This is a genomic window from Campylobacter concisus, assembly GCF_902460895.1.
Taxonomy (GTDB): domain Bacteria; phylum Campylobacterota; class Campylobacteria; order Campylobacterales; family Campylobacteraceae; genus Campylobacter_A; species Campylobacter_A concisus_BC.
Window position 1 is genome coordinate 181,045 of sequence record NZ_CABPVL010000004.1, and the last position, 81,810, is coordinate 262,854.

85 protein-coding genes, 6 tRNA genes and 1 pseudogene are annotated in these 81,810 nt (G+C 40.8%); 60 read left to right on the forward strand and 32 right to left on the reverse strand.

The features are described 5' to 3' along the window. The 8 genes from F3G98_RS10445 to F3G98_RS07470 all read right to left on the reverse strand — a co-directional run. Positions 1-2,942, reverse strand: a 2,942-nt coding sequence (locus F3G98_RS10445) for an alpha/beta hydrolase family protein (protein ID WP_188116984.1), incomplete at its 3' end; no start/stop codon positions are given. Between the two features lie 2 nt (positions 2,943-2,944). After that, a complete protein-coding gene (locus F3G98_RS07440) occupies positions 2,945-3,550 on the reverse strand; it encodes a tRNA 2-selenouridine synthase (RefSeq protein ID WP_103598742.1) in 606 nt (201 codons plus the stop codon). Continuing rightward, positions 3,547-3,702 carry a diadenosine tetraphosphate hydrolase gene (locus F3G98_RS07445; protein ID WP_103608212.1) on the reverse strand — a complete coding sequence of 52 codons (156 nt, stop codon included), beginning with the start codon at positions 3,700-3,702 and terminating at the stop codon, positions 3,547-3,549. Before F3G98_RS07445 ends, F3G98_RS07440 begins: the two co-directional genes overlap by 4 nt. Positions 3,703-3,704: 2 nt before the next feature. Then, the gene (locus F3G98_RS07450) at positions 3,705-4,331 is read right to left on the reverse strand and encodes a tRNA 2-selenouridine synthase (RefSeq protein ID WP_103642959.1); all 627 of its coding nucleotides are present in this window, start codon (positions 4,329-4,331) and stop codon (positions 3,705-3,707) included. Beyond that, positions 4,328-4,483 (reverse strand): diadenosine tetraphosphate hydrolase, encoded by a 156-nt coding sequence (locus F3G98_RS07455; protein WP_103607622.1) that lies wholly within the window; start codon positions 4,481-4,483, stop codon positions 4,328-4,330. The genes F3G98_RS07450 and F3G98_RS07455 overlap by 4 nt, the downstream gene beginning before the upstream one ends. A 2-nt stretch (positions 4,484-4,485) precedes the next feature. After that, positions 4,486-5,085, reverse strand: a complete 600-nt coding sequence (locus tag F3G98_RS07460; protein ID WP_149725961.1) for a tRNA 2-selenouridine synthase — start codon at positions 5,083-5,085, stop codon at positions 4,486-4,488. Positions 5,086-5,183: 98 nt separating this feature from the next. Beyond that, the gene (locus tag F3G98_RS07465; protein ID WP_141083842.1) at positions 5,184-5,321 is read right to left on the reverse strand and encodes a diadenosine tetraphosphate hydrolase; all 138 of its coding nucleotides are present in this window, start codon (positions 5,319-5,321) and stop codon (positions 5,184-5,186) included. Next, positions 5,321-5,926 (reverse strand): tRNA 2-selenouridine synthase, encoded by a 606-nt coding sequence (locus F3G98_RS07470; RefSeq protein WP_087583453.1) that lies wholly within the window; start codon positions 5,924-5,926, stop codon positions 5,321-5,323. The genes F3G98_RS07465 and F3G98_RS07470 overlap by 1 nt, the downstream gene beginning before the upstream one ends. 316 nt (positions 5,927-6,242) lie before the next feature. On the opposite strand from F3G98_RS07470, the gene F3G98_RS07475 reads away from it, so the two are divergent. Beyond that, positions 6,243-7,433: a NifS family cysteine desulfurase gene (locus F3G98_RS07475; RefSeq protein ID WP_087583452.1), complete on the forward strand. Its 1,191-nt coding sequence runs from the start codon at positions 6,243-6,245 to the stop codon at positions 7,431-7,433. A gap of 16 nt (positions 7,434-7,449) precedes the next feature. Continuing rightward, positions 7,450-8,442 carry an iron-sulfur cluster assembly scaffold protein NifU gene (locus tag F3G98_RS07480; RefSeq protein WP_004318029.1) on the forward strand — a complete coding sequence of 331 codons (993 nt, stop codon included), beginning with the start codon at positions 7,450-7,452 and terminating at the stop codon, positions 8,440-8,442. A 93-nt stretch (positions 8,443-8,535) separates the two neighbouring features. On the opposite strand, the gene miaA is transcribed toward F3G98_RS07480, so the two are convergent. Together miaA and F3G98_RS07490 are read right to left on the reverse strand one after the other, a co-directional pair. Beyond that, a complete protein-coding gene (gene miaA, locus F3G98_RS07485) occupies positions 8,536-9,411 on the reverse strand; it encodes a tRNA (adenosine(37)-N6)-dimethylallyltransferase MiaA (RefSeq protein ID WP_103608563.1) in 876 nt (291 codons plus the stop codon). Between the two features lie 2 nt (positions 9,412-9,413). Then, positions 9,414-10,628 (reverse strand): FAD-dependent oxidoreductase, encoded by a 1,215-nt coding sequence (locus F3G98_RS07490; RefSeq protein WP_103608562.1) that lies wholly within the window; start codon positions 10,626-10,628, stop codon positions 9,414-9,416. Positions 10,629-10,730: 102 nt separating this feature from the next. Between F3G98_RS07490 and mqnP the strand changes: the two genes are divergently transcribed. The 25 genes from mqnP to F3G98_RS07615 all read left to right on the forward strand — a co-directional run bounded on the left by mqnP (position 10,731) and on the right by F3G98_RS07615 (position 28,779). Continuing rightward, a complete protein-coding gene (gene mqnP / locus F3G98_RS07495; RefSeq protein WP_021089471.1) occupies positions 10,731-11,591 on the forward strand; it encodes a menaquinone biosynthesis prenyltransferase MqnP in 861 nt (286 codons plus the stop codon). Then, positions 11,588-12,109 carry a hypothetical protein gene (locus F3G98_RS07500; RefSeq protein ID WP_103645846.1) on the forward strand — a complete coding sequence of 174 codons (522 nt, stop codon included), beginning with the start codon at positions 11,588-11,590 and terminating at the stop codon, positions 12,107-12,109. The genes mqnP and F3G98_RS07500 overlap by 4 nt, the downstream gene beginning before the upstream one ends. A gap of 9 nt (positions 12,110-12,118) precedes the next feature. Next, complete coding sequence (locus F3G98_RS07505) at positions 12,119-12,523, forward strand: hypothetical protein (RefSeq protein WP_188116985.1); 405 nt, start codon at positions 12,119-12,121, stop codon at positions 12,521-12,523. Between the two features lie 234 nt (positions 12,524-12,757). Beyond that, positions 12,758-13,726 (forward strand): GTP 3',8-cyclase MoaA, encoded by a 969-nt coding sequence (gene moaA / locus F3G98_RS07510; RefSeq protein ID WP_035142762.1) that lies wholly within the window; start codon positions 12,758-12,760, stop codon positions 13,724-13,726. Further along, the gene (locus F3G98_RS07515; protein WP_149725962.1) at positions 13,726-14,481 is read left to right on the forward strand and encodes a 7-carboxy-7-deazaguanine synthase QueE; all 756 of its coding nucleotides are present in this window, start codon (positions 13,726-13,728) and stop codon (positions 14,479-14,481) included. Before moaA ends, F3G98_RS07515 begins: the two co-directional genes overlap by 1 nt. Then, complete coding sequence (locus F3G98_RS07520; RefSeq protein ID WP_149725963.1) at positions 14,481-15,062, forward strand: 6-pyruvoyl trahydropterin synthase family protein; 582 nt, start codon at positions 14,481-14,483, stop codon at positions 15,060-15,062. The genes F3G98_RS07515 and F3G98_RS07520 overlap by 1 nt, the downstream gene beginning before the upstream one ends. Next, positions 15,062-15,265 (forward strand): hypothetical protein, encoded by a 204-nt coding sequence (locus tag F3G98_RS07525; protein ID WP_009295012.1) that lies wholly within the window; start codon positions 15,062-15,064, stop codon positions 15,263-15,265. The genes F3G98_RS07520 and F3G98_RS07525 overlap by 1 nt, the downstream gene beginning before the upstream one ends. Next, positions 15,262-15,663 carry a hypothetical protein gene (locus tag F3G98_RS07530; protein ID WP_149725964.1) on the forward strand — a complete coding sequence of 134 codons (402 nt, stop codon included), beginning with the start codon at positions 15,262-15,264 and terminating at the stop codon, positions 15,661-15,663. The genes F3G98_RS07525 and F3G98_RS07530 overlap by 4 nt, the downstream gene beginning before the upstream one ends. After that, entirely contained in the window at positions 15,664-16,320 is a 657-nt protein-coding gene (locus F3G98_RS07535) for a 16S rRNA (uracil(1498)-N(3))-methyltransferase (RefSeq protein ID WP_149725965.1), read from the forward strand. An 82-nt stretch (positions 16,321-16,402) separates the two neighbouring features. Continuing rightward, entirely contained in the window at positions 16,403-16,603 is a 201-nt protein-coding gene (gene rpmE, locus F3G98_RS07540) for a 50S ribosomal protein L31 (protein WP_021089480.1), read from the forward strand. Positions 16,604-16,606: 3 nt separating this feature from the next. Further along, positions 16,607-17,422, forward strand: a complete 816-nt coding sequence (gene rsmI, locus F3G98_RS07545; protein WP_149725966.1) for a 16S rRNA (cytidine(1402)-2'-O)-methyltransferase — start codon at positions 16,607-16,609, stop codon at positions 17,420-17,422. 100 nt (positions 17,423-17,522) lie between these two features. After that, on the forward strand, positions 17,523-18,203 hold the full coding sequence (locus tag F3G98_RS07550) for a TrmH family RNA methyltransferase (protein WP_149725967.1): 681 nt from the start codon (positions 17,523-17,525) through the stop codon (positions 18,201-18,203). Next, positions 18,196-19,137, forward strand: a complete 942-nt coding sequence (locus F3G98_RS07555) for a helix-turn-helix domain-containing protein (RefSeq protein WP_149725968.1) — start codon at positions 18,196-18,198, stop codon at positions 19,135-19,137. Before F3G98_RS07550 ends, F3G98_RS07555 begins: the two co-directional genes overlap by 8 nt. Beyond that, positions 19,131-19,913 (forward strand): hypothetical protein, encoded by a 783-nt coding sequence (locus tag F3G98_RS07560; protein ID WP_149725969.1) that lies wholly within the window; start codon positions 19,131-19,133, stop codon positions 19,911-19,913. The genes F3G98_RS07555 and F3G98_RS07560 overlap by 7 nt, the downstream gene beginning before the upstream one ends. Before the next feature lie 9 nt (positions 19,914-19,922). Continuing rightward, positions 19,923-21,131, forward strand: a complete 1,209-nt coding sequence (locus F3G98_RS07565) for an LL-diaminopimelate aminotransferase (RefSeq protein ID WP_149725970.1) — start codon at positions 19,923-19,925, stop codon at positions 21,129-21,131. Then, complete coding sequence (locus tag F3G98_RS07570) at positions 21,128-22,390, forward strand: homoserine dehydrogenase (protein ID WP_103650041.1); 1,263 nt, start codon at positions 21,128-21,130, stop codon at positions 22,388-22,390. The genes F3G98_RS07565 and F3G98_RS07570 overlap by 4 nt, the downstream gene beginning before the upstream one ends. 1 nt (position 22,391) lies before the next feature. Further along, complete coding sequence (locus F3G98_RS07575) at positions 22,392-22,733, forward strand: YraN family protein (protein ID WP_103634422.1); 342 nt, start codon at positions 22,392-22,394, stop codon at positions 22,731-22,733. A gap of 73 nt (positions 22,734-22,806) precedes the next feature. Next, positions 22,807-23,121, forward strand: a complete 315-nt coding sequence (gene trxA, locus F3G98_RS07580; RefSeq protein ID WP_021092602.1) for a thioredoxin — start codon at positions 22,807-22,809, stop codon at positions 23,119-23,121. Beyond that, positions 23,121-23,567: a hypothetical protein gene (locus F3G98_RS07585; protein ID WP_103594427.1), complete on the forward strand. Its 447-nt coding sequence runs from the start codon at positions 23,121-23,123 to the stop codon at positions 23,565-23,567. Before trxA ends, F3G98_RS07585 begins: the two co-directional genes overlap by 1 nt. A gap of 9 nt (positions 23,568-23,576) precedes the next feature. Next, entirely contained in the window at positions 23,577-24,515 is a 939-nt protein-coding gene (locus F3G98_RS07590; RefSeq protein ID WP_103608549.1) for an NAD(P)/FAD-dependent oxidoreductase, read from the forward strand. A 404-nt stretch (positions 24,516-24,919) separates the two neighbouring features. Then, on the forward strand, positions 24,920-25,690 hold the full coding sequence (gene dapB / locus F3G98_RS07595; RefSeq protein ID WP_103608230.1) for a 4-hydroxy-tetrahydrodipicolinate reductase: 771 nt from the start codon (positions 24,920-24,922) through the stop codon (positions 25,688-25,690). Further along, positions 25,683-25,991, forward strand: a complete 309-nt coding sequence (locus F3G98_RS07600; protein ID WP_103608229.1) for a DUF2314 domain-containing protein — start codon at positions 25,683-25,685, stop codon at positions 25,989-25,991. The genes dapB and F3G98_RS07600 overlap by 8 nt, the downstream gene beginning before the upstream one ends. A 10-nt stretch (positions 25,992-26,001) precedes the next feature. Continuing rightward, complete coding sequence (purF, locus tag F3G98_RS07605; RefSeq protein ID WP_103608228.1) at positions 26,002-27,339, forward strand: amidophosphoribosyltransferase; 1,338 nt, start codon at positions 26,002-26,004, stop codon at positions 27,337-27,339. Beyond that, complete coding sequence (locus tag F3G98_RS07610) at positions 27,336-27,998, forward strand: DUF8095 domain-containing protein (protein ID WP_103570519.1); 663 nt, start codon at positions 27,336-27,338, stop codon at positions 27,996-27,998. Before purF ends, F3G98_RS07610 begins: the two co-directional genes overlap by 4 nt. A gap of 112 nt (positions 27,999-28,110) precedes the next feature. Continuing rightward, positions 28,111-28,779: a hypothetical protein gene (locus tag F3G98_RS07615; RefSeq protein ID WP_103608226.1), complete on the forward strand. Its 669-nt coding sequence runs from the start codon at positions 28,111-28,113 to the stop codon at positions 28,777-28,779. A 120-nt stretch (positions 28,780-28,899) separates the two neighbouring features. On the opposite strand, the gene F3G98_RS07620 is transcribed toward F3G98_RS07615, so the two are convergent. Beyond that, positions 28,900-30,057: a double-cubane-cluster-containing anaerobic reductase gene (locus F3G98_RS07620; protein WP_103608225.1), complete on the reverse strand. Its 1,158-nt coding sequence runs from the start codon at positions 30,055-30,057 to the stop codon at positions 28,900-28,902. Then, complete coding sequence (locus tag F3G98_RS07625) at positions 30,044-30,823, reverse strand: acyl-CoA dehydratase activase (protein ID WP_103608224.1); 780 nt, start codon at positions 30,821-30,823, stop codon at positions 30,044-30,046. Before F3G98_RS07625 ends, F3G98_RS07620 begins: the two co-directional genes overlap by 14 nt. Positions 30,824-30,975: 152 nt before the next feature. Here F3G98_RS07625 and F3G98_RS07630 point away from each other — a divergent pair, with 152 nt between their 5' ends. The 6 genes from F3G98_RS07630 to F3G98_RS07655 are packed head-to-tail and all read left to right on the forward strand — an operon-like array spanning position 30,976 to position 35,405. Further along, positions 30,976-32,328, forward strand: a complete 1,353-nt coding sequence (locus tag F3G98_RS07630) for an MATE family efflux transporter (RefSeq protein WP_103608223.1) — start codon at positions 30,976-30,978, stop codon at positions 32,326-32,328. A gap of 44 nt (positions 32,329-32,372) precedes the next feature. Then, positions 32,373-33,041, forward strand: a complete 669-nt coding sequence (locus tag F3G98_RS07635) for a CsgG/HfaB family protein (protein ID WP_103574801.1) — start codon at positions 32,373-32,375, stop codon at positions 33,039-33,041. Continuing rightward, entirely contained in the window at positions 33,026-33,430 is a 405-nt protein-coding gene (locus F3G98_RS07640; RefSeq protein WP_103608222.1) for a DUF4810 domain-containing protein, read from the forward strand. Before F3G98_RS07635 ends, F3G98_RS07640 begins: the two co-directional genes overlap by 16 nt. After that, complete coding sequence (locus F3G98_RS07645) at positions 33,420-34,097, forward strand: DUF799 domain-containing protein (protein WP_103608221.1); 678 nt, start codon at positions 33,420-33,422, stop codon at positions 34,095-34,097. Before F3G98_RS07640 ends, F3G98_RS07645 begins: the two co-directional genes overlap by 11 nt. A 5-nt stretch (positions 34,098-34,102) precedes the next feature. Continuing rightward, positions 34,103-35,005, forward strand: coding sequence for a DMT family transporter (locus tag F3G98_RS07650; protein WP_103608220.1), 903 nt, complete (start codon positions 34,103-34,105; stop codon positions 35,003-35,005). Next, positions 34,983-35,405, forward strand: coding sequence for a Sua5 YciO YrdC YwlC family protein (locus tag F3G98_RS07655; protein ID WP_103608219.1), 423 nt, complete (start codon positions 34,983-34,985; stop codon positions 35,403-35,405). Before F3G98_RS07650 ends, F3G98_RS07655 begins: the two co-directional genes overlap by 23 nt. A 921-nt stretch (positions 35,406-36,326) precedes the next feature. Here F3G98_RS07655 and typA read toward each other — a convergent pair. Next, the gene (typA, locus tag F3G98_RS07660; RefSeq protein ID WP_107968786.1) at positions 36,327-38,129 is read right to left on the reverse strand and encodes a translational GTPase TypA; all 1,803 of its coding nucleotides are present in this window, start codon (positions 38,127-38,129) and stop codon (positions 36,327-36,329) included. Positions 38,130-39,246: 1,117 nt separating this feature from the next. Here typA and fliK point away from each other — a divergent pair. The 5 genes and pseudogenes from fliK to F3G98_RS07685 form a co-directional block, all read left to right on the forward strand. Next, a pseudogene (gene fliK / locus F3G98_RS11135) lies at positions 39,247-39,577 on the forward strand (flagellar hook-length control protein FliK); the annotation flags it as partial. A 121-nt stretch (positions 39,578-39,698) separates the two neighbouring features. After that, positions 39,699-40,406, forward strand: coding sequence for a flagellar basal body rod modification protein (locus F3G98_RS07670; protein ID WP_149725972.1), 708 nt, complete (start codon positions 39,699-39,701; stop codon positions 40,404-40,406). 5 nt (positions 40,407-40,411) lie between these two features. Beyond that, complete coding sequence (locus F3G98_RS07675; RefSeq protein WP_149725973.1) at positions 40,412-42,013, forward strand: flagellar hook-basal body complex protein; 1,602 nt, start codon at positions 40,412-40,414, stop codon at positions 42,011-42,013. Positions 42,014-42,179: 166 nt separating this feature from the next. After that, the gene (locus F3G98_RS07680) at positions 42,180-42,749 is read left to right on the forward strand and encodes a hypothetical protein (protein ID WP_103608214.1); all 570 of its coding nucleotides are present in this window, start codon (positions 42,180-42,182) and stop codon (positions 42,747-42,749) included. 20 nt (positions 42,750-42,769) lie between these two features. Then, entirely contained in the window at positions 42,770-45,211 is a 2,442-nt protein-coding gene (locus tag F3G98_RS07685; RefSeq protein WP_103608213.1) for a molybdopterin-dependent oxidoreductase, read from the forward strand. Positions 45,212-46,768: 1,557 nt separating this feature from the next. Here the strand turns inward: F3G98_RS07685 and F3G98_RS07690 are convergent. The 7 genes from F3G98_RS07690 to F3G98_RS07720 all read right to left on the reverse strand — a co-directional run bounded on the left by F3G98_RS07690 (position 46,769) and on the right by F3G98_RS07720 (position 48,403). Beyond that, a tRNA-Leu gene (locus F3G98_RS07690) sits at positions 46,769-46,853 on the reverse strand. Between the two features lie 14 nt (positions 46,854-46,867). Continuing rightward, positions 46,868-46,944 (reverse strand) — tRNA-Arg (locus tag F3G98_RS07695). 15 nt (positions 46,945-46,959) lie between these two features. Continuing rightward, positions 46,960-47,036: transfer RNA gene (locus tag F3G98_RS07700), tRNA-Arg, on the reverse strand. Positions 47,037-47,042: 6 nt separating this feature from the next. Further along, positions 47,043-47,119, reverse strand: a tRNA-His gene (locus tag F3G98_RS07705). A 9-nt stretch (positions 47,120-47,128) separates the two neighbouring features. Continuing rightward, positions 47,129-47,206: transfer RNA gene (locus F3G98_RS07710), tRNA-Pro, on the reverse strand. Between the two features lie 166 nt (positions 47,207-47,372). Next, the gene (locus tag F3G98_RS07715; protein WP_107965291.1) at positions 47,373-47,843 is read right to left on the reverse strand and encodes a prepilin-type cleavage/methylation domain-containing protein; all 471 of its coding nucleotides are present in this window, start codon (positions 47,841-47,843) and stop codon (positions 47,373-47,375) included. A gap of 128 nt (positions 47,844-47,971) precedes the next feature. Continuing rightward, a complete protein-coding gene (locus F3G98_RS07720) occupies positions 47,972-48,403 on the reverse strand; it encodes a type II secretion system protein (protein ID WP_107965290.1) in 432 nt (143 codons plus the stop codon). A gap of 150 nt (positions 48,404-48,553) precedes the next feature. Between F3G98_RS07720 and F3G98_RS07725 the strand changes: the two genes are divergently transcribed. Both F3G98_RS07725 and F3G98_RS07730 read left to right on the forward strand, forming a co-directional pair. Continuing rightward, on the forward strand, positions 48,554-49,417 hold the full coding sequence (locus F3G98_RS07725; RefSeq protein ID WP_149725974.1) for a cytochrome-c peroxidase: 864 nt from the start codon (positions 48,554-48,556) through the stop codon (positions 49,415-49,417). Further along, positions 49,410-51,827: a bifunctional diguanylate cyclase/phosphodiesterase gene (locus F3G98_RS07730; RefSeq protein ID WP_149725975.1), complete on the forward strand. Its 2,418-nt coding sequence runs from the start codon at positions 49,410-49,412 to the stop codon at positions 51,825-51,827. Before F3G98_RS07725 ends, F3G98_RS07730 begins: the two co-directional genes overlap by 8 nt. A gap of 210 nt (positions 51,828-52,037) precedes the next feature. On the opposite strand, the gene F3G98_RS07735 is transcribed toward F3G98_RS07730, so the two are convergent. Further along, a tRNA-Glu gene (locus F3G98_RS07735) sits at positions 52,038-52,112 on the reverse strand. Between the two features lie 65 nt (positions 52,113-52,177). Here F3G98_RS07735 and F3G98_RS07740 point away from each other — a divergent pair. The 5 genes from F3G98_RS07740 to F3G98_RS07760 are packed head-to-tail and all read left to right on the forward strand — an operon-like array spanning position 52,178 to position 58,134. Next, on the forward strand, positions 52,178-52,648 hold the full coding sequence (locus F3G98_RS07740; RefSeq protein ID WP_021087028.1) for a hypothetical protein: 471 nt from the start codon (positions 52,178-52,180) through the stop codon (positions 52,646-52,648). Then, entirely contained in the window at positions 52,645-53,496 is an 852-nt protein-coding gene (gene nfo, locus F3G98_RS07745) for a deoxyribonuclease IV (RefSeq protein ID WP_087581948.1), read from the forward strand. The genes F3G98_RS07740 and nfo overlap by 4 nt, the downstream gene beginning before the upstream one ends. After that, positions 53,493-54,725, forward strand: a complete 1,233-nt coding sequence (locus F3G98_RS07750) for an OmpP1/FadL family transporter (protein ID WP_149725976.1) — start codon at positions 53,493-53,495, stop codon at positions 54,723-54,725. Before nfo ends, F3G98_RS07750 begins: the two co-directional genes overlap by 4 nt. A gap of 8 nt (positions 54,726-54,733) precedes the next feature. Further along, positions 54,734-56,401 carry a fatty acid--CoA ligase gene (locus F3G98_RS07755; protein ID WP_107929798.1) on the forward strand — a complete coding sequence of 556 codons (1,668 nt, stop codon included), beginning with the start codon at positions 54,734-54,736 and terminating at the stop codon, positions 56,399-56,401. Beyond that, positions 56,401-58,134 (forward strand): ATP-binding protein, encoded by a 1,734-nt coding sequence (locus F3G98_RS07760; protein WP_149725977.1) that lies wholly within the window; start codon positions 56,401-56,403, stop codon positions 58,132-58,134. The genes F3G98_RS07755 and F3G98_RS07760 overlap by 1 nt, the downstream gene beginning before the upstream one ends. A gap of 1,175 nt (positions 58,135-59,309) precedes the next feature. Here F3G98_RS07760 and fliI read toward each other — a convergent pair. Together fliI and folE are read right to left on the reverse strand one after the other, a co-directional pair. Further along, complete coding sequence (gene fliI / locus F3G98_RS07765) at positions 59,310-60,617, reverse strand: flagellar protein export ATPase FliI (protein ID WP_103611287.1); 1,308 nt, start codon at positions 60,615-60,617, stop codon at positions 59,310-59,312. Then, positions 60,614-61,186, reverse strand: a complete 573-nt coding sequence (gene folE, locus F3G98_RS07770; RefSeq protein WP_004317386.1) for a GTP cyclohydrolase I FolE — start codon at positions 61,184-61,186, stop codon at positions 60,614-60,616. The genes fliI and folE overlap by 4 nt, the downstream gene beginning before the upstream one ends. A 137-nt stretch (positions 61,187-61,323) precedes the next feature. On the opposite strand from folE, the gene tig reads away from it, so the two are divergent. Genes tig through F3G98_RS07820 form a run of 10 tightly spaced genes read left to right on the forward strand, consistent with a single transcriptional unit; the run spans position 61,324 to position 70,740 of the window. Further along, positions 61,324-62,655, forward strand: coding sequence for a trigger factor (tig, locus tag F3G98_RS07775; RefSeq protein WP_149725978.1), 1,332 nt, complete (start codon positions 61,324-61,326; stop codon positions 62,653-62,655). Further along, on the forward strand, positions 62,655-63,245 hold the full coding sequence (gene clpP / locus F3G98_RS07780; protein WP_004317374.1) for an ATP-dependent Clp endopeptidase proteolytic subunit ClpP: 591 nt from the start codon (positions 62,655-62,657) through the stop codon (positions 63,243-63,245). The genes tig and clpP overlap by 1 nt, the downstream gene beginning before the upstream one ends. Before the next feature lie 8 nt (positions 63,246-63,253). Continuing rightward, complete coding sequence (locus tag F3G98_RS07785) at positions 63,254-64,288, forward strand: GGDEF domain-containing protein (protein ID WP_149725979.1); 1,035 nt, start codon at positions 63,254-63,256, stop codon at positions 64,286-64,288. Position 64,289: 1 nt separating this feature from the next. Then, entirely contained in the window at positions 64,290-64,808 is a 519-nt protein-coding gene (gene def / locus F3G98_RS07790; protein WP_103608680.1) for a peptide deformylase, read from the forward strand. Next, positions 64,805-66,310, forward strand: coding sequence for a YifB family Mg chelatase-like AAA ATPase (locus F3G98_RS07795; RefSeq protein ID WP_103608681.1), 1,506 nt, complete (start codon positions 64,805-64,807; stop codon positions 66,308-66,310). Before def ends, F3G98_RS07795 begins: the two co-directional genes overlap by 4 nt. Position 66,311: 1 nt before the next feature. Next, positions 66,312-67,715, forward strand: a complete 1,404-nt coding sequence (locus tag F3G98_RS07800; protein WP_149725980.1) for an NAD(P)H-hydrate dehydratase — start codon at positions 66,312-66,314, stop codon at positions 67,713-67,715. Next, complete coding sequence (gene purN / locus F3G98_RS07805; RefSeq protein WP_149725981.1) at positions 67,697-68,284, forward strand: phosphoribosylglycinamide formyltransferase; 588 nt, start codon at positions 67,697-67,699, stop codon at positions 68,282-68,284. The genes F3G98_RS07800 and purN overlap by 19 nt, the downstream gene beginning before the upstream one ends. After that, complete coding sequence (locus F3G98_RS07810; RefSeq protein WP_021087117.1) at positions 68,277-69,002, forward strand: TerC family protein; 726 nt, start codon at positions 68,277-68,279, stop codon at positions 69,000-69,002. Before purN ends, F3G98_RS07810 begins: the two co-directional genes overlap by 8 nt. 4 nt (positions 69,003-69,006) lie before the next feature. Continuing rightward, on the forward strand, positions 69,007-69,396 hold the full coding sequence (locus F3G98_RS07815; RefSeq protein ID WP_103608684.1) for a VOC family protein: 390 nt from the start codon (positions 69,007-69,009) through the stop codon (positions 69,394-69,396). Between the two features lie 12 nt (positions 69,397-69,408). Then, the gene (locus tag F3G98_RS07820; RefSeq protein ID WP_103608685.1) at positions 69,409-70,740 is read left to right on the forward strand and encodes an MATE family efflux transporter; all 1,332 of its coding nucleotides are present in this window, start codon (positions 69,409-69,411) and stop codon (positions 70,738-70,740) included. Here F3G98_RS07820 and F3G98_RS07825 read toward each other — a convergent pair. The 4 genes from F3G98_RS07825 to F3G98_RS07840 are packed head-to-tail and all read right to left on the reverse strand — an operon-like array spanning position 70,721 to position 74,720. Next, positions 70,721-71,527 carry a metal ABC transporter permease gene (locus tag F3G98_RS07825; RefSeq protein ID WP_004317440.1) on the reverse strand — a complete coding sequence of 269 codons (807 nt, stop codon included), beginning with the start codon at positions 71,525-71,527 and terminating at the stop codon, positions 70,721-70,723. The two genes, F3G98_RS07820 and F3G98_RS07825, sit on opposite strands and share 20 nt — an antisense overlap. A 9-nt stretch (positions 71,528-71,536) precedes the next feature. Next, a complete protein-coding gene (locus F3G98_RS07830; RefSeq protein ID WP_103608686.1) occupies positions 71,537-72,319 on the reverse strand; it encodes a metal ABC transporter ATP-binding protein in 783 nt (260 codons plus the stop codon). Beyond that, complete coding sequence (locus tag F3G98_RS07835; RefSeq protein ID WP_103608687.1) at positions 72,316-73,809, reverse strand: nickel/cobalt transporter; 1,494 nt, start codon at positions 73,807-73,809, stop codon at positions 72,316-72,318. The genes F3G98_RS07830 and F3G98_RS07835 overlap by 4 nt, the downstream gene beginning before the upstream one ends. 2 nt (positions 73,810-73,811) lie before the next feature. Further along, positions 73,812-74,720 carry a metal ABC transporter solute-binding protein, Zn/Mn family gene (locus tag F3G98_RS07840; protein ID WP_103608688.1) on the reverse strand — a complete coding sequence of 303 codons (909 nt, stop codon included), beginning with the start codon at positions 74,718-74,720 and terminating at the stop codon, positions 73,812-73,814. 144 nt (positions 74,721-74,864) lie between these two features. On the opposite strand from F3G98_RS07840, the gene F3G98_RS07845 reads away from it, so the two are divergent. Continuing rightward, positions 74,865-75,224: a Fur family transcriptional regulator gene (locus F3G98_RS07845; protein WP_103597841.1), complete on the forward strand. Its 360-nt coding sequence runs from the start codon at positions 74,865-74,867 to the stop codon at positions 75,222-75,224. Here the strand turns inward: F3G98_RS07845 and F3G98_RS07850 are convergent. Then, complete coding sequence (locus F3G98_RS07850) at positions 75,215-75,607, reverse strand: acyl-CoA thioesterase (protein WP_103597840.1); 393 nt, start codon at positions 75,605-75,607, stop codon at positions 75,215-75,217. The genes F3G98_RS07845 and F3G98_RS07850 overlap by 10 nt on opposite strands. A gap of 46 nt (positions 75,608-75,653) precedes the next feature. Between F3G98_RS07850 and F3G98_RS07855 the strand changes: the two genes are divergently transcribed. Next, complete coding sequence (locus tag F3G98_RS07855) at positions 75,654-76,379, forward strand: class I SAM-dependent methyltransferase (RefSeq protein ID WP_149725982.1); 726 nt, start codon at positions 75,654-75,656, stop codon at positions 76,377-76,379. 20 nt (positions 76,380-76,399) lie between these two features. Here F3G98_RS07855 and F3G98_RS07860 read toward each other — a convergent pair whose 3' ends face one another. Further along, complete coding sequence (locus tag F3G98_RS07860; RefSeq protein ID WP_149725983.1) at positions 76,400-77,254, reverse strand: DMT family transporter; 855 nt, start codon at positions 77,252-77,254, stop codon at positions 76,400-76,402. Further along, positions 77,251-78,000, reverse strand: a complete 750-nt coding sequence (locus tag F3G98_RS07865; protein ID WP_103580060.1) for a DUF4197 domain-containing protein — start codon at positions 77,998-78,000, stop codon at positions 77,251-77,253. The genes F3G98_RS07860 and F3G98_RS07865 overlap by 4 nt, the downstream gene beginning before the upstream one ends. 108 nt (positions 78,001-78,108) lie before the next feature. Here F3G98_RS07865 and F3G98_RS07870 point away from each other — a divergent pair, with 108 nt between their 5' ends. Next, positions 78,109-78,666 carry a manganese efflux pump MntP gene (locus F3G98_RS07870; protein WP_021087026.1) on the forward strand — a complete coding sequence of 186 codons (558 nt, stop codon included), beginning with the start codon at positions 78,109-78,111 and terminating at the stop codon, positions 78,664-78,666. Here the strand turns inward: F3G98_RS07870 and F3G98_RS07875 are convergent. Continuing rightward, positions 78,663-79,421 (reverse strand): exodeoxyribonuclease III, encoded by a 759-nt coding sequence (locus F3G98_RS07875; RefSeq protein ID WP_004317338.1) that lies wholly within the window; start codon positions 79,419-79,421, stop codon positions 78,663-78,665. The two genes, F3G98_RS07870 and F3G98_RS07875, sit on opposite strands and share 4 nt — an antisense overlap. 53 nt (positions 79,422-79,474) lie before the next feature. On the opposite strand from F3G98_RS07875, the gene F3G98_RS07880 reads away from it, so the two are divergent. Together F3G98_RS07880 and F3G98_RS07885 are read left to right on the forward strand one after the other, a co-directional pair. Then, on the forward strand, positions 79,475-79,840 hold the full coding sequence (locus F3G98_RS07880; RefSeq protein WP_004317396.1) for a diacylglycerol kinase: 366 nt from the start codon (positions 79,475-79,477) through the stop codon (positions 79,838-79,840). Further along, positions 79,831-80,064 carry a winged helix-turn-helix domain-containing protein gene (locus tag F3G98_RS07885; RefSeq protein WP_004317364.1) on the forward strand — a complete coding sequence of 78 codons (234 nt, stop codon included), beginning with the start codon at positions 79,831-79,833 and terminating at the stop codon, positions 80,062-80,064. The genes F3G98_RS07880 and F3G98_RS07885 overlap by 10 nt, the downstream gene beginning before the upstream one ends. Positions 80,065-80,093: 29 nt before the next feature. Here F3G98_RS07885 and F3G98_RS07890 read toward each other — a convergent pair whose 3' ends face one another. Next, positions 80,094-81,659 carry a flavocytochrome c gene (locus F3G98_RS07890; protein WP_149725984.1) on the reverse strand — a complete coding sequence of 522 codons (1,566 nt, stop codon included), beginning with the start codon at positions 81,657-81,659 and terminating at the stop codon, positions 80,094-80,096. Between the last annotated feature and the right edge of the window lie 151 nt (positions 81,660-81,810).

Sequence of the window (81,810 nt, forward strand, 5' to 3'; positions counted from 1 at the left end):
GCTGGCACTAGATCTTGCATAACAGCATAGTGGTCATTCATGCTTTTTAGACTAAGAGCCGCTCTTGGCACGTATGCCACCTTTGTGCAAGGGTTTTTAGCTGAGCAGCCAACTATCGGTGAGTTGATAAAATCAACATCAAGTATCACGCCTTGATCATCTGACCTTATGCTTTTGCCAGCTCTACTTTTTAAGATCACATGGCCACCATGTGGGCAAACTACCACGTCATCTTCTATTATTGGATTAGCAAAGGCAGTGCCACCAGCACCTACCGCGCTACTTTTCTTTTCTAAATTTAGTCTCTCATTTGCCTTTTCAAGCGACTCTTTGGTCTCTTTGTTTGTTGGCTTTAGGTCTATATTTAGGCTTTTGTTTAGCAAAGAGTAGTTTAGTATGCTAGCCTGTGAGTTTTTATAGCTAACACTTAGTCTTCCTTTATCTTTTTCCTCGTCCCTTGGCTGATGAGAGAAGCTTAGAGCATTAGAATTTGACTCCTCCCCGTCTTCTTCTTTTTTAAAGTATAGTGGATAGTCTGATTGCTCTGTGGCGGTGTTTAGTGGCTTATCTATGATATAAACCTGCGTTTTTAGCTTTGTAAAGTCTATATCCAGATCAGAGCCAACTTGATTGATATCAAATATACTCTTATCTCTTAAAAGTATATCCACCTTGCCCTCACTGATATGCATTAGCTCGTTTGGCTCTAGCCTTATCACATTTAGGTACTCTTTTGCCACATCGTTTTTAGCGTCTTTTGCCACATTGTCTATTAGCTTAAAGTTATGCGTTAGCACTATGCCTCTTGTTATCTTCTTATCAGTATTTGTCTTGGCTATTACCACATAGTGTTTGTTATCGTCCGCATATTTAAAGCTCTCAAATTTTAGCTCATAAGCACTTCTATAAATTTCTAGCCTTGTGTTTATATACTGCTCTAGCTCTTTTTCGTTTGAGTTAGAATTTGCATGCGAGCTTGCTATCTTAAAGAAGTCAGATATATAGCTCATGCGCTCTTTAAATGCCTTCAGATCAGCCTTTTTGCTTAGCATAAAGTATCTGACCGAGTAGATAGCAAAGAAAAGATTTAGATCGCCGCTTTTTACCTTGCTAGCTATATCTTTAGCGTCTAGTGCCTTTATCTCGTCCCTATCTATCATATCTACAAATTTATCTTTCTCTTTGTAGTACAAGAGCGAGCTTACAGGGTCTTCTAAATTTGGCGCCTCTTTTTCATCTTCAAAGCCTAGAGAATTTACATATAAAGCCACAGGATATATCACGCTCTCAAGTATACTAAGCCTTTTTTTATCCTCGCTGCCTAGTTTTGGTAGATAGCCTAGAGAAATTTTATAAAAGTAGACGTTAAAGCTTAGGCTTTGTATATAGTCATTTAGGTAGTCTAGAGCGGCTGGCACATCTTTACCATTTATCTTTTCCGCATTTTTCTCATTACTTAGCAGATACTCCATCAAGTATAGGCTCTCCACGATCTGCTTCATATAGTGAGAAGCTACTAATATATTTATAAGATGTAGCTTGTCTGTATTTTTATAGTCAAATTCTGCCCCATCACCTACTCTAGTAAGTGGTTCTAGTCCATATCTAAATCCAAGGTCAGATATCACTGAAGTGCTTGGCTCATAGAGTTGGTTCCACTCTCTTTTAAGGCTATCCTCGTCACTATCATCGCTAGCATCAAATAGCCCCTCGTCATTTTTGTCATAAATTTTATGTCTGACGCTATCACAGTGGTGTATCTCTACTTCATGGCTTCCTTTGCTAGATTTGTTGATATTAGAGCTTACCTCTTTATCTCCTACTTCCTTGCAAGCCTTTTCGTTATTTTGAACTACATTTACACAATCTTTTAGTGTGCTCTTGTCGTCTTTAAAGCCAAACATATTTTTTATCTTGTTAAAGATAGAGCTAGCTATCTTTCCTACAAAGCCATTTGGATCAAGCACTCTTGCTATCCACCTTACACCTTTCATTATTGCCTTAGCTATAAAGCTTACAAATCTTAAAGATATAGTGACTAAACTAGCATATATACCACCAAAGCCAGGAGCGTTAAAAGTATATAGCTCTTTTACATCTTTAGTGTATAAAAAGGCAAAGGACTGCGCTAGGTGGCCACCTAGTGAGTGACCTGATAAGACAAGGTTAGAGACTTCGCTTTTATCATTTGGATTTAAATTTAGCTTATGCTCTCTTATAGCATCATACATATCGCTCTTTAGTATAGCCATAGAGGCTATTTGGCTTAGTCCTGCACCTAAAAAGGTTATCATGCCATCAGCCAAAACTAAGTCATTAAGCTCAGTTTCAGTTCCCCTAAAGCCTATGATATAGTTTTTAAATTTACTATCATAAAAGAGTGTCGAGCTAAAACCAGTGATAGATGTATTTTTGATGTGATGGACTAGTTCATAGCGATTGACAAAGGCTTTTGTGCGGAGGGAAATTTGGTGGAAGTTTTCTTTATTTACAAAGATATATGGTGGTTTGTCGTCAGGCGTAGCGATAAAACTTTGAACTTCGTTATCTATGGATTTTACTTTTGGCTCACTTTGCTCATTTACTTTTGGTTTGGTTATTACCATATCTTGATTAAAGCGAGCTTCTATGGTTAGGGCATAGGCTGTAGGGCTACCAGCTTCTTTAATAATATTGTCGTTCTTATCTCGAATATCTTCACTTAAGATATCACCTATTCTAATATTGTCCTTATATCTCCAAACAGGTTTTTCTATCTCTTGCTTTTTATATGAATTTACAATCTTTTCAGGGGCTTTATCTTTGCCAACCCTACTATAAAGATCATCTAAACCATTTTTTTCATTCTCGCTTACCCAGTGAAGCATTGCATAGCTTGCATCCGCAATATCAGCATAGTCTTTAAATTTGATTATTTGTTCTTTGGTTGAAATTTGACTCATTTTTATTTCACTTTTTCAAATTTATTGTTATTAAGGATAAATTTATTTCCACCCTTTGCAGTATGTATTTCGCCTTTTGATAAAGAAAAGCCTCTACCTTCATCACCAAATAAGCCATACTTTTTGACTTTGTAGTTATATGTTACTGTTAGTTCAATAGGCACTATGTTATTGTTATCATCAATATAAAAAGACCAAACATTAATATCTGGTGTAAATTTATAATAATTCTCTTGTCCTATATGGTTTATTACCTTGTCAATATATGTTTTTGATAAATTTACAGCTTTTTGGTAAGTGTTAATTGTATGGTATTGTTTGCCGTTTGAAAGAATTCGCGGAAGTTTCTCGTTAATGGGCTTTGGATCAATCGCATAGAGACCGTCACCCAAATCTCTACCTTTCATTTTTTTACTTAACTCTTTTCTCTCGGCCTCTCTTTTCTCTATCTCCTCAACAAATTTCTCATTAAACACATAAACCCCACCATATTTACTAGCTAAATTTTCTAGTTCAGAGTTGCTTATCTTGTTGCTTGCTTGATTTGCAGAGCAAGCTATTAAAAATATGCTTGTTAGTAGTAGAAGTATAATGCCTATAAATTTCATCCTATATCCTTTTTGTTTAGTTTATCATTTAGATCATCAAGTCCATTTTTCTCATTCTCGCTTACCCAGTGAAGCATTGCATAACTTGCGTCAGCTATATCTGCATAGTCTTTAAATTTTATTATTTGTTCTTTTGTTGAAATTTCACTCATTTTTATTTCACTTTTTCAAATTTATTGTTATTAAGGATAAATCTATTAAGACTGCTAACATTTCTTATGTCTTTTCTTGATAATGAAAAACCTCTACCTTCATCTCCAAATAAGCCGTATTTTGTATAGCCCTCATAAAAATTTATATCTAGTGAGATAACTTTAAGTTTTTCATCATCTATATAAAAATCACTAATCATGATAGATGAACGATTATAAGCAGCTTCACCCATAAAATTTTTTAGCTTAGCAATCACATCATCAGGTATTACTACTTTTTTGGCATATTCGCTTCTTAGATAGTATTGTTTGCCGTTTGAGAGGGTTTGTTGCATTTTAGGATTGTCATAAAATTCTAGCTTTAAAATTTCTCTCATTTTTTTATTTCTCTCATTTTTATTAGGTATCGTCTTTATTCTTTCTAAAATTTCTTTTCTCTTGTTGTCTCTTATTTGCTCTTGTTTTTCTATCTCATCATAGAATTTCTTATTAAATATATAAACCCCACCATATTTCTTGCCAAGCTCTTTTATTTCAGAGTTACTCGCGTTGTTGCTTGCTTGATTTGCAGAGCAGGCTATTAAAAATATGCTTGTTAGTAGTAGAAGTATAATGCCTATAAATTTCATCCTATATCCTTTTTGTTTGGTTTATCATTTAGATCATCAAGTCCATTTTTTTCATTCTCACTTACCCAGTGAAGCATTGCATAAGACGCATCAGCTATATCTGCGTAGTCTTTAAATTTAAGTATTTGTTCTTTGGTTGAAATTTGGCTCATTGTTATTTCTCTAAATAGAATTTATTATTATCTATGACATATCTAGTTTCAGTATCTTTTAGTCTAAAACCTCTACCCTCATCACCATATAATCCATAGTTGGTTACTTTATAGCTATAAGAAACTCCCATTGTTATAGGTACAGCTTCATCGTTATCGTTTATATAAAAATATTCAGTATTTATACTAGGCGGGTATTTATTAAAATTCTCTTGTCCTATAAATTCTTTTACTCTATTGCTATAGCCTTGAGCTATCTTAGGTTGTTTTTTAAATTTTCTAGAATAGTCGCCCTTGTCTGTATAGTATAGCTTGCCATTTGAAAGGATTTGTGGAAATTTCTCATCAACTACTTTTGTATTAACAGCATATAGTCCACCACCCAAATCTTTTCCCTTTGTATTCTTTCTTAGCTCTTTTCTTTCTGCCTCTCTTTTTTCTATTTCCTCATAGAATTTCTTATTAAATATATAAACCCCGCCATATTTTTTACCAAGCTCTTTTATTTCAGAGTTGTTTATATTATTGCTTGCTTGATTTGCAGAGCAAGCTATTAAAAATATGCTTGTTAGTAGTAGAAGTATAATACCTATAAATTTCATCCTATATCCTTTTAGAAAATTTATTTTGCTTATTTTATTGTCTTTGAAATTATAATATTATTAATTTATTATGTTTTATTTGTAGATTGTTAAATTTTTTATTGATTGAAGCTATTGTTTAGTTTATTTCTTTCATTCTCAAAAAAGTTATGTAAAAGAGCATAAGAAGCATCAGCAATGTCTATGTAGTCTTTAAAACAATTTATTAATTCTTTGCTTGATTTTTTAGTTTGCATTATTTATCCTTGCTTACTCTTTCAAATTTGCCGTTTATTAAGACAAATCTATTGCCACCACCAAGACTTTCAAAGCTGTTTTTCTTAAAACTAATACCTTTAGCTTCGTCTCCAAATAAGCCGTATTGTGTTTTTACTCTTTCATATGCAACAGTACATGAAATTTGAACAATTCTTTCGTCTTTATCTTTGTAGTATAGATTTGAAAATATCCAAGGTTTATATTTTTTTAAATTTTCATCACCTATAAATTTATAAATTTCTTCATAGCAGCTTTCTGAAATTTTACTAGATGTGCCACCCTTAAAGTATGGCTTGCCGTTAGAAAGAATTTGTGGGAGTTTTTCATTAATAGGCTTTGGATCAACAGCATAAAGACCATCACCCAAATCTCTACCTTTCATTTTTTTACTTAACTCTTTTCTTTCCGCTTCTCTCTTTTCTATCTCCTCAACAAATTTTTGATTAAACACATAAACCCCACCATATTTACTAGCTAAATTTTCTAGTTCTGAGTTGCTTATCTTATTGCTTGCTTGATTTGCAGAGCAGGCTATTAAAAATATGCTTGTTAGTAGTAGAAGTGTAATTGCAACAAATTTCATCCTATATCCTTTTAGAAATTTTATTTTGCTTATTTTATTGTCGATATATTTACGTTACGATTAATTATCTCGCGTTTAAATTTTAATCCTTAAGAAAAATAATTAATATTAAGAGTAAAATAGGCTTTTTTAGGCGGAATTTCACAAATGGCGTATCTGCCAAATATTGATAAAGAATTTCAATATTTTTTACTATCAAAATGAGCTAAATATTGAAAAAACTAAAGCATTTTTTTAAACTTGCTTTTAACTTTTTTGTTATAATATCCCATCAAAAATAAAAGGGATATTTTTTATCCGAATTAAGGTTTTAAATTTGAGAGTATATTTAGACAATAACGCCACAACGATGGTTGATCCAGAAGCTTTTGAACTTATGAAGCCGTTTTTTTGCGAAAAATACGGCAATCCAAACTCACTTCACAAATTTGGCTCAGAAACCCACCCAGCGCTAAGAACAGCGCTTGATCAGCTCTACGCCGGACTAAATGCAAAAGATAGCGATGACATCGTCGTTACCTCATGCGCAACTGAGAGCAACAACTGGGTTGTAAAAGGCATCTACTTTGACAAGATCGCAACTGGCGAGAAAAAACGCATCGTTACAACCGCGGTCGAGCATCCAGCCATTTTGGCAACTTGTAAATTTCTAGAAAAATATGGCGTGGATCTTACAGTCTTAGACGTAAATAGCGACGGCATCGTCACTCCAGATCAGTTAAGAGCCGTCATGGACGAAAATGTCGCGCTTGTCGCCATAATGAGCGCAAACAACGAAACTGGCATGATCTTTCCTATAAAAGAGCTTGCCAAAGTTGCCCACGAATACGGCGCTTTATTTCACACTGACGCCGTGCAAGCAGTCGGCAAGATAAAGATAGACGTTCAAGACTTAGACGTTGATTTTTTAAGCTTTTCAGCGCATAAATTTCACGGACCAAAGGGCGTTGGAGCGTTATTTATAAAAAATAGCATGCCACTAAGCAGCTTGCTTCACGGCGGTGAGCACATGGGCGGACGCAGAAGCGGCACACTTGATGTGCCAGGCATCGTTGGCATGGGCAAGGCGCTTGAACTAGCAAATAAATTTATGGATTACGAGCATTCACACGTTCGTCGTTTGCGTGACAAACTAGAAGACGCACTACTACAAATTCCTGACGTTAGTATAGTTGGCAAAAAAGAGCAGCGCGTGCCAAACACCATCCTAGCATCTATCAAAGGTGTCGAGGGTGAGGCGATGCTTTGGGATCTAAATAGAGCTGGCATAGCAGCTTCTACGGGCTCTGCCTGTGCGAGCGAAACGCTTGAGAGCAATCCTATAATGGAGGCGATCGGAGCTGACAAAGAGTTAGCTCACACCGCACTTAGACTATCTCTTTCAAGGTTTAACACAGAAGAAGAGATCGACTATGCGATAGAGCAGATAACAAAGGCTGTAAATAGACTAAGAGGCATCTCAAGCACATTTGCATACGCCCCAGAGTGGCATAAGAGTGGATTATAAAATTTAAAGGAAAAACATGGCAAAAAATAACTTAATCGGTGGCTCTATCTGGGATGAATACTCAAAGGTAGTGCAAGATAGGATGAATAATCCTAAATTCATGGGCGAACTAACCGAAGAGGACGCCAAAAAAGCAAACGCAAAACTTATCATCGCTGACTTTGGCGCAGAGAGCTGCGGCGATGCAGTAAGGCTCTACTGGCTCGTTGATGAGAAAACTGACAAGATAATAGATGCTAAATTTAAAAGCTTTGGCTGTGGTACGGCGATAGCTAGCTCTGATACGATGGCTGAGCTTTGCATCGGCAAAACAGTCGATGAGGCGGTCAAGATCACAAACCTCGATGTCGAAAGAGCTATGCGTGACAACCCAGACACTCCAGCTGTGCCACCTCAAAAGATGCACTGCTCGGTTATGGCATATGACGTTATCAAGGCAGCTGCTGCAAGCTACAAGGGCATAGACCCAGAGCACTTTGAAGATGAGATCATCGTTTGCGAGTGCGCTAGAGTGAGCCTTGGCACGATCAAAGAGGTGATAAGACTAAACGACCTTCACACAGTTGAGGAGATCACGCAATACACCAAAGCAGGCGCATTTTGTAAATCATGCGTTAGACCTGGCGGACACGAGAAAAAAGACTACTATTTGGTTGATATCTTACGCGATACTAGGGCTGAGATGGAGCAAGAGAGGCTAGAAGCTCAGGCAAATGCTCAAGCAAACAACACGCTTAGCGACGTTAGCTTTGAGAGCATGACGATGGTTGGCCAGCTAAAAGCGATCGAATCGATCATCGATAAAGAGATCCGCCCGATGCTTATGATGGACGGCGGAAATTTAGAGATCATAGACATCAGAAACGATAACGGCGAAAATATCGACGTTTATATTCGCTATCTTGGCGCTTGCTCAGGCTGTTCAAGCGGCTCGACTGGCACGCTTTATGCGATAGAAAATGTCTTACAAGAGAGCCTAAGCCCAAAAATCAGGGTCATGCCTATATAAATTTATCGAACGGCTTCTTTTGGAGCTGTTCGCCCCCCCCCCTGCTAAATTAAATTTACCACCTAGACAATCTGAATTTAACCAAGCTAAAATTTAGCCTTTTAAAAATTTCAAAATTTCACTTCTAGTCTGCGCCAAGTCGCCAACAAATTTCTTCTCAAACTGCGATCTATTAAATGTTCTTTGGCGCTTAGCAAGCTGGGCTGTATGCGTGGCGATGAGTGTTTCTAGCTCACTTTTTGAAATTTCACCCTCTAAAAACTGCTTGCACTCCTTTAGACCTATCGATTTTAGGGGTTTTGGCTCGCTTTTATACTTGCCAAATAAAAACTTCGCCTCATCTATCAAGCCCTCATCTAGCATATTTTTCGTTCGTTTTGCTATGCGAGCTCTAAGCTCCTCTTTGTCCCACAAAATTTCAAATATCGCAAGCTCTTTTATGACGCTCTCTTTGGTATTTTGTTTTAGCCAAACGCTTGGAATTTGGCCGCTAAATTTATAAATTTGATACCATTTTTCGAGGCGATAAGAGTCATTTTGGCTAAATTTGCCTGCAAACTCAGGGTCGTTTTGTAAAGCCAGATCGTAAATTTCCTCGTTGCTTAAATTTATCTCGCATTTTGGCACATCTGGCGCAAGACCGCTAAGCATCGCCTTTAGATAAAAGCCGCTTCCACCTGTGATGATGAGTGGGCAGCCTTGCGAGCGCGCAAATTCTTTTGCATTTTTATAAATTTCAAAAAATGCCCCAACGCTAAATTCCTCATCAGGGTAAATTTCATCCACTCCAAAGTGCCTCACAGCCTCTAGTTGCCAAGGCTTTGGCTTTGCACTAGCGATATCTATCTCTTTATAAAGTGCTAGCGAGTCAAGGCTTAAGATAACTCCACCAAATTCCTTTGCTAGCTCAAAGGCTAGATCGCTCTTGCCGCTTGCCGTGGTGCCGATTAGTGCTAGCTCGCCAAACAAGCTTAGCCCTCGTAAAGTGAGCTAAAAAGTAAAATTTCATCGCTATCTTCGTTGCTTTTGCCCTCTTTTATAAGATCAGCCAAAACGCCTGCAAAGTGCGGTGCAAAGCTTAGTTCATTTAGCCCGTACGCTTGGTTATAGAGTAAATTTTGATAGGTCTCATCACGTCCGATCGCTGGTTTGTCGTTTGAGCTAAGAAGCACGAAATTTGCCCTAAAACTAGGCTCTTTTAGCTCGCTTATGCCAAGGTGTCTTTTTAGCTCATTTAAAAATGCGTTGATCTTTTCTGTTTTTACAAGCGTATCGATCGCGCCCACTTGTAAATTTGTGATGATCGTGACGCCATTTTTGGTTGGATAAATTTTGGCAAACATATCATTTAAAATGATCGGTTTTTTAGGGATCTGACCCTCACTTAGCACAAGGTCTATCGTGTAAAATTTAGCCAAAATGGCGCTTAAATTTGTCCCAAGCTTACTTGAAAGCTCCAAATTTCTACTCGCCACGACAAAGCTATCAGCCTCATACTCGCCAGCTACGCCAACAGCCTTTTGCACGGCTTGCCCCTGCGTTTTTAGCTCGTAAATTTCATCATTTATAAACTGCACTCCAAGCTCATTTAGCTCGCTAACAAGCGCTTTTTTTAGCTCACCTGCATCGATACTCGCGTTTTTAGCTAAATTTAGCGCCCCTTTTATGTTTTTATTTATAAATCCAAAATTTGCTAGCTCACTATCCACGCTTAAAATTTCTTGCTCGCTATCAGCGACCCTTGTCTCATCAAGCCTCTTTTTAAAGCTCTCATCCTCGCTAAAGATGAGATAAACGCCGCTCTCATCAAAATTTACCTGCGGATATTTTTCGTTTAGCTCTCTTAAAATTTCAAAGCTCTTTTGTCCAAATTTTTTAAACAAAACTCTCATCTTTTTGTCGTGAGCCTTTGTTGATTTAAGCGTGAAATTTGCCATCCATGCTCTAAAGTTTTCATTTAAGCAAAGCGCTATATCTAGCTCGCTTTTTTTGCTAACCAGCCCCAAAAACGAGCTAGATATCGCTCCATCTCTTGCAAGCGCTGGGGTGTTAAATGGGGTTAAAATTCCGCTTTCAAACTCATCTTTTTGGCTACTAATAACTAAAATTTCCTCGCCCTTTTTAGCTAGCTCAAGCGCCGTAAATAACGCACTAAAACCATCTCCAATAATCGCTATTTTACTCATCATAACCCTTCATTTTAAATTACTCTCGCAATGATAATATAAATTTAGATTTAAAGCAAAATGGTGTAAAATCAGACACTTTTTAAAAATATGGAAATTTATATGATCAAAAAGCTAAAAGATATCGCAGAACTCATCGTTTTTAAGCACTCGGTTTTTGCCCTGCCATTTATCTTTGTGGCGATGATAGTTGCGAGCAAGATAGAAAATGGCTCAGCTTGGTTTGGCTTTAAACTGCTTATTTTAGGCACTCTTTGCGCAGTCAGCGCTAGAAATTTTGCCATGGCGTTTAACAGATACCAAGACGAGGACATCGACAAGCTAAACCCACGAACTGCAAGCCGTCCAAGCGTAGATGGACGCATCGGCAAGGGCAATATGCAGCTTTTCATCACAGCAAACGCGCTTATATTTATCATCTGCGCTTATTTTGTAAATTCGCTCGCATTTTGGCTAAGCTTCCCCATCCTTGCCGTGCTTGGCGGATACTCGCTATTTAAGCGATTTAGCGAGCTAGCGCACTTAGTACTTGGACTTAGTCTTGGACTTGCTCCTATCGCTGGCGTGGTCGCAGTAAGCGCTGATATACCGCTTTGGAGCGTGCTACTTTGCCTTGGTGTGACATTTTGGGTGGCTGGATTTGACCTGCTCTACTCGCTTCAAGATATTAAATTTGACCAAGAAAACAAGCTCTTTAGCATACCAGCCATTTATGGCGACAAGGCGACACTATTTTTATCGGCCATTTTTCACGCTCTAGCCTTTATACTCTGGCTACTTTTTGCTTGGGCGGCTGGACTTGGAGCGATGGCATTTTTTGGCATTGTGGTAAGTGGCATGATATTATTTTTCGAGCACAGGATCGTAAGGCGCGACTTTAGCAAGATAGATCGGGCGTTTTTTACGCTAAATGGCTACTTGGGAATTTTATTTTTCATCTTTGTTTGGATAAGCGTATTATGAGCGAAGTAAGGCTTTTTAAAGCGCCTCTTAGCATGGTTTATGAGCGTGATAGCTCGGGGGACGAGAAATTTTTAAGAGAATTTAACTCTATCTTGCCAGGCGACGAAGATGCGCTTGGAGCGTGGCTAAAGCGAGCCAAATCACGCGGCGAGACCAAAGAGAGCGACCAAGTCTTGTTAACGCTTGTCATCGAGCTTCATAGAAAGATCGATGCGCTAAGTGATTATATAAAAAACGAGCACAAGCAATACTTGCCGCTAAAAGAGAGTGCAGATATCGATGAGATCGGCTTTACGCATATAAAAATAAGCGAAGATAAATTTAAAAAGGATGAAATTTACTACGCAAGGATTGCGATGCCTATCTTTCCAAAGAGAAATTTGAGCCTTTATCTAAGGGCGCAGGATGAGAGGCTAGCAAAGATAGAGAACATGCACGAAGAGGATGAGGCCGACTGGAACGCTTATGTGACGGCTAGAGAGCGTGTGATGATAAGAGAGCTTAGAGCGAATTCGTAAAGGAAAAATATGGAAATTTACATTTTTTTAGGTTTTGGTATCGTTTTAGCGATAATAATAGCTTTGATATTTATAAAAGATAGCGAGACAAATAAGAAATTTGCAAGGTATGAGCGTGCCATAGAGAGCGCTATGCAAGAAAACTATAATCTCAAAAAGCAGCTAGTCGCACTGGCAAGCTTTAAGCCTGATGATGACGAGCAGCTAAAAGACGTAAAAGATGAGCTAAAAGAGCAGATAAATGAGCAGATAAATGAAAAAATCGTGCCGATAATCCGCGCTATAAAGAGCATCGAGCGAGTGATAGATGACTTTGCAAACGAGCAAAAAGATAGGATGTTTAACCTTGAGGAGCGAACAAGAGATATCATAAAATCGCCCCAAGCGTCATCAACGAAGAAGAGCAGATATTAAAGATGTTTAAAGATGGCAAAAGTGCAGCCATGATCGCTAAAGACCTTCACGTGGGTATGGGGCGAGTTGAATTTGTGCTTAAATTTCATAAATTAGCCTAAATTTGGGCTAATTTTAAAAGACAAAACTACTCTTAAACTACAAAAATTAGCTTAAATTTTTATTTAAATTTAAATCTTTTAACATATAATTGAAAATTAAAAAAGCTCTAACCAAGCTTAAAAAAGGTGCTTTATGCTAATAGATAAATATGGTCGGGTTGTTGATTATTTGAGAATTTCTGTGACGCAGCGTTGCAATTTTAGATGTAGATATTGCATGCCTACGACGCCATTTAGTTGGACACCAAAAGAGAATTTACTGACATTTGAAGAGCTATTTTTATTTGTAAAAGTAGCTATCGATGAGGGTGTGAAAAAGATCAGGATCACAGGCGGCGAACCACTCGTGCGCAAGGATTTGGACGTCTTTATAAAGATGATAAGCGACTATAAGCCAGACATCGATCTAGCGCTTACAACAAATGGCTTTATGCTGCCACACTTTGCCAAAAGGCTAAAAGACGCTGGTCTAAAGCGCATAAATATGTCGCTTGATACGCTAAATGAGCAAAAGGCTAAATTTATCGCTCAAAAGAGCGTCTTGCACGAGGTTTTAGCTGGCTTTGAGGCGGCACTTGACGCTGGGCTAAAGGTCAAGATAAACACCGTCGCTCTAAAAGGCTTTAATGACGATGAGCTAGTAAATTTGCTTGAGTTTGCTAAATTTAGAAACTCTCAAATCAGATTTATCGAATATATGGAAAATTCGCACGCCAAAGAGGATCTAAAAGGGCTAAAAAGCGATGAAATTCTAAATATCATCTCGCAAAAATATAACGTCACAAAAGATGAAAAATTGCCAAACGCACCTGCGTCTATTTACAGACTTGATGACGGCTATAAATTTGGCATCATTGACCCTCACAAACACGACTTTTGCGAGAGTTGCAACCGCATCAGACTAAGTGCTGAGGGGCTTTTGATACCTTGCCTTTATTTTGAAGATGCACTAAGTATCAAAAAAGCAGTTGCAAATGGCGACATCGTCGCAGCAAGCGAGATCTTAAGGCAAGTGCTAGCTAATAAGCCAAAAGAGAACAAATGGGCTCTAGGAGCTGAAAATGAAACATCTTCAAGGGCTTTTTACCAAACTGGTGGTTGATGAGCAAAGAGCTAGAATTAGTTGAGGCATTTTTAAGCATCCAAGGCGAGGGCGCTTATCAGGGCAGGCTCGCTGTGTTTTTACGCTTTTTGGGCTGCAACCTAAACTGCTCTGGCTTTGGCGTAAAGACAAGGTCTTTAAAAACAGGTGAAGAGCTTTTGGGATGCGATAGCATAAGAGCCGTTTTTAAGGGACATTTTCACCACAAAAGATATAGCGCAGATGAAATTTTAAGCCTAGTTGATGGGCTTTGTAAAGGCTTAGAGCAAAAGCCGATCATCGTTTTAACAGGCGGCGAGCCACTCATCTGGCATCAAAATGAAAATTTCATAAATTTGGTAAGAAATTTGCTTATAAAATACGAGGTGCATTTTGAGACAAATGGCACGATCTTGGTTGATTTTGATAAATTTGAAATTTATAAAAACTGCCATTTTGCACTTGGCGTAAAGCTAGCAAATAGCGGAGTTAGCGAGCAAAAACGCATAAATTTAGATGCCATTTTAGCTATCAAAAATAATGCTAAAAGCAGCTTTTTAAAATTTGTCCTCTCGCGCTTTGACAAAAGCGAGCTGGAGGAAATTTTATATATAAAAGATAGAGCAAATTTGCCAGTTTGGTGCATGGCGATGGGCGCAAATGAGGACGAACTAGGCAAAAATGCTCTAAAAACAGCGGAATTTGCCATAAAGCATGGATTTAACTACTCAGAGCGTATCCACATCAGGCTTTGGGGCGACAAAGAGGGTGTTTGATGATTATTAGAAAACTTTTTAGATTTGAAAATGCGCATATCGTGAGATTTTGTAGCTCAAAGCGCTGCAGGACGAGCATCCACGGACACAGCTACGTGGCAGAAATTTTACTTAGCTCAAATTTTCTTGATAACGCTGGCATGGTCTATGACTTTGGGCTGATGAAGCAAAACATAAAGACGATCATCGATAGCTTTGACCACGCTACGACCATATATTCAGGCGATAGTGACGAATACAAAAACGACCTTAAAAAGCACTCTGCAAGGTGGATCGAGATCCCGCTAAATCCCAGTGCAGAGCAGTTTTGCCGTATATTTTTTGTAATGATCGAAAGGCTGCTTGAGCTTAGCGTGATGAGTAATGGCGAGCGCGAGGTGAAGCTTCATAGTGTCATCGTCCATGAGACCGACACTGGCTATGCGCAGTGCTTTAAAGAGGACGCGACAAATCCACAAATGGGCGAGATAAGGCTTAGCGATATCAAATTTTCAGAGGCTGTTATGGACGAATGGGAAGATAAAAATTTGCTTGAAAAGATGATAAATAAGATAAAAATAGAAAATCCAAAGGACGTTTAATGAAAAAATTTATAACCTCTTTTTTGCTTATAGCTGGCGTATTTTTGGGATGTGGAGATAAAGAAGAGGCCAAAAGTGACGTTAGTGAGCCAGTCCCTAGTGATGTTACGATAGCCCAGCCTGATGCAAATGTAACTATCGACGAGCAGCTGCCACCTGAGCCAGTCGTCGAAGAAAACGAGCCTCCTAAAGAGAAGAAATGAACGAACACTTAGGCTCGCTTTATGCTTATACTTTGCCATTTCACGTGACATTTTTTTATGCGCTACTTGCTTTAGCGGTGCTTTATCTAGCGCTTACTCAGTTTGGAGTGAGGAGTAAAAACTACGTGCTTCGTATAAGGTATTTTTTGCCTATTTATCATATGCTGCTTAGCTTTTTGGTGCTAACTGGGCTTATTTTGTGGGCATATTATAGCTATGAGCCAAAATTTAACGCCATAAAAATGCTTCTTGTTTTGATAGCCCTGATCGCACTTAGCGCAGTTGGATATAAAAGGCTAAAAAGATACGCCATTGCCGGCGAGCTAGAGAAATTTAAAAAATTTGCCCTTATTAAAGGCATTTGCGACATTATTTTGATCATCATAGCAGGGATTTAGATGAAATTTTTATATGATAAAAACGCTGGCGAAGAGCGCTTAAAGATAGTAAATGATGCGTTTTTACACCTAAAGGCTAGAAGGGTTGAAGCAGGAGAGCGCATAAGTGTTAGAAATTTGTGCGACGGCAAAGAGTATATCTATGAGATCGATGAGATAGAGCGCAGAAGTGCGAATTTAAGCCTTGTCTTTGCCAGCCTAAACTGCGAGCATAAATTTGACTTTACCATCGCTTGGGCGGTCGTTGATCCAAAGACGATCGAAAAGGCACTGCCATTTTTAAATGAGCTTGGCGTCGGTAAGATCGCCTTTGTCTATACTAAATTTTCTCAAGCAAATTTCAAGATCGACCTTGAAAAGCTAAACTACATAAACGCACTTTCATGCGAGCAGTGCGGGCGAACGTCGCTAATGGAGTTTGAAATTTATAAAAATTTAGACGAGCTAATGAACGTTTATAAAAATGTCTCGGCTATAAATTTTGGCGGCAAAAATTTAAATGAAAAAAGAGATGATGAAATTTTAATAATCGGTCCAGAGGGCGGATTTAGCGATGATGAGACGGATAAATTTAAAAACATCTACGGCCTAAATACAAAAAATATCCTAAGATCACAGACCGCAGTCATATCTGTGGCGGTAAAATTTCTTGCTTGATTTATTTGATTTTTAGATTTCTTTTTATATAATCAGCAACTTTTAAGGTATACAAATAGCCCAAAATAATAAAGGAAAGATGATGAAAAAAGAGATCCATCCAGAATATGTAGAGTGCACCGTAACTTGCGCGTGTGGCAACACTTTTAAGACAAAGTCAAACAAAAGCGAAATCAGAATCGACATCTGCGACAAGTGCCACCCATTTTTCACAGGCAGCGAAAAGATAGTTGATAGCGCTGGCCGTGTTGAGAAATTTAAGAAAAAATACGCTCAAAAATAAGCCTTGCTCTACTTTGTTCCTACTCCAATAGGAAATTTAGAAGATATCTCGCTTCGCGCGATCAAAATTTTGCGTGAATGCGAGATAGCTATCTGCGAAGATACAAGAGTTTGCAAAAGCCTTGTAAATCTACTAAACGAACGCTTTGACGCAAACATAAATATCTCAAATTTTATCCCGCTTCACACCCACAACGAAGATGAATTTTTTGCAAATTTAAGTGAAGAAATTTTAAGTAAAAACGTAGCTTATATGAGCGACGCTGGCATGCCAGGCATAAGTGACCCAGGCGTTAGCCTAGTAAGATACGCTCAAAAAAATGATATCAAATACGAAATTTTAAGCGGAGCAAACGCTGCACTTTTAAGCGTGGTTGCAAGCGGACTTTGCGATAAAGAGTTTGTTTTCTTAGGATTTTTACCAAATACCGGCAGAGAAAGAGCACTAGCCATACAAAATGCTCTAAATTTAGCCTATCCAGCCGTCATCTACGAAAGCCCAAAACGCGTATTAAGCTTAGTGCAAAGCATCGCAAATTTAGAGCCAGAGAGAGAAATTTTTGCCATAAAAGAGGCTACTAAAAAATTTGAGACCAAATTTAAAGGCACAGCCAAAAATTTAGCCCAAATTTTAGAAAAAGCAAATTTAAACGGCGAGTGGGCGGTAGTCATCTCAAAAAGTGCTAACATAGCCACTCAAAATATCACAAAAGATGAGATCCTCTCGCTTGATATAGCCCCAAAAGCAAAGGCAAAACTGCTTAGCAAAATAACTGGCAAGGACGTCAAAAAGATCTACGACGAGCTCATAAAAGCATAAATTTAAAAGCTCAAATTCTCTCAAAAAGTTTCAAAAATTCACTCAAATTTAGAAGCAAAATAAGTTAAATTTTACTTGACTTTAGCTACCATAAGCAACCATGATAATATACGGAAAACAGCTATTTTTACATATTTTGAACAAGCGCCCGCAGATCCTAGAAGAGATCTATCTCTCAAAAGAGTGTGATAAAAAACTCTTCTCAAAAATTTGTGGCACAGGCAAGAAGATCATCCGCGTGGATAATCAAAAAGCTCAGTCGATGGCGCATGGCGGCAACCATCAAGGCTTCTTAGCAAGCGTTAGTGAGTTTGTGTTTTCAGACTTTAGCGAGCTAAAAAAGCTAAATTTCATCGCCGTGCTTTATGGCATAAGCGACGTTGGAAACATCGGTGCTATCGCTAGAAGTGCCTATGCTCTAGGTTGCGAAGGGCTGGTTATTGTTACAAAAAGTGTAAATATGCAAGGCGTTTTAAGGTCAAGTAGCGGTGCTGCTTACGAGATACCAATAGCGATCTTTGAAGACGGGCTTAGCCTGCTAAACGAGCTAAAACAGTGTGGTTTTAGGCTCTACGCGACGGCAAGCAACGGCAAAAATATAAAAGAGATGAAATTTGCTGGCAAAAGGGCTTTGGTGATGGGCTCAGAGGGCGAAGGCATACCGCAAAAAGCTCTAGCAAAGTGCGATGAGTGCGTCGGTATCAAGCTAAAAGACGGCTGGGACTCCCTAAATGTAAGTGCAGCTTTTGCGATAATTTGTGATAGGATGATAGATGAATGAATTAGAAAATTTAAAAGAGATAGGCATAAAGGAAATTTCGCGTAAGACGCACATTGAACCCACATTTTTACAATACATTTTTGACAAAAATTTTGAAAAATTATCACGCTTAAACATCAGAGGCTACGCCAAAATTTTACAGCGTGAGTATGGCGTCGATCTTAGCGAACTTCTAGCCGAATACGACGCATTTATGCAAGAAAATATGCCTGATGAGAGCAAAAAAACAAAAGTTAGCCCAAAAATTTCATCATACACACCCGAAGATGTCTCGATCCAAAGGCAAAGTAGCGGTGGCGGGGCTGGCTTTTTCTTCTGGATCATCATTTTAGCTATCATCGCTGGCGGTGCTTACTACTTTGACGCTTACAAATACGTCCAAAATTTCATCGCAAGCTTAAATGAAGACAACACAAGCGTGAGCTACTCGCAATCAAGTATCGTAAATGAAGTGAAGAAAAATATAATCGACACAAACGTAACGATCTCTCAAAACACTCCAAAGATCGATGCAAACGCTTCAAGCGTGAAAATTTCAGCTCCAGCTGAGCAAAACGTGACTATAAGTCCTGCTAGCGTTGATCAAAATGCCCTAAAACCTAGCATGGCAGCCCAGCCAGCTCCAAAAGTAGAGCAAAACGTGACAAAGCCACTAAATGAGGCGGTCATCACACCAAAACAACGCGTTTGGATAGGCATCATCAACCTTGAAAATGGTCAAAAAACATCAAGCGATACAAGCAAAAGTGTCAATATAAATTTAGACCAAAGACAGCTAGTCGTTTGCGGAAATGGCAACATCGAGCTTAAGATCGGCGATAAAGTGACAAAGTATAACCCAAGCCGTCCAGCTAGATTTTTAGTAGAAAATGGCGATATGAAATTTTTAACTTATGACGAGTTTGTCGAGATGAATAAGGGCAAATCTTGGTAAAAAAACTAGTCATATTTCTTCTTTTTAGCGTTTTTTCATACGCTTTTGATCTAAATAGCAGTGCAAATGCACTAAGCAGCGGAAAAGATCTGCAAATTTCTTTAGAAAATTTAGACACTAACGGCTCGCTAAACGTTGGCGAGCTAGTCTCAAGACTAAAGCAAAGCTCAAACTACGATGCTCTCTCTTTTAGCTCAAATAGCTTAAATTTAAAATTTATAAGCACGCAAAAAGCCCCCTCAGCACTATTTGTCAAATCGATAAATTTAGCTCTTGAAGATGCAAATATAAGCGTAGCAAGAGTAAATTCTCTAAAAAATGGCAATGAAATTTCTTATGGGATTTTAGCTCTAAAAAGTGGTGGCATAGATCCAAATTTGCTAAATTTCACGCTTAGTAAAAGCGGCTTTAAGATCATGGGATTTGATAGAGTTGATGGAAATTTAGCGCTTTATTTGGATGCTAAAAATATGAGCCTAAATGCCTCAAAAGTAAATTTTAACGAAGAGACCCCGCTTGTAAAAAGTGGAGGTGTCTATATCGTAGATATAGCAGGCGCAAGTAGCCTAAATATCATCTCAAACGAGCCAAACAAATGGGTGCCGCTTGTTAGAATTTATGATAAAAACTTAAACCAAATCGATCTAAAAAAAGAAAACGAGATAAAAACTAACTACACCATAAATTTAGCTAACGACGCAAAATATGCGTTAATTAGCGACAATAACGACATAACTAATATTAAAAACGAGATAATTATCAAGCTTATAAAATAGGAGCAAACAGTGTTTGATGAGATAAGATTTAATACAATTGAGCGTTTGCCAAACTACGTTTTTGCCGAAGTAAATGCTATAAAAATGGCAGCACGCAGAGCTGGCGAGGACATCATCGACTTTTCTATGGGCAACCCAGAGGGCAGAACACCGCAACACATCGTCGATAAACTATGCGAAAGCGCGCAAAAAGACAAGACTCACGGCTACTCAGCCAGCGCTGGAATTTACAAGCTCCGCCTTGCCATTTGCAACTGGTATAAGCGCAAATACGGCGTAAATTTAGACCCAGAAACCGAAGCAGTCGCCACTATGGGCAGCAAAGAGGGCTTTGTACATCTTGCTCAAGCCGTTATAAACCCAGGCGACGTGGCTATCGTGCCTGATCCTGCATATCCGATACACACGCAAGCGTTTTTGTTTGCTGGCGGAAGTGTCGCAAAGATGCCACTTCACTACAACGATAAATTTGAGCTAGATGAGAATAAATTTTTTGAAAATTTGATCCAGACGATACACGCAAGCTCGCCAAAGCCAAAATACGTAGTGGTAAATTTCCCACACAATCCAACGACCGTGACCGTACAAAAGAGCTTTTACGAGCGCCTTGTAAGCGTTGCAAAGCAAGAGAGATTTTACATCATCTCAGATATCGCCTACGCAGATCTTACATTTGATGGCTACAAAACGCCAAGCATTTTTGAGGTCGATGGGGCAAAAGACGTTGCAGTCGAGTGCTACACTCTTTCAAAAAGCTATAACATGGCAGGCTGGAGAGTTGGCTTTATGTGCGGAAACAAGAGACTTTGCGCCGCACTTAAAAAGATAAAATCATGGGTTGATTACGGCATGTTTACACCGATACAAGTATCAGCCACAGTAGCGCTTGACGGCGACCAAAGCTGCGTTGAAGAGATACGCCAAATTTATGAAAAAAGAAGAGATGTGATGATAGAGGCCTTTGCTCAGGCTGGTTGGGAGCTTAAAAAGCCAAATGCCAGCATGTTTATCTGGGCAAAACTTCCACCAAAGGTTAGCCACTTAGGCAGCCTTGAGTTTTCAAAGCAGCTTCTTACAAAGGCATCAGTCGCCGTTAGCCCGGGCATTGGTTTTGGCGAGGGAGGAAACGACTATGTGCGCTTAGCTCTTATCGAAAACGAAAATAGGATAAGGCAAGCAGCAAGAAATATAAAAAAATATTTGAAAGAATTTGAATGAATGTAGCGATATTAGGTGTTGGAACCGTTGGTGAGTCGGTTGCAAAAATTTTACTAAAAAACAAAAAGCTAATCGCAGCAAGATGTGGCGAAGAGATAGTGCCAGTCATCGGTGTGGTTAGAAATTTAAATAAAAAAAGAGACGCTGACATCCCTTTGACTGACGATATAAATAGCGTCATAAACCGCGATGATATCGACGTTTTTGTCGAGCTTATGGGCGGCGTTGAAGAGCCTTTTAGAGTGGTGAGTGAAATTTTAAAGCGCAAAAAAGCGGTCGTCACTGCAAACAAGGCGCTTCTTGCCTATCACAGATATGCTTTACAAAATTTAGCCAAAAACACGCCATTTGGCTTTGAAGCAAGCGTGGCTGGTGGCATACCGATCATCAGAGCCTTAAGAGAGGGGCTTAGCGCCAACCACATCTTAAGCATAAATGGCATACTAAACGGCACCAGCAACTACATCCTAACATCGATGATGAATGAGGGCTCAAATTTCAAAGACGCACTTAAAAAGGCACAAGAGCTTGGATATGCTGAGGCTGATCCTACCTTTGATGTGGGCGGCTTTGATACGGCTCACAAGCTTCTCATCCTTGCTAGCATCGCTTATGGCGTGCACGGCGATCCAGAGGATATTTTGATAGAGGGGATACAAGGCATCACGCCAGAGGATATATTTTTCGCAAAAGATTTTGAATACTCAATAAAACTTCTAGCCATCGCCAAAAAAAGCGAGGGTAAGGTCGAACTACGCGTGCATCCAGCGCTTGTGCCACAAAATAAAATGATAGCAAAGGCAAGCGGCGTAACAAATGCGATAAGCGTCGTTGGCGAGGTCGTTGGCGAGACTATGTACTATGGGCCTGGAGCTGGCGGCGATGCGACAGCAAGTGCGGTAATTAGCGATCTCATCGACATCGCAAGAGATAGCAAGTCGCCGATGCTTGGATACAAGGCGCCATTTGAGCTAAATACCTTAGAGCTGCTTGATCGCGACAGGATAAAGACGAAGTATTACTTTAGACTAAAAGTCGAAGACAAAATGGGCGTGCTAGCAAAGATAACAAATTTAATGAGCGAAAACAATCTCTCGATCGATAGCTTGCTGCAAAAGCCAAAAGATGAGAGCGAGTATGCTGTGCTATTTTTCACGACACACACGAGCTTAGAGGCTGATGCAAAGCGAACGATAGAGCTTTTAAAAGAGCAAGAGTATATAAAAGAAGAGCCATTTATGATGAGGATCGAGGAGTAGCTTGGGGCTAAAAGAGTATCTCTTTGGTAAGAGCTCCGAAGATAGGGCTTGCGAGTTTTTGCGTAAGCTTGGTTTTGTCATTTTAGAGAGAAATTTTCACTCTAAATTTGGCGAGATCGACATCATCGCGCTAAGTAGCGATAAAATTTTGCATTTTATTGAAGTGAAAGCAACTAGCGGAGAATACGAAGCCCAGTACCGCCTAAACAAGGCAAAATATATGAAAATTTTAAAAACAATAAATTTTTATATGATGAAAAATGAGCCAAACAGTGACTATCAGCTTGATCTGCTTGTTGTAAAAAATGAAAATTTTGAGCTGATAGAAAATATTAGTTTATAATAAAATTTATTATTTAGCTAAAATTTAAATTTGATTTTGTATAATTGCCACATCTTGAAAATAAGGAGAACAAATGGGAAAATACATCGAACTCACAAAAGAAAATTTTGATGTAACAAAAGAAGGCGTTGCTCTAGTAGATTTCTGGGCTCCATGGTGCGGACCTTGCCGTATGCTAGCTCCAGTGATCGAAGAGCTTGCTGAAGACTTCGAGGGCAAAGCGAAAATTTGCAAGGTAAATACTGATGAAGTACAAGATCTTGCGGTTGAGTTTGGCATCAGATCGATCCCAACATTGCTATTTTTCAAAAATGGTGAGCTAGTTGAGCAAATGGTCGGTGCGCAGTCAAAACAAGCCCTAACTGACAAACTAAATTCGCTTCTTTAATGAGCGAAAAAAGAAGAGGAAGTCTGCTTCCTCTTACCTATATATTTGGTTCATTTTTTGGTGCAGCTATGATAGCGGCTGCATTTGCGTATAGCAACTATCGTTTTTCACAATATAAATTTGTTGATTTTGCGAAGCTAGTTTTTTACGAAAAAAGCGAAATTTTCACTCCAAAAGAGCCAAAATACACGCTTTTAATCTTCAGTTCAAATCAATCAAAATTAGACGAAATTTTACCAACCAAAAATGAAACAGTTGTGGCAATCGATATCTTTCAAAAAAGATATGAGTCAAACTCGACACTAAAATATATAAGCTCAGATATAAATACAGTCCTAGAGCTTATGCGAAATTTAAGCATCACGAAGCTACCTAGCAGTGTTGAGATAGTTCATCAAAGGGGCGAAATTTATAAACAAAATTCGCCCATAAATGTTTTAGAATAAAGGAAATTTATGCTTGATTTAGCGATCATCGGAGGCGGTCCAGCAGGACTAAGCGCCGGACTTTACGCCACTAGAGGCGGACTAAAAAATGTTGTAATGTTTGAAAAAGGCGAGCCTGGCGGTCAGATCACCTCGAGCTCAGAAATAGAAAACTATCCAGGTCAAAAAGCCCCTGGCGAGAGCGGCTTTGACTTTATGAGCACTTGGTGGAAGCAGTGCAGTGCATTTGGACTAGTTCATAAGTGGGCAAACGTCGTTGGCATCAGAAAAAATAGTGACAGCAGCTTTGAAATTTTACTTGAGGGCGGCAAGAGTGAGCAGGCAAAGGCTGTCATCGTAGCGACTGGCTCAACCCCAAGACGCGCTGGCTTTAAAGGTGAGGACGAATTCTTTGGCAAAGGCGTTAGCACATGCGCGACATGCGATGGCTTCTTTTACAAAAACAAAGAGGTAGCCGTACTTGGCGGTGGCGACACAGCTGTTGAAGAGGCACTTTACCTAGCAAATATCTGCTCAAAAGTTTATCTGGTGCATAGGCGTGACGAGTTTAGAGCAGCGCCAACAACCGTTGAAAAAGCTAGAAAAAATGAAAAGATCGAGTTTATAACAAGTGCGACCGTAAAAGAGGCGCTTGGCGATAATATGGGTCTAACAAAGATCGTGCTTGATACCAAAAATGGCGAGCGCGTGCTTGATGTGCCGGGCATTTTCACATTTGTCGGACTAAATGTAAATAACGAAATTTTAAAAGATGAAAACGGCAAATTTATCTGCGAAATGGCTGATGGCGGACAGGTAAAGACTAACCTTAAGATGCAAACTAGTCTAAAAGGGCTCTTTGTAGCAGGCGACATCAGAGAGGACGCTCCAAAACAAGTCATCGTAGCAGCAGGTGATGGCGCGGTGGCTGCACTTAGCGCTATGAGCTACATAGAAAGCTTGCATTAATACTCAAATTTAGCCAAATTTTTGGCTAAATTTCTCTTTCAAAATAAATCATTTTAGTAAAAATTTACATTTTAAAAGTGCCTAAATTTTTGAATTTAACAGAGAAGCTGGCTAAACATAGAAAAATTTATAAAGTTATTATCATAAAAAGTACTCGTGAAAATTTTGCTCTATTGCATTAATAAAACAACTCTAAGACGTAGTGTGCAATAGCCTTTTTACACAAAATAGGCAAAAAGTGCGCTCTAATATAATCAATACCCATTTTTCTGATTGCAGTAATTGCCACAATGATAATTTTTAATTAAATTCTTGCCTAAAGTAGCTCTTTTTTAAAAGCCATTTCGTAATCTCTCTATAATAAAATTTATGTTAAATTTCAACCAAAAATCAAAGGATAAATTTTGGTAAAAATAGGACTTTACGGCGCTAGCGGCAAGATGGCTCAAAGCATCATCTCTTGTTTAAAAGATGAAAAAGACGCCACTTTAAGCGTCGCTTTTAGCCAAAAAAATGAGGTTGAAAATTTAAGTAGCGAGCTTTTGACAAACGACTTTGCTAAATTTTTTGAAGCGTGCGACATCATCATAGACTTTAGCCAAAAAGAGGCGACGGTGGCACTGCTAAACTACGCTAGAACCAACCCAAAACCACTAGTTATCGGCACAACTGGACTAAATGACGACGAGAAAAACTTGCTTCACCTAGCATCAGGTACTATGCCAATACTCTACGCAACAAACATGAGTCTAGGCGTAGCAGTGTTAAACCGCATAGCAAGGATAGCTTCAAAAGTTTTAAGAGAATTTGATATCGAGATAGTCGAGCAACACCACAGATACAAAAAGGACGCTCCAAGTGGCACTGCGATGACCTTGGCTGGTTGCGTGGCAGAGGCAAGGGATCTAAATTTAAAAGATGTTTTAGTAACAGGCAGAGCTGGCATGGTGGGCGCAAGAAGCAAAGATGAGATCGCGGTTATGGCACTTCGTGGAGGCGACGTGGTCGGTCGTCACACGGTTGGCTTTTACAATGACGGCGAATTTATCGAGCTAAACCACACGGCAACGAGCAGAGCGACCTTTTCAAAAGGTGCGATCAAGGCAGCTATCTGGCTAAAAGATCAAAGTAGTGGCCTATACTCGATAGACGATAGTTTGGGGCTTGATGATTAAATTTAGTCTTGATGACGCGCAGAGCTACAAGCTAGAATTTGGCGATAAATTCTACCTGCCAGAGCGCGAAAAGCGCCAAAATTTAAGAGCTGGCGACATAGTAAAACTTATATTTAGATTTGAAGATGATGAATTTGCTCAGGTTGAGCGCATGTGGGTGGTCGTAAATGGTGCAAATAACGGCGAATATACCGGCACTTTGGACAACAAGCCACTTACAAAAGGGTGCCTAGAGATAGGCGATGAGATCAAATTTAACTACAAAAATGTTCTTGAAATTTACAAAGATAATGAAAACTAAAGGATAAAAAATGTGCGCAATAGTTGGTATCATAAATTCTAAAGATGCGGCGAAAACGGCGTATTATGCGTTATTTTCTATGCAACACCGCGGTCAAGAGGCAAGTGGCATCAGTGTCTGTAACGACGGCGAGATCTCTACCCACAAGGGCAACGGCCTAGTCACTGATGTCTTTAACGAGGAGGTTTTGAGCTCACTAAAAGGCGACATGGCGATCGGTCACAACCGCTACGCAACAGCTGGCAAAAACTCAGGCCGTGACGCCCAGCCAATAGCCGCCAACTACGCCCTAGGTCAAATCTCGATCGTTCACAACGGAAATTTGGTCAATAAAGACGAGGTCAGAGACGAACTTATCAAAGATGGCGCGATATTTCAGACAAATATGGACACAGAAAACATCATCCATCTCATCGCAAGAAACCACGACGAACACCTACAAGATCGCATCATCGCAGCACTTGACAAGATAAAAGGCGCTTACTGCCTGCTCGTGCAGTCACGCCACAAGACCTTTGCTATCAGAGACCGCTGGGGCGTTAGGCCGCTAAGCCTTGGTAGGCTAAAAGATGGCGGATATATCGTAGCTAGCGAGACTTGCGCGTTTGACCTTGTGGGAGCGACATTTATAAGAGATGTTAGACCTGGCGAGATGATAGTTTTTGAACATGGCAAGAGCGAGTTTCAAAGCTTGCAAATCTTCGAACCAGATCCTAGAATTTGCGCCTTTGAGTATATCTACTTTGCGCGCCCAGATAGCGTTATAGAGGGCAAAAGCGTCTATGAAGTGAGAAAAAAGATGGGCGAGGTGCTAGCTAGAAAGAGCAAGGTAAAGGCTGACTTTGTCGTGCCTGTGCCAGATAGTGGCGTGCCAGCAGCGCTTGGATATGCAAATGAGAGCAAAATTCCATTTGAGCTAGCCATCACCAGAAACCACTATGTGGGCAGGACATTTATCGAGCCAAGCCAAGAGATGAGAAATTTAAAGGTCAAGCTAAAACTAAACCCAATGTCAAGCGTGCTAGCTGGTAAAAGCATCGTCGTGATCGATGATAGCATCGTTCGTGGCACCACTTCTAAAAAAGTGGTCGATCTCTTAAGACACGCAGGGGCGAAAGAAATTCACTTCAGAGTTGCGTGCCCTGAGCTAAAGTATCCTGAGCGATACGGCATCGACACACCAAGCTTTGAGGAGCTAATAAGCGCCAAAAAAAGCGTCGAAGAGGTCAGAGAGTATATCGGAGCTGATAGCTTGGAGTTTTTGAGCATCGATGAGCTTAAAGAGAGCATCGGCAACGAGAGAAAATACTCGCTTGTAAGCTTTGATGGTGATTATTTTATAAAATGAGAAATTTAGTAGTTTTGCTGCTAGCAATACTCTTTTTTGCAGGCTGCTCGCAAAAGACGCCTAGCAAAAAAGATGAAATTTCCATCATGGTAAGCTACTTTGAGCTTGGTGGCAAAAAGCAGCAGCTACTAATAAAAAGCATGCCAAGCTTAGCTGATAAAAATGCCAGCGTGCCATTTTTTGGCATGATAAATTTCCTCGATCAAAATAAAACTACAAGTGCCTACTCTCTTGTAAATGGCGTTATAAACGTCATTGAAGCAGACAACGCCTCTATAAATTTAAACAAAGCTAGTGACGTTTTGGCTCTTAAAAAATCTAGCGAGATAAGGTTTTATGAGATAAGGCCTGATGTGGTTGAGAGTGTTAAATTTAGATCACCAAATGGCGTTTGCGATGAGTTTTTGGCTCAAAAGCCAGTTTTTGTAAATGCGGCCACAAACTACTACTTAAGAGATGATAGCTTTTTTGCAAGCTTAATTGATGCAAAATTTGTTTATAAAAAGGGGGCAAAGATCCTAAAAAAGGAGTTTGCTTATAGTATATCTGAGCCAAAAATCCTAGAAGAAGCCAAAGAATTTACACAAAAATCAAACCAGCTTTTCTTAAACGATATGCAAAAGCTTGGCAGACTGCTTGACATACTCTGCACTTTTTAGCAGACACTTACACACTAAATTTAGACCTTTTCACAAGTCAGCACCCTTTTAAAATTTATTTTAAGTACGGGGGGGGTAGAATGCCTTTTTAAATCAAAAAGGAGATATCAAGATGAAAAAGCAAATTTTAGCTTCAGTATTAGCCAGCGTGTTAGCCACAAGTAGCGTATATGCCTGGGGCTTTGGAGGAAGCAGTAAAGAAAAGCCAAATTATGATTATAGTGGGGAGAAAGAATTTATTCAGAAAAATACTAAAGAAATTGGCGGTGACAATGCTAAATACTGGTGCTTTGATAAAGGCAATGATCTAGGTTGTCTTTCGCTAGAAAAATTAGAAGCTTTAGAGAGTAAAGACCTTAAAAAAGTTGTAAAATTCTACGAAAAAACCATTCCAGAATACTGCTACGATAAAAAATTTGCTCCAGCATGCAATATACCAGCTATTGATTTAATTAAATATAAAATAGTTTATTTTTCAAAAAGAAGTGATGATTACACAAAAATAGAAAATCAAGAATTTGATTATGCAAAAGCCCTTTCTGAGTCAAAAGCAGACGTAAAAATGCTTGAATATGGCTGCAATGAACTAAAAAGTGCCTATATATGTAGAGATCTACGCGATATGTATAAATATTTAGGCGACAGAGAAAAGACAAAAGAGTATAACGACAAAATGAAAAATGGTGATGAGAAGTGGAATTCGGTTCTTTATGATTATAAGCACATGCGATATATCCACGGTGATTATTCAAGCTGGTGGCTTTTAGAAAAAATAAAGTAATTAAATAAAGTATTTTTCATTCGCTTTAGCTGACTTGTAAATTTAGTAAATTTCACTGCATTTCAAGTCAGCTATTTAAATTTAAAGCTAAATTTAGCCCCCTACTCTTTTAAATTTATCCTAAAGCATCTCTATAAACGCCTCGAGCCTTGTCTTGATCTGCCCAGCATCGCTTGTAGAAAAGTCCGTCTCGAGCGCCATATAAGGCGTATCTACCTCATTGCACGTCCTTTTTATATTGGTAGTTTCTACGTTGTAGGTGTGACAGGCTTGCAACACAACGTCGATCACGCCATCCGCCTTATACTCTTTTATCATCTCTTGAAGCACATTTTCTCTATCTTTATTTGGCGACATGATCGAGCAAGGTATAGCCATGTAGCGCTTTGCTATGGCGCTGATTGGATCGTCATTTTCATCGACAAGGTTGCTAAAGTTTTTAGTTCCAGTGCAGTTTTCGTAAGCCACCACGACGCCGCCTGCCTCTTCTATGGCTGGCACGATCTTGTCATAGACCCCGCCACTTGGACAGCCTGTGATGATGATGCGTTTGGCGTCCTTATGCACGGGTGAAATTTTGTCTCTCACGCACTCTTTTAGCTTATTTACGATGATCTCAAGGTCGCTTATCTGCCCCTTTTTATCAAATATAAAGCCATTTCCATATAGCAGTGCGTGCAGTTCTTTGCCGTTCATGGGTGGTGGCGTTAGCTTCATAAAATTTTGAATTTCTCCCATTAGCTCGCGCTCTTTGTTAAATAGCCTGATAGAGTTTCTAAGCTCCTCGTCGCTCACACTCACGCCAAATTTAACCTCCAGCCGCTCCTTTAGCTCCCTAACCTCATCTTGCCAAAGCTCCAGGCTCTTTTGGCTCTTGAAATGTGGCAAGTGCATGACGTGGACGTCTTTAAACTCACCCATTAGCTCATACATCTTTTTCTTGCCGTCGCAGGTAGTCTCGCCGATAACGATATCGGAGTTTCGCACAAATGGGCACTTGTTTGCCTTGGCAAAGCCATAGCTTGCCTTTATGAGCGGACAGAGGTTTTTAGGCAGGTACTTTTCGCCTTCAACCACTGCGTTATCGCCAGTAGCGCAGACGCTCACGCTGTGGGCATTTGCTGCGTGGATGATCTCTCTTGGCGTGTAGGTGCAAAATATCGCTGCGATCTTTTGGCCGCTATTTTTAACCGCTTCGACGTTTTGAGCTAAATTTTTCTTAGCGTTGTCATAGGTAGCGAAAATTTCGCTTAAATTCATACTCTCATTTATTGCCATCTTCTCTCCTTAAATTTCTTATCCCTGCAAGGCCAGCGCCGATCGCACCGCAGTAGATCGCATCTTTGTGCGTGGTGACACTAGCTTGCAAGCACGCTTCTAAATTTTCTATCACATACTCGCTCTTACTAAAGCCGCCGCTTAAGAAATAGCTCGTATTTGCCTGTTTTTTGACCAAATTTGAAATTTTATTTATAGCTGAGGCGATCACCGCTTTTGCGATATTTTCTCGTGAGACGTTTTGAGCGATAAGGCTTATGATCTCAGACTCTGCAAAGACCGTGCACATCGAGCTTATGGCGATATCTTTGTCGCTATTTTTAGCAATGCTTGTAAGCTCATCAAACCTAACTCCAAGGCGGTTTGACATAATTTCAAGAAATTTACCAGTGCCGGCTGAGCATTTATCATTCATCGTAAAGTCCGTCACTGAGCCATTTTCAATCTTGATAGCCTTCGTATCTTGGCCACCCACGTCTATAACGGTGCAGTCGCTTTTGCAAAAGTAGTGCGCCCCAAGCGCGTGACAGGTGATCTCTGTAAGCGTTTTATCAGCATATGGCACCGAGACTCTGCCATATCCAGTCGCTGTAAAATATAGCTCGCCAAGGCCTAAAGCTAAAACTCGCTCTTTTATAAGCATGGCCGTATCTGCGCTGCTCCAGCCAGTTGGGAGTAAAAATAGCTCCTTTATCTCGCCGCTACTTGCCTCCATGATCGCAACTTTTGCAGAAGTTGAGCCTATATCGATTCCGATTGAGTGCATTTTGTATCCAAAAAAGGTCTTTCTAAAACTTAGAACTGCCGTGATTTTACTCCCTTTAAGACAAATTTGTCAATAAATAAGACCCAAAAATTTATAGCCTTTTCACCTTTTAAAATTTATAATTTACCCACACTTTACAAAAGGGGTGAAATTTGAAAAATTTGACAAACGAGCAGAGATTTTTCTCAAATGCCGACCTCGCAAGGCTATTTTTCCCTATCGCCGTAGAGCAGTTTTTAGAGTATAGCCTAGGGCTTGCAAACTCGCTAATGGCAGCAAGTGTTAGCGAAAGTGCGGTGAGTGCGGTAAGCCTTGTGGAGTTTGTCATGGCGCTATTTATTAGCATATTTACCGCCATAGCCACTGGTGGCTCGGTGGTCGCTAGCCAGTATCTAGGCAGCAAACAAAGTGGCAACGCCAGAAATACCACCGATCAGCTAGTTTGGTTTAGTCTAATTTTTGCCATCTTTATAGCCCTTGCCATCATAGTTTTAAAAGATATCATCTTAGATAAAGTCTTTGGAGATATCGGCGAACAAGTGAGGCATGATGCTAGCCACTACCTCGTTTTCTCAGCTATTTCAGCGCCATTTTTAGCCCTCTATGCAGCAGCTGCGGCGATCTTTCGCACGATGTCAAACGCAAAGCTACCTATGTATATCATGGCGGCTGCAAATTTACTAAATGTGCTGCTAACTGCCATTAGCATCTACACATTTCACACAGGGGTGCTTGGCATCGCCATTAGCACGCTCATAGCAAGGGCGATCGCTTGCTTTGTCATAGTCTATCTGCTACTTGATATAAAGCTAAAACTTCACATAAGAAAGAGCCTTATCTATAAATTTGACTACGAGATCATCAAGAAAATTTTAAATATCGGCGTGCCTTATGGCTTTGAAAATTCGATGTTTTATGTGGGTCGCATCATCGTTTTGAGCCTTGTTTCGCTCTTTGGCACGGCAAGCATCGCTGCAAATGCCGTGGGCGGGACGATCGTGATGTTTCAGGTGCTCCCTGGCATGGCGATAGGCACAGGCCTAAGCGTCGTCGTGGCTAGATGCATCGGTGCAAATGACTTTAATCAGGCTAAATTTTACGTAAGAAAATCGATGCTAAGCATCTACATCGTGCAGATTTTTAGCACGGCTGCCGTGTTACTGCTTCTTGAGCCGCTACTTCGCGTTTATAATCTCTCTAGCGAGGCCATAAATTTAACAAGGCAGATCGTCTGGTACCACGGCATCGCGATGTGCCTTATCTGGCCGCTTGCCTACACCTATCCGACCGTTTTTCGTGCTGCTGGGGACGCAAAATACCCGATGATAGTAAATTTAGCCTGCATGTTTGCCTGCAGGATCGTGCTAGCTTATATCTTTGCACTCACCTTTGATCTTGGCATGATAGGCACTTGGTTTGCGATGTTTGCCGACTGGGCGGTAAAGGCGGTGCTCTTTGTGCGCAGATACGCAAATGGCACGTGGATGAAATTTCGAGCCATTTAAAAAAAAGTAGTAATATACACACGATTTTGTCACAAAGGATAAAGATGAAAAATGTTTTAAAATTTAGTGCAGCTCTAGTGATCGCATCGCTTTTTGCAGGGTGTGCAAGCGAGAGCTCAAGAGTGGTTGAAACTCCAAAAGTAGCAAGCTACGGCTCAGTTTATAACGGCAAAAAGGTCTCAGTTTCTATTGGTCGCTTTAATAATCAATCAAACTACGGTAATGGCGTTTTTAGTGATAACGAGGATAGACTTGGCAACCAAGCTCAAAGCATCCTAATTACAAATTTACAGCAAAGCGGTAGATTTTTGGTGCTTGAGAGATCAAATATGTCAGTCCTTAAACAAGAGAGCGAGCTAAGCAAAGAGGCTCAAAATTTAAAAGGCTCAAGATACGTCATAACTGGCGATGTGACTGAGTTTGGACGCAAGACAACAGGCGATCACCAGCTATTTGGCATACTTGGCAAAGGTAAGCAACAAACCGCCTACTCAAAGGTAAATTTAAACGTTGTCGATACCAAAACGGCTGAGGTCGTCTATTCAGTTAGCGGCGCTGGCGAATACACCCTTTCAAACAGAGAGATCATCGGCTTTGGCGGAACCGCAGGATACGACTCTACGCTAAATGGCAAGGTGCTAAGCCTAGCGATAGTTGAAGCGGTAAATAACCTAGTAAATGGCATAGAAAGTGGAGCATGGCAAGTAAAATAGGGCTTGCCAGCCTTGGCGCTCTTGCACTTGTAATCGCAGGGTGCAGCAACGCAAGTGGTCCAAGGTCGCTTTACTACTGGGACGGCACATATAGTAGCTCGCTATATAGCTATCTAAACGAAGATGGCGATGCAACTGAGCAAATTTCACGCTTAGAAAATTTAGTGCAAAACTCAACTCAAAGGGGCTACAAGGTTGCGCCAGGGCTATACGCGCACCTTGGACTTTTATACTTAAATAACGGAAATTTAGGCGCTGCAAATGCAAATTTTGACAAAGAGGTGCAAAATTTCCCAGAGTCAAGAGAATTTATAAATTTCATCAAGGGCTCTAAAAATTTAGCCCCAAAAAAGCAGAGCAAAAAAGAGGGAGCAAAAGATGAAAAATAGCCTGAAATTTATAGCTGTGACGCTTCTTGCGATATTTTTTGCGGGTTGTTCTTTCAAAGAGCCTGAGCCATACGACTACTCAGCCTTTTTGCAAAAAAAGCCACGCTCCATCCTAGTGCTAATGCCAACAAACGATAGCACCGAAGTAAGTGGCTCAGCGGCCGTTCTAGCTAACTCAGTAGCCCCACTTAGCGAGGCTGGATACTATGTATTTCCAGTGGCTCTTGTAAATGATACATTTAAGCAAAATGGCATCACTGAGCCAAGCGAGATCGCAGCCGTGCCACTAAATAAGCTTGATAAAATTTTTCACGCCGATAGCGTGCTTTACATAAATATAAAAGACTACGGCACGAGCTACGTCGTGGTCTCAAGTTCTACGAAGGTAGTGCTTGAAGCAAAGCTAGTCGATATAAAAAGTGGCGCGACACTCTGGCAGGGCGAGGCAGCAGCCGCAGAGGATAGCGGCAATGGACAAAACAGCCTGCTTGGCATGTTAGTCTCAGCCGTCATCACGCAAGTGGCAAACACCATCTCAGATAGATCATACGACCTAGCAGTAAGAGCTGATGCCTACCTCTTTTCTAGAAACTGCCACGACTGCATACTTTATGGGCCATATTCGCCACACTACGGCAAAGACGCCCAGCTACATAAAGATAGATAAATTTAATGTCCAGCCATCAACTTGGAGTGCTTCTTACGCTAGTTGGTGGCGTACTTTGGGGATTTAGCGGAGTTTGCGGGCAGTATCTCTTCTCGCAAGGCATTAGCGCTGATTTTCTAGTGCCTTATAGGCTCTTGCTAGCTGGCATTCTTATCGTGCTCTACTACGCTTTTAAGGCTCCAAAGGCCGTTTTTGCACCAGTTACTGACGTAAAACTGATAGCCGAGCTTCTCACGTATGCCCTGCTTGGGCTAATGATGACGCAGTATGCCTACTTTTACTCGATCGAGCTCTCAAACGCCGCAGTTGCGACCGTTATCCAATACACCGCTCCAGTCCTCATCCTAGCCATCATCTGCCTAAAAGAGAGGCGAGCACCAAGACCGCTTGAAATTTTAGCCCTACTTTGCGCGATGCTTGGCGTCTTTTTCTTGGCTACTCATGCGCAAATTTCAGCCCTTGTCATCTCGCCAAAAGCGCTATTTTGGTGCTTGGTAAGCGCCGTTTGCGTCTGCGTTTATAACCTAGCTCCCGCAAGGCTAAATGCCAAATACTCAGTCACACTCACGCTTGGCTGGGGCATGGTGATAGGTGGAGTGGTGCTTTGCCTTTATATGAGAGTGTGGGAGTTTGCGGGGCTTAGTGGCACGGCGCAGTGGCTAGCATTTCTCGCCGTCATCACGCTTGGCACGATATTTGCATTTAGCTTTTATATGACTGGAGTTAAGCTCATAGGCGCCTCAAAAGCCAGCATGATAGCCTGCATAGAGCCACTAAGTGCCGCGTTTTTTGGCTACTTTTGGCTTGGGACGAAGTTCGTCTTTTGGGACTTTTTAGGCTTTGCTCTCATCATATCGTGCATATTTTTACTTTCAAAGAAGAGAGATGATATACCTAGCGCAAACTGACACGACAGCTGGCTTTTTAAGCAAGGACTACAAGGAGATAAATCACGCCAAAATGCGAAGCGAAGGCAAACCTTGCCTTATCACGACGGCTAAATTTAGCGTTTTAAACGGACTTGCTAGAGCGCCAAAAAAGTATAAAAATTTCATCCGCCGATCGAGAAAAACTACATTTTTATATCCAAATTTAAAGGCGATCAGGGTCGTAAAAGAGTGCGAACATGAGAGATTCTTAAGCAAATTTGACTGGCTTTACTCAAGCAGCGCAAACAAAAATGGTATGAAATTTGACGAAATTTGGGCTAGAAGCGTGGCTGATGAAGTTGTTGATGAACGATTTTTTGAAGACACTCCATCAAAAATTTATAAAATTTCAAAGTCAAAACTAAAAAAGATCCGCTAGTTAAATTTACGCTCTACACTTTTGTAAATTTAGGTAGCTTTTGTTGTGGTTTGAGGTGATAAATTTGCTAAATTTCATCACTAACAAGAGCGATTTTAAAAGCTAGTTTTTTAGACAAGGTCTAAATTTAATCTATCTCTTATTATGAACCTCACCCCAGACTATCTTTTGAAATTTAAGGTCACCAACTTTAGCTAACCACTAACCAATATAAATTTGTGCCAATATCTAAAATCGCCCACCATAGCCAAAATTTAGATCATTCAAACTCTACCAACTCGCATAAATTTACAAATTTAGAGCGAGAAAGGACTAAATTTCATTAAATTTAGTCTGTTTTTTTACCATAAAGCTCTCTCCAAATCCGCCTCATAGAAATTTAAATTCTGCCAACTGCTACATTCTCTTTTTGATCAATCGCTAGCCATTCGACGCTACCGCCACTACAACCACGCAAGTAAAATCACTCAAACCACAAATTTAAAAATTTTAACCACTACAAAAATTTGGATGCAGAGATAGTTAAATAAGTAAATTTAATAGCTTTCAAAACCAAAATTTAGCCCTTTTGAAAATTCAAAAAACAAATTCAATCACCACAGCTAGTTGCTTTTTCACGGGCAAAATAGTCTTTGTAAAACGCAAACTACTCTATAAATTTCTCATGACGGCATCAAATCAGGCAAATTTACTTACCAAGCATAAATTTACAAATTTGAAGCACCAAAACCCAAAAAAAACAAAAAATAGCCTTTTTAGATTTACATCAGCCAAAACCCAAATTTGACTAAATTTAGCCAGCTCCATTTGGCACAAACAGATAAATTTACAAATTAGATTATTAAATTTGCTTTTAGGATTAAATTTCACTTGCTAGCCCCTTTGGCTGGCACCAAAGGGGATTTTGCTAGCAAATTTTGATTATAGTTTTGCTTTTCTTTTGCGCTCTGTTGGGTCTAAATAGCGCTTGCGAACGCGAATATTTATAGGCGTAACCTCGACTAGCTCGTCATCTTCTATCCACTCAAGCGCACGCTCAAGACTTAGCTTTCTAGGCGGTACTAGCTTGATCGCATCGTCGCTACCGCTTGCGCGCACGTTTGTTAGGTTTTTGCCTTTTATTGGGTTTACGTCAAGGTCGTTTGGACGGCTGTGCTCGCCGATGATCATACCCACATAGACTTTTGCTTGTGGATCAAGAAATAGCACGCCACGATCTTGCAAGTTAAATAGCGAATAAGCAAGCGTTACGCCGTTTTCCATAGAAACTAGTGCGCCGTTTGTTCTGTGCTCGACGGTGCCGCTAAGTGGCCTAAACTCCAAAAAGCTGTGGTTCATAACACCCTCGCCCTTTGTATCAGTCAAAAACTGGCTTCTAAAGCCGATAAGTCCGCGAGCTGGGATCTCAAATTCGATCCTTGTTTGGCCGTCGCCTGTTGGGTTCATAGAGACCATTTCAGCCTTTCTTTTGCCTAGTTTTTCTATGACTGTGCCTGTCGTATCATCAGGCGCATCGATCACTAAAAGCTCGTATGGCTCGCATTTTACGCCGTTTATCTCTTTTACGATGACCTCAGGTCTGCCAAGTAAAAACTCATAGCCCTCGCGGCGCATATTTTCAGCCAAGATGGTGATCTGAAGCTCGCCACGACCGCTTACTTTAAATTTGCCCTCGCCGATGTTTTCATACTTCATCGCGATATTTGTCTTCATCTCGTTTGCAAGGCGCTCATCGATCTTGTTTGATGTGACGTGTTTGCCCTCAGTGCCTGCTAGTGGGCCATCATTTACAGAAAATACAACGCTAAGGGTTGGTTCTTCGATATGGAGCGGATCAAGCGGATGTGGGTTGTTTGGATCAACGATGCTATCGCCAACGTCAAGCGCGTCAAAGCCAGCGATCGCTACGATGTCGCCAGTGCCAGCCTCGTTTATATCGATCCTATCAAGCCCCATAAAGCCGATAAGCTTTGAAATTCTACCAGTTGTCTTTGTGCCATCAGCTTTTGCAAGCATGACGTTTTGGTTTTTAGCTATCTTGCCGTTAAAAATCCTCGCGATGCCGATCTTGCCGACATAGTTGTCATAATCAAGCGTGAAAACTTGAAGCTGAAGTGGGTTCTCGTCACTACCGCTTGGGGCTGGCACGTGAGCTAGGATAGTCTCAAAAAGTGGCTGCATATCTTTGTTTTCGTCGCTTAGTTTTAGCTTTGCATAGCCATTTTTAGCAGCTGCATAAACGACTGGAAATTCTAGCTGTTCATCATTTGCGTCAAGTGCGACAAAAAGGTCAAAAATTTCATTTATAACGCGGTCTGGATCGCCTGCAGGTTTGTCTATCTTATTTACGACGACGATTGGGCGAAGTCCTAGTGAAAGCGCCTTTTTGACAACAAATTTAGTTTGTGGCATAACACCTTCTTGCGCATCGACAAGCAGTAAAACGCCATCAACCATCTTAAGAACACGCTCTACCTCACCACCAAAGTCGGCGTGGCCTGGAGTGTCGATGATGTTGATCTTTGTATCTTTGTAGCGAATGGCGGTGTTTTTAGAAAGGATCGTGATGCCACGCTCTCTTTCGATGTCGTTGCTATCCATTACACGCTCGCCAAGGTTTTGATGCTCGTTAAATGTTCCTGACTGCTTCAAAAGCTCATCAACCATTGTTGTCTTACCGTGGTCGACGTGCGCGATGACGGCTATATTTCGTATCTTTTCCAAATTTTTCTCCGTTTATTAGTTTGATATTTTCGCTTCATCAGTTTTTAAATAGGGGCAGATTATAGCCAAATTTTTATAAATTTTAAGCTGATATCAAGAAATTAATTTTTGGAATAGATTTTGCATGTAAGCGTTAAGTTTTTAAATTTAAAGGGATTAAATGCAAGCTTACACAGCGAAAAACAACGTAGATTTGCTAGCTCCTGCGGCTACTAAAAAGCCTGCGGCTGCGAAAAAGTCTCAAAACAACGGCGAGTTTTTGTCGATGGTTTTGGACGCGGCTGCGAGCAAGGCAAATAGCGGTCAAAAGATCACCGAAAAGGATGTCAAAGAGATAGTAAAAACTGTTGATATCCAAAAAGAGACGATAGAAAAGGCGCAAAACGAAAGCGTGGCAAAAATTTCGGCCGCACTTGAAGAAAATTTGGACGAAGATACAAAAAATGAGCTCTATGAAAATGCAAATTTCATGCAGCTTTTGCAAGTTTTAGAAATTCTAAATGGCAATGAAAAGGTAAGTAAATTTCCAAATTTCAGCGACAAAATAGCAAATTTCTTAAGTGTCCCTGAGAACGTTGAAGAGCTTAGCAACGTTAAAAGCGTTAGCGATCTTATCGACCTTGCTAAGAAATTTGACCTTGGCCTTGAAAATATAGAAATTTCAAATGAAGATGTGCCAAAACTAAACGAGATGTTTAAAAATTTGGGCAAGCAGGAATTTTTCACGCCGATAAAGACTGAGGACAAGCCTTTTTACCTAAAAGAGCTAAAAAACGAGGTCGAGCAAACTATCATCAAAAACGAGCCAAAAGAGGTCGTAAAGCTTGATACTTTGCTAAAAGAGGTGGTGGCAAATCCAACAAATGAAGTTAAAAATTTAGTCAAAGAAGAGCCTAAAAAACTAGATGATAGTGAAGTAAAGCTTGATGATGAGCTTGTGGACGTTGAGCCAGAGGAGCAGCCAAAAGAGCCAAAAGTAAAGGTAAATTTACACGAGCAAAAGGCGCAAAAAGCCCCAACTCTTGAGTCGCTACTCTTTCCAGAAAGAGAGCAGATGAGCGAGGCTGAGCCAAGCGAGGAGACCTTTAGCAGCGATAATAAATCAGAGCTAAATCAAATGGTAAAAGACATCGCAAATAGCGCTAAACACCAGCTTCAGACAAAGGCGGAGATAAAAGAGACGCTTAGTAATTTCTCTTCTACGCTAAAAGAGCAGGTGCAAAACTACAAAGCGCCGATCACTCGCTTTAACATCACGCTTAACCCGCTAAATTTAGGTGAGGTCGAGATCACGATGGTTAATCGCGGCAATAATTTGCATGTAAATTTTAACTCTACAACGGCTACGATGAACCTCTTTTTACAAAACCAAGCTGAGTTTAAAAACAGCCTTGTAAATATGGGATTTACCGAGCTTGAGATGAATTTCTCAGACCAAAACCAAAGACAAGAAAAAAGAGAACAAGCAAAGAACAAATATAGCTCAAATCAAAGCGACGAGAGCGAAAACGCCCAAGCGGAACAAAGCTTGCTTGAGCTAGTAATACCAAGATATATTTAGGAGAGATTATGGCTTCAGTTTCAGATATAACCACACAAACAACGCAGCAAAAAAATGCCGAGAAAAAGGCAAAAGCAAGACAAGACGCTGCAGCTAGCACAGGAACTAATCCAAATGGACAGCTAGACAAAGATGCATTTATGAAGCTACTTTTAACCGAGCTTCAGCACCAAGACCCAACAAGCCCTATGGATACTGAAAAGATGCTAACGCAAACTAGCCAGCTAGCGTCAGTCGAGATGCAAGAAAACACAAACAAAGCGATGAAAGAGCTAGTAAATCAGCTAAAATCAAACGCAAACGCCTACGCTATCTCAGCCCTTGGCAAGATGGTCTCAACTGGCTCAAATGCAGTCATGCTAACAGATGAGAAAAAAGATGCAAAATTTGCGCTTTACTTTAAGACAGATCTTGCAAATGGCAAAATCGAGGTCAAAAACGCAAATGGTCAAGTCGTAAGAACAACTGATCTAAACGAGACAAATGCAGGCGTTCATAACCTAGCTTGGGACGGCAAAGACGCGTCTGGCAACCAAGTGCCAAATGGCTCATATACCATTTCGGCAACCTACACTGGCAAAGATGGCAAAGAGTACAAAACGCAAATAGGCAACTACCCGGTCGAGGCGGTGAAATTTGTAGATGGCAAGGCTATGATGAAAGTAGCTGGCGAATACGTTTCTATGGATAAAGTATCTGAATATTACGAGGGCTAAAAGCCATGATGAGAGGTTTTTACAACGGGGTTAGCGGCATCAAGACGCAAAGCTTTGGCATGGATGTTTGGTCAAACAACATCTCAAACATAAACAATGTCGGCTTCAAAGCTTCAATCCCTGAGTTTAAAAATTTAATAAACCAAAACCTAGTCTCAGCAGGAAGTGGCCCAACTAGCGATCAAGTGGGACTTGGAGCTACTAAGCAAACGACTGCACTTGATATGTCAAATGGTAGCTTTCAAAGCACTGATAACAACTTTGACCTTGCCATAGGCGGAGATGGCTTCTTTGGCGTTGTCGATAAAACAGGCAAAAACTACTACACAAGAACAGGCACTTTTGACATAGATGCGGCTGGAAATTTAGTAGATACTAGGGGAAATTTACTCCTTGGCACGCTTGCAAATTTCACTCCAACCACGCCAAGTGCGAGCGCTCTTAAAAAATATGGTCAAACCTCAAGCACCCCACAAGCCTACACGGTCTCGCAAGAGGATCTAAATCTGGGCGATCCTGGCTCGCAAAAGGGCATAACCCTGCCTCATTTTTTATTTATGCCAGCTGAGGCTACTACAAATATCAGCCTAAAAGGCAACCTAAACTCAAGCCGCATAACAGATAAAAAAACGACAGCCCTTGAGGCTAGCGAATACGCCTACACGCTTGATAATACAAACAAGACGATCTCACTAAACGGACATATCCCGCTAAGCACCACATCACTTGGCGCAAAAGCTGGTGACAGCGTGGTCGTAAAAGTAAAAGACGGCGATGGTAAATTTAGCGAGTTTTCGACCACACTTGAGGGTGACGGCACTTGGCAGATAAACGACAAGAGCCTTAAATTTATGGATTTTGCAAATTTAGAGGTAAATGCTGAAGTCACCTCGCTCGTTGAAGTGTCAAACAAAGAGAAACTAACCTCTGACATCTACAACGCAGACGGCACAAAGAGCCTAGTTACTATAAATTTAACCAAGCAGATCCCACAAACTGGCGACCAGACTATCTGGGACGCGGTGGCAACGATAACTGATGCTAGCGGAGCCGTGCAAAATACGGCTATGGGCTCACTTACATTTAATAGCAGTGGCAGGCTTGTGGCAAATACACTAACAAGCGTTGGCGGCGTAAATTTAAACTTCGAGGGCGACGGCGATGCGGACGTTTATAACGGCATGACAAGCTCAGCAAACGCTAGAAAAGACTTCAACATAAAAAGAGATGGCTACGCTGAGGGGCTTTTATCAAAATATAGCGTCGATGATCGTGGCAACATCATGGCAAATTTCGACAACACTCGAGCATTTCCCGTGGCAAAAGTGGCCCTTTATCACTTTATAAACGACCAAGGCGTGGCAAAGGTTGGTGACAATCTCTATGAAGCCACAGCCAACTCTGGCGAGCCATTTTTTTACAAAAACAAAGCTGGCGAAACCGTTTATGGGGCGCAAATTTTGGCAAATAAGCTCGAGATGAGTAACGTCGATCTTGGTCAAGCACTAAGTGAGGTGATCGTCACACAAAAGGCCTACGAAGCGAGCGCAAAAAGCATCACAACAAGTGATGAAATGATACAAACTGCGATCCAGATGAAGAAATAATCCTTAAAGTAAATTTGGGCGAGCAATCGCCCTATTTTTATAACTTTAAATTTACTTTACCCCTTTAAAACATCCTAAAATACTTACTTTTCTCTAAATATAGCAATATAATCTTAAGCGTGCTGGTTATAGAATTCATTTAATTTCTTTTTTTAAGGATTGTCAAATGAAAATGCTATTTTTAGCCCCAGTGCTAGCATGTAGTCTTGCCTTTGGTGCTGATGTGATCGCAAAAGATGCGAACATTACACTTGATGGCAAGATGATCGGTAAGATCGAGGTTTTAACGCCAGTTGAAGTCTTAGAAAAAGGCGATAAAACGAGCAAGATCAAGGTTAGTGGTGTAGTGTCGGCAAACTACTTGGCTCAGCTTCAAAGAAGCGTAGAAGACCCTGAAGTCTTTGTAGCTTTTGATGACGAGAGCGAGGCAAATTTCAAAAAAGTAAAAGAGCTTGAAGATGACTACGGCGAGGTTTGGTATCAAGTTGATGGGCTTTATGAAGTGCCAAATGACGCGCTTGGTGGCAACCAAAAAGAGCTTTACGCAAAGGCTAAGAAAATTTACGAAGAGACCTGCTCAGCATGTCACAGGCTGCACGAACCAAACAGCTTCACAGCTGCTCAGTGGCCAGCAAATTTATCTGGTATGGTCGATGCGAAATTTGTCGCACTAGATGAAACTGATCTAAATTTAGTGCTTAAATACCTACAACACAATGCCAAAAAAGTAAAATAAATTTTCATAAGGGAGAAAATATGAAAAGACGAGATTTTATAAAATTTTCTGCACTTGCTGCCACAGCAGCGCAGGCAAACAAGATAGAGGGCGTGACTAAGACCATTTTTGACCAAAACAAAACCTTTGGCGCAAATAGATTTGGGCTATTTTGGGCAAATACCAACTCAAACCAAATCGTCTCAGTCGATCCATTTGAGGGCGATAAATTCCCAAATACCATGAACAACAGCTTGCCAGACCTCATCCAAAACGAAAGCCGCGTGCTCTATCCATACGTAAGAAAGAGCTACCTAAAGGCAAAAGGCGCAGCAAAGAGCGAGCTTCGTGGCAAAGAGGAATTTGTGCGTGTTAGCTGGGAAACAGCGCTTGATCTAGCAGCCAAGGCTCTAAAAGAAAATTTCGACAAATATGGCCCTGAGAGCATCTACGGCGAGTGCTACTGGTGGGGCGGCAGCGGTAAGATCAGCTGGGGCAGAACCGTTGGTCACAGGATGCTAAAAGTGCTTGGCGGATACGTCGAAGAGAGTGGCGACTACTCAACTGGAGCTGGCCTTGTCATCATGCCGCACGTCCTAGGCAACAGCGCCGTTTATGACGCTCCGACAAAGTGGGAGGCCATCGCTAAAAATGCTAAAAACGTTGTATTTTGGGGTACTGACCCGCTTGTAACTGGTCAAATTTCATGGCAACCACCAACACATGATGGCTATCTTGGCATCAAAAAGATAAAAGAGGCAGGCATAAAAACTTATAGCGTTTGTGTCTTTAAAAACGACACCACAAGATACCTTGGCTCTGAAGCTATCATCGTTCGTCCAAATACCGACGTAGCAATGATGCTTGGCATGTGCCACTATCTATATGAAAACAAGCTTTATGACGAAGAATTTATCAAAAAATACACAGTTGGCTTTAATAAATTTAAAGACTACCTACTTGGCACAACCGACAAAGTGGTCAAAGATATCAACTGGGCGAGCAAAATTTGTGGCGTAAAAGCCGAAGATATCGCTAAATTTGCAACAGCGCTTGCAAAAGAGCCAAGCGTCATCATCGCAGGCAGGTCACTTCAAAGACAAGATCACGGCGAGATGGGCTTTTGGGGCATCGTAACACTTAGCGCGATGCTAGGTCAGATAGGCAAAGAGGGTCTTGGATTTGAGTTTAACCTCTACTACGCAAATGGCGCTACAGACAAGATCGCTCCGTCACTAAAAGGCATAAGCACCAGCATCAGCGAAAAATACGACAACGTAGATGGCGCTCCTTGGAAGAAATTTAAAAACGTCACCATCCCATCTTCAAGATCGATCGAGGCTTTGCAAAACCCCGGCAAAGAGATAGACTATGACGGCTCAAAGATCAAGCTACCACACATGAGAGTGGCTTACATGGCGTCTGGATCGATGTTTACAAGGCATCAGGATGTAAATAACGCCGTAAAAGCGTGGCGTAAATTTGACACCGTAATAACCGCTGAGCCATTTTGGACAAGCACAGCAAAACTAAGCGACATCGTCTTACCAGTAGCCCTTGAAGTCGAGAGAAACGACATCAACCAAAGCGTGCCTACAAACGAATACATCGTAGCTTACAAGCCTGTCGTAGAGCCTATGGGCGAGAGCAGGAGCGATTACTGGATCTGCTCACAAATCTGCAAACGCTGGGGCAGAGAAGAGGTCTTTACAGAGGGCAAAGATGAGCTTGGCTGGACGAAAGAATTTTACGCAGACGCAGCCGAGCAAGCTAAGGGCATAAATGTCAAGATGCCAAGCTTTGATGAGTTTTGGAAAGAGGGATATGTTAGATTTGAGCAAGATGACGAAGCGAGCAGATACTACACAAGGCTTAGTGCTTTTAGAGAAAATCCTCACAAAAACCGCCTAGGCACGCCATCTGGCAAGATAGAGCTCTACTCTCCAACTATCGCTAAATTTGGCTACAAAGACTTTGCGCCGCACGTTGCTTGGATCGAGCCGTTTGAGTGGCTTGGCAGCGAAAAGGCTAAAAAGTATCCATTTAGCGTCACAACCCCACACTCAAGATACCGCCTCCACTCACAGCTAAATAACTCAATAATCAGAAACTACGCTGAAGTATGCGCGCGCGAGCCAATGCTAATAAACGTAAATGACGCCAAAGCAAAAGGCATCGCAACTGGCGATGTGGTGAGAGTATTTAACGACAGGGGCGAAATTTTAGTCGGTGCGCTTGTCACTGACATCATCCCAGAGCACGTCATCGCCATATGCGAGGGTGCGTGGTACGATCCTGAAGTGCTAGGCGAAAAGAGCCTTTGCAAACACGGCTGCGTCAATGTCCTAACTCGCGACAAAGGCACATCTAGCATCGCTCAAAGCAACTGCGGACACACAATCCTTGTAAATTTAGAAAAATACAAAGGCGAGATCAAACCAATCACTGCGTTTTCTAAACCAAAAATTTTGCAATCTTTGTAGAATTTATAAATTTAGCCCTCACTTGGGGGCTAAATTTGATCATTTGCTGCTTTTAATCAAAATATCTTGTGACTTAAATTTGACCCATAGTTAGTCAATCAACTTGCCCTAAAGCGCTAAATATCACTTATTGAAAACAACTGGCGCTAAAATTTATCTATAAAACCAAAATGATCGCTACTAAATTTAAATTTTGCAAATTTAGGCACGCTTTATCGCCTAACCAAAGGCTACAAAACAAACAAATTTCTATATCTTTAAAAAAGGCAAACTGCTATCTAAAGGCGCTTTTAGATCAAGCTGATTGCTGAGTAAATTTCAAAGTCAGTGTAAATTTGTCTAAAAATTTGCTAGTAAAATTTTAGATTTAAGTCCGATACGACTAAATTTCATCGTAAATTTTCATGCAGCTAAGTTTTTTAGTTAAATTTAACGAGAGCATATCAGCTGCAACCAACTCCATTATCGCTAGTTCTTAAAACACTGCCACCAGCTCAAGGCAACCATTTTTCTAACAGCCCAAATTTATAATTAACTCTGTTTTTACTCTTTAAATTTAGCTCAAGATACAAATTTGCTAGTAGAATTTGGCTCCAAAAATGTTTAAATTTAGGCGCAAATTTCTATTTATGGTCAAATTTAGTAAGCCTTATCAACCGTAACTCCTACACCCCCCATTTTTTCATTAACACGTGCCATTAGGGCATTGCCAACAAATCCACAAAAGAAAAATATTTCACAGATAGCTTAAATTTACCGCCTTCATTGTAAATTTACTCTCTTTTTAAACATCACAGCTTCTAGAATTTAAGCCACAGCAAACAAATTTAGCCATAAATTTCTATCTCATTTGGTTTTGTAGTTAAATTTGGCGACGTATATCAAACGCAACCAACTTTATGCTGCATTGATAAACCTTGCCTTCATGCAACCTATAAAAAACCGTTTTTACCCGATAATTTACCGCCCACATTTAAAATTTGGCTTATTTTATTATTTGAAATCACAACGTCTAAATTTTTAAATTTAAACCCAAAAAACTAGATTTAGCCCTAAATTTTTATGTTTTTAGACTTTACCACTAATTACTACAAATCGCACAAGAATATGCTTATCTAATGCATCACAGCCTTAACGTTTTTAAATTTACGCCCAAAATGACTAAATTTAACCTCTAGATTTTTAAAATTTGTACCCAAATTTAGCAATAGCGCCTCGTCTGCAACCAACCGATCTTTCTGCCCCGCACTGATCGATCTTGTTTAACCCAAAAGTGCGTTATCAAACTCGTCAAAAATAGCTCATCAAGCCCGACCTTCGCGCGTTTCCAAATAACACGGAAATGGTAGTCTAAACACTACCCACACTTGCCCTATGCTTCTTATTATCTCTTTATTTCTAATGGTGCAAATTTAAGAATTTGATCTATAAATTTTATAAATTTAATGCGGATCGTTTGATAAGTGAAAATTTTTACTAAATTTTAAATAAGCAAATTTGATAAATTCAAATGAAAATCGAGTTTTTTAGAAGTTTTAAAGATGGATTTTAAAAAGATGGTGCGGATGAGAGGACTTGAACCTCCACGCCGTGGGGCACCAGATCCTAAGTCTGGCGTGTCTGCCAATTTCACCACATCCGCACAACAATAATAAGTGGTACGCCCATCAGGATTCGAACCTGAGGCCTACGGCTTAGAAGGCCGTTGCTCTATCCAGCTGAGCTATGAGCGCATAAAGTCTTTCAAGTGGCGCGCCCGATAGGAGTCGAACCCATAACCTACAGATCCGAAGTCTGTCGCTCTATCCAATTGAGCTACGAGCGCCCAAAATGGGGTGAGTGATGGGAATCGAACCCACGACCCTCAGGACCACAATCTGATGCTCTAACCGACTGAGCTACACTCACCGTTTAACATGGTCGGGGTGAAAGGATTCGAACCTTCGGCCCTCTGGTCCCAAACCAGATGCGCTAACCAGACTGCGCTACACCCCGCCTGAGTCGTGTTTGTAAGTTTATGCCACTACCTCATTAAAAAGTCGCATTGTATCTAAAAATGTTATTGTTGTCAAGAAAAAATTAGTTTTGGACTTTATTTTTATAAAATTTCAAGAATTAAGTGTAAATTTCAGACTTTAAAGCTTTTGATAAAAATATCTAGCTAAAAGACGATGCGAGCAGCGCTAAAGCTGATATGAGCTGGTAATGCTCCTTGTGCTGGCCTTATCATAGTCTGGCTAAAGCGCTTAAATTCTGGAGCTTCCCAAAGTTTTTTGCATAGGCCTTGCTCGCTGATATCTACTCCTAAGCAGCTTTGGTCTGCAGCAAAGAATTTTAATGAAATGCACTTTTCGTTTTTAGCAAAAAAGCCAAGATCACCAGAGCTACCCACGACCCCAGCATTTGTCATCTCTTTAAATTTAACTTTATTATTCGCAGTATCAAGGGCTAGTTTGCCTTGTGATATATAGTAGGCATTTATCTCTTCGATAGCCGTTCTAATCTCCGCCATAGTCTTTACTAAGACCGCATCATCTCTTGTAGCGCTGATCCTTGGGATAGCGACCGCGGCTAATATGCCGATGACAACTATAATGAGAATTAGTTCGATCATAGTAAAAGCTTTTTTCATTACTTCATCCTTGAAATTTGAAGTTGCGAGATTATAGCTAGAATTTTTATAAATGAAAGATAAATTTTGAAATTAAGTTAAAGAAGAGTGGCAAGGAATTTCCTTGCCAAAAAGCTAACGAGCTTAAATTATTCGTATTTTACGCCCATGCCGCCAAATTTAAGTGTATTTGCTGTTTTGTTATCATTGCTTTCAATGATTGTTTTTATGTTCTTTAGACCCGGTAAAGCCCAAACATCTTTACAAAGACCATTTGTTGCATCTATAGTAGCGGATATTTCACCTTTAGCATTGTCTGGTGTACCTATAGTTAGACAATTGTTTGTTTTTGCTTTAACAGGACTTGCAACATTTGACATTTTGCTAACATCGGTGTTAAAACTACCTTGTGAAGTATAGTAAGAGCCTAGGTCAGAAACAAGCGTTTGTATATTTGTAGCAGTTTTAGCTATCTCTGCATCATCCCTTGTTGCAGCTAGTCTTGGTATAGCGACTGCGGCTAATATGCCTAAAATCACGATCACGAAGATCAACTCGATCATTGTAAAACCTTTTTTCATGGTTCCTCCTTGAAATTTGTGTAATTTTTCGCGGATTATACAACATTTTTTTCAAAAGACAAATAAAAACTAAATTTTTTACAATTTAGCCGATTTGGTAGTTATGAAAAAGAATTCCGCTATAATGACGCTCAAGAATATGGAGATTTTATGAAAAAAGTTTTATTTTGGATGGTAGTATCTTTTTGTATTTTGAGCGCAAATTCATCATTTGAGCCAGTGCTTTCATCAAAATATGACGAAAAACAAGCCTACATCGGCAAGAAACTCTTTTTTGACAAAAGGCTAAGCACCACTGAAAACTACTCATGCGAAACTTGCCACAACTTATACTGGAATTTAAGTGGCACAAACTCATCTTACACCAGCCAAAAGGGCGTTATAAACCCACCTAGCGTGCTAAATTCGGCTTTAAATTTTCTATTTTTTACTGATGGTAGAGTAAGAAGCTTAAAAGATCAAGTAAAAGAGTCGATAAATTCTAGAAATGAGCTAAATTCAAACAAAGATGAGATAGTAAAAAAGGTAAAAAGCATAGGCGAGTATGGGATTTTGTTTAATGATGCATACGATGATGGTATAAACTACGAAAATATAGTAGATGCTTTGGTGGAATTTGAAAAGGCGGTTTTGAGCATTGATTCGCCATTTGATGAGTATCTAGCTGGCAATGATGACTCCATAAATGCTGAAGCAAAAAAGGGCTTTGAGCTCTTTAACAAAATAGGCTGTGTGGCTTGCCACAATGGTAGAAATTTAGGCGGAAATTTGATGCAAAATGTGGGCTTAAAAGATGCAGGTGAGAGCAGACGCCTCATGCGCGTGCCTTCGCTTAGAAATGTAACAAGAACGGCTCCATATCTAAGCAGTGGCGAAATGAGCGATCTAAAAGAGGTCATAGGCTTTGTGAGCTATCATCAGCTGATCCACACACTAAGTAGCGAAGAGCTGGAGCAAATTTATAAATTTTTGCTAACACTAAATGGACGCAGACCTAGGATACTAAATGAATAAAAGACAAGCAAATATCATCTTAATCGTCCTAGCGATCGTCTTTTTCTTTAGCTCAGCTTACATCTATATGGCAAATAGAGCTGTTACTGCTGTTAGTAAATTTAACGATACGATCTTAAGCCTTATCTTGCTAGATAACGAGCTAAGCTTTAGCTTAGAAAATAACGTACTTCGTCTAAACTACGACGATGTAAATAAAAATTTAAAAAGTTTTGATCAAAATTTAACCAGACTTGATGAGCTAAACGAGATCATACATGTCTTTTACCAAGAGAAAAATGCCAAAACTTTAAAGGTCATAAACGACGACTTTTTAAAAAAACAAAGGCTTGTAGATAGGTCAAACTACGCTAGCTCGTCAATGGCTGCTTATATCTTATCAGGTGAGTTTGAAATAGCATCAGAGAAAAAGCTAGATGCACTTAATGTGATATTTCATGCGATAAAAAGCTCAGCCATAATCAGCCCTGAAACGCTAAATCAAACAAAAGAGCAGATAGAAAAGTATAAAGATACCTACAAAAACGACACAAAAGCGATCTTGGTGCTAAATAAGGCAACTTACGCGCTTGAATTTGCAAAAAACCTAAGTGCCGTAGCTCAAGACTCTGTTGATCTAAAACTTGGTCATGAGCTAAGAAAATTTAGAGATGATACCCTAGCCTCTTACAAAATAATGATACGAAATATAGTAATAATGCAAGTGCTTTGTTTTATCAGCTTTGTGCTATTTTGCGCTTTAACTTTTTATCAAGCAAGGGTACTAGCTAAGCAGCAAAAACAGATAAAACTTCTAAAAACGACAGTGGATGCTGGACACAGCTCTATAGTCTTTTGTGACAATAACAATAAAATTTTATATGTAAATAAAACCTTTGAGGCAAAAACTGGTTATAAACTAAAAGACGTTATCGGAAAAAGCCCTAAAATTTTAAAATCAAATATGCACCCAGAGAGCTTTTACGCTGAGATAAGAAATGCCATAAATAAGCATACTTCTTGGGAAAGCGACGAGCTGATAAGCAGAACAAAAAGTGGCAAACTGCTTTATGAGAAGGTGCGTTTTGCGCCATTTTTCTTTGAGGGCAAGCTAGAGGGCTACATGGCTATAAAGCTTGACAGGACAAAAGAGCTTAGCATGCTTAAAGAGCTAACTCAAAAAAATGAGCAGATAAAAATTCAATCCTCAATCGACAAGCTAACTGGCTTTGGCAACTACTTTGCCCTAACTGAGATGATAGAGGCGAAAAAAGATGGAATTTTGATCAGCATAAGCATCAAAAACTACAAGATGCTAAGATTTTTCTACCAGACAAAGGTTATTGACGCTATGTTAAAAGCGGTGGCAAATACACTAAAACTCTGTGTTGATACCTACTCTATAAATGCTGAGTTATTTAGATTTCAAGATGATGCGTTTTACATCTGGTATCAAGGCGATGATATCGTTAGAGATATCGGCTTTATAAAAGAGTATTTTAACTTTAGCAGGATGAACATCGAGATAGATGGTAAATTTGAAAACCTACCTGGCATCAAGATAACTCTTGGCGTATCTTTGTCAAATGACACGCCGCAAACAAACCGCCTAATGCAGTCAATCCTAGCCAATCAACAAGCAAGCGATAGCGGCAACGAGATCTACTACTACCTAGAAAACGACGCGATCGAGATGAGATACTATAAAAACCAACTCATAACCGAACTCATCGAGTATGCTCTAGAAAACGACAAGGTGATAGTCGAGTGTCAGGGAATTTTTAACGTGCATGAAAATGAGACAGAGGCAAAATACTACGAAGTTTTGGTGCGTATAGTCGATCAAAACGGCAAGATCCGCTACCCAGGCGAGTTCTTAGAGATCGCGATGAAAACGCAACTCTATCTTCAGATAACAAAAAAGGTGATCGCTCTAGCCTTTGATCTAGTGAAAAAATATCCAGACTATACATTTTCTATCAACCTTTCAAGCTCGGATCTAACAGATCCTGGTGTGAGAGAAATTTTAGATGAAAAGCTAGAGAGCTGCCCAGATCCTAGTAGAGTTTGCTTTGAGATGCTAGAGAGCGAAGAGCTTAGCGACTACGGCATGGCAAATGAATTTATAAAAAGAGCTAAAAAATATGGATGTAAAATCTCGATCGATGACTTTGGCTCTGGCTACTCTAACTACTACCGAATTTTAGAGCTTGATATAGATAACATCAAGATAGATGGCTCGATCATCAAAAAGCTACCAACTGATGAAAACGCAAGGGTTTTGGTTGAGACTATCGTGAGCTTTGCTAGAAGACAAGGCTATAAGATAGTGGCTGAGTTTGTGAGCAACGAAGAAATTTTAGAATATATAAAGAAATTTGGAATTTCATACGCGCAGGGATTTTTACTAGGCAAGCCACATCAGATGTAAATTTTGCAGTTAATTTAGAGCCTATAAAAAACTAAATTTAACTGCTTTTTGCTTTTATACTCGTGCGAAACCTCTTTTTTAAATTTTGCTAGACGTGAAATTTGATCTCTTTTTACAAAACGAAAATTTAGGAATTTGTTTTTAGAAATCTTGAAATTTGGATTAACTAGATTTTAAAGCTTATGTGGATAAGATTTTGTCTTTTAGAAGTGGTGACCCATACGAGACTCGAACTCGTGTTACCGCCGTGAAAGGGCGATGTCCTAACCGCTAGACGAATGGGCCACGGTCGGTTATGAAGTTGGGATTATATTACTTTTTAACTTAAATTTACATAAAAGGACAAATCGTTGAAGAAATTTTCACTTGTTTTATTATCTGCTCTCATTTTTTCAGGCTGTGTTGCGACTAAAACACCGCAAAGCTCACAAGCTTTTCAGGTCACTTTATTTTCTCCTATGATAAAGATAAATGATGTTGGATTTTTTCACACTTATAAAAATGATCTAAATTTACAAATTTATAGCTCTGGCGTAAATACCGCAAATATCAATATAAAGGACAAAATTTGCGTAAATAGCGCTTGTTTTAAAAAGACAGAATTTAACGAGAAATTTTTTCTAGCGCCGCATTATGAGAGCCTTTTTGAAGAGATTTTGCAAAGGCAAAAAATTTATGACGGCAAAGGTCTAAGCACCACAGAGTGCGGCTTTAGACAAGATCTAAGTTCTTATTTTATAAAATACGAAGTTTGCGATAACTACGTCAAATTTATCGACAGCAAAAATAAAATAAAAGTGATAATAAAAGAGTTAAAATGAGATACATAGGGGCTCACGTAAGTGCGGCTGGAGGCGTCTTTAACGCACCGATAAACGCTGCAAAAATAGGAGCAAATGCCTTTGCGCTTTTTACAAAAAACCAGCGTCAATGGAGCGCAAAAGAGCTAAGCGAGGGCGAAATAGAGCAGTTTAAAGCAAATTTAAAAGCCTCTGGCATAAGCGCCGATCACGTCTTGCCACACGCAAGCTACCTCATAAATTTAGGCCATCCAGAAAAAGAGGCAAGGACTAAATCCCTTGAAGCCTTTATAGACGAGATAGAGCGAGCTAGCAAGCTTGGATTAAAACTTTTAAATTTCCACCCGGGCTCACACCTAAAGCAAATAAGCCAAAATGAGTGCCTAGATAACATCGCAAGATGCATAAACGAAGCGCTAAAACGAACAAGCGGCGTAAAGCTTGTCATCGAAAACACAGCCGCACAAGGCTCAAATTTAGGCTTTGACTTTGCGCAGCTGGCGTATCTGATCGAGCGAGCAGACGATGAAAGCAGAGTTGGCGTTTGCATCGATACTTGCCACGCATTTGCCGCTGGGTACGATCTAAGAAGCAAAGAGGCTTACGCTAAGACGATGGGCGAATTTGACGCGATCATCGGCTATAAATTTCTATCTGGCATGCACCTAAATGACGCTAAATTTGGGCTTGGCTCAAAAAAAGATAGGCATGAGAGCCTTGGCAAGGGCGAGCTTGGGCTTGGCGCTTTTGAAAATATAATAAATGATGATAAAATAGGCGAAATTCCCTTGATTTTAGAGACGATTGATGAGAGTATTTGGGAAGATGAGATCAAAATTTTAAGAAACCTAGAAAAGGAAAAGCTATGAAAAGAGTGCTTTTAAGCATTGTTGCGACGTGTTCTTTATTAAATGCTGGGGGTTATAAGGTCCCTGAGCAAAGTGCTGACTCTTTAGGGCTTGCTGCTAGTAACGTAGCCTTTAGTTTTGGGGCTGATGCGGCTTATTTTAACCCTGCAAATATGATGTTTTTAGACGGGCTTCACCATTTTGAAAGCACGCTTGGTTGGTTTCATATAAATTCCATCGATTTTAAAAGCGATGGTGGCAAGAGCTACAGCTCAGAGAAATTTGACTCACTAGCTGGCACATTTAGCTTTGTAACGCCAGAAATTTATGAAAACTGGAGATTTGGACTAGCTCTTGCTGTGCCTGCTGCCGTTGGCATCTCGTGGGAGGATCCAGAGACTGCTTTTACTGGCAAGAGGTTTAAACTACAAGTTGTCGAGCTAAATCCAACTGTAGCTTACCGCATAAATGACAAACTTGCCATTGCTCTGGGCGCTAGAGGCGTTTATAGCAAAGGCAAGATAGCAAGTGACTTTGGACGTTTTGGCTACAGAGAGATACAAGGCGATGGCATAAACTACGGCTACAACATCGCTCTTACATATAGACCTATCGAGGAGCTTAGCTTTGCAGTGACTTATCGCTCGAAGGTAAATTTAGAGCTTAAAGGTAGCGCTGATGCTGATTTTAACGGAGCTCTAGCACCTATAAGCTATCATGGCAAAACAAGAGTTGAGATCCCTCTACCTGCTCAGCTAGTGCTTGCGACTGGATATAAATTTAGTGATTTTACCCTTTTGCTAGCTTTTGAGAGGACTTACTGGTCTAAATTTAAAGATTATGACTTTGAATATGACGACAAGACGGCTATTCATTCACACCACCCTGCTTTTAAAATGTTTATGGACGATCCAGTCGTTAAAAACGCAAAAGATACAAACACATATAGGATAGGCCTTGCTTACGACGTAAATGAAAAACTTAGACTAATGGCTGGCTTTTCATACGATGAGGATATAACTAGTGGCGAACATACTGGCTTAGAGCTTCCAAACACCACCTATCAGGCATATTCGTTTGGAGCAAACTATAAATTTACGCCAAATTTAGAGCTAGGGCTAGGCTATCTCTATCAGCACCGAGACAAAAAGCGTGCGACAGATATAAAAACTGGTACCGGCTCAATGTCTGGCGAATTTGACGCAAGTAGCGTCCAGATAGCTGCAATGACATTTAAATACTCTTTCTAGGGCTAAAAATGCAATACTCTTATAATAATTTTTATGAAATTTTGACCAAAGTAGCAAAGCAGAGTCCAAACCAGATAGCGATCTTTGATGAAAAAGAGAAGCTAAAATACCACGAACTAAAGCAAAACGTCGATAAAGTGGCGGCTTACTTACAGCTTTGTGGGGTAAATTTTGGCGACAAAGTGGCTATGGCGGTGGCAAATTCGAAAGAATTTATCATCTCATACCTTGCCATCACGGCTATCGGCGCGGTCGCAGTGCCGATGAATACCTTTTTAAAGACAAATGAGTTTGAGTATATCTTAAACGACTGCGGCGCAAGGGTGCTCTTTGCCTCCAGCTCGCTTGCAAAGGAGCTAATCGCACTTAGTGAGCTTGAAATTTTAAGAAAAATAATCTGGATCGGTCAAACGCCAAAAAAACTTCAAAGTGCCTCAAAAGACGACTATGTAAGCGTTGATGAGGAGTATGGCGAGAGCGCTTATCTCTCTTCTACACCACAAATTTCAAAAGAGGATATGAGCAAGGGCTATGAAAATAACGGCGTTGTAAAAAATGTAAATTTCAGCGAAGCGCTCAATCACAAATACACCCTAAGCATCACAAAATACCCTAAAATAGACGATCTCATGCACATCATCTACACCTCAGGCACCACAGGCAAGCCAAAGGGTGCGATGATAAGCTATAAAAATATCTTCTCAAACGTCATCGGCGCGCACGAGCGTTTTAAGGTTAAAAAAAGCGATAGATTTATCGTATTTTTACCGATGTTTCATAGCTTTACGCTCACAGCGATGGTGCTTTTACCGATATATGCGGGCGCTTCGATGGTGCTTGTAAGATCGGTCTTTCCATTTTCAAACGTGCTAAAGCAGACGCTGCTTAAAAGAGTCACTGTATTTTTGGGTATCCCAGCCATATATACAGCCATCGGCAAGGCAAAAATTCCTTGGTATTTTAGATGGTTTAACCGCATAAGGTTATTTGTAAGTGGTGCTGCTCCGCTTGCTAAGCAAACGATCGATGATTTTAGAGTGAAATTCCCGCGCGCGACGCTCGTTGAAGGATACGGCCTTAGCGAATGCTCGCCAGTCGTAGCGGCAAATTTATTTGACAAGCAAAAGCTTCTAAGCGTAGGCCCCGCACTAAATGGCTATGAGGTCAAGATCGTAGATGATGAGATGATGGAGCTTCCACTCGGCCAGATCGGCGAGATCATCGTAAAAGGCGACTGCGTCATGCAAGGCTACTACGGCATGCCAGGTGTGACTGATGAGACCATCATAAATGGCTGGCTAAAGACTGGGGACCTTGGCAAGATCGATGAAGAGGGCTTTATCTACATCGTTGATCGCAAAAAAGACCTCATCATATCAAAGGGCATAAATATCTATCCACGCGAGATCGAAGAGGTCATCTATAAGCTTGAAGCAGTCGAAGCTGCAGCAGTCATCGGCGTAAAGGACGTGCATGCAGACGAAGAGGTCGTAGCTTTCATACAGGTAAAAGATGGCATGGATCTTGATGAAAAGACGGTTAGAGAGCATCTAAAGAAAAATTTAGCAAATTTCAAAATTCCAAAAAGCATTTATTTTGCCGAGGAGCTGCCTAGAAACGCGACTGGCAAGGTGCTAAAACGCGTGCTAAAAGAGCAGATAAAGGATAAAATTTAGTGAAGTATTTGCTTGATTTTCTAAACCAAGACCTCAAAAAAAGTAAAATTTACGAGCTGATAAAGTGCGGAGATGAAGAGGGAGAAATTTTAAAATATCTAAGCAAAGCCTACGTGCAAGGCACGGCTAGCATGAGCGTTTTTGAGCTACTTGGAGCTGTTTTTGGCACGCAAAACGACAAGCAGCTTTTATACCTTAAATTTATAAAAAACTTGCTAGATAGCGGCTGGATAGTGCAAAACTACAGCCTCTTTAAAATGCCAGAGAACTCGCAAAAAAGCTCTAACCAAGGGCTACTCTCGCTACTTCACTCTGAAATTTCACTCTCTAGCACATTTTTAAAGATCCTTGAAGATGGCAACGCTGATATAAATTTACCAGAGCTTGCGCCTTATGAAGATCATTTGGAGTATTTAAAAGATCAGTTTTTAAAGATAGAGCTTTACTCAAAGGCTGCGATATTTGAAGGTGGCTCAAATGACGCTAAAAAGCGCATAAACGAGCAAATTTCTGAGCTAACAAAGCGCATAAATGAGCGTGTAAAACTAAGCAAGATCAGCCTAAAAATAGAGCAAATTTTTAAAGAAAACTCACTTGATGAAAAAGAGCAGATCATATTTTTAGCCCTTTTAAAAGAGGAGTATGCGGGTGATTTTGAAAATGGTCGCGACCTAAACACGCTAGTTGGGCTAATAAGCAAAGATGAGCTTGAACGCATCAAAAATCGCACACTTTTAGAGGACGGCTCAAGGCTCATCGAGGGCTCACTAATCGACTACGACGAGGTTTTAAACGCTTATGGCAACGTAAGCAAGAGCTTTTTTATAAACGAAGAAATTTTGCAAAGCATAATGCACCCAAAAAATGACAAAAACAGCAAAAAAATCAAGATCGAAAGCCTAGTAAAAGAGCAAGAAATTTTTGAGCTCATTGAGCCAGTAACAAGCCTAGAAGACGTCGTGCTAAACGAAAAGACAAAGCAGCTTTTAAGCACGATACTAAAGCAAGTCGATAAAAAAGTGCTCGCTAGACTTAGCAGCTGGGGCATAAAAACTAGGAAAAATATAGACGCCAAGATCATCTTTTACGGCGAGCCTGGTACTGGTAAGACGATGAGTGCCGTTGGGCTTGCAAAGAGCCTAAAGAAGCAAATTCTAAGCTTTGACTGCTCAAAAATTTTAAGCAAATATGTCGGCGAGAGCGAGCAAAATGTAAGGAAAATTTTTGATACTTACAAAGAAATTTGCAAAAAAAGCGGCAGCGAGCCGGTGCTTTTGCTAAACGAGGCCGATCAGTTTTTAAGTACGAGAGTGGAGAGCTCAAGTGGGGCTGAGAAGATGCACAATCAAATGCAAAATATCTTTTTAGAGCAGATCGAGCGCTTTGAAGGCGTACTGATCGCTACGACAAATTTCTTGCAGAGCCTTGACGTGGCGTTTTCTAGGAGGTTTGACTATAAGATCGAGTTTAAAAAGCCCGATTTTAACGGCAGGCTCGCCATTTGGCGTAAAATTTTGCCTGAAAATGCGAGCTTTGAAGATGGCTTTAGCGTAGAAAGGCTGGCTGAGTTTAACCTAAGTGGCGCGCAGATCGTCCTTGCGCTAAAAAATACCGCATTGAAAGTGGCTATAAAAGATGATGGGATCTTTACCTTTGAGGACTTCAAAACCACGATAGAGCGCGAGCTAAACTCAAGCTTTGGCGAGGATAAAAAGATGGGATTTGGCTCTTAGCTTTTCCCTTAATTTATAAATTTGACTTTGCGCTACAAAAAATCGCTGGTTTGATAATAAATTTGCTTCACTCAATAAAAAATTTAGACGAGTTTTACCGCTAAAAACATTAAAAGCGCGAGTTAAATTTAAACTTTGGCGAGAAAAAAGAAAGCTTGTTTTTAGGCTTTTTTAAAGCTTTTTGCAAGGTTTGCGCTGCAACAAAGACCAAAGGCGGATATCAAATTTGCTTTTATCTATTAAATTTACAAAAAGCCTACCATTAAAAGTCGTAGAAAACTCGAAACAAATTCGATCTTTGGCGTAATTCTCTTACGCTTTTTTAAATATACGCTTTGCGTCACAAGACAAAGCCTAAAGCATCGGTGCTTGCCAAACTAAACGTGTAATTTTTACAATTAAATTTTGGCAAAAATATGGCAGGATAGACGCCTACACATAGGCTTTTTGCATAAATTTAACTCGCTCGCTTGCTTTAAATTTTAAAATTCTATCCACTCTGCAACTCCCATTTAGGCAGATAAATTTTTACATAAGCTATTTTATCGCTCTTTTGCCTATTGTAGGCTTTTTCATTAAGGTAGAGGGCTGCGGGTCAAAGTGTGAAATTAAATTTGAGCGAAAAAACTACAGCTTGGCAAATGCCAACTTATAGGCACTAGTATAAATTTACTACCCTAGCCTTTTCAAAATGGTAGCTTTTATCCAAAAACCGCAAAATTTTAAAATTTACCCACTCTGCCTTAAACATCAAGCGCACAAAGTGCATATCTCTAGTTGCGTATGCTTTTGCATTAAATTTTGTTTTTATCTATGCAAATTTGCAAAAGCCAATAACAAAACAAATGCTGTCATAACCGCTTAATGTAAATTTAACTCGCCCGCTTCAAATTTACTACCGCATTTTTTATCGCAAAACCAAAGAATTTTAAATTTTATCTGCCATTTGAAGCGCTAGCGTGACTACTTTTTTAAAACACTTTATCGTTTTTTGCCTAACACAAAAAATCGCCCGCTCCGTGAAATTTAACCTAGCAAAACCCTATAAATTTCAAATTTTCTACCACACTTTTTACATCAGCACTTTTTCGCACCAAAAAAGCAAAATTTATCGATCTTTTTAATAATAAATTTAAAAGGCTATGAAATTTTAGTAGTCAAATTTATAGAGAAATTTACTGATTGATCTTATCAAGCAACTCTTCGACCTCTTCAAGCGCAAAGGCCTCTTCTGAGCTTTGTTTTAAAAAGCTCTCCATAAATTCTTTCTTCGAGATAGCAAGGTCAAGCTCCTTGTCGCTACCCTTTTGATATGCGCCGATGCGAAGCAAGACCTCATTTTCTTTTAAAAGCGAGTAGAGGCGCTTAAATTTCATCGCATTTAGCTTGTGTTCTTTGCCGATCACGTCGCCCATGACACGCGAGGCCGAGTTTTGGATATTGATAGGTGGGTAGATGCCAAAGTCCGTTAGCTCGCGGCTTAGCACGATGTGTCCGTCTAGGATAGAGCGGCTTTGGTCAGCTATCGGGTCGCTCATATCATCGCCCTCGACTAGCACGGTGAAAAATGCCGTGATACTGCCCTTGCCCTCCTCTTTGCCAGCACGCTCCATTAGCTGGGGCAAGAGTGTGAGCGAGCTTGGCGGATAGCCCTTTGAAGTCGGTGGCTCGCCAAGCGCAAGGCCGATCTCACGCTGCGCCATCGCAAAACGCGTGACGCTATCCATAATGAAAAGCACGTCGTTGCCCTGCTGTTTGAAGTATTCAGCCACGCTCATCGCACAAAATGCGCCGTATTTTCGCATGAGCGAGCTATCATCGCTGGTTGCTACGATGATGACCGTGCCCTCCAGGTCGCCGCCTAAGTTTTTTTCGATAAATTCAGGCACCTCACGGCCACGCTCGCCTATTAGCGCGACTACTTTTATGGGAGCTAGCGTATTTTTTACGATCATCCCCATGAGGGTTGATTTGCCCACGCCAGATCCCGCAAAAATTCCTAGCTTTTGCCCTTTGCCACAAGTAAGCAGCCCATCTATCGTCTTTATGCCAACGCTAAAAGGCTCGTTTATAAGCCCCCTTTTCATCGCATCTATGGGTGCTCTCATGATCGGCATATATTCAGTCGTATCGATCGCCCCTTTGCCGTCAATGGGCTTCATAAATGGATCGACCACGCGACCAAGTAAATTTGGCCCCACCGGTATGCTCATGCCCTGATCGCTCTCATAGACAAAGTCGCCTATCCTAAAGCCCTCGACAAAGCCAAATGGGCTGATGTAAGCGCCGTCTGTCTTTATCTGCGTGACCATGCCAAGGCCGTTTTTACTCTTGTCTTTTGCCACTATGCGCACGATGTCGCCGATACTTGGGCGAAGTCCGGTGATCTCTATCGTAGTAGCCGTGATCTTTGTGATGACGCCGAAGGTATTTGAGAGCTTCACGCCCTCTTTAAGCTTTGAATTTATACGCTCTAAACTCAAAAATGCGTTTCCCTAGGCGAATTTATCAGCGAGAAAAACTCTCGCCTTGTGTCTGCGTTTTTGATAAAGCAGCCTCTAAGCGCCGAGGTCGTAGTAGTCGAGTTTATCTTCTCCACGCCCCTCATCTCAACACACATGTGCCTTGCCTCAACTACGACACCAACGCCTTTTGGAGCGATAACGTCCTCAAGTGCCTTTGCGATCTGCTCGGTCATCTGCTCTTGAATTTGCAAGCGTCTGGCGTAGATATTTACCATGCGTGGAATTTTACTAAGGCCAACAACTTTGCCATTTGGGATGTACGCCACATGCACGCGGCCGATAATAGGCAGCAAATGGTGCTCGCAAAGGCTGTAAAACTCGATATTTCGCATTAAAACCATTTCGTTATTTGAGCTGGTAAATAGCGCGTCACCAAGGACTTCTTTTGGGTCTTGATCGTATCCGCTAGTTAGAAATTTAAAAGCTTTATAAACGCGCTCTGGGGTTTTAATAAGCCCCTCTCTGTTTGGATCTTCGCCGATGATAGTTAGCATATTTTTAACTGAATTTTCAAAACTCTCTTGCATAAATTTTCTCCGTAATTTTATCGCCAAATTCTACGTTAAAACGCCTTTTATATCTATAAAAATTTACAAATTTACAATGAAATAAGGAAAATTCTGCTATATTTTGGGCTAAAAATTTGTATTCATAAAGGAATTCGATGGAAATCAAAATCAAAGCTCTAGATAGCGTAAATACCCTAGCAAGCACAACTATAAGTGCAGATGCTATAAAGTCTAGCGTAGAAAAACTAGCAAAAAAAGCGGCAAAAACTATGAAAGTAGATGGTTTTAGACAAGGCCATGTGCCAGTCGCTGTCGTGCTAAAACGCTACGAGAAAGAGCTGACAAACGACGCTGAGCAAGATGTCTTAAGAGATGTAGTCGAAGAGGCTATCAAAAAAGCAGGCAAGAAAAATGACGACCTTATCGGCGAGCCTATCGTTTCAAAATTTGATAGAAAAGATGACAAGATCGACATTGAGCTAACAGTTTCATTTAAGCCAAGCGTCGATGTGAGCGGCTATGAGAGCTTGATACCTGAGTTTTCAAACCCACGCGTTTTGAAAAAAGATATCGATGAGAAGAAAACTGAACTTCTAAAAATGATAGCTCCACTTGAAAAAGTAGAGAGCAAAAGAGGCCTAAAAGTGGGCGATTTTGCTAAATTTGACTTTGAGGGCTTTGTTGATGGCGTTGCATTTGATGGTGGCAAGGCTGAAAACTACGTGCTTGAGATCGGCTCAAATCAATTTATCCCAGGCTTTGAAGATGGCATGGTAGGCATAAAAGCTGGCGGCGAAAAAGATATCGAGGTTAAATTCCCAGAAAACTATGGCGCTGCACATTTAGCTGGCAAAGACGCTGTTTTTAAAGTCAAACTTCATGAAATTCAAGAGAGAAAGATCCCTGAAAAACTAGATGAAGAGATGCTAAAAACTATCCTTCCAAACGAAGAAAAACCAACTGAAGAGCTACTTGAAGAGCGTATAAAAGAGCAAATTCGCCAAGAGAAAATTTATAAACTTATAAACGAAGAGCTAAAACCAAAATTTGCTGAAGCTGCGGTTGAGAAATTTAAATTTGACGTGCCAAAAAATATCGTAGAGCAAGAGATCGATATGCAGTTTAGAAACGCATGGAGCTCATTTACTCCAGATGATATGAAGAAATTTAGAGAAGACAAAGACGCTCTAGCTAAAAAACGTGACGAGTATAGAAAAGACGCTGAAAATAGCGTTCGCCTAACTTTCATCATCGATGAGCTAGCTCGCGTAAGAGGCGTGAAAGTGAGCGATCAAGAGGTCGTTCAAGCGATCTATTTTGAGGCGTATAGAAGCGGCCAAGATCCAAAAGCACACCTTGAGATGTACCGCAACCAAGGCATGCTTCCAGCTATAAAGATGTCGATGATCGAAGAGAAGCTATTTAGCGAGCTTTTCAACAAAGAAAAAGACGAGAAAAAAGCAAGCAAAAAAGAGAAGGCTGAGTAATGAGCTATTACGTTCCTGTCGTAGTTGAAAGAACTAGTAGAGGTGAGCGAAGCTATGATATATACTCCCGTCTTTTAAAAGACAGGATCGTTATGCTAAGTGGCGAGATAGAGGACGGCATGGCTGCTTCTATCGTCGCTCAGCTGCTATTTTTAGAGGCTGAGGATCCAGATAAAGATATCTACCTTTATATAAACTCACCAGGCGGCGTGATAACAAGTGGCTTTAGCATCTATGACACGATGAACTACATAAAGCCAGATGTTTGCACTATCTGCATCGGTCAGGCCGCTAGTATGGGCGCGTTTTTACTAAGCTGTGGCGCACCTGGTAAGAGATATGCGCTGCCAAATTCTCGTATCATGATACACCAACCACTCGGCGGTGCTAGAGGACAAGCGACTGATATCGAGATACAAGCTCGTGAAATTTTACGTTTGAAAGAAATTTTAAATGGAATTTTGGCAAAAAATACAGGTCAAAAACTAAGCAAGATCGTAAAAGATACTGAGCGCGACTTCTTTATGAGCTCAGCAGAGGCTAAAGAGTACGGACTTGTCGATAAAATTTTGGAGAAAAGTTTTAAATAAGGTCCAAAGTGATAAAGATAGATAACGCACCAGATCCGAAAAGAAAAGCAGCTGAAGCAAAGCCAGCTGTCAAAAAAGAAAAGGTAAATATCTATAAATTTTCAGAGGACGTTTTGCACGAACTAAGCGACGACAACGTCCCATCTACGCCGACAAACTACTCTATCTACTTTGAAAAGATGCTTGATGGACAGTCAGATGAGTTTAGAAAAGAGATCGGCGATATCATCGTGGCAAATTCTGAAAGCTCAGTGCCAACAAACGGCAATATCTCTATCGAAAAAGAGGTAAAACAAGGCTTTATCCAGATAAAGAGCATGCTTCAAGCAGTCGTGCTCATCTATAAAAATTTAGGCGTTATGAGAAGCCTAGTGCAAAAGCGCATGGATGGGCTTAAAAACAACACAAACGTCCTTGCACTGCAAAATGTCTTAAGCGCCTTTAACCAAGACCTTATCAAGCTAAACGACCTCATGGACAAGCACCTTGACGTCATCAAGATGAGCTACGAAGAGGTCGGCAAGATGTTTAAGGCGATCGAAGAGCAGTCGATCTATGACACAACATACGAGGTCTATAACAAGAAATTTCTAGTAGCGACCATAAGCAGCGAGATCGAATCTGTTAAGCGCTACGGCTATAATGCCTCATTTTTGCTAGTCAAGATAAAAGACAAATTTGCAAACCGCGTTAAAAATTTAAAAGAGCGAAACAATATGTTTAAAAGCATGTCGCAGCTTCTTTTAAGAACTTCACGTAGAAGCGATATAGTCGCTCACTACGGCGATGGCTGCTTTGCTATGGTGATGAAATACACCGACGAAAACGGCACAAAGCAAGCGTGTGCGAGAATTTTAAACATGCTCTCATCTATGCCTTGGAAGATCGACAACGAAGAGTGCAAGCTCGAAGTGCAGATAGTCTCAAGCATGATCTCAAAGACAAAAAGCACCGAAGAGTTGCTCTCTCACGCGCTTGACAAGCTTGAGACCAACCAAGACCTAAATGAGCCACTATTTTTAGACGAGAAAGCAGAGAATTAGTTTGATCCTAGAAGTTTTATCCTATCCAAATAAAAAGCTTTATGAAATTTCAAAAGAGGTTGAGATTTTCGATGAGAAGCTTCACAAACTTCTTGATGATATGTATGAGACGATGATCGCAAAAGAAGGCATCGGTCTTGCAGCCATACAAATAGGCGTTGCAAAGAGAATTTTCATCATAAATTTAGCCAACGAAGAGGGCGTGCAAGATAAAGAAAATTTAATCGAGATTATAAACCCAAAATTTGAGCTACGTGAGGGCGAGTGCGTCTATCAAGAGGGCTGCCTTAGCGTGCCTGGCTACTATGAGGACGTTAAAAGAAGTGAGGTAGTTGCTATCAAATTTCAAGACCGCTTTGGCAAGGAGCAGACCTTAAAAACTGATGGGCTACTAGCGATCGCTATACAGCATGAAAATGACCACCTAGACGGACATCTTTTTATAGAAAAAATAGGCTTTAACAAACGCAAAAAATTCGACAAGGAATACAAAAAGCAGAAAAAAGAAAAGACATCATGAAGTCCCTAAAATGTGCTACTTACGGCGACGGACTAAAGATCATTGATGTTGAGTCTATCTTTTCTCGTGGGCTTCCTGGCTTTAGCATCGTGGGTCTTGCAAGTACCAGCATCAAAGAGAGTACAGAGCGTGTAAAGGCGGCACTTTTAGCGCTTGACTTTGCCTTTCCGGCTCAGAAAATAACCATAAATTTATCTCCCTCAGACCTGCCAAAAAGTGGCTCACATTTTGACCTAAGTATCGCCCTTTTAATCGCCCTTCAAAAGGCAAAAAGCTTGGAGAAAATTTTTGTTTTTGGCGAGCTTGGGCTAGACGGCAGCGTAAAAAGCACGGCAAATTTGTTTTCGATCCTACTTTTTTTAAGCACGCAGGTGCAAAATGCAAAAATTTTAGTACCTAGTGAGATAGCGCCCAAAGCTTCGATGATCCCAAATTTAGAGGTTTATGGCGTTAGCACACTAGAGGAGGCGATAAAATTTTTTAGCGACGCAGAATTTGCTAAAAGCACTCATTTTAACGCCACACACGAGCTATTTTCAAATGTGATAGAAGTTGGCGGCAAAATATATGTTCCAAATTTAAGCTTCGAGCTTGATTTTAAGGACGTTTTGGGTCAAGAAAGAGCCAAAAGAGCCTGCGTCATTGCAGCCGTTGGCATGCACAATATCCTATTTGAAGGCAGCCCAGGCAGCGGCAAGAGCATGTGCGCAAAACGCCTCGTCTATATCATGGCACCACAAAGCCTAGAAGAGGTGCTAAAGTCCGCCGCCTACCGCTCGCTAAACCTGCAAGATAGCGAATTTACAAGCACTAGAGCCTTTCGCTCGCCGCATCACACCTCTACTAAAAGCTCGATCTTTGGCGGTGGCTCAAACGTCGCAAAGATCGGCGAGATCGCGCTTGCAAATGGCGGAGTGCTATTTTTTGATGAGTTCCCACACTTTCCTAAACAGGTGATAGAAAGCCTCAGAGAGCCACTTGAAGATAATCAAATCCACATCGCAAGGGTAAATTCAAAAGTGACTTACGAAACAAAATTTATCTTCGTCGCCGCGCAAAATCCCTGCCCTTGTGGAAATTTATTCTCCCGCAATTTAAACTGCAAATGCAGTGAAAATGAGATCAAAAACTACAAAGCCAAAATTTCAGCCCCAGTGCTTGACCGCATCGATCTAAAGGTCGCGATGGATGAGAGCTCTCCAGGCGACAAGGCAAGTTTAAGCTCAAAGCAGATGAGCGAGATGGTTTTAAAAGCCTTTATATTTCAAAAAAAGCGCGCTCAAGAGGAGCTAAATGGCAAGCTTAGCGACGCGCAGGTGGCTAAATTTTGCACGTTAAATGCCGAGGCAAGTGAAATTTTACAAAAGGCCGCCACAAAGTACAACCTCTCTCAAAGGGGCATAAAAAGGACGCTTAGAGTGGCTAGAAGCATCGCCGATCTTGATGAGAGTGAGCAAATTTTAAAGCCCCACATCTTAGAGGCGCTTAGTTTTAGGGCATAGAATGAAAAATTTATATTTAGACACGAGAGTTTTAGACGAGCGAGCGAGCGAAAAATTTGGCCTTAGTGAAGAGCTTTTAATGGAAAATGCAGCCACAGCCATAGCAAATTTCATTCGTAAGAAATTTAAAAAAGGCGAGAGAGTGCTTGGCGTTTGCGGTGGCGGAAACAACGGCGCTGACGTGCTTTGTGCTTTAAGGATGCTAGAGGGTGAGTATGAGTGTGAATTTATCCTAGCTATTAAAAATTTAAAGCCACTTGCCATTAAACAGCTCGATCGAGCTAAATTTGCCAGCGTGCGAGAGAGCAAAAATATAGAAAATAGCTTAAATAGTGCAAAATGCCTCATAGACGGGCTTTTTGGCTCAGGGCTAAATAGAGCTTTGGATCAAAATTTAACTAATCTCATCTCAAAAATAAACGCTAGCCCTGCTTACATCATCGCTTGCGACGTGCCAAGTGGGCTAAGTAGCGAGGGCAAGGTGCTTGGCGCTTGCATAAAAGCAGACGCAACGATCACGATGGGAGCTAGAAAGCTAGCTCTTTATAGTGACGTGGCAAAGGACTACGTTGGCAAGATAAAGGTTGCCACACTTGGCATAAGCGCTCAAAACTACGAGTGCGAGAGCGACTATCACCTGCTTGAAAAAAGTGATCTCATGCTTCCAAATAGAAAAAATCAGTGCGTAAATAAGGGCGACTTTGGCCACGCATTTATCGTATCTGGCGAGCACATAGGAGCTAGCAAGCTTTGTGCAAAGGCGGCATTTGCCTTTGGGGCTGGGCTAGTTAGCGTGATAGGTGAGCAGGGTTTAAATTTACCAACGCATATCATGCAAGCTAGCAAGATAAGTGAGAAAATGAACGCTGGAGCCCTTGGCATGGGGCTTGGCAAAAAGGGCGTAGAAGAGCTTGAGGTGCAAAATTTAAAAGGCAAAATGCTTGTCCTTGACGCTGATATCTTTTACAGCCCAAAAGTGCTTGATCTACTAAGCAAAAACTGCGTCTTGACACCTCATCCAAAGGAGTTTTGCTCGCTTTTAAAAATTTGCAAAATAGCCGATATAGATGTGCAAACTTTGCAAGAAAACAGATACGCTTACGCTAAGGCTTGGAGTGAGAAATTTAAGGCTGTTCTTGTGCTAAAAGGGGCAAATACCATAATCGCCAAAGAGGGGCAAATTTACGTCATGCCTTATGGCAAAAACACGCTTGCAAAAGGCGGCAGTGGCGACGTGCTAAGCGGCCTTGTGCTAGCACTTTTGGCTCAGGGCTACGAGCCTCTTGGTGCTGCTATCTCAGCCACCCTAGCTCACGCGCTTAGCCTTAGAAATTTTGGCAAAAACAGCTACGCGCTCGAGCCAACAGACATCATCAAAGGAGTAAAATGCTTACGAAAAAGATAGCCGTGCTTTTTAGCGGCAGTGGCTCAAATTTAGAAGCGATACTTAAAAAAGTTCATAATCAAATTTTTAACGGCGTAAAGATCGAGGTTTGCCTTTGTATCTGTAATAAGCCAGGTGCATTTGGCATAGATCGAGCTAAAAAATTTGGGCTTGAAACGACGATAATAGAAAGTGCTAAATTTAAAAATCGTGAGGAATTTGACGCTGTTTTGGTGGAGCAAATTTTAAAAAGTGGGGCAGATCTTACGGTACTTGCAGGCTTTATGAGGATACTAACACCAGTTTTTACGGCGCAGATAAAAGCCATAAACCTTCACCCATCTATCCTGCCGCTTTTTAAGGGCGCGCATGCGATAAAGGAGAGCTTTGAGAGCGACATGATGATAGGCGGCGTGAGCGTGCATTACGTGAGTGAGGAGCTTGATGGGGGCAAACTGATCGCGCAAAGGGCGTTTGAGCGAGAGGACGGCATGAGTTTAGATGAGTGGGAGGCTAAAATTCACGCCATAGAGCATGAAATTTTGCCTGAGAGCATAATAAAAATTTTAACAAAGGAAGTAAATGTTTGAATGGTTGAGTTCGCCAGAGGCGTGGATATCGCTACTTACGCTAACTGGCTTGGAGATAGTTTTAGGCATAGATAACATCATATTTATCGCTATTTTAGTAGGCAAACTGCCGCCAGAGCAAAGGGGTAAAGGCCGCATTTTAGGGCTTGGCTTTGCGATGATCACTAGGATCATCCTGCTACTTTCGCTATTTTGGATCATGAAGCTTACAAAGCCGCTCTTTAGCATAGGCGAGCTTAGCATCACTGGGCGCGATCTAGTGCTCATAATAGGCGGTCTATTTTTGATAGTAAAATCATCAATGGAGATCCACGCAAACGCCACTGGCAAGCATGAAGAGGCTCACGAGAGCAAATCTCATCCAGGATTTTTTGCAACTATCCTAGAAATAGGCATTTTAGACATAGTCTTTTCGCTTGATAGCGTTATCACCGCAGTTGGCATGGCTCAGCACATCGACATCATGATACTTGCCGTCATCATCGCAGTTGGCGTGATGATGTTTGCCTCAAAGGCGATCTCTGAATTTGTCGATAACAACCCAACGATAAAAATGCTCGCACTAGCATTTTTGGTGCTAGTTGGCTTTGCGCTCGTGCTTGATGGTTTTGGCGTGCATGTGCCAAAAGGCTACATCTACTTTGCGATGGGCTTCTCACTAGCGGTTGAGTGCATAAATATCTACGCTAGAAAAAGGGCATTAAGAGATCAAAAATAAAGATGTGAGCCAAAATGCAGATAAAAATTTAGATCACATCGTGATAGTAGTAAGCGACGTTGAAGAGGCGCTTAAATTTTACTGCGACATTTTAGGCATGCGACTAGCTCAGAAAGACGGTCACATTAGCCTAAATTTTGGCTCACAAAAGATAAATTTACATAGGTTTGAGGGCGAGTTTTTACCTGCGGCAAAGCACCCAACAAAGGGCAGTGCTGATATATGTTTAATAGTTGAAGACGACATAGAAGACGTGCGCTCGGAGCTTCTTGCAAAAGGCGTAAAGATCGAGCTTGGCATCGTTAGGCGAAATGGAGCTCTGGGAGCAATGAAGAGTTTATATATTTACGACTTTGATGGAAATTTGATAGAACTTAGCTCATATGAAATTTAACAAGAAGGCAGCTTGGACCTACTAAAAGACCCGCTAAATAAACTAATCATCTCGCTCTCATTGCCAGCTGGCGTGGGCATGATGTTTAACACCCTTTACAACGTCACTGGCACATTTTTCGCCGCTAAAATTTCTACCATAGCAGTTGCTGGCATGGCGATGAGCTTTTTGCTCTATCTAAGCGTCGTTGGCATCGGGCTTGGCTTTGGCTCGGCACTCACCGCGCTAATAGGCAACAGCCTAGGCGCAAACAAACCAAAAATGGCTAAACTTTACGCCTCAAATGGCATCATCTTCGTGCTTCTTTTTGCCCTATTTATGGGGCTATGTGGCTACTTGCTAGCACCAAATTTACTAATCCTTTTAGGAGCTGATCATCACTACATCAAAGAGGCGCTTGACTACGCTGGTGTCATCTTTCTTGCAGCTCCATTTTTCTTGCTTATAAAATCACTTAACGGCGTTCTAGTCGCGCTTGGCGATACTAAAAGCTACCGCAACTGGCTATTTTGCGGCCTTTTTATCAACGCATTTTTTTGCTATCTTTTTGCCTTTAGCTTTGATCTTGGCGTAAAGGGCCTTGCTCTAGCGACGGCTAGCGTGCAGTTTTTAGGCATGCTCTATCTCTTTTTTAAAGTAAGAAAGAGCAAGATGATAGATCCTAGAAATTTAGGCTACTTCGTACCAAATTTCGCCGTCTGGGCAAAGATACTAAAGCAAGCCTTGCCAGCTTGCCTAAACTACCTCTCGATGTCGCTTGGCTCGCTCGTGCTTTTAAAATTTGTGAGTTTTTACGGCGTAAATGCAGTGGCAGGTTATGGTATAGCCTTAAGGATCGAGCAAATTTTAGTGCTTCCAACCATCGGCATGGCAGCTGCAGTTTTAAGCATAGTCTCAAGAAACTACGGCGCTAAGAGCTTTCAAAGAGTATTGCAGTGTTACAAACTATCGCTTCTTTTTTTGCTCATCTACTGCGTCTTTGCCTACATCTTTATAAGGCTTTTTGGTGAGAGCGCGATCAAACTCTTTGACAACACGCCAGCCGTGCTTGAGGTAGCCAAACTCTACCTTGGCATCAACTCACTTGCCTACATGGCTTACGGCACGATAAACATCTCAGGCAGCACTTTGCAGGCGATAAAACGCCCAGTAGCGATCTTTTTGCTAAATGGCTTTAGACAGCTCGTGCTTCAATGCTCGCTTTTTTACGCGGTGGTCTTTTGGCTGGGGCTTGAGATCAAATTTATGTGGCTAGCGCTATTTTTTAGCGTCTATTTTACGGCGATTTGCTTTTTGGCTTGGACGCTTTTTAGGTTAAAAAGAGCTACGAGCGCAAGCTTTTAAATTTAAAGCTAAATGCAAAAAAGCAAAGCGAGGCGACTAAGATGATGCTAGCTCCGCCTGTGAGGTTGAAATAAAAGCTGATCACAAGGCCGATAAAGCAAAAAATGATAGAAAAAATGGTTGAGATAAGCATCATTAGCCCAAGTCTTTTGGCAAAAATTTGCGCAATATAAGGCGGTATGGTAAGTAGAGCGATGACAAGTATTAGCCCCACGACGCGGATCGTAGCCACCACGCAAAGCGCCATCATGCAAACTAGCAGATAGTGAAAAAATGTCGTATTGACCCCGCGAAGTTTTGCAAACTCCGCATCAAAGCTGATCGCCACAAACTGGCGGTAAAAAAGCGCGATGAGCGCCAAAAACAAGAGGTCTAAAACGCTCATAAAGATAATATCTGTGCCGCTAACTGCAAGGATCGAGCCAAAAAGATAGCTCATAAGATCGGCGTTATAGCCAGGTGTGAGATCGATGAAAATGATGCCAATCGCCATGCCAATCGCCCAAATAGCGCCTATAACAGAGTCGATGTTTGTCTTGTCTTTTAGCGTGATCGTGGCGATGATGAGCGCTAAAAATAGTGAAAATATACTCGCTCCAAAAAGTGGCTCGAGTGAGAAGAAAAATGCAAGCCCTATGCCGCCATATGCGCCGTGTGCGATGCCTCCAGCGATGAAAGTCATCTTATTTATCACCACAAGCGAGCCTATCATGCCGCATATTATGCTTACTAAAATGCCAGCAATAAAGGCATTTTGCATAAAATTTAACTCTAAAATTTCACTCATTTTCTCTCTTTAAAATTTAAAAACATTGCTCTTTGTTTTTTCACAACCGCACTCGCCAAGTGCGATCTCGACATCACAAAAATGGCTGTGCGTTCTAGCTAGATGCTCGATAAATTCCCTCTTTGCAAGGTTTTCATGGGTTTTATGAATGTGTAAATTTTTACTCACGTAAGCGATCTTTGTAGCGTAATTTAGCACGATATTTAGGTCGTGACTTACCAAAACCACGCCCACGCCATTTGTGTTTATGCCCTTTAAAATTTCATAAATTTCAGCCTGCCCTTTTGTGTCGATGCTGGCTGTTGGCTCATCTAAGATGAGCACTCTTGCATTTGCGCAAAGCGCTCTAGCGATATAGACGCGCTGCCTTTGACCGCCACTTAGCTCGCCGATCCTCGCGTTTGCAAACTCCCTCATGCCGACTTTTTCAAGGGCACTTAGAGCAAGGGCTTTTTCATCTTTTGAGTAAAAACCAAAGATTTTTTTATCGATTAGCCCCATTAAAACGACTTCTAAAACCATCATCGGAAAGCTTTGATTTGAGAGGAAATTTTGCGGCACGTAGCCTATAAATTTACTAACCTCGCTTGGTTCTTTACCAAAGAGCTTGATCTCGCCACTTTGAGGCTTAAGCAGTCCCAAAATGAGCTTTAAAAGCGTGCTTTTGCCCCCGCCATTTGGACCGATTATCGCTAAAAACTCATCGCTACTATAGTTTAAGTTAATATCCTCTAAAACGACTTGTTTATCGTAGCTAAAGTTTAAATTTCTAATTTTTATAATATCTTTCAAAACAGACTCTTTTGCGTAAATGTCGTGACAAAAATGAAAAGTCCAAGCCAAAGCATGATGCCAAGGGCTACAAATTCTGCGTAGATTTTAAACTTTTTTAGCTTAATATTCGTGCTGATCTTTGAGCCAAAAACTGCCGCTACAAATATCACCACGCTCATGCCAAGCGCCATAAATACGCCACTTATCACGCCTGCAAAGTAGCTACCTATCTCATTTGCCAGCACAAAAACTAGTATCGTGCCAGGACAGGGCACCAGAGCCGCAGCGGCCGCTACTAGCCACTCCTCTTTGCTCTTTGGCTTTTTGGTTGAGCAAATTTGACAGCCACATTCGCTTTTAAATTTTGTATTTTTACTCAAATTTTGACTTAGATTTGATCTAAAAATATAAATTTTAGTTTCATTTTTGTTTGAGAGGTAAAATTTGATCTTTTTAATGAGCATAAAAATCGCCAGAAAAAAGATCACGACGCCAGAAAACGCAGTCGTTATGCTAGCAGTGTCCTTTGTGAGGTCGCTGCTTACTTCACGAAGCAGTAAAAAGCTAGCAAAGACAAAGACAAATGCACCCACGATGTGCAAAAAGCCGATCTTTAGTGCAAATAAAAACGCCCTTTTGTAGCTGCCTCCAGTTGCGGCAAAATATGAGCTTGTTAGCACCTTACCATGGCCTGCTCCAGCAGCGTGCAAGAAGCCATAGCCAAATGAGATAAATGCCAAAAATAGCAGTGCAAGCGGACTTTTATAATCCACGCTTCTTAAAATTTGCTTTAGCCTATCAAGCAAGCTTAGGCTAGTTTTTGAGACGATGTCAAATTTCGCCTCATCGATCTTATCTATCTGGCTTAAATTCTCATCGCTCGCGCCTGCTACTGGCTCTTTTAGCAGCTCTTTAAGCGCTGGCTTCTCGTTGTGAGCTTTGGCTGCTTCTTTGCTTGAAAATGTAAAAAATATCAAATTTGAGTTTGAATTTGGTATCGCCCAGAAGCTTTCACCCACCAAAAATGCGTTATTTTGCGTGAATTTGAAGTTAAAATAGCCCTCTTTATCCTCCATATCAACCGACACGACAAGACCATCAGCGACCACTAAATTTGTCTTAAAACTAACATCAAATTTAAGCCTGCCCTCATCAAAATAGAGCTTGTAATTATTTAAATTTGGCTCTATTTTAGTGGCGTTTTCATCCTTATAATAATACTCAATGTCCGTTAGATAGTGCCTTGGCACGAGGTAGTCTAGCAAATTTAAGCGGATCTTTCTAAGCTCTTTTTCATCTATCTTTTCATCTTGATTTAGGTCAAAATTTTGCTTCATCAGGTCTGAGAAATTTTGCGAGAAAGTCCAAGTAAAGGCTATCTGCGTGATGTTATTTTCTTGCGCGACAAATTTCGCGCTCACGTGAGCTGTTGGACTATAAAGCGAGCATAGAGCACACCCGAAGGCATTTATCGCTAGTAGGCAAATGACGATCAGGCGTGCTAACATTTTTATAGACTTTTTGCGAAAATTTCAGCCGTTTTTTTCATCTCGGCTAGCCAGTTTTCAGGCAGTTGGTCTATCATGACGACCTTTGAGCCAGTCTCTTTTGCGATCAAATTTGCAGCCTTTGTTGGAAATTGTGGAGCTACGAAAATGACCTTTACGCCGTGCTCTTTTGCTTCTTCGATGAGCTCTTTTAACTCAGCTGGCTTTGGCTCTTTGCCCTCTATCTCGATAGCGATCTGCTCTAAATCATAGCGCTTTGCAAAGTAGCCCCAAGATGGGTGATATACGATAAATTCGCGAGTTTTGACATCTTTTAGCTCGTTTTTGATAAAGCTATCAAGCTCGTCAAGGCTAGCTTTAAATTTAGCCAAATTCTCCTCATAAAGCTTTGCATTTTGCGGGAATTTCTCTATTAGCGCCTTTGCGATATTATCAGCTTGAGTTTTTACTAAGATAGGGTCAAGCCAGATGTGTGGGTCAAGGCCGTCATGGTGGTGGTGATGGTGCTCGCCCTCGTGGTCATGGTGCTCATGCTTATGCTCACCCTCGTGCTTGTGCTCGTGGTGCTCTTCATGTTCATGCTCCTCGCTCATAGCGATCTTTTCGATGCCCTCTTGCGTCTTTACGATGCGTAAATTTTTAAATGTCTTTGAGAAGCGATCAAGCCACGCGTCCTCAAACTCGATGCCGATAGCAAAGTAAAGCTCGCTCTTTTCAAGCTCCTTCATCTGCTTTGGCTTTGGCTCATAGGTGTGCGGATCAGCCCCTTTGCCAACCATCGCATTTACGCTAAGCGTATCTCCAGCGATCTGCTCGACAAAAAATTTCGTTGGCAGTATGCTAGTAGTCACAACCGGCTTTGCAAAAAGAGACAAAGCACAAACAGCTAAAAAAACGATAATTTTTCTCATTATCTCTCCTTTAAAAAATAATTGCGAAGTTTAGCAAAATGCAACTTGGTTGCAACTTAAAAAGCAAATGCCTAAATTTAGCCTTTTCTTTTAAATATAGTTTAAATCTTTTAGCGTTAATATACGCAAAATAAAAGGGCAAAGATGAACGCGAGAAATTTCTTAGAAGAGCACAATATCAAGGCTACGACGCTTCGAATAAAGCTTGTTGAAATTTTACAAAACGCCAAAACACCGCTAAGCTATGATGAAATTTTAGAGGGCCTTGACGCAAACAAGACGACTTTTTATAGAAGTATGGAAATTTTTGAAAAAGAAAATCTCGTTATAAAAACTGAAAACAACCACAAGAGCTACTACGAGCTAGCAAATGAAGCAAAAGCCTACTTCATCTGCGACGTCTGCCACAAAGTAACAAACATCGACATGCCACGCCTAAGCGTCGCTAAAAATATAAAAAGCGCCGTGATAAAAGGCGTTTGCAACGAGTGCGGTCACGAGTAAAGCGCGATGATCTCAGCCGGGATAGCTTTTGGGCGGTTTGTCTTTAGATCGATATAGACAAACTCTGTCTTGCCAGTTGCTATTAGCTCGCCATCTTTTTTAAACTCAAAATATCTGCAAGATGTCGCCTTACCCTCAGTCTGCGTGTAGGTGTGAATTTCTATCTTATCCATCAGCTTTGCGCTTTTTATATATTTTGCTTCATTTTTTCTAATGAGCCAAATTTCACCCCTTTTATACTGCGCCTCGACTGTGTCGCCAACAGCGGCGGAGTGGGCAAATGCGGCCTCTTGCATAAGGATGAAATAATAGACATTATTCATATGTCCGTGCATGTCGATGGCTTGTGGTGGGATGGTGACGTGATATATAAAATCTCTCATTTTTGACCTTTTTTGCTAAAATTATAACCAAAAATAAGGAGCTAAAATGCAAAATTTATGGGATAAAAAGGCGTCAAACTACCAAAGATTTGACGGCAAGATCAGCACTATACAGCAGCAAATTTTTGGTAAAGCCTTGGCTTGGGGGATAGACTTTAACGGTAAAGAAATTTTAGATATAGGCTGTGGCACGGGCGTTTGGAGCATATTTTTATCAAAAACGGCTAAGCATATAACAGGCATAGATAGCTCTGAAAAGATGATAGAAATTTTAAACGAAGACGCAAAGAGATTTGGCGTGACAAATTTAAGTAGCGAGATTTGCTCGTGGAGAGAATTTAAGCCAGCAAGGCTCTTTGATATCGCCATTTGCACGATGAGCCCAGCCATTGCGAGCGATGAAGATTTTGCTAAATTTCAAAACTGCGCCAAGCAAAAGCTCTATCTTGGCTGGGACAAGCCTAGAAGCTCTGACCTACTTGAGCCGTTTTTTGAAAAATTTGGCCGCGTGCTCTCTCAAAAAAACGTAGTAGATAGGCTTGAAGCGTGGCTAAACGAGCAAGACATCGCTTACAAAAGCGAAATTTTAAACGAAACTAGGATCGCTAGACGAAGCGTGCAAGAAGCTGCTGAGAATATCTGCTGGCACCTTGAGATAAACGGAGCTAAAAACTACGATGAAAAGGCGGTTTTAGCGATGTTAAAAGAGAGATTTGACGGCGAGTTTATAGACGAGAAAATAGAGTCGCAAATGAAGCTTTTTGTATTTTAAAGCTTAAATTTAGAGTAAATTTACTTGCCAAATTCGCTAAAAATGACGCCAAAGATGATGAGCATGGTTCCAAAAATTTGCCAGATGCTAAGTATCTCACCAGCAAAAAAGTAGCCAATTAGCCCAGCAGAGACTGGCTCTAGGCAGAAAAATAGGGCCGCCTTGCTAGCGGTCGTATATCTTTGGGCGATCGTTTGGACAAAGTAGCAAAAAATGGTGCCAATCACCGTCGTGATAAATATCGCTATGAAAAATTCCCTATCAAAATTTGGCACGATACTGCCCTGAAAAAACGCAAAAACAAGTGAAAGCATGGCATTTGTGAGAAAGACCACAAAGACAAGCAAATAAAGCTCGCTCTTTCTTACAAAGTGGCCATTTAGCGTAGTATAAAGCGCATAAAATATCGCACAAACAAGAGCTAACGCCTCGCCGCTCCCAAGTGCTAGCGTGGCGCCACTTAAGAGCCAAAGCCCAAAAATAGCGATGATCGCGCCAAAAATGGCAAAAATGCTTATCTTATTTTTAAAAAACACCGCCGCCATAAAAGGGACTATCACGCACTCAAGCCCCGTGATAAAGGCGACGCTCGAGCTAAATGTAAGCTTTAGGGCATAAGTCTGCGTTGTAAATGACAAAAACAGCACTGCACCAAGGATAACGCCGTAGATGACGCTCTTTTTATCAAATTTCTTAGTAAATTTAAGCGCGACAAAGCCCATAAAGATAGCCGAGAGAAAAAACCGGCAAAAGAGCATGACAAAGACGCCATTTGTCTTTAGCGCGTTTGCCATGGGTAAAAACGTAGCGCCCCAAACGATGGCAACTACGATAAGAGCGATGTCGGCTCTGTTTTGAGCGCTTAAATTTCTCATTTAAAGATCGAGTCAAGCACCTTTTTGCCGCTATCTAGGCTAAAGCCGCTTCTTAGCCCTTTTTCCTTCTCGCTCATTACGTTAAATAGCCCATCTAGCGTCTTTCTCGTGATATATGCGTTTAGATCCTCGCCATCATCTGGCACATATTCGCTTGCGCCTAAATTTTTAGCTAGGCTTTTGACTGATTTTATCGTTTCGTTGTTTTTAGCCGAGCCACCGATGAAAGAATTTAGCCCATTATAGGCTGTCGCAAAGCTATTATCACTCATCATTTTCTCGATTATCGGCGTAAATGCCGCCTTTAGCTTTTGGCTGGAGCTTTGCTGCAAATACTTCGTAACGCTGTCGCTGCCGCCGTTAAAGAGCTTTTTGACATCGGCCTCGCTCATATTTTTTATGCTCTCGCTAAAAATTTCAGCAGCCTTTGGCACGGCCGTGGTCGCAGCGTTGTTTATCGACTTGCTAAGGTCTTGCGCCCACTTCTCGCCGCCCACTTTTTTGGCTAAATTTGACGCCATTTCAAGGCTTTTTGGAAGCGGGATTTTAGCTGTGGCGTTGTTTATAAAGCCCTCTTTTGAAAGCTCGCTAACAGCGGCATTTAGTGCCTCGCTAACTAAGCTTTTATAGTCGCCGCTTGATGCGTGAGTGGCGATTTTCACACCTTTATTTATCATATCATCCATGCTTGCGGCTTGTAAATTTAAAGCAAGCGCGCCACAAAGAATAACAAGAGATCTCTTCATCTTCTCTCCTTTTTTAAATTTAAAGCAAAATCATACAAAAAATATCTAAACGCTTAAAATAAATTTAATATTTTTGCACTAGAATTCACCCTTTTTTGAGGGGAATTTATGCAGCTTTTACTTCTTAGCTTCGCTCTTAGCATGGATAGCGCAGCGCTAAATATGGCAAACGGCGCAAGGTATAAAAGCCTTGGCTTTGGCAAAATTTTATTTATCGCTTTTATGCTTGGCTTTTTTCAGTTTCTAATGCCGCTTCTTGGCTATTTTCTAGGCATTAGCTTTGCTAAATTTATAAGCTCTATCGATCACTTCATCGCATTTTTTATACTTTGTTTTCTTGGCTTTAAAATGCTAAAAGAGGCCTGTAGCAGCGAGGCTGGCGAGTCATTAAGTATGGATATTAAGACCATTTTTGTGGGTGCATTTGCCACGAGCATCGACGCACTCGCCGTTGGCGTCACGCTTAGCTTTGAAGCGGTTAGTATATTTAAGAGTGCACTCATCATCGGCGTAGTCTGCTTTGTGCTAAGTCTAGCCGCCTTTTACATCGGTAAATTTATGGGTGAAATTTTAGAGAAAAAGGCGCTTTTTTTAGGCGGAGCGATACTTATATTTTTAGGCTTTAAAATCCTAATCACCCACCTATTAGAAGAGGGAGTGCTCTAAATTTCTATCTCTATGCCAACTGGGCAGTGGTCACTACCAACAATCTCTGGCAGGATGAAGGCGTCTTTTAGCCTATCTTTTAGCCCTTGTGAAATGAAGAAATAATCAATCCTCCAGCCTACGTTTTTCGCCCTTGCGTTAAAGCGGTAGCTCCACCACGAGTAGGCGTCTGCAACGTCGCCATTTACGGCTCTAAAGGTATCTATAAAGCCACTTTTTAGCACCTCATCTATCCACGCTCGCTCGATAGGCAAAAAGCCTGAAGTTTTGGCATTTGCCTTTGGATTTTTCAGGTCGATCTCGCGGTGAGCGGTATTTACATCGCCGCAAAATATCACCTCTTTGCCGCTTTTTACTAGCTCTTTGCAGTAAGCTAGAAATTTCTCGTAAAAGTCCATCTTGTAAGCTAGCCTCTCATCGTCCTTTTGACCGTTTGGAAAGTAGATGTTAAAAAGCACGATATCATCAAATCTATGCTCCAAAACTCGCCCCTCCGTGTCGTCAAAAAAGGCCGCTTTTTGCGTCTGCACGTCAAATTTAGCAAGGCTCATCACGCCAGAGTAGCCAGCCCTTGCGCCTGAATTTACACTTATATCTTTAAAGCCAAGGTTGTAAATTTCTTTTGGCACGTCATCTTCTTTGACCTTGATCTCTTGCAGCCCTAAAAAATCAGGCTTAACCTCATCAAGCCAGCCAAAGCCATCTTTTGCCACGACTGCGCGCAGCCCATTTACATTCCAGCTAATAAGTTTCAAATTTCATCCTTTTTTTAATTATAATTATGCCAAAAATCACAAAAAGGAAAGTTATGAGAAACCAGCCAACGTATAAATTTTTTAAAAATTTTGGCTACGCAAGAGAGGGTTTGGCTGAAATTTTTAAAAACGAAAAGAGCTTTCGCATAGAAATTTGCATATTTTTGATGGCTACGATCTCGCTATTTTTTTGGAAATTTGACCTTATTTTTAATCTTTTTTTGATCTTTAGCATGGCATTTGTGCTAGTTTGCGAGTGCTTAAACTCAGCAATTGAGCGCATAACAGACCTTGCAAGCCCAGACTATCACGCCCTAGCAAAGGCGGCAAAGGACGCTGGAAGTGCGGCTGTGATGATCGCAAATTTCTTATGCGGCGCGCTTTGGTGCGTAGCGATAGGATATAAAATTTGGGGCTAGAAAAAGAAATTTACAAGGCACTTCTTGGTGAGAAAAAGATAAAGATCATAAATTTACTTTGCGAGCTAAGCGATGAAAATGGCTTTATCATGCTTAAAATTTCAGACATTTGCGAGAAGCTAAATGTGAGCAAACCAACCGTGATAAGCACGTTTAAGCTGCTTGAAGAGAAGAAAATTTTTGAGCGAGTAAAAAACGGGGTTTATAGATTTAAAAATTTATAGTGGCAAGCAAATGCCTGCCACTAGTAGTTTTAGCCGATAGTCTCAGCAGCGATCATACCAAATGTCAAACAATCAGTTATAGCCACTGATCCCAGACGGCTGGCTCCGTGAACGCCACCTGTGATCTCGCCAGCTGCATATAAATTTGGTATAGGCATTGCTGTTTGAGAGTTCATGACTTGGGCTTTTGTGTTGATATTTAGGCCACCCATTGTGTGGTGAACTTTTGGCGTGCCACGCTCTGCGTAAAACGGCGGAACTGAGATATCAATGCCCTTTGTCGTAGTCGCAGCAACTGGTTTGCCAAAGTCCTCATCAACGCCTTTTTTGACAAATTCGTTGTATCTTGCGACTGTTTTTTTGAGCTCATCAACTGGGATCTTATACTCAGCTGCCAAAGCCTCAAGTGTGTCAAATTTCTTGCAAATTCCAGCTGCGATAGCCTTTTCATAGTGGGCTGGAAGCATGTGAGGAAGTGCTCTTGAGTCGCAGAAGTTGATAGGGAAGTTTTTATCGTCTTCGCCCTTCTCATGGATGACTTTAAACATAGCTTCAGTTCTTGTCCTGCGGTCAGCTAGCTCGTTCATGTAGCGTTTGCCGGTTCTTGGATTGACTGAAATTCCAAATGGAAAAGCTCCATTTACGTTAAACATCGATCCCACGCCAAAGCCTGTCTCATCGGCACATCCCCATGGGCCGTACTGGATCCAGCTTGGCTGAACTGGATAAGCACCCGCTCTAAATGCTGCTAAAAGTGCGCCTGCTGTTGAGCCTGGTTGGTTTGTTGAGTCTGTCTCAGGCGTGATCCTTGGATCTTGAAGACGCCTAAAAATTTTATCCCTACAAAAGCCGCCAGCTGCTAGCACAACGCCTTTTTTAGCTTTTATATATTTTGTATCGCCACCTTTGTTTTCGACGTCGTCACTCATCAAATTGCCATCAAATTTGTAGTTTTCTCTGACGATGACGCCCACAACTGCGCCCTTGTCGTCAAAGACAAAATCATCAAATTTTGTCCTTTTTTTGATCGACGCGCCTTCTAATTTTTCAAATGTCGCAGTCATAGGAAGCACGATGCCAGCGCCACTGCCGACCTCTGTTTGAAGGCTTCTTGGCACTGAGTGACCGCCTGCGTGAGTGATCTGATCGATATATTTTGCACCACAATCAAGTGTGAGCTTGTAGGCATCTTGCGCTCTCTCGCCGATCTTTGCCAAAAGATCAACGTGGTTGATGCCGCGGCCTGCTTTCAAGCAGTCTTTGATAAATAGCTCGGTGCTATCTTTGATGCCAGCTTTCTTTTGCATGTCGCTATTTGGAACGGCAAAAATTCCGCCGTTGATGACAGAGTTGCCACCTGTGCGGCCCATCTTTTCGATCAAGACGACTTTGTTGCCTTTTTTGGCTGATGTGACTCCAGCTGCAAGAGCTGCAAAGCCTGAGCCGATGATGACTACATCATACTCCTCGTCCCACTTGACATCTTTTTCGTTCATCGCACTGGCCATTAAATTTGTAGCGCCCATGCCAAGTGCCGTGGCTCCGATAGCGCTAAATTTCACAAAATCTCTTCTAGATAAACCTGAATTTTTCATGCTCTCTCCTTTGAAGTAAGATAATTGCTTATTAGATTATACGACTTTTTTATTAAAATTTGCTAATTAATTTTTTAAATTAAATTTTATTAAAGCTAAGTGCGAGTTAGGCGGACTTTGGTAATATTTATTGACACTATTTTTATCCAAA

Coding starts and splice junctions, on each gene's coding strand:
- F3G98_RS07440 (WP_103598742.1), bottom strand. CDS start 3,550: ATGAAATTTATAGGCATTATACTTCTACTACTAACAAGCATATTTTTA.
- F3G98_RS07445 (WP_103608212.1), bottom strand. CDS start 3,702: ATGAGTGAAATTTCAACAAAAGAACAAATAATAAAATTTAAAGACTAT.
- F3G98_RS07450 (WP_103642959.1), bottom strand. CDS start 4,331: ATGAAATTTATAGGCATTATACTTCTACTACTAACAAGCATATTTTTA.
- F3G98_RS07455 (WP_103607622.1), bottom strand. CDS start 4,483: ATGAGCCAAATTTCAACCAAAGAACAAATACTTAAATTTAAAGACTAC.
- F3G98_RS07460 (WP_149725961.1), bottom strand. CDS start 5,085: ATGAAATTTATAGGTATTATACTTCTACTACTAACAAGCATATTTTTA.
- F3G98_RS07465 (WP_141083842.1), bottom strand. CDS start 5,321: ATGCAAACTAAAAAATCAAGCAAAGAATTAATAAATTGTTTTAAAGAC.
- F3G98_RS07470 (WP_087583453.1), bottom strand. CDS start 5,926: ATGAAATTTGTTGCAATTACACTTCTACTACTAACAAGCATATTTTTA.
- F3G98_RS07480 (WP_004318029.1), top strand. CDS start 7,450: ATGGCAAAAAATAACTTAATCGGTGGCTCTATCTGGGATGAATACTCA.
- F3G98_RS07490 (WP_103608562.1), bottom strand. CDS start 10,628: ATGAGTAAAATAGCGATTATTGGAGATGGTTTTAGTGCGTTATTTACG.
- mqnP (WP_021089471.1), top strand. CDS start 10,731: ATGATCAAAAAGCTAAAAGATATCGCAGAACTCATCGTTTTTAAGCAC.
- F3G98_RS07500 (WP_103645846.1), top strand. CDS start 11,588: ATGAGCGAAGTAAGGCTTTTTAAAGCGCCTCTTAGCATGGTTTATGAG.
- F3G98_RS07505 (WP_188116985.1), top strand. CDS start 12,119: ATGGAAATTTACATTTTTTTAGGTTTTGGTATCGTTTTAGCGATAATA.
- moaA (WP_035142762.1), top strand. CDS start 12,758: ATGCTAATAGATAAATATGGTCGGGTTGTTGATTATTTGAGAATTTCT.
- F3G98_RS07515 (WP_149725962.1), top strand. CDS start 13,726: ATGAGCAAAGAGCTAGAATTAGTTGAGGCATTTTTAAGCATCCAAGGC.
- F3G98_RS07520 (WP_149725963.1), top strand. CDS start 14,481: ATGATTATTAGAAAACTTTTTAGATTTGAAAATGCGCATATCGTGAGA.
- F3G98_RS07525 (WP_009295012.1), top strand. CDS start 15,062: ATGAAAAAATTTATAACCTCTTTTTTGCTTATAGCTGGCGTATTTTTG.
- F3G98_RS07530 (WP_149725964.1), top strand. CDS start 15,262: ATGAACGAACACTTAGGCTCGCTTTATGCTTATACTTTGCCATTTCAC.
- F3G98_RS07535 (WP_149725965.1), top strand. CDS start 15,664: ATGAAATTTTTATATGATAAAAACGCTGGCGAAGAGCGCTTAAAGATA.
- rpmE (WP_021089480.1), top strand. CDS start 16,403: ATGAAAAAAGAGATCCATCCAGAATATGTAGAGTGCACCGTAACTTGC.
- F3G98_RS07550 (WP_149725967.1), top strand. CDS start 17,523: ATGATAATATACGGAAAACAGCTATTTTTACATATTTTGAACAAGCGC.
- F3G98_RS07555 (WP_149725968.1), top strand. CDS start 18,196: ATGAATGAATTAGAAAATTTAAAAGAGATAGGCATAAAGGAAATTTCG.
- F3G98_RS07570 (WP_103650041.1), top strand. CDS start 21,128: ATGAATGTAGCGATATTAGGTGTTGGAACCGTTGGTGAGTCGGTTGCA.
- trxA (WP_021092602.1), top strand. CDS start 22,807: ATGGGAAAATACATCGAACTCACAAAAGAAAATTTTGATGTAACAAAA.
- F3G98_RS07585 (WP_103594427.1), top strand. CDS start 23,121: ATGAGCGAAAAAAGAAGAGGAAGTCTGCTTCCTCTTACCTATATATTT.
- F3G98_RS07590 (WP_103608549.1), top strand. CDS start 23,577: ATGCTTGATTTAGCGATCATCGGAGGCGGTCCAGCAGGACTAAGCGCC.
- F3G98_RS07600 (WP_103608229.1), top strand. CDS start 25,683: ATGATTAAATTTAGTCTTGATGACGCGCAGAGCTACAAGCTAGAATTT.
- purF (WP_103608228.1), top strand. CDS start 26,002: ATGTGCGCAATAGTTGGTATCATAAATTCTAAAGATGCGGCGAAAACG.
- F3G98_RS07610 (WP_103570519.1), top strand. CDS start 27,336: ATGAGAAATTTAGTAGTTTTGCTGCTAGCAATACTCTTTTTTGCAGGC.
- F3G98_RS07615 (WP_103608226.1), top strand. CDS start 28,111: ATGAAAAAGCAAATTTTAGCTTCAGTATTAGCCAGCGTGTTAGCCACA.
- F3G98_RS07620 (WP_103608225.1), bottom strand. CDS start 30,057: ATGGCAATAAATGAGAGTATGAATTTAAGCGAAATTTTCGCTACCTAT.
- F3G98_RS07625 (WP_103608224.1), bottom strand. CDS start 30,823: ATGCACTCAATCGGAATCGATATAGGCTCAACTTCTGCAAAAGTTGCG.
- F3G98_RS07635 (WP_103574801.1), top strand. CDS start 32,373: ATGAAAAATGTTTTAAAATTTAGTGCAGCTCTAGTGATCGCATCGCTT.
- F3G98_RS07640 (WP_103608222.1), top strand. CDS start 33,026: ATGGCAAGTAAAATAGGGCTTGCCAGCCTTGGCGCTCTTGCACTTGTA.
- F3G98_RS07645 (WP_103608221.1), top strand. CDS start 33,420: ATGAAAAATAGCCTGAAATTTATAGCTGTGACGCTTCTTGCGATATTT.
- F3G98_RS07650 (WP_103608220.1), top strand. CDS start 34,103: ATGTCCAGCCATCAACTTGGAGTGCTTCTTACGCTAGTTGGTGGCGTA.
- F3G98_RS07655 (WP_103608219.1), top strand. CDS start 34,983: ATGATATACCTAGCGCAAACTGACACGACAGCTGGCTTTTTAAGCAAG.
- F3G98_RS07670 (WP_149725972.1), top strand. CDS start 39,699: ATGGCTTCAGTTTCAGATATAACCACACAAACAACGCAGCAAAAAAAT.
- F3G98_RS07675 (WP_149725973.1), top strand. CDS start 40,412: ATGATGAGAGGTTTTTACAACGGGGTTAGCGGCATCAAGACGCAAAGC.
- F3G98_RS07680 (WP_103608214.1), top strand. CDS start 42,180: ATGAAAATGCTATTTTTAGCCCCAGTGCTAGCATGTAGTCTTGCCTTT.
- F3G98_RS07685 (WP_103608213.1), top strand. CDS start 42,770: ATGAAAAGACGAGATTTTATAAAATTTTCTGCACTTGCTGCCACAGCA.
- F3G98_RS07715 (WP_107965291.1), bottom strand. CDS start 47,843: ATGAAAAAAGCTTTTACTATGATCGAACTAATTCTCATTATAGTTGTC.
- F3G98_RS07720 (WP_107965290.1), bottom strand. CDS start 48,403: ATGAAAAAAGGTTTTACAATGATCGAGTTGATCTTCGTGATCGTGATT.
- F3G98_RS07725 (WP_149725974.1), top strand. CDS start 48,554: ATGAAAAAAGTTTTATTTTGGATGGTAGTATCTTTTTGTATTTTGAGC.
- F3G98_RS07730 (WP_149725975.1), top strand. CDS start 49,410: ATGAATAAAAGACAAGCAAATATCATCTTAATCGTCCTAGCGATCGTC.
- nfo (WP_087581948.1), top strand. CDS start 52,645: ATGAGATACATAGGGGCTCACGTAAGTGCGGCTGGAGGCGTCTTTAAC.
- F3G98_RS07750 (WP_149725976.1), top strand. CDS start 53,493: ATGAAAAGAGTGCTTTTAAGCATTGTTGCGACGTGTTCTTTATTAAAT.
- F3G98_RS07755 (WP_107929798.1), top strand. CDS start 54,734: ATGCAATACTCTTATAATAATTTTTATGAAATTTTGACCAAAGTAGCA.
- folE (WP_004317386.1), bottom strand. CDS start 61,186: ATGCAAGAGAGTTTTGAAAATTCAGTTAAAAATATGCTAACTATCATC.
- tig (WP_149725978.1), top strand. CDS start 61,324: ATGGAAATCAAAATCAAAGCTCTAGATAGCGTAAATACCCTAGCAAGC.
- clpP (WP_004317374.1), top strand. CDS start 62,655: ATGAGCTATTACGTTCCTGTCGTAGTTGAAAGAACTAGTAGAGGTGAG.
- F3G98_RS07795 (WP_103608681.1), top strand. CDS start 64,805: ATGAAGTCCCTAAAATGTGCTACTTACGGCGACGGACTAAAGATCATT.
- F3G98_RS07800 (WP_149725980.1), top strand. CDS start 66,312: ATGAAAAATTTATATTTAGACACGAGAGTTTTAGACGAGCGAGCGAGC.
- purN (WP_149725981.1), top strand. CDS start 67,697: ATGCTTACGAAAAAGATAGCCGTGCTTTTTAGCGGCAGTGGCTCAAAT.
- F3G98_RS07810 (WP_021087117.1), top strand. CDS start 68,277: ATGTTTGAATGGTTGAGTTCGCCAGAGGCGTGGATATCGCTACTTACG.
- F3G98_RS07825 (WP_004317440.1), bottom strand. CDS start 71,527: ATGAGTGAAATTTTAGAGTTAAATTTTATGCAAAATGCCTTTATTGCT.
- F3G98_RS07835 (WP_103608687.1), bottom strand. CDS start 73,809: ATGTTAGCACGCCTGATCGTCATTTGCCTACTAGCGATAAATGCCTTC.
- F3G98_RS07840 (WP_103608688.1), bottom strand. CDS start 74,720: ATGAGAAAAATTATCGTTTTTTTAGCTGTTTGTGCTTTGTCTCTTTTT.
- F3G98_RS07845 (WP_103597841.1), top strand. CDS start 74,865: ATGAACGCGAGAAATTTCTTAGAAGAGCACAATATCAAGGCTACGACG.
- F3G98_RS07850 (WP_103597840.1), bottom strand. CDS start 75,607: ATGAGAGATTTTATATATCACGTCACCATCCCACCACAAGCCATCGAC.
- F3G98_RS07855 (WP_149725982.1), top strand. CDS start 75,654: ATGCAAAATTTATGGGATAAAAAGGCGTCAAACTACCAAAGATTTGAC.
- F3G98_RS07860 (WP_149725983.1), bottom strand. CDS start 77,254: ATGAGAAATTTAAGCGCTCAAAACAGAGCCGACATCGCTCTTATCGTA.
- F3G98_RS07865 (WP_103580060.1), bottom strand. CDS start 78,000: ATGAAGAGATCTCTTGTTATTCTTTGTGGCGCGCTTGCTTTAAATTTA.
- F3G98_RS07870 (WP_021087026.1), top strand. CDS start 78,109: ATGCAGCTTTTACTTCTTAGCTTCGCTCTTAGCATGGATAGCGCAGCG.
- F3G98_RS07880 (WP_004317396.1), top strand. CDS start 79,475: ATGAGAAACCAGCCAACGTATAAATTTTTTAAAAATTTTGGCTACGCA.
- F3G98_RS07890 (WP_149725984.1), bottom strand. CDS start 81,659: ATGAAAAATTCAGGTTTATCTAGAAGAGATTTTGTGAAATTTAGCGCT.